We start from the raw sequence: 115,343 nt of genomic DNA on the forward strand, positions 1-115,343 counted from the left end.
CCGGCACAACGGATTTCCATTGTTTCAGCTTGTCCAAGGCACTCATGGTATCGGTACCGTTCGCATTTTCGCACGACTGGTCACTTGGCGGTCTGCTGCACGAGACATTTCTAACCTATCAGGCCGACGGCCTGCTATACAGCGACGGATAGGCCTTGACAGAGCACGATGTGCCACTTAGCGTATACCTGCATAAGATATGGTATCGATCCCACATCGCGGCCTCTTGCATCTATCAGGTTGGTTTGCCCTAGCTTTGTCCTGCATGATGCCACTTGATGCCCAAACTCCTATCGTTCGTCCGTCGGCGCCGTCCATTGAGACGGTGTATATCGTGCCCAGTTCACACTGGGACTTCAGCTTTATCAGAACACCCGAGGACGAGCAGGCGGCGATGAAGCCGCACCTCGATTCTGTGCTCGCGGCTTGCGCGCGGGACACTGGGTTTCGTTGGACGATCGAGAGCGTCTGGCAGCTGGAGGCGTGGCTGGAACGGACTCCAGACCAAGCCAAGGTGCGCGAGATGAAAGAGAGGATTGCGAGCGGGCAGATCGAGGTCTCGGCGAGCTGGGGCAGCATGCATACGGAGTTCCAGGGAACGGAGGAGCTCAATCGGCTGGACGATGAAGGCAAGCGCCTTGCAGGGGAGCTGGGACTGAACGGTGACATGGCGATGGAGAACGATGTGCCGGGCTTCTCGCTGAGACTGCCGCAGGTGCTCGCGCGCAGTGGGGTGCGGTATCTGGTGAACGGCTCGAACACGTTTGTTGGCGGTGGCACTTCTATCTCGCCGCGGGTGGCGCCGTTTTTCTGGGCATCTCCTGACGGCAGCCGTGTGCTGACGTGGACGACGCGCGGAGGAAATGGCGGGTATACCGAGGGATTGACCGACTACTATCTGGACCCTCAGGCGCTGGACCCGTACTCTCACACACCGTTCTATCCGAAGGAGTGGAAAGGGCTAAGCGACGACGAGATCATGGAACGCGGTGTGCGGAAGCTGTTGGCACATTACACGGACGCGGGGTATCAGGGGCGAACCATCGCCGTCCTGTTTATGCATGACGGCATTGGACCGGAGTATGAAGAGGAGCTGTTGCAGGATGTGCGTCGCTGGAATAGCCAAGGCCGCCTCCCTCATCTGCGCGTTGCCACTCCGCACGAGTACTTCCACTCCTTCACGGACCAGGAGCTTGCCGCAATCCCTACGTATACCGGCGACTGGAGCGGATTGTGGTCTGAATCCAAGACGAACTCGCCGGCGATGAGTGCAGACGCTCGATACATTCAGGAGGCCTTTCCGATTGCGGAAGAAGCCGCATCTTTAGCGAGATGGAATGGATCGTCGCAGGCCTATCCAGAAAACGCCCTGCACCAGACCTTGATCAACCTTATGCGCTATGACGAGCACAACGGCGCGGGAAATGGCGGCTGGCCGAAGGTTCTGACCGAGGCGGAGGTCAATCGTTCGAATCTGGAATATGCGACGTATGTACGGAGCGCGCGAACGAATGCAGAGCAGGTGCTGGATCAATTCTTGCCTGATCTTGTGACGACCAGGACTGATCGGACAAGTAAGCGTTACGTCACCGTTAGCAATTTGCGGAGCTGGCCGCAAACAGACCTCGTACATGTAGACGTTCCTCCCGGCAGTTTCACGGTACGCGATTCGGTTTCTAACGAGGTGGTGCCAACACAGCGTGAGCGTCCGGATGTGTTGTCGTTTCTGGCGAAGGACGTTCCCGCATTAGGCTACAAAACCTACACGCTCGAAAGGTCGAACTCTGACGGTGGAAAGACAACACTCGACAGCATGGGCCATGCTGAAAACGAGCGCTACGCGATCGATGTGAATGAGACAACCGGTACCATTCTGCGCATTCTGGACAAGAAGACCTCGCAAGATCTTTTCGCGGAGCATATCCCAGAGGTGACGCGTTCTGGCGGGAACGGAACTCCGACTACTATGGTGAAGATTGTTCATCAAAAGGGATCGGTAGAAGACAGTATCACGGTGCTGCGGTCAGATTCCTGGTGGCCAAAAACGGTCATCTCACTGCCGCGAGGTATGGACGAGATCCGTGTGGAAGAAGTGCTTGATCGTGCTCAGATGCCTGAAGTCGCGCATGGCGAAAATTCCGAGCGATATACCATTCGATTTCCTTTCACTGTAGGCAACGACGTTCAGAAGTGGATTGACGATGGCATAGGCTTCTATCCGATGCCGCAGAAGTCGCTCCCCGGCGCGCGGTTGGATGGGGTGGTTCCTCGTTTTGTGATCGCCCTGGCGCAGACCGGCACCAAGGTTTCGCAAACGCTGCTTTTTGCACAGCAGGAATCATTTTTTTTGACGAGTGCGAAGCAAAACGGCGATATCAAAGTGCTTGCTCTTATCAAAGGCGACACGGGGGAAACGAAAGATCATGGTGTCGTGACCTTCAAGACATTCGAGCCGGGCTACCCAACGCAGTATTCATTCCATTTTCGGATCTCAAACGAGCTCGGAGCCTTTGACCCAGTGGCCGCATATCAATTCGGACGTAGCGAGATTGTGCCGTTGCAGGCTCGACTTCTTCCTGCTCATACTGCACCAAAGACTATGTGGGGTAGCTATCTTTCTATCTCCGACCGCAATGTCGTGATGGATGATCTTCGTCTTCAGGATGCAGGTTGCACGAAATGCTATCTTCTTCGCCTACAGGAGATCGCGGGCAAAGAGACAACCACGTCCGTCTCGACCCCTGGCCGTGCTTTCACTGCTGTGCAGACGGATATTACCGGCACGAGCGCACAGCACCCCGTGGATCTCTCCAGAGTCCATCTGTCTCCGTATGAAACCTTGACGTTACAGGTGCGGGCAACGCAGTGACATCTATTCCAATCAATTTTCCGCCAAGTGCGGATCGTGCGTCGCGGGAGCTTCTGCGTAGCCTGCAGGGGCAGACACCCGTAGAAGAAATGCCGATCGGAGACGCTCGAGAGCAGATGTGTCAGGGGCAGGATACGATCTTCCAGAAATCATCGCTACTTCACGAGATACTGAGTGACGGAAGATGCCGGGTTGAGATTCTGAAGCCGAAAGACGCTGGCAACTCGCTCCCCATCATCTTCTTTCTGCACGGTGGTGGGTGGGTGATGGGCGGCTCGCAGACGCACGGATATCTTGTGACGGAACTGGTGAAGCGATCACAGTGTGCGCTCGCTTTCGTAGATTACCCTCTGGCGCCCGAAGTTCGCTATCCCCAGAACCTCGACGATGCGTTCTCTGCCGTGAGCGCAGTGCTCGCCGCGAGCTCTCGGTATGGCCTGGATGCAAAGCGAATCGCGTTTGCAGGTGACAGTGCTGGCGGAAACTTGGCCGCAGCCCTTGTCTTGCGCTTTAGAAACAGCTTTCTTCCTGTCCCCAGAGCACAGGTTCTGCTGTACCCGGCGCTTGATATCCGGGGGGAAAGCGCGAGTTACCGCGACTTTTCTACCGGCTTGAATTTGACACAGCCAACCATGCATTGGTTCTGGGATCAATACGCACCGGGCATGCGCGAGTCCACCGATCCGCTTTTGTCGCCCTTGCATGCCCCCAGGGAGCTGCTTGCAGGGCTGCCCCGAACCCTGATCGTTACGAGCGAGATCGATGTGCTGCGGGACGAGGGCGAACTGTTCGCAACCCTGCTGCGGCAGGCACACGTAGACACGTCGCTGGTTCGCTTTGGGGGCGTACTCCACGGTTTTATGGTGACCGAGGCTCTTGCAAAGAGCCCGTCCGGAGATCTCGCTATTCAACTTGTGGCGGATTTTTTACGGACGAGCCTAGCCTCCGGCTGAGGTTGAGCCAGGCAAATCGCCGAACGAACCAGCAGCCAGGCTATTCAGTATTTTGTGCAGTGGTGTGGAAGCGATACCACGTAATTTATCCAAGGACTCTTTTGGAAGCGGTATTATTTTCCGCGATCACTGACTCGATGGCTATCTAAGGATCTCTCCAGAACAGGTGTAAGGAAGGGGAATATCCCGAAAACCAGAGCGGTACATTCTTGTATTGACAATCATCCCGGCCTCAGCGTACTGTTCCGTCGTTATGGAATCGGTACCATATATAGCATTTGGAGGCGAGTATGTTCGAGGTGTTTCCCCTTGCACCATTGAGGCGTTTGAAGAACAAGATTGATAAGCAGCGCCTATGCGCCGTGACGCGCATCCTCACGGAGTTGGCGGCTTGCGCAACAGTCCTAATGGGCGCCCTCGCCTATGGGCAGCTCGACACCAGCACCATACGAGGCACGGTAACCGACTCTACTGGCGCCGTAATCCCAAAGGTGCATGTTGTCATCACCGATACCAAGACCAATCGGTCATTCACCACACGAACAGATTCCAAGGGTGATTTTTATGCACCTTCTTTAGCGGTGAGTGTCTATAACATTCGCTTCACCATGAGCGGTTTTCGTACGACAGATTTGAACGGCATTGTTCTGCACGCCGACGAGACGCTTGCCGAGAATGCTGCCCTGGTGATCGGGGCCACCACGGAGATGGTTGAGATCAGTGCGAACAGTGTTCAGGTGAACACGGATGATGCGGCGCTCGGGACCACAATCACAGCAGAGCAGGTTGCCAAACTGCCGCTGAACGGACGAGATTACACGGACCTGCTGGCGCTTGTTCCGGGCGCTATTCAGAACACTGGATCTATCAACAGCGATTCCCTTGGTGGATTTCCCAGCGGCCAATTTGGCGCCAACATGCTTGTGGATGGGACGGACGCCACGCGAGTGGACGGCAATGTTACCTTCTCGACCTTCGGGCGCGGGGACGCAAGGGTCACTCGCTCCAGTATCGACAATATTCAGGAATTAAAGGTGTTGTCTTCGGGATATTCCGCCGAATACGGACGAGCCGTCGGCGAAATCGTAAACGTGATCACCAAGTCAGGAAGTAATCAACTTCATGGCGAGGTATTTGACTTCTTCCGCAACGATGCACTCGATGCCAAGAACTACTTCTACAATGGTGTGCCCAATCCCTTGCGCCTCAATCAATTTGGCGGAAATCTGGGTGGGCGATTGTTGAAAGACAAGCTGTTTTTCTTTGGAAATTACGAGGGAGTGCGTCAACACGTCTCAACGCCCACAACTGGGCAGACGCTTGTCCTCAACGCAAAGATGCGGTCTATGGCGGTGCCTTCCATGGCACCCATCCTTGCCAAGATTCCTGTCGGAAATGGAGGGCCGGCTCCCACTGAAAACCATGTCATCTACAGCTATTGGTTTGATGTGTTGAACGGAGCGACCTACAACGACATCCGCGAGAACACTGCGGCGCTGAAGCTTGATTACATCCTTTCCCCGAAGAACAATTTTTCCGTGCGGTACAACTACAATGCCAGCGACACGTACGGCTTGTACGGACTCGCGATTGGGCAGACCGCTGATGCCCCGCAGCTGTCGCAACTCGGCAAGGCCACGTGGAACTATATTGGATCGGCTTCTTTCTTGAATGAGGCCGGATTTGCTATCAACAGTCCTCATTCTCACCAGACAGCGGGTGAGCCCGGGTTCCCCATATTTTCATGCTTCTTCTGCAATGTTGGTTATGGACTCGCTCCAAGTCCGCAGCTATTCGAATCGAAGGAGCCCTCCATCTCCTATGAGGCGCTGGATACTGCGACAAAGATCTTGAAGCGGAACCAACTCAAGTTTGGGTTCGATATTCGTTGGAATAATGTGGGCCGTGAACTGGATCAGCAGGACACACTTCTTTACAACGGTGGCCCAACCGTGGAAGCCGCTACCGACCTTCCATGCAATGGTCAGCCCCAGGGAACCAATGGCTGTGTCGACCCTTCAGGTGGACCCGAAGGCTTCCTGGCGAACAACGGCGTTGGCTGGACACGATTGGGATATCCCATGACGCATATAAAGAATGCGATGGAGTCCTATTTTGTAAATGACGACTGGAAGGTCAAATCTCGTCTATCGCTCAATCTTGGACTGCGATACGAACACAACACCGTTCTCCATGATGCCGAAGGCACTGTGCAGAACTTCGACATTGCAACGTTATCCCTGCTACCCGCAAGTACTCCCTTCTACAATGCGGAATGGGTCGACTTTGCCCCTCGCTTCGGATTTAACTGGGACGTTACAGGCAAGGGAATTACATCGTTGAAAGGTGGGTTCGGCCTCTTTTTCCTGCCCATCGCCGCCGGAAGTCCGCTGAATCTGGCGGCTAATACGGAAGAGAACTTTTCGATCAATCTGCTGCAGATCGAGCTCCTGGGATACAAATGCACCCCTCCTCTGACAGTGATTCAATACCCGTTGCCGCTCAATGCGCCTTCGTGCACACCGACAGCGCCCTTGAGTGTCACTGCCTTTGATCGTCACCAGAAGGACACCTACTCCGAACAGTGGAGTCTTTCTCTCGACCAGCAACTGGTGAAGAACACGGTCGTAACCTTTGCCTATAGAGGGAACAGAGGACTCCACGAATCCGGAGGCGCCAATTTGAATTTGGAGGACCCCCTCACCGGCCATAACCACATCAGTGATAACTTCGGCGGCATTAATTACGCCGGTCAGTTCGCGGAATCTGTCTCCAATGCCTTGAACGTTTCTGTGCGAACCAACAGTCATGGACTCAGCCTTCAGGCAAATTACAATTGGGCGCACGAATTTGACGATTTCATGGGACTGTTTGAGTCGTACCAGAACCCTTTGAACATTCGAGCCGACTATTCGCCGGGTGATATCGACATACGAAGTGCCTTCTCCGTGGGGCTGGTCTACAGTGTTCCGAAAATCCCCAAACTCCCATCGAGGCTTGGATCGGGGTGGCAGGTGAGTTCGATCGTGCAGGGACGCACTGGAACCCCTGTAAACTTTGGCTATTCTGCCAACAATCCTTTCGTAGGGTCTTTGCGGCCGGACTGTAACTTCGGCATAGCGCCGCGTGCGCTGGACTTCCATCTTCCCGGCCCGCAGTTCAATACCGCGGCCTTTTCTCCACCTGCCGGTAACTATGGGACCTGTCCGCGAAACTATGGAAGAGGACCAGGATTTCTTCAGCCGGATGTTTCCGTGTTGAAGACCACCAAGATCAACGCGCATATCAATTGGGAGTTCCGCGCGGAGATGTTCGATGTGGTGAATCATCCGAACTTTTCAAACCCTGGATCGACAACCAACGGCTTCGATTTTGGTACTAGCTTCGCTACCATCGGAAACCTCGTTGGTCTTGGGACATCGCGCCAAATTCAACTTTCGTCGAAGATCATCTTTTGATCACACCCTATCGAACAATGTTGTTCCTTCTGCGGAGACCATGGATGCCATCGAGTATGACCGCTTCTTCTTGTTCTGAGTCCGCTGTTCGCAAGCGATTTCCAGGCATCGTTTCGCTAGCGCTTATCGCTTGTCTGTGCAGCGCTGCGGCTACCCAGTTGCCGGCACAGCTGGCGGTGAGCGCCAAGACAACGAGTGACCCGCTTGAGGCAGGCTTTCTCAATCCTCCAGCGGCTGCGCATCCTCGCGTGTGGTGGCACTGGATGAACGGCAACATTACGAAGGAGGGGATAGCGCAGGATCTCGACTGGATGCATCGCGTCGGTATCGCGGGATTTCAGAACTTCGATGCCGGAGCGAACACGCCCCCTGTCGTGAAGCAAAGACTGATTTATATGCAACAAGGATGGCAGGATGCCTTCCGATTCGCTATCGAGAAGGGTGATTCCTATGGCTTTGAGATGGCCGTGGCAGGATCTCCTGGCTGGTCTGAAACTGGCGGCCCCTGGGTAAAGCCTGAACAGGCCATGAAAAAGGTGGTGTGGTCCACAACGACGATTGAAGGTGGCAAGCCATTCCACGGTGTGCTGAGCGCTCCGCCTCGTGAGACGGGTCCGTTCGGCAACCTTGCGCAGCAGGATCTTCTGGCGACTGGAAACGGTGAGCCACCGCCAGAGATTAAGGACTTCGGTACGGACACAGTGGTGCTTGCTCTGCGTGAGCCAGATGTGGAGCGGCCGATGGCAGCACTGAATCCAACGGTTACTACATCAAGCAGCACCGCGGTCGAAGATGCCGTCCGTCTATACGACGGTGATTTGAACAGCGTGGTCAAGTTCACTGCGGCGAAGCCGGGTGCGACTGCGTGGGTTCGGTATGAGTTTGTCAGGCCGGTCACGATTCAGTCCGTAACCTATGCCGCTGGAGGACCACGCGACCCACTTGCCATGTTTCGCAGTGAGTCCAACGACGGGCCCATACTGCAATCCAGTCAGGATGGAACCATCTTTATGGACGTGGTCCGCCTTCCGACCGCCGGCGCTGTGGAGCATACGATGGCCTTTGCTCCAGTCACGGCGCGCTACTTTCGACTGGCCTTTGCGGAAAAGGAACAAGCTTCCAACAGCAAGCTGCCGACTCACAGCATCGCCGAATTTCAGTTGCATACTGGGCCGCGCATTCAGAGGTTTGAAGAGAAGGCGGCATTCGCCACGTTGCAGGATCTCTATGCTTTCCCGACTCCTGAGGTGGCTGCCGGAGATGTAACGCGCAAGGCTGATGTGATCGATCTGACCGGCAAGATGTCGAAGGACGGCAGGCTTGACTGGACGCCTCCTGCAGGAACCTGGACTGTCTACCGCATGGGGTACTCGCTGACCGGGATTACAAATCATCCAGCGCCGCCAGAGGCCACGGGCCCCGAGGTCGATAAGTTGAATAAATCAGATGTGGAAGCCTACTTCAATCATTATCTGGATAACTACAAGCAGGCCACGGGCGGGAATATGGGTTCGGGAGGGCACGAGCTTGCTGTCTCCGGAAAGAAGAGTGGTCTACAGTTTGTTATCACTGACTCCTGGGAGGCTGGTACAGAGAACTGGACGAACGACTTCCTTGCTGAGTTCAAGCAGCGCCGGGGTTACGATGCGACACCCTGGCTGCCAACATTGGCAGGGCGTGTGATCGATTCGTCTGCCGATAGCGATCGTTTTCTCTGGGACTATCGCCGCACGCTTGAAGAGCTCCTCGCCGAGAACCATTACGCAGTGCTTGCCGATCTGCTTCATCAACGCGGCATGGGTCAGTATGGCGAATCGCATGAGTCGGGGCGAGCGACTATCGGGGACGGCATGGAGATGAAACGCTCGGACGACGTGCCTATGGCCGCGATGTGGACGCAGGTGCCTGGCGTGAACGCGGATAATCCATCCGCTAATGCGGATATCCGTGAGTCTGCTTCCGTCGCGCACGTTTATGGGCGTCCCTTTGTGGCAGCTGAGTCGATGACTGCATTCTCAGTGCCGTGGGGATGGTCGCCAGCGACGTTGAAACCGACTGCCGATAAAGAGCTTGCGATGGGCCTGAACCGGTTTGTGATTCACTCCTCGGTTCATCAGCCGCTTACAGGGCCGAACGGAGCCGATGCCGGTTCGCCGGCTCCAGGTCTAACGCTCGGCCCCTTCGGTCAATGGTTCAACCGGAACGAAAGCTGGGCAGAGCAGGCTCGCCCTTGGATCGACTATCTCGCCCGTAGCTCCTACATGCTGCAGCAGGGGCGCTTTGTTGCCGATATCGCCTACTATTACGGCGAGGACAGTAACATCACAGCCATCTTTGGCAGCCATAACCCGCCAGTGCCTTCGGGCTACAACTTCGACTATGTGAATGCCGATATCCTAGAGCATAAGCTGCGGGTTGATCATGGCGATCTGGTTACTGACAGCGGTATGCGCTATCGTGTGCTTGCTCTGGATGCGTATGCCGAGCATATGTCCCTGCCCGTGCTGCGGCGTATCAGCGAACTTGTTCATCAGGGTGCGACAGTTGTTGGCAAGAGACCCTCGCATGATCCTTCTCTTGCTGACAATCTTGCCGACTACCGGTCGCTTGTGGATGAGCTCTGGGGTGCTTCCTCTGAGTCTTCGCGCAAGGTGGGTAGGGGGCGCGTCCTGAGTGGACAGACGCTGGAAGTTGCGTTGAAGACTCTGGCTGTTGCTCCTGATACCACCTATACGAAGCCATCGGCGAATGCCGAGGTGCTCTTTGTGCACCACACTATGCCGGAAATGGATGTGTACTTCGTAGACAGCCGTTCAGATCAGTCGATTAATACGGAGGCCAGCTTCCGTGTCACCGGACGTGCCCCGGAGCTCTTTCATCCGGACACAGGCGCGATCACACCGGTGTCGTTCCAGATTGCCAACGGACGCACCACCGTTCCGCTCCACCTTGATCCATGGGAAACGGTGTTTGTTGTGTATCGTCATGCGACTGGAGAGACCGCGCACACTGTGCCACAGCCTACGGAGACGACGTTGAGCACCGTGAGTGGTTCCTGGGATGTGCACTTCGAAGAGCAGCGCGGCGAACCGGAGTCGATCCATCTGGAACGACTCGCCTCGTGGTCCGAGAATAGTGATCCTGGGGTGCGATATTTTTCCGGTCATGGCACGTATACAAAGCATGTGGACGCATCTGCTGATTGGTTTAGATCCGCTAGCCCCGTAATGCTGGATCTGGGGGACGTTGCTAACCTTGCGGAGGTCACGGTCAATGGCAAGTCACTCGGTATTGTGTGGAAGGCGCCGTATCGAGTAGACGTTACCTCGGCGATCAAGCCGGGCGACAATGTAATTACGATTAGGGTGGTTGACCTGTGGGTCAATCGACTGATTGGAGATGCGCAGCCGGGGACGACAAAGAAGATTACGTTTACGGTGAATAATCCCTATAAGGCTGACTCACCTCTGGTGCCCGCAGGTCTGATCGGGCCGGTGCGCTTCCTTCGTGAGGACGCGACTCGACAATGAGGAAGCGAGACTCGCTGTTGGACTTTGCAGTAACTCGTGTTTTTTCGTTCGGGGTTGTGTTCTTTTCTTGAAATGGTGGAGTGATGTAAGTGTTCTGTTTTCATGTGGATAATGGGTATTTCTGTCAGGGTGCCTGCGCAATATTAACGAGATAACCATGGAGCTTTTATGCGAGTAAACCGGCGACAATTCATGAAAAGTGGAGGAGCAGCGAGTCTGCTCGGAGCGGCTGTGCCGCTTTTTCCGAAGGATGCTGACGGCGCAGTGCGAGAGAGTGCAGATGAGCCCCGACCGCAGTCAGATGCGGGGACGGATCTTACCCGTCTGGTGAATGTTCTGCATGGAACTGATTCAACGATGGCATTCTCTCGCGGCAACACTTTGCCGATTGTTGCTTTGCCGTTTGGGATGGCGCACTGGACACTTCAGACGAGCCATGAGACTCCCTGGTTCTTCAATCCTCACGATGTCCGGATGGAAGGAATCCGTTGCACGCATCAGTTCAGTCCGTGGGTCGATGATTACGGGAATGCGACGTTTCTTCCGTTCCTTGGCTCTCCCAATCCTGATCCAGGGGCGCGTGCTTCCTCCTACCGGCCTGCCGAGCTGCATCTTTCACCGCAGTACATGAAGGTGCGTCTAACCCGGTATCGCTGCACCCTTGAACTGACGCCGACGGAGCGCTGCGCCATTCTCCGTGTCACCTTTGACGACTCCGGAGCGGCTGGTCTCTTTATCGATCTTTCGGTGCTGGAGTCGGAGATGACCAACTCTTCGGGTCGAACGGTGGAAGTCCTGACCCGTGCGAACAAGGGGGGCGTTCCAAAGAACTTCGCCACGTACTATCGTGTCGAGTCCGACGATGTGGACGTTGAAACGAAGGTTTCGGAGCTTCACGACCGGCGTGTGGTTGCTCTGCACTTCAAGGCTGAGGCGGGAGTCCCTCTGACCTTTCGGATCGGCACGTCGTTTCTCTCGTCGGAGCAAGCGTCGCGCAATATCCGCCTTGAACTTGCACGCCGCTCTTTTGACGAGGTTCGGGCAAGTTCGGGAGAGACGTGGGAAAGTTGGCTCGGTCGCGTTCGTATACAAGGCGCGACAGAGAGCCAGCAACGTACTTTCTATTCCTGTCTTTATCGGGCATTGCTCTTTCCGCGAATGTGGCACGAGCCGGATGAGACGGGCAAGATGATTCACTTCAGCCCTTATAACGGGACCGTCTCGAAGGGGGTGATGTATGCCGATCACGGGTACTGGGACGATTACAAGGCCTGGTATCCGATGATGACGTTGCTCTACCCAGAGCGTCTCGGGGAGATCCTGCAGGCCTGGGTGAATGCCTATCACGAGGGTGGGTGGTTCCCACAGTTTCCATGTCCGGGGTATCGCGCGTGCATGACAGGCAGTCTCATCGACTCCGTCTTCGGCGATGCCTTCGCGAAGGGCATCACAGGCTTCGATCGAGAGGCGGCGTATGCCGGACTGAAGAAGCATGCGACCCAGGTGGGAAACCCAGCCGCCGGGTATGGCCGACAGGGAATTGAAGAGTACCTCAAGCGGGGTTGGGTGCCGTCCGATGTTGTGGGTGATGGTGCCGTGGAGACACTGGACTCTGCCTATGGAGACTTCTGTATTGCGCAGGTCGCGCGCTCCCTGAGGAAGACGGAGGACGCCAATATGTTTGAGCAACGCTCGAAGGGATGGCGTGCGCTCTTCGATCATGACGCGCTCTTTACGCGCGGAAAGCTCTCCAACGGAAACTGGCTTGAACCGTTCGATCCCTATAGCTGGGGAGGCACATACGTTGAAGGTGCCGCCTGGCAGTACCGCTTCTCTCCACCACACGATACGGAGTTTCTGATCGAAGCTATGGGTGGTAAGGAGGCTTTCGTTAAACAGGTTGAGGGCATGCTTCTGCAGTCTCCCAAATTCAACGTTGGGTCCTACGGCCAGGAGATCCACGAGATGTCCGAGATGGCGGCGGTGGACTTCGGTCAGTACGCACACAGCAATCAGCCGGTTCATCATATTCTGTATCTCCTCAGCGTTGCAGGCCGCAGGGACCGAACGAAGTATTGGGTTCATCGTGTGCTCGGCGAACTCTACTCTCCCGATATCTTCCCCGGCGATGAGGACACTGGCTCCATGTCGGCCTGGTACATCCTTGGCTGCCTTGGGATCTTTTCTCCGTGTCCTGGACGAAGCGATTGGACGCTGGGCAGCCCTCTCTTTCCAAAGGCGAGCATCACCTTTCCCGACGGCAGGACGATCCAGATCGAATCTCGCAACTCATCCGCGACAGTTGGCGCAGTACACGGGGTGACTGTGAACGGTAAACCGCTGGAGGGTAACTTGCTCCCGCACGACACGTTCAAAAGAAACGCTCACCTTGTCTTCGAAGACTAGATTTACCTTTCACCAAACCTAAGGAGCAATGTTCCGTGATTCGAGCCACCCTTACCTCCGCCCTACTTCTGGTTGCGGCAGCCTTCCTCGTTGACACTTCGCACGCTCAGCAAAACGGCTTCTATCTGCACGACGGCGACCGCGTAGTCTTCTACGGTGACAGCATCACGGAACAGCGCAACTACAGCATGATCATCGAGACTTATGTTCTGACTCGATATCCCAATCTGCACGTGCTGTTCACCAACTCCGGATGGGGAGGGGACCGTGTCACCGGAGGCGGTGGCGGTGATATCGATCTTCGTCTCAAACGCGATGTGACCCCCTATCAGCCAACGGTAGTCACCATCATGCTGGGCATGAATGACGGAGGGTACAAGGCTGCTACCGAAGAATCAGAGAAACAGTTCTTCGACGGATTTCGTCACATCGTAACGACTCTTGGACAGGCAGACCCACAGGCCCGAATTACAGCCATCGAGCCCTCTCCCTACGACGACACCACGCGTCCTCCCGCCTTTCCCGTCATGGACGGAACAGGTTACAACCAGGTGCTCGTTGGCTATGGGAAATGGATCTCCACCTATGCCAAGGAGAACCACATAACAGTTGCCGATGCGAATACAGACTTTGTCCATGTGCTCGATAAGGCCAACGAAACAGATCCTGCCGTGGCAAAGGAGTTCCTGCCGGATCACATTCACCCGTCGTTTGGGGGGCACCTGCTCATTGCAGAGTCGATCCTCAAGGCCTGGCAGGCACGTTCGGTGGTAGCTGCTGTCAAGATTCAAGCGGGTGCCTCGCAACCAAAACTTGTACAGGCTGAGCACACGACTGTGCAGAATCTGACCGGAGGGAACAGCATAGGCTGGAGCGAGACAGATGATGCCCTTCCACTACCTTTCCTGCAATGGCAACAGATGTGGGGAGGCGGACCTACGATCGGACTGGCGATCGGGTCTTCTGATCTCACGGCAGCTCTCAATCAAGAGCCGCTTTGCATCACGGGCCTGAAGAGTGGCGTGTATGCTCTGCGCATCGACGGAACCAGCATCGGGACGTTTACGAGCGATCAATTCGCAAGCGGCATTAACCTTGCGCTGCTCAAGACGCCCATGAGCGAGCAGGCTATGAGTGTTTACCAGCTTACGACGCAACGTGGGGACCTTCACTACGACCGCTGGCGTCATATCCAGGTCCCGTTCGGAGATATCACAGAGGGAACAGAGGCTATGACCAAGCTCGATGCGGTCGGGACGCATGTGGAGGAGCAGCAGAGGAAGGCTGCGCTTCCTAAGGCGCATGTCTTTGAGGTTGCACTCATTCAATAGCGCATTTTCATGAATGGTGGGATGTGGCTCTTTTCGATCCGACCCATACGGTGTTATCTCGACCCTGTGTGTAGCCGAAGGGCCAGCGCTTTTGCCGCCATGGCGAGATACCTGTAGCTTGCTTGTATTGGCAGTATCGCCTGCGCGGGCAACCTGCAGGTCTCTCCACTTCGCATGATGAAAACCATCATGCTACGGTCGAGATGACAGTTTTGTGGTGGGGTATCCCTACATCACACATTTGTCGAGCTCAGGCATGCGCATTGGAGCGCGAGGGGCCTGGCCGGTCACAAGCAATCTCCTCCGCTGAAGGAGCGGTACAACTCGTGAAAGCTCGTAGCCAACAACGATCATCTGCATTCGACATGTTTTTCCGGCGAGAGTTCTGTCGTGTGACAGCGGTCCTGATCTCTCTCTGTATCGTCCCAGTGTTGCAGGCGGCCGATCTCCATGTGCAAAGGTCGCCGCGCGGTGTGACTGTGCAGCGCGGGGACGACGTGATCGCGGTTGAAGTTGTCGGGGCCAATCTTGCTCTAGTTCACCTGGAGCCAGGCGGGCAGACGACTCCTCGGACGCTTGTGATCGATCCTTCCCTCCAATTCAACGGGGCGTTGCCTGTGATTAAGCGAACTGGCAAAGATCGCTTTGTCCTATCGGGAAAAGGCATCGACGTAGATGTCGACGTGGAACACGAGGCGCGCATCACGGCCTGCGATCACGCCGGTCATTGCTTACATGTGGACGATTTATTCAGTGCCCTGAAGCGTTTGGAGCTGCTGATCGGACGAGATCAGGAAGAACCGTTGTACGGCATGCGAGGGCTGGAACTGGCCGATCACGGTGAGGGATTGACCCGTAAGCAAGGCGCGACGATTGCAGCCGGTGTCCAGGGAGATGGAGGCGCGCCGTTCTTCTTTACCCACCACTATGGCGTTCTTGTCGATTCCAGTGGAGGCGCTTTCGAAGTGTGCGATCATTGCGTTCGCTTCAAAGGCTCTTCGCGGCGCGATGTGGAGTTCTATGTTGCCTTCGGATCACCGACGACGGTCATGTCCACTCTCTTGAAGCTTACGGGCCTGCCGCCGATGCCCCCCAAATGGACGCTCGGATTTCTCAACAGCCAGTGGGGCACCACAGAGCCGGAGCTGCTCCAGATCGTTTCCAGCTATCGGCAGAAGCAGATCCCCCTGGACGCGTTCATCCTCGACTTCGACTGGAAGGCCTGGGGCGAGGACCACTACGGGGAATGGCGCTGGAATAGCACCTCAGGCGAGGGGAACGTGGCGCCCGATAAATTTCCGGACGGCGCTTCAGGTGTGTTGGGGGCTCGGTTGGCACAGCAGGGGGTAAAGCTTGCGGGCATTCTGAAACCGAGGATCCTGGTCTTGACCGCTGACTCAAGCGACAAAAAGACCGAGGCTTCTGCGTACGCGGATGCGCATCATCTTTGGTATCCGGATGAAGCTCCCCAAAAGGACTACGTGACAAACCGATGGGCGCGGAACCTCGACTTCAACCTTCCGGAGACGCGCACATGGATCTGGGAGCATCTGAAGCCGGCGTTTCTTGCGGGCATGGCAGGCTGGTGGAACGACGAAGCTGACCCAGCGCCGTCAACTCAGCTTAGTAACTTCCAGTTCATGAACATGGCTCGGATGCTCTATGACGGGCAGCGATCTGTTGCGGATCAGCGGGTCTGGTCGTTGAATCGAAACTACTACCTGGGCGCGAACCGCTATGGATACGCACTCTGGTCAGGGGACATCGACACAGGCTTTCCTTCCATGGCGTATCAGCGCCGCCGGATGCTTGCCGCCATGGACCTCGGCGCCAGTCACTGGAGCATGGATACCGGCGGGTTCCATGGCCATCCATCGCCGGAGAACTACGCGCGTTGGATGGAATTTGCCGCATGGGTTCCGATCGACCGCGTACACGGTGACTTCGGTGAGAAGCGGCAACCCTGGACCTACGGTCCTGTGGCTGAAGCAGCTGCCACCAAGGCGATTCGTACACGCTACGCTCTGCTTCCGTATCTCTATTCGTTGGAACGCATCGACCATTTGACCGGAGTCGGTATCGTGCGACCGATGTTCTGGGTCTTTCCTGACGACAGCGATGCAGCAGGTCTCGACACCGAGTGGATGTTTGGCGATGCGTTGCTGGTCTCACCCATCGTGGCCCCCGGCGCTACCAGTCAACACGTCTATCTGCCGGAAGGCGTTTGGTACGACTTCAGCAGCGGACGACGGTTTGACGGGAAGCGTTGGTATGACCTTCCGGTTGACTCCAAGACATGGAGCGACGTACCCGTCTTCGTACGCGCCGGCTCTATCCTCGCCTCACAGGACCCGCAACAGTTCGTTGGGCAGCAACCCGTATCCAAGGTGATGCTGGATGTATTCCCGAATGATCGCCTCTCCGAATTCTCTTACTATGACGACGACGGTGTGAGCTATCGATACGAGACCGGAGAATACTTCGAGCAGAAGATCTCTGCCCGGCAGTCGGGTCCACGCATCGAACTGCATATTGCGAAGTCGACAGGATCGCTCCAGCCGGCCCTCAAGCAATACATCGTGCGGGTCCATGTACGGGCAACAACTGTTCTGCTGCATGGTCGTCCGATTTCAACGTTGAGTGAAGGCGGAGCGAGCGGGGACGCGATCTCATGGAGTGAAGGCAAGGACAAGTACGGGGATGTTACGGAGATTCACGTGCCTGCGGGCAAGCAGCTTGATCTTTCCTTGCGGTAGATTTGCGGCTGATGCCAGACAAAGTAATATTCGTGTCTCCTCCGGCTTCTTTGAAAGTACAAGCAGCCGTGAAATGCAGGGGTTTCTAGACGCAAAGCGCGCCATAAACATTTGCATCACGCTCTGCATCAAGGGGTTTCTCCGCTCCCGTTGGTCGGTCGAAATGACACGTTTAGGGGTGGGTTTGTAAGGACAACTGTGTACTTGTCGTCACGCATTCCGCGAGAAGATCCCGGCAGTGGCTCGTTCGGATGCAATGCTGAGAGTTCATTCTCTTGTCAGGCTGTGTTCTGCAAGCTAATATGGTACCGGTTCCATAAGGTTTGGGTGAATCGCAATGAAGGCATGTACTCCGGCGCTCAAAGTTAATCTTCAATTGGACTCTTCTCCAATCCAGCCGACTCACTGCAGATGTACGCACAACAGGCACGTCACGTTTCGGCCAAAGGCATGGTGCAAGTCTCTTGCAGTGCTGGCTGCGTTCGCGTGCCTCTCCTTCCAGGGAACAGCGCAGACTTTGCCGGGTGGTCGGCAGGTAGTTGCACTGGATCAGCACTGGGAGTTCCAGCAGCGTGGCTCCGGTACGGGGCAATGGCTTCCGACTCAGGTTCCCGGAGATGTCCATCTCGACCTTCTGCGAAACAAGCTCATTCCCGATCCTTACTACCGCGATAACGAGACCAAGTTGCAGTGGATCGAGGAAGCAAACTGGACCTACCGGACCAGGATCGACGTCGATGCAGCGATGTTGCGGCATGCCCATCAGGACCTTGTCTTCGAGGGCCTCGATACTACCGCTCACGTATTTCTGAATGACCATCCGGTGCTGAACGCCGACAACATGTTCCGCTCCTGGCGTATTCCGGTCAAAGCCTATCTTCATCCAGGTGCTAATGAGATTCGCGTGGAGTTTGACGCACCTGGCAAGGCCGCTCAGGCGCTCGTAGACGAGGACAAGACGAACGCGGAGACCGGGATTCCGGCGAAAGCCTATCTGCGCAAGGCTGCCTATGAGTATGGGTGGGACTGGGGACCGCGTTTCGTAACGAATGGGATCACGCAGCCAGCCTATCTCGAAGGCTGGGATGAGGTTCGCATCAGCGACCTGCATATTAGCCAGCCGGATATCTCTCAACAGGTGGCGCATGTTGTCGCGCAGGTAACTGTAGATTCGAGCGTGGCAGGACCTGCGACGCTCAAACTGAATTACGGCATTGGAGACTCTCGCAATGAGATCTCAAGCCATGTCGAGATGCATGAGGGGGTGAACACCCTCTCGATCCCCGTGGATATTGCCCATCCTGCGTTGTGGTATCCGGCCGGCTATGGCGAGCAACCGCTCTATAAGTTTCACGCTACCGTGAGCATCGACAGTAAAGTCCAGGACGAGAAGGACGCGCGAACGGGCTTGCGTTCCATACAGCTTCGCCGGGAGCGTGACCAGTGGGGACGTTCTTTCGGCTTCGTGGTCAATGGCATTCCTGTATTCGCGAAGGGAGCTGCTGTTATTCCATTCGACAGCTTTCCGAATCGTGTTACGCCGGACGTCTATCGCGGAATTCTTAAGTCCGCAAAAGACGCCAATATGAACATGGTGAGGCTGTGGGGTGGAGGGTATTACGAATCGGAGACCTTCTACAATCTCTGCGATGAGCTTGGCCTGATGGTATGGCAGGACTTCATGTTTGCCAGCAGTTGGTATCCCGGCTCGTACGATTGGAAGCAGAACGTACGTTTAGAAGCCGAGTACCAGGTGACGCGACTGCGCAATCATCCCAGCATCACACTCTGGTCTGGGAATAACGAGGATGAATCTGTACTCTATGCCTTCCTCGGGAAGCAATCCGCCGAGGGAAAGCTGCAGATCTGGAAGGATTACCTCCCTGTATTCAGTGGCCTCATGCCGGAGGTGATTCAGCGCGAAGATGCTGAGGTGCCGTACTGGCCCAGTTCTCCCAGTGCGGACTATGAGGCAACTACCGACGCGTTCCAGTCGGGTGATGCCCACGACTGGAGCATCTGGCATGGGAGGGAACCCTTCAAAAACTATGAGAATCACTTCTATCGATTTTTCTCCGAGTACGGGTTCCAGTCCTTCCCTGAACTGAAGACGGTAGAGTCGTTCACCACTCCGGAGGATAGAGCAAGCATCTTCACCCCTGTCATGTTGGCGCATCAGAAAAACAATGAAGGTAACTCGATCATTCATGACTACCTTCTGCGCGACTACGCGGAGCCGAAGGACTTTGCGTCGTTCCTCTATGTAAGCCAGGTGCTGCAGGCGGAGGGCGTCAAAGTTGGCGCTGAACATATGCGCCGCAGCCGTCCTCGAGTGATGGGCTCGCTGTTCTGGCAGCTCAACGATTGCTGGCCGGTTGCCTCGTGGTCCAGCATCGATTACTACGGACGATGGAAGGCGCTGCAGTACTATGCGCGGCGGTTCTACAGTCCGCTGCTGGTTTCGCCAGTTGTGCAGGATAGCAACATCCATATCTATGCTGTATCCGATAAGACAGCGCCCACCGCTGCGTCGCTGCGGCTGCGCCTGATGACCATGGACGGGAAGGTCGTAAAGGAAGAGACGAAACAGATTACACTGCCCGCGCTTTCCAGCCAACAGTATGAGCAATGGCCGCTCCAGACCGCACTCGCTGGCGGCCAGGATCTCTCCAAGCTGTTTCTCTCAGCCGATCTGATGGTCGACGGTTCGACCGTTTCCCGCAACCTCCTCTACCTCGCACCAACCAAGCAGGTGCAGTTGCAACCGGCAATTATCGCTCGAGAGCTTACGAAGGTAGACGGCAGCTATCACCTGAAACTTAAGTCTCCCGTGCTGGCGCGCGATATCTATGTCACTCTTGGTGACCTCGACGCAAAGCTATCCGACAACTACATCGATCTGCTGCCGGGAGAGCCGGCTGAACTTACCATCACCACCAGCGCCGACCAGGAGACGCTTGAGAGAAATCTGAAGATCACGTCTCTGGTCGACGCCTTCTCCTCGCAACCAACGCAGGCTGCCCAGCGATGAGTTTCTTGCGTGAGAACTTCCGCTGCTGATAGTGCAGCGTGTCCTATCCAATCATCGAGGTGCTTATGCAACGTGTTCCATCGCGAATGCAGGTCTTCTTATTAGCCGTTCTGGTCATCGTGTTTCTATCCACAACCTGCCGAGCGAAGGGGCAAACATCGAACAAGCCGGGGGACTGGGCCGAGTTAGCCTCTTTTCACTACGGCATCAATGCGGACATTACCTATGGTGTCTTCAACAACACGCCGGTGCATCTGGACGTTTGGGAGAATCACGCGGCGAAGGGACCTGTGCCAACGCTTGTCTACATTCATGGAGGAGGCTGGGTCTTTGGAGCCAAAGGAGGAGCGCCTAACCTCTTTCTTCCGTATGTCGCACGAGGATGGAACATCGTCAATGTGGAGTATCGGATGGCACCCAGTGGCACGGCTCCTGCAGCCGTGCAGGACAGCCGATGCGCGCTGCGTTGGGTCTATAACAATGCAGCAACGTACCACTTCGATCTGAATCGCATTGTGCTGACCGGGCACTCGGCTGGTGGGCATCTCGCGCTGATCACTGGCATGCTGCCCGCAGACACGGATCTTGACTCTGCCTGCCCGGTCGAATCAACCTCACCACCCTTGAAGGTCGCCGCCATCGTGAACTGGTACGGCATCACGGACGTGGATGATCTACTCGGTGGCCCTGACCGCAAGACCTACGCCATCGAGTGGGTGGGCGGAGCCAACAATCACGAGATCGCCAAAGAGGTTTCACCCCTGACCTACGTCCGTTCTGGTCTGCCACCCATCATCAGCATCCATGGCGATCAAGATTCTACCGTGCCCTACTCGCAGGCTGTACGGCTGCAACAGGCGCTCGATCATGCAGGCGTCAAAAATAAGCTGGTCACTATTCCCGGAGGTAGTCACGGCGGTTACTCAGACGAGCAGACTCTGCGCGCCTTCCATGAGATATGGGACTTTCTCGATGGCGTACTTCCGGGTGGCTCCTCTGTGGCGAGATGAGGTCCTATCAGACACGACGTGTCTCGAATAGATCCGGTGGAAGCGCCTCTTTCGATGTTCCTCTATGCAGATTGGGCTGCGGGCCCATCTGGAACTCGAGCACACCTCCTGCGACGATTTCATGATGCCGAATCCACGAGCGTTCCAGTGGCTTGCCATTCAGCGTTACAGATTGGACGAACATGTTTTCCGGCGAGTTTTTACGGCCAATGACCGTGAACGATTTGTTGCCGTACCAAGAGGGATCGAGCGCGATCGTCAGCCGTTCGAAGAGCGGGGCTCCTAAGACATACACATCCGTGCCAGGGCAGACGGGGTAGAAGCCGAGCGCGCTCATCACGTACCAGGCTGACATCTGTCCGACGTCGTCGTTGCCGCAGATTCCATTGACGCCAGCACCATAGGCCTTGTCCAGGATCCGTCGCACCCATTTCTGTGTGAGCCAGGGTTTGCCGACATAGCTGAATAAGTAAGCGATGTGATGCACGGGCTCGTTCGAGTGGTTGTAGTAGGGGTTCCATCCAAACGATGGAGGCGTCTTCTCGAAGAAGTCTTCGAGGCTTGAGGCGAACGCATTCTCACCCATCAGCGCGATTAGTCCGTAGACATCGTGAGGCACGAACCATGATTGCTGGAGAGGATTGCTCTCCGTGCATCCTTGTCCAAAGGCGGTTGCGCCTTCCCATGGAATCCAGTCGCCACTCTTCGCGCGTCCTCGCATGCTCTTGTGAGAGGGATCGAAGATCTTAGCGTAGTTTTTCGACCGCGCCTTATAGTCTGCCGCATCCTGCGTCTTGCCGAGATGATCCGCCAAAGCCCCCACACACCAGTCGAAGTAGGCGTTGTCGAGAGTCCATGAGACCTGATCGGGTACATAGCCGCGCTCCAGGTAAAACGCGTTCTCCGGACGATTCGTTTTGTCTCCGGTTCCGCTGGCCGTTTGGGTGCAGGCGGCGTATGCCTTGGTCACATCGAACTTACGGATGCCTTTGGTGTAGGCATCGGCGATTACCGCGATGGCAGGATCGCCGTCCATGCAACCGCTGTAGGCGTTCATAATCTCCCAACGCTCCAGATATCCTCTGCCGCTCAGGTTGGCGATTTCAACGAGAGAGTTGATCGTATCGTTCACGAGAGACGGGTTGAGAATCGTCATGAGAGGGCAGTAGGTTCGGAAGACGTCCCATCCGCTGAAGATGGTGCGGTAGTGAAAATCTTTCTCCTGCCGGATGGTGCCATCAGCGGCAATATATCGTCCGTCGCAGTCTGCGATCTTCCGCGGATCGATCATGCAGTGATAGAGGGCGGTTGCGAAGATCTTGCGCTGTTCGATCGTGGCGCCGCTCACTTCGAGTCTGCTTGTCTCGGTAATCCATTGATCGCGCGCCTTCTTGCGCGCCACATCAAAATTCCAGTGGGGGAGCTCTTCGCTGAGATTCCGGCGCGCCCCGTCAAGGTCTACAAACGAGATTCCCGACTTGACGAGGATCTGTTCTCCTTGCGTGGTTCGAAATTCCGCGTAGAAGCCGAGGTACCCGGCGTGTGCTTCCTGCTTGTCCGGCGTCACGGTGGCGTTCCGTGCGTGCTCGTAAAATTCGTTTGTCTGGAAGTAGTCCACCAGGGGCGACTTTTGCTGGAGTTCGCCTGGAGGTATATCGATCGTCCACACTCCTGATGCGGCAAACGGCTTCGAGAACTCCATGCGGAAGTAGCACGTGTAGTTGACGTGACCAGCTCCGTTCCCCCAGCCTCCGCCCTGTTCAGGGCAATGCATCCAGCCTTCGATTGTGTGGTCGTTGACTGCCCGTACAAACTGCTCGGTCGAGGTCCCACCGATTCGTCGAGCCAGATCGATTTGAATGCGCACCTGGTCGGATTGCGGATAGGTGAAGCGCAACATGCCCGCATGCGGTGCTGCTGTAAGCTCGACGTGGATGTTGTAGTCGGAGAGGATGACCGCGTAGTATCCGCACTCTGCCACCTCGCTCGCATGATCAAACTTCGACCGCCAGCCCTCACCTGGATGATCGAGCCGGCCACTCGCCGGCTTGAATGCGCCGGTCATGGGCATGGTCAAGAGATTGCCGAAGTCGCCGTACCAGCCAACGCCGCTCATACGCGTGTAGCTGAAGCCTTCTATTGTTTTGTTTTCGTAGGAGTAGCCAGGGGCGTTGTCTCCGCCAGTCACTGTGTCCGGGCCAAGCTGCACGATGCCAAAGGGCGTTGTGGGGCCTGGAAACGTCTTGCCTTCTCCAAGGTCACGGCTGGTGCTTGCGCCAATCAACGGAGAGATAAAGTCAGCGTTGACGTAGGTGGGCGTTATGGCCCTGGCAAGGTAAGGAGTAGCGGCGCCAACTATTGCGATTCGACCGAAGTCGCGTCAGGTAACGTTCATTGAAGCAGGTCCTTACAGGCAAATCGTGGTATCGATACCATACGCTCTCAACAATCAGATGCGCAAGGGGAATGCTCCAGCCGACATCGTCCAGCTATACCCCGGAACACTTCTATCGGCTGGCTGTTCTATCTGCCGATATGGGATTAGCGCGGAGAGCGGCCTTATTCCGCAGCAGCTTGCGCAGATGGTCGCTGTATGTCCTGCTTACGCGCAGGGCGGTTCCATTCCGCAGCGTCACGCAGCAGTCGCGGTTGGGCAGCGAGGAGATGTTTGCAATTCGGTTGACGCGCACGATGGCTCCGCGATGGATCCGTATAAACGCGCCGGCGTCGAGCCGGCTGCTAAGTACGCTCAGTGACTCACGAATCAGGTGAGTGCGTGTTCCGACATGAATTTCGGCATAGTCGCCCTGTGCTTCAATCCAGTCGATTTCGTCTACGTTCACGAAACGCACCTGTTTGCCGATGCGTACGCTGAGTTCTCGAAGTGGGGGTTCTGTGCGCTCGTCCTGGTTTGTCCGCAGCAGGTTCTGCATGCGTTCGCGATACTCTGCTGCTCCCTGATTGCCCAGGACTCGCCGCGCATGTTGTAGCGCCGCGGAAAAGCGTGCGTCATCCACGGGCTTCAGCAGGTAGTCGATCGCATGTACTTCGAACGCCCGCAGCACGTATTCATCGAACGCAGTTAGAAAGATGACGAAGGGATGCGCTTCGGAGGGCAGGGTCCGCAGAAGATCGATGCCATTCAGATACGGCATCTGGATATCAAGAAAGACGAGGTCCGGCTTTTGTTGGAGGATGAACTCCTGAGCTTCGCGTCCGTTGACACACTCGCCGATGATCTCGATGTCACGGTGGTGCTGCAGCCGAAGCGTTACGCCTTGCCTGGCGAGGGGTTCATCATCGACAACAAGTACCTTGATCTTCATAGGCCTGACTGCGGTAGCTTATATTCGATGTTATTCCTGTTCATTGAAAGTGGCATCCGCAACGCGACCTCGTAGTTGCCACGGGCATTGGTGGTAGTGTGCATGCTGCTCTCAGCGCCATACATCTGCTCGAGCCGCTGGCGGACATTTTCGAGACCAACGCCTCCTATACGTGGCACTCCGTCCAGCAGCATGGCTGCGGATTCTTGCGGTGGCTCGTTTTCTATCAGCAGCTCCAGGCGGTCTCCTTGACGGTGCGTCTTCACTAGAATAAATCCGCCCTGTGGCCGACGCGCAATGCCATGGCGGACCGCGTTTTCAACCAGTGGCTGCAGAATGAGCCGCGGCACGATGGTGTCGACAAGTGTTTGATCGATGTCCCAGCGTACAGTGAGACGGTCGCCGAAGCGCACTTCCTCAATCGCGAGGTACTCTTCGGTGACCGCGAGTTCGTCGCTCAAGGGAATCGTATGGAGATCGGGCGCATCCAGCGTACTACGCAGCAGGTGCGCGAGCTTGCCGATCATTTCGGTGGCGGCGAACGGCTGATTGTTGAGTACGAGGGTTGAGATCGCATTCATGGTGTTGAAGAGGAAGTGTGGTTGCAGCTGAAAGCGGAGTGCACGTAGTTGTGCTTCCTGCGCCATGATTTCTGTTGCAATCAGTTGACGGTGCTTCTCCTCGAGTGCCAGGTAGTGCTTGATGCCGAAGTAGAACGAACTCCAGGCGATAAGTGCAAACCAGCCGCTGGGCGTGGCTGTAATGACGTCAACCCACCTGAACGGCGGTCGCCCGTGGCTGAGCCGCACTGCTGCTTCAAAGGCACTTGCCGAGCACAGCATCCCAAGCGGAAAAGATGCCAGCATGCACACGAGAGCAACCGTCCAAACGCGTGCATGTTGCTTCCAGAGGGAGTGGCAGAGCCAATACATAGGAAAGCTGGCGAGAAAACTGCTCAGCAGGAAGGCGCCACGAAAGGCGTCGTAATCGAACCTGCGCCACCACGGCAGAGAGCACAACACGTTTACGCCGATGTAGGTTCCCCAGCCGATAAGCTGCAAGGGCCAGAAGCGCAGAAACCGTAGATTGGAATCAGTTTTTTTCAATGGGTTTAATCAGTTCGCTTCAATGGTCTTAATCATTTCTTTTCAGTGGTCTTATTGTAGGCACACAACACAGGCATTACAGCCATCGGTTCGGCGCAGGAAGTGCACGGCTCGGCGCATATCGAGCTTTGAGCTGGATTACAGGAGCGTTACGGGATGTACGCTCAGACGCAAGTAAAGACTCACCTCACAATTTTCGCAATGCCTGCCACCGGCTCGCATCGCTGTTATCGATGATGCCGTTCGGGCCTGGCAACTCAAGTCTTATGGCTCCAGATGCTGCTCATGATCGCAGTGTTTTATTTCCCGGGAGCCACAGAAGTACCTGACGTTTCTGAAGGAGTTTGGTCGATGAATCGCAATGCGCTATACCGCTCTTTATGGACAACAGCTACGCTTGCCGTTTGTATTTTGTGGTCTGCCGCGGCCCGCGCGCAGACCTCGTCCGCCGTCCGGCTCATTACTACATCGATCAACGATGGGGATCGCGTTCCGCTGTCGAATGGCATCCATTCGCAGCTAAAGCGGTCGCAGGATCTCGGTAGCGTTTCGGGTTCTACCCCCGTGCGCCATATGCTGCTAGTACTTGCTCGAAGCGCGGCCCGCGAACAGGCGCTGACGCAATACCTGAGCGATGTGCAGAACCCGGCGTCACCGAGCTTCCACAAATGGCTTACGCCTGCGCAGTACGGTTCCAGCTTTGGGGCCGCCACCGACGACATCGCCACGCTCTCGTCGTGGCTTCAGTCCCAGGAATTCACCGTGGAGAAAGTCTCAAGCGCAGCCAATCTCATTCAGTTCTCCGGCAACGTTGCGCAGGTGCAGAAGGCTTTCAACACAGAGATTCATGCTCTTTCCGTGAACGGTGAGCGGCATATGGCCAACACCACGTCGCCGGAAGTACCACGTGCCTTCGCGTCCGCGGTGACAGGTCTGGTAGGGCTCGACGACTTTCATCCGCGCCCCACTTTACAGAAGGGGCCGAGCGCAACGTTTGATCCCAATACGAAGACCATTCGCCCGGACCTCACACTCTTTTCCAGCTCAGGCACGCCGTACCTCTACATAAATCCAGCGGATGCGGCAACGATCTATGACGTGCCGAACAGTCTGCTCAACCCGAACTATTCGGGGACGACCTATGACGGCACCGGCGTTACGGTTGGTGTCGTGGGCGACTCGAACGTCGACCTGACTCCTGTGAGCCTGTATCGCGAGGATTTCCTCGGCGAGACCTCGGCCAATGTCAATTTGCCGACGGTCATCATTGACGGCGCAGACCCTGGCATCAATGGCGACGAAGTCGAAACCTTCCTCGATCTCGAAGTGCTTGGCGGCATCGCTCCCAAGGCGAAGATCAACTACTACGCGTCGGATGACAGCGATCTTTCGTCCGGCCTGTTCGATGCCATTGAGCGAGCTGTGGATGACAACACAGTTAGCGTGCTCAGCATAAGCTTCGGCGAATGTGAGGCGGGGTTGGGAAGCGCGACGAACCAGTTCCTCGCGGAAAAATATCAGCAAGCCGCGGCACAGGGCATCACCATTACGGTTTCCTCTGGCGATAGCGGAGCCGCGAATTGCGATGCGGATAATTCCACGACGGCGACGCAGGGCCTTGCGGTCAACGGTATCTCTTCTACGCCCTACAACATTTCTGTAGGCGGTACGGACTACGACGTACTCGGCACCAACTTCACCGGCTATGTGCAGGACTCATTGAATGGAGCTTCCTACAGCGGCACGGCGCCCTATTGGCGTACGGCTCTAAGCTACATCCCGGAGCAGCCGTGGAATGATTCCACAGCTACAAACGGTGCGCTGGCTAATAACTCCCCCCTCACCAACGGCGGCGCTACCGACATCATCGGCGGCGGTGGAGGCGTGAGTGCGGTTTATAGCAAGCCCGCGTTCCAGACAGCGCTGACACCAGCAGACGGCATGCGCGACTTGCCTGACGTTGCGTTTATGGCGGGCAATGGCCTGTACGGCGCGGTATGGCTCGTCTGCGGCAGCGGTTCGGTATACGCAGGACCCGATTGCCAGATGACCAATGGCAACTTCACTTCAAGTACGACATTCACTGGCGCTGGAGGCACCTCAGCTGCGACGCCCGCATTCGCCGGCATGCTTGCGCTCGTCGTGCAGGCGACGGGCTCTCGCCTCGGCCAGGCGAATGACGTGCTCTACCAACTTGCAGCAAGCAAGTACGGCGCGGTCTTCCATGATGTGACTACGGGCAACAACGCCGTGGTGTGTGCCAGCGGCAGTCCCGACTGCGGGTCCAACGGCTTTACGACTGGTTACGATGCTGGCACTGGCTACGATCTCGCGTCGGGCCTCGGCAGCGTCGACGCGTCAGCTATGCTGGCCAACTGGAACTCGGTGGCGACGAGCGGCACGTCCACATCGCTGAAGATCGGCGGCTCCACGTCACCCGTAAGCGTCACACATGGCACCAGTCTGAACTTCAGCGTTGGCGTTACTCCTGCCACAGCGACCGGCTCAGCAGCGCTTGTTACCACGCAGACGGCCGGTGCGGCCCAACCTACCAATAACGGACAGGTTGTCGTCCCTCTTAGCAGCGGTTCGGGCACTCTCAGCTACAACGGCCTGCCGGGCGGAACATACACCGTCTACGCGCGCTACAGCGGTGATACGGCTGATGCCTCGAGCAGCTCAACGCCTATCAACGTGAACATCGCCGCTGAGGCCAGCAACACGCTCCTGACAGTGAATGCTTATGGCATCGCGGGAGGCAGTGCGCCGCTCACCAACCTCACTGCCATTCCTTATGGCTCCTATATCTTCTCGGACGCTTCGGTCTACGGTACAGCAGAAGGTTATGCGGCCTCACTTGGTCTTGCGACCGGAAGCTTCAACCTTGTGGACAACGGCGCCACGCTCGGCACTGCACCGATCAACAGCGGCAACTTCGCTTCGTATCCCAGCATGGCTGCAGGCGTGTACCCGTTCGCGGTGGGCACACACAAAGTGATTGCTAAGTACCCGGGAGACGCCAGTTACAAGGCCAACACCAGCAATGAAGTCGATTTTTCTGTCATCAAAGGAGCCACGACCGCATCTGTCTTTCCTACCAGCGCCACGCTGAAGTCTACGGCTAGCGATGTGGTGCAGGTCGACATCGGGACCACCAGTCTCGCCACGGCTCCAACGGGCACCATCACCCTCACAGCCAACGGCGTCACACTCGGCAGTAGCTCCAGCTTGCTCACAGGCTCTGCGAACGATGGCTCAGTTGTCTCATATGCAAACTTTATGGTGCAGGGAAGCCAGCTGCTTGCCGGAGCCAATACGTTGTCGGCGACTTACACCGGCGATAGCAACTACCAGGGATCTTCCGCTACAGGGAGCGTTACTGTCTTGCAGGCAGGCTTCACCTTGAAGGCCGGTACGATCGCAATCACTGCTGGAAGTGGAACCGGCAATACGGCCACCCTCTCTGCGACGCCTACTAACGGATTTTCCGGCGTGGTGAACCTGAGCTGCGCAGTCACCTCCACACCCAGCAATGCGACCAGTCCCATCACGTGCAGTGTGCCCTCAACGATCAACATCACAGGCACCGGTGTGGCGACGGGGACCCTGACGGTCAATTCGACGGCGTCAACTACCGGGGGCAGCTATACCGTAACGATCTCCGGCACAGACGCGGCGACTGGCAAGATTACGGCGTCCACGACCACGCAGGTAACGGTTACAGCTGCTACTCCAAGAATCACGCTTACGAATAGCGGAGCTATCAGCCTCCAGGCTGGCGCCACCAGCGGCAACACGGCGACGATCAGTGTGACTCCAGCAGGTGGCTATACCGGCACGGTAGGTCTGTCGTGCGCCGTTACCAGCGCGCCGACCGCTGCAGTTGACCCGATCACCTGTGCGGTGGCGCCTGCTTCGGTCATCATCACCAGTACGACTGCTGCTACATCAGCGCTGACCATCAGCTCCACGACTGGTACCACTGCCGGCAGCTACACCGTAACGATCTCCGGCGCAGACGCGGCGACAGGCAAGATCACGGCGTCCACGACCACGCAGGTGACGGTTACAGCTGTGACTGTGGCGAGTATCGCGCTCACCAACAGCGGTGCCCTCAATATCCAGGCGGGCGCCTCCAGCGGCAACGTGGTAACGATCAATGTGACGCCGGCGGGTGGATACACCGGTACGGTTGGTCTCTCCTGCGCCGTTACCAGTGCGCCAGCGAGCGCGGTTGATCCGGTTACCTGTGCGATGACCCCTTCTTCGGTGGGCATCACGGGTACGGCCGCGGCTACTTCAGCATTGACGATCAGTTCCACCGCTCGCACGACTAGCTCGCTCGATCGGTCACATGATCTGTTGCGCGGTGTCAGCGGGACGTTCCTCGCCTTCGGTGTCTTCCTGCTTGTGCCGACACGGCGCCGCCGTCATCTGCGGCTGCTGGCGATGCTGGTTGTTCTGGGATCGCTGGGCTCGCTCATAGGCTGCAGTGGTGGCAATTCAGGTGCGAATGGTAGCGGTGGTAGCCCACCCAGCTCTGGCACGACGGCCGGTACCTATGTCATCACCGTGACCTCATCGGCGACGGGTGTCAGTGCGCAAACCAACACTGTCAACGTAACGGTCAACTAGCCCAAGTCTCAAGGTTATAGGTCTCTCTGCGGATCAACAGATGAAATTCAGGAGGTTATGTATGTTGCATAAACTGTTCCATGACGTGAAGACTCTTGTGCTGTTCTGTTCGGTGCTTTCGGGGTTCGCCATTGCGCAGAAGCCGGTGTACCCTACCCGCACGCAGACGCCGCCCTTGCCGGTAGCGCTGCAGCGCTTCCAGACACCGGCGCAGCAGGTACTTGCGCCATTTCTTAAAGCGCATCCCATGCAGGCCGCGAGCAATAATGGACAACTCCACGCCCAGGATGCAACCAACTACGTTACCTCGCCGAACTTCGGCGGCTACGTGAATGCGCCTCTTTACGACGCGCGTACCACCGCATCGCTTGATACCGGCTCCTTCAATAACGGCGTAACGGTGGAACTCACTGCTGACTTCAACAAGGACGGTAAACCAGACATCGCCGTTCTGCAGCAGGACGGCACCATGAATATCCTGCTTGGCAACGGCAGTGGCAGGTTTTCCGCGCCGGTGAGCTACTTCAATCCCAATTATCTGAGCTCTAGTGTCAACAATGCTTATGCTGTCGATGTGAATAACGATGGATTCACGGACATCATCGGGTTCGATTACAACAACAACACCATGATTACCTGGTTGAATCTTGGCAACGGTACATTCAATGCCGCGGTGACGACGCCGCTTGACGCTTCCAATGGCTATCCCAACTATGTTCTGGTGCAGGACGTAAATCGAGATGGAAAGCCCGATCTGCTCTTTGCCATGTCGCAGTTTGTCTCTCTCACCAGCGCAAATATCTTCCTGGAAGTGATGACCGGCAACGGCGACGGTACCTTCAACACCCCGCCCTCCAAGTCTAAGCTGGTGCAGGAGTTTTCTGTTCCTGCCTCCGTCAACCTGCCGAATTACAACGGCATCGCATTAGGTGATATCAACGGCGACGGCAAGCTAGACATCGCCGTGGCTCTCGATGAACGCTTCTCGCAGACGACTGGGCAATACGTAGTGACCACAGCCCTGGGCAATGGCGATGGCACGTTTGGCACACTCAATACGACGATTCCAATCTCTACGCCGAGCACGTCTATCGGCAACACTCCGGTGCCTTACAACAGTACTGGTGTGCAACTCGTCGATCTGAACAGTGATGGCAAACTCGACGTCGCGTCGGACATCAACGGAGCACTGATGGTCGCGCTTGGAGAAGGCAATGGTTCGTTCGAAACCGCGATATCGAGCAACTTCTCCCAGGTCGTTTCAGTAGCGCAGATGGCTTTTGCCGACGTCAACGGCGACGGCAAGCCCGACCTCATCGCTGGCGGAGATACGCTAGGCATCTATCTCGGCAACGGTGATGGAACCTTTGCGGCGCCCCTAACCAGCGGGCAATATATCGTCGATCCAACAACCGGGCAGGGCATCGCGCTCGCCGACTTCAATGGTGATGGTGTTCTGGACGTTGCCCAACTGGGCAGTGACTATAAGGAGGTTGCACTTTATCTCGGCAACGGTACGGGACAGTTCCGCGGAGCCCCGCTTGTCACCTCGGCAAGCGATCCCGAAGGTATCGACTGGGATATGGAGACTACCGGCAAGTACACCAGCAGCGGCTACAGCGATGCCATCTTTCTCCATGCCGCAACTGCCGGAACAGAGATGCTGACGGGTGTTAGCGATGGTAAGGGCAACTTTACCTTCGTTCAGTCGCTCGCAGGAGGTGTGCCTTCAGACCTGCAGTACATTCAGCCACTTCAGGCGGACTTCAACGGGGATGGCAATGCTGACCTGGTATTGACAGGCGCTGCCGGCGATGTGACAGTTGCACTTTCGAATGGCGATGGCACATTTGCCACTCCTGTGTCCGTCAACCTGCCCTCAACGCTTGCCTGTCCGGTGTACTACGCCGCGGCGGGTGATGTGAACGGCGACGGCAAGACCGACCTTGTCATCCCTTATGGTGGTGACGACACGTGCGGATCTACGGCCGGCGGCCCGTCAGGCTACTTCGTTCTATTGGGCAATGGCAACGGTATGTTCTCTGCGCCTGTGTTTACGCAAGTCGGCACGGAACTCTATAGCGCGACACTCGCTGACATCAATGGCGATGGCAAGCTTGACCTCGTCCTCGACGATGCGCCCTTTGTGTCTGGCTCGGGCTTTAGCATCCTGCTGGCCACTGGAAATGGCGATGGCACGTTCGGCTCCCCGAATACCATCCTGTCGAACTACCTCGTCAGCAATGTAGCTGTCGCCGACATCAACGGCGACGGCAAGGCCGACCTCGTACTCAGCGCAGAAGAGGTAGAAGGAAATGGCTCGGTAGCAACGGGCGGCATCCTTACCATCACTGGCAATGGCGACGGGACCTTCAACTCGCCATCGCTGATCGCAGGCGGCAACTTCTTCTTTGGAATGGAGTTGGCTGACATGAACAACGACGGCAATCCCGACATCGTTGCCACTTTGTACTCCACTAACGGTCAGCCGAACACCTACTACGGCATGGTGACTCTGCTGGGCCTGGGGAACGGCCAGTTCTCCGCGTCCGTCAATCAGTTGGAGAGCCTCGCCAGCACCCTTCCGCAGATCGGCAACTTCTACAACGACGGGGCACCGGACGTGATGACGCAGACTGGCTATGGTCCGGCGCTCTTCCTCGGCCAGGGCGCTTCCACTGTGAGCCTTGCTGCTTCGGCTACATCGGCTGTCTTTGGATCGAGCGAAACCTTTACAGCAACGGTGACAGCAGGCATGAGCAACCGCCCTGTGCCAACCGGCTCAGTCTCGTTTTATGACGGCACCACGCTGCTCGGCAGCGTTGCGATTACGAACGGTAGTGCGGCCTTTACGACGGCTTCACTGGCTGTCGGCACTCATAACGTTCTCGCAGTCTATTCCGGCGACACCAACTTCAACCCTGCGACCTCCTCGCCTGCAGCGGTCACAATCAATGCGCTGGCGTCGGCAGTAGTGAGCCTTACCGCTTCGGCTTCATCGGCTGTCTTTGGATCGAGCGAAACCTTCACCGCAACGGTGGCAGGCACGAGCAACGGTCCTGTGCCAAGCGGCTCAATCTCGTTCTATGACGGCAGCACGCTGCTCGGCAGTGTTGCGGTGGCGAACGGTAGTGCAGCCTTTACGACGGCTTCACTGGCTGCCGGAGGGCATAGCATTGTGGCCACCTATTCCGGCGATGCTAACTTCAATCCTGCGACATCCTCGCCGGCGGCTGTCACGATCAGTGCGCTGACGCCGGCGTTCTCGCTCACAGGTGCGCCGGCGACGCTCTCCATCGGCAGCGGAGCAAACGGTGTCGCGACGCTCAACATCGCGGCAAATGCGAGCTTCAGCGGTGCGGTCAACCTGTCCTGCTCGGGCGCTCCCTCCAAGGCGTCCTGCACGGTCAACCCCGGCAGCGTTACGCTCGCAGCGGGACAATCGACAACGGCCACGCTGGTGATTGGCACCACGACGACTAGCGCAGACGTGAATCACTCAGGAGCACCTTGGAGAGCGGCGGGAGCTGCGGCCAGCCTTGCGATGCTGTGCGGTGTTTTCTTCGGGCGCCGCAAGCGTGTGCGGATGTTGGCTGGGCTCAGCCTCGCTGTCATAGTTTCACTTGGCACGTTGCTCACCGGTTGCAGTAACGGAGGCTCGACAGCTCCAGCAACTGGCCCGACTAGCTTCACGGTGACGATTACAGCTACACCGGCTAGCGGAAGCACCGCACCGGCGCAAACCACAACGGTCAATGTCACGGTGAATTAAGGTCACGGTAAAATAAGCGCCGCTCGCGGTGCACTCCAAAATCCCTCCCAACAACAGCGGGAGCGGCCTCTGATAGGGCCGCTCCCATTTTTTTGTTATGGCAGTTATTGGGCCGCGTGGCCGGCCGCCGCAAATAGTTTCTTGGCTGGCAATGGTCGCGAGATTATAAAAGCGACCACACAAGAGACTCTTCCAGAGTTCGAGTCTGAACCGAAGGTCTCAGGGTTGGGGGGGGGCAAGGTGCCAGCCGGCGCGACGAGTTGAACGGGATCAGATCGTGTGTGACGAATCGACAGAGGAACAGACTCTGGATGCGGCGGCATGGGTGTCACCTTCAACGGTGTCTATCGACGAGTACGGTGAGCTTTCGTCTGCATTCTCTGCGCGTATGATTTTACAAATGTTGAAGATCTTCAAATACATCGCCGTGCTGTGTAGCCTTTCGTGCTCGCTGGCGTTTGCGGCTACGTCCCAGTACGTCGGCGCTTACTCCGCAAAAAATCAAGGCGGAGACGCAATGTCAGGCACGCATCTCTTGATCATGGCCGACGGTAATTACGCGGTCATTTTCTTCGGCGGCGCCCTCCAGGGCACTTGGAAGGTGCTTCCGGATGGAGGGATAGAGCTCCGCGAGTGGAAGGGCGACTCCTCTTCCTTTTTGCTCTACGGACGCACTGCTCCTGGCAGTGCGTCGCAGGTGCGTATCGAGTTCGAAGAGTTCCAGGAAAGCTCAATCAAGGTCGGCCTCACACCGGCTAAAGACGGGCATTTGCGAATGCACCCGGCCTTCAACGAGGACAGTAACTGTTATGAGCCTGAATACTCCATTACGCGCCCGGTAAGAGATCTGCCAGCCCTTCTTCTGGTTGCTTTTCCCGATCAGCGTGCCGATCCACGAGGGCAGGCCCCTTCTGACCCTGCTACATCCCTCCTCTATAGCTTCGATCTATCCGCTGCGCCATACAACGATTACCATGTCGTCTATAACAAGGCAGCGGCTCACTCCCCAACGGTTATGACCGGCCATCTCGTGAATGGTCAACTTACGCTCAGTGGAGAGAACGGCCAGGGAATCGGCGATTCCACATTTGGGGAGAGGCGCGAAATCTCGTCAACGGACCTCAAGGAACTTCCCGAAATGATCGCCGATTTGCGTAAGCCAACCCCGGATCGGGTAGAGTTTGCGACGGGGCAGGGCGACTCAGCAGCAACTAGCGTGTACACACGAGTGCCCGGCACCAGCATTGCGTTCGATCCGCAAAGGGTTGTGACAGAGGAGCCTCTGTTCACTGCGCGTTGTAAGAAGTAGCACCGTGGACCGTGACGATGTAATCTGCGCTAGTGCGGCACCAATCTGTAGTGGCGTTGGCATAAGCCGTGCAACTCGCGTGTCTCGTGAGATCAAAGTTGCAGACTATAATCTAGCTTCTCCGTTCAGTAGGCTTGAGGAGATATCTTCGCTTTGTTCTATAGAGATGGGCTTTCGTGATCGAGACTGGAAAAGATGTTCGTGTCGGGTTGATCGGCTATGGCTACGCTGGCAAGACGTTTCATGCGCCGTTAGTGCGGTCGGTTCCGGGTTTGAAGCTGACCGTTGTAGGATCGAGCAAACCGGACATCGTGCAGGCTGATCTACCCGGTGTATCGGTTTGTTCTGATATGGAAGAAGTTGCGAATCACCCGGAGATAGATCTCCTGGTCATCGCAAGTCCGAATGAGAGTCACTTTCCGCTGGCGGCTGCGGCCTTGCGTAGCGGAAAGCACGTTGTTGTTGACAAGCCTTTTACCGTGAAGCTTGAGGATGCTCGTACTCTTGTGGAACTGGCAGAGGAGCAGGGTAGACTGCTTTCGGTATTTCATAACCGGCGCTGGGATAGCGAGGTTCTGGCTGCAAAGGCCATGGTGGAATCCGGTGTGCTCGGGGAGATCAGCCATTTTGAAACCCACATCGATCGTTTTCGTCCACAGGTTCGGCAGCGATGGCGCGAGCAAACAGGTCCCGGTGCTGGGCTCTGGTTCGACCTTGGCCCGCATCTGATCGATCAAGCCCTGCAGTTATTTGGCCTTCCGCAGACCGTCAACGCCAGTTTTGCGATTCAACGCAAAGGCGGCCAGACAGACGACTGGGCGCACGTACAGCTGAACTATAAGTCTCTGCGCGTTGTTCTCCATGTCATGCTGCTTGCTTCTGGAGGTGTTCCACGTTCTGTCCTCCATGGCACACTCGGAAGCTGGGTGAAGTTCGGTGGCGATGTTCAGGAAAAACAGTTAGTCGCCGGCATGCTTCCGGGCTCCGATGGCTTTGGCGTTGATCCGGATCCGGGTATCTTCTACGAGGGCGCGACCGCAAAGCAGACGAAGATGCCTGCGCCTGCAGTGAACCAGGCCGATTATTACCTCGGCATTCGTGACGCGTTATGGGGTAGACACCCGAATCCAGTTCCTCCGTCGCAGGCTAGTGCGGTGATGTCTATTTTGGAGACTTCCTTTGAATCGGGAGCCAGAGGTCAGGTACTCTCTCTTTCGTTGACGGACAAGGAGCGTGCGGCATTCGCTCCCTCGTCCTATTGAGGGACCTTCAATGACATGTGGAGCGAATCAGAGCATCCACTACTGCTGTGAAGTTTATTGTGTGTACTAGGCCATTAGTCCTACCCTGGTTCGTTGTCCTCGTATTTCAATGAACTATCGATCAAGACCGCTTCACTGTATATGTCTCACCGTCGATGAGCGGGCGGGTGCGAGGAGCAACAGCCATGTTGTTAGAGCGACGGATCAGGGTCAGATATTTGCTGGCCTTCTGGCTCTTTGTTTTGAGTGGAATCGCTTTTCTCGACCGCACGAATATTTCAATTGCCGGTTTACAGGTATCCCATGAGTACGGACTGGGGAACCAGCGGCTTGGTTGGGTGCTGAGCTCATTTCTGTTGGGGTATGCAGGCTTTCAACTTCCCTCGGGTTGGCTTGCGACTCGCTATGGCCCGCGCCTGGTGCTTTCGCTCGGGGTTCTATGGTGGGGCGTCGCGACTGCACTAACGGCCTTACTGCCGTCGAAGATTCCGCACGCTGTTGTACTCCTCATAGGGATCCGCTTCGCACTCGGGGCCGGCGAATCCGTGATCTATCCGGCAGCCAGCCAATTTGTCGCGCGATGGGTTCCCGAGAAGGAGCGAGGTTTTACGAACGGACTGATCTTCGCGGGTGTAGGCGCAGGCAGCGGGTTGACGCCGCCATTGTTGACCTGGCTGATCGCCCGGCATGGATGGCGGGCAGCGTTCTGGTTCAGCTGCGTCGCCGGATTGGTCGCGGGTTCTGTCTGGTGGTGGGCTGCACGGGATACGCCAGAAGAACATCCTGCCGTTTCTGCGGAAGAGCTAAACGAGATTCGTGGAGGACTGCCGAGTAAAACCGCTGCAGAGCCGAATGTCGAGGCGGCTCCGCGCTCGATCCAATGGCGAGCGATGTTTCGGCGCGGTGATCTTGTCGCGCTAATGGCCGGTTACTTCTGCTTCGGATACATCGCGTGGATCTACTTCAGTTGGTTCTTCCTGTACATGACCCAGGTGCGAGGCTTCGATCTCAAATCGAGTGCGAGATACTCCATGCTGCCGTTTCTTGCCATGACGGTTTGCTGTCTTCTCGGCGGAGTATTGAGCGATCGGCTCAGCAGAGCCTATGGGGTGACGGTGGGACGTTGTGGTTTGGCATCCTTTTCTCTGCTGCTGACAGCAGGGTTTCTGCTCGCGGGATCACAGGTAGAAAGTCCGGGGTTGGCGGGTGTCATCCTGGCGGGAGGAGCAGGCGCGCTCTATCTGGCGCAAAGCTCCTTTTGGTCCGTTGCCGTGGATATTGCCGGAGCCAGCGCAGGCGTTTACTCCAGCATGGTTAATATCGGTGGCCAGATCGGCGGGGCCTTAACCGCATCGTTGACGCCGTGGATCGCGCAACGCTTTGGATGGACGATGTCGTTTGCCGTCGCAGCCGTACTGGCGCTGGTAGGCGCGGCTTGCTGGTTCAACGTGCATCCGGAGCGTGCGCTGGAAGCCTGATTTTCAGGAATGCGGCGCTCCTTGCATTCTGGAAGCAACTGTGGTGGCCTTGTATCTACTTATAGGGTTGAACATGCGTATCCCTCCAGCTCGATGTCGTGGAACTGTCTCGATACGGTGCCTCGTTCGCTTGTGCGCGGTCGTGCTCTTCGCTACGTCCGCCTGCAGTATCGGTGCCTCTACCAATAGGGAGCCGCCTCCGCCTGGCAGTACTCAATTGCGTTTGTCGGAGTATCAGAAGCAGGACTGGCAGGTAGAGGACGGTCTACCCGAAAATAACGTCCGCATGATTGCACAACGACCTGACGGGTCCCTGTTGCTTGCCACAGGATCTGGTTTGGCAACTTTCGATGGCCAACGTTTTCGAAGTCTTCCTATCGAAAAAGGCCAGATACAAAACGAAGCAGTGAATGCGGTGCTCTACGGTAGAGCCAATGATCTGTGGATTGGAACTGATGGCCGTGGTGTGCTGCATCAGACAGCACAAGGGCTGGTAAATATCAGTGAACAGGCGGGACGTTATAACGAACGCATCCGAATGTTCTATACCGACTCAGCAGGTGTGTTGTGGATCGCAACGCAGAATGGGGTGGAACGCTTCGCGAAAGACCGGTTGGAAGCGATAACCGGCACTGGAATGATCTCGGGAGATATCACAACATCTTTTGCGGAAGATGGTTCCGATGGGATGTTTTTTGTAACTTCTACGGGGTTGTATCACTGGCAGGATGGGGTTGCGGTGCGATACCCATTGCAGACAGATCATACCGATCTCCCTGTAGCGGTCTATCGAGACCCGCAGCAGCGACTGTGGGTTGGCACGATGAAGCACGTTTTTCAGTTAATGTCTGTGCCTGCGGGATCTCAAGGGAATCATAAGCCACCAACTTTTACACAAGCCCTCCGCGCGAACGTTGATAGCCCTGTCACCGTTCTTCTCGGTGACGCGAAAGGGAACCTCTGGATCGGGACACGGCATCGTGGTCTATGGAGGCTTAGCTCCGGAGAACTTTCACACTGGGGAACGCAAGAGGGGCTGGCGGATGAGTCCATCCGATCCATGTTTTTCGATGATGAACAAAACCTATGGATCGGTATGTTGGACGGGGGACTTAGTCGATGGCGTGAAGGACCTTTGGCTCCTTTCGGTGAACCGGAGGGACTACACGCGACGTATGCGGCGAATGTTCTGGCTGACAGTCGTGGCGACCTTTGGTTGGGAACGTGGGGTAAGGGATTATTTCGGCGCCACCATGGGCAGTTACAGCCACTCAACCTGCCGGGTATGCCACTCGCAACTCCTATTCGTGCCCTTGCTGAGGACCTGAAAGGGCATATGTGGATCGGCACATGGTTCGATGGTGTTTATCGCTATGACGGCCATACCTTCCGCCATTACCTGCTCGGTACGGAATCTCCTGGAAACGCGGTAAGTGTGATCTTGCCGGACAAACATGGGGGGCTATGGGTCGGTACCTACACCGGTCTTTTTTACTTTGCCGCTGGCGAACCAGATCCGAAGCAACGAATAGAACTACTGAACTCTCAACTCGTTACATGCTTGATGGAGGATAAGGACGGCTCTATCCTGGCCGGTTCCACGAGTGGTCTATATCGGATTCGTAACAACCAAAGTACGCCAGTTCCAGGATTTCCCGCCGAACATGTACTGTCGCTTTTTCTAGACAGCAAGGGCTATGCATGGGCTTCTACGAAGACCGGTCGATTGATAGCCATATTCCCATGGGGTGTATCGCAGATACCGGCCAACTCCGGGTTGCAAGAGTACCTGGTGAATACAGCAGTTGAAGATAAGGATGGGCACCTTTGGCTGGGTACTTCGCGTGGGATCGTACGAGTTTCTGTTGCTGAAATGCATGCTGCCGTGGACAGAGGACAGTCGAGTATTTCAACTGTGATTCTCGGCAAGGCAGATGGAATGCGGTCCAGTGAGTGCAGTGGACCCTCTTCGCCCGCTTCGACACGCACTGCCGATGGAACACTATGGTTCGCAACCGCTAAGGGATTCGTTCACACCACTGAAAATGCGGAGAAGTTAGGTAAAACGAATCCGGTGGTGAAGATTACAGGTTGGTCTCTCTCCAACGACATCAGCACTGCCGATGTCGCAGTGCCACGTGGAAGGATCGAGCTAGAAGCTGGTCAACCTGATTTGCTGATCTTATTTAATGCGAGGTATCTGGCGAACCCGGATGCTGTGGCGTATCGATACCGGCTCACGGGCTACGATCGTGATTGGACCAATACCCGTGGGCATAGTGCACGGTATCGTCGCCTACCGCCGGGGAACTATCGTTTTGAGGTGCAGGCTCGCTTTAATGGTGAGGAGTGGACCTCTGCAATCGCTTCGCAGGAGATCCGACAGTCTCCCTACTTTTACCAAAGCTGGTACACCTATCTGGTGCTTTCTCTCGTGATTGCGGGAGCTGTCGTGTTCTTGTTTCATCGTCGAGTCCAAACTATTAAAGGGCGTATCGGTATTGTGCTGGAAGAGCGCAATCGCATTGCGCGCGAGTGCCACGATACCCTGATGGCCGGCTTCGCCGCTATCTCCTGGCAATTAGAGGCGACCTCTAAAAAGCTGGAGGACAGCATGCCTGAACACAGTGCCGCGGCACAGTCCTTTGAATTGGCGCGCAGCATGGTGTCTCACTGCCAGGCAGAGGCCCGTCGCATCATCTGGGATTTGCGTGATATGGAAGACGTGACCAATGCGCTGTCTCTGGCGCTGCGTCGTACGCTGGTTACGAACGATACGCAAAACATGATCGAAACCTCTCTAGAGGTCGAAGGGGATGAACCGCCCCTGACACCGGCCTGTGTTCATCATCTGCTGTGCATAGGTCAAGAGGCTTATTTCAATGCGGTGCGCCATGCGGCAGCATCACGGATTATGATCCATTTGAAGTATGAAGGCGATGCGCTAAACCTCTCTATTCGCGATAATGGATGCGGTATTCAGGACTCCAAGTCCACCGGGCCGCGTCACGGACACTTTGGTATGGCTGTCATGGAAGAACGCGCGCGTAAGCTTGGCGGCATTCTGAAGATCCAAAGTCATGCGGGAGAAGGTACTGAGGTCATGGTGAGAGTAGCCTTTAGTTCGATGTCTATGAATGCTCACGCGCGACAACCGGCCATTAAGGTGAACGGACTTTGAAACAGATTCGAGTATTGCTGATAGAAGACCATTTTCTAGCGCGGATGGCGCTGCACTCGGTGTTGTCCGGACACTCACAGATCTGTATTGTCGGAGAGGCTGCGGATGGAGAGAGTGGGATCTCCATGTATCGCGAACATAAGCCGGATGTTGTAGTCCTCGATCTTCGTCTGCCGCGGCTGAGTGGTTTTGAGGTGATCGTTCAACTTCGCAAGGAATCGCCACCCGCCCGAATCGTAATCCTCTCCAATTACCAGGGAAGCGAAGATATCTACCGTGCCGTACGTAGCGGAGCCATGGGCTATCTCACCAAGGACGCTAGCGGTGAAGAACTTCTCAATGCAATTGAGAGCGTCGATCGCGGCTTGCGTTATCTTCCGCATGTGGCTCTCGATCGTCTCGCGGAGCGGATGCCCTCGGTAGAACTGACCCCGCGTGAGTCCGAGGTTCTGGCTTGTATTACTCAAGGCCGTAGCAATCGCGAAATCGCTGTACAGCTTTGCATTGCGGAGAAGACGGTTCGTATTCATGTGAGCTCTGTACTGGAAAAGATGGGTGCCCGCGATCGTACCCAGGCCACGATCTATGCGCTGCAGCGCGGTTTGGTCCATCTCGACTAGACCTGTTCCATCGCGTTCCAAGCCCGACAACGTACCCTCCATCCCCGGAGATGTCTAGGTCATTTGCCCTAGAAACTACCACGGCATCAGGCCGATGACAGTTTTTCTGTCTCGTAATCAAATCGTGACACTCAAGAAATAAAGAGCGGTTCGTTCGCAGTCATCAAGACATTTCTCCTTTGGGCTCCAGAAATGCTGCGAACTCACGGCCTGCTCACTGACTTGGCTTGCCACGATTTATTAGGAGACCTACCTTGAAGAAAACGCTTGTGTGTTGTCTCGTACTCCTGCTGAGCCCAATATTGCTGCGGTCGCAGGTCGCCAATAACACCTCACTCGTCGGCACCGTCATCGATCCAACTGGAAGTGTGATCAGCGGTAGCAAAGTAACGGCCATCGAGGAAGCCACTAAAGTCAAATCTACAACGGCGACCAATGGCGAAGGTTACTATGCGATTACCTTTATCCAACCAGGTACCTATGACATAACGGTAGAGCAATCAGGCTTCATCAAACTGATCAAGACCGGCGTCGTGGTTCCAGTCGATCAGGCAGTACGCACCGACTTTTCCTTGTCAGTCGGTTCTACGGATACATCCATCACGGTCACGGCCAGCACTCCGCCGATGTCTACGGACGATGCGAACCTGGGAGAGACCTTCGAGACCAAACAGGTGGAAGATCTTCCAGTGCAAGGCCATAATGCGCTGGAGGTTGCAGCGTTAGCGTCTAATGTCATCATCGGTTCAAAGACATCCTACTCGGGAAATCCTCCAGGCGTAGACTTCATCGGCGCAGGACAGCGCGAGACTCAAAACGAGCTCACCCTCGACGGTGTCTCGATCATGAATAATCTCGGGAATGAAACGCCGGCGCGTCCGGGGACTGACATGATCGCTGAAGTCCAGATGCAGAGTGGTAACTACCCGGCGCAGTATGGCTCGTATCTTGGTGTGCACGTCAACATGGTGAGCAAGGGTGGTACGAACAACTACCATGGCGTGGTCTACGACTACATCAAGAACACAGCTCTTGATGCGCATAACTTCTTCGATACGGCAACCACAAAAAAAGCGCCTTTGAACTATAACCAGTGGGGATTTACGCTGGGCGGCCCAGTCATGATTCCAAAGCTTTATAACGGTCGCAATAAGACCTTTTTCTTCGGTTCCTATGAAAAGTTGAATCAGAAGGCATTGTCGCCGGGTACGTCGACCGTGATGACCGCGGCCATGGAAAGCGGTGATTTTTCGGCTCTTGGCACGTATAACCCAAGCAATAATACCTGCACTGGAACCTGTCTTAAGGATCCAGCAACGGGGAACTACTATGCGATTCCCACCACCGGTGCTAATGCAGGGAAGAGCAATCAGATTCCAGTGAGCGAACTGAGCACCGGAGCGGCGCTGATTGCCCAAAAGTACGAGGCGTATGTGCCTCTACCGAATGTCTCCGGCACCAGTAGCAATCTCTTCAATGTGTATTTTCCAAACACCCTTTTTATCGCCCAGACCCTGGAGCGTGTGGACGAAAATATAGGGGAGAAGGTCAAGCTCTTCTTCCGCTTCCACTGGCAGGATCTCACCTATGCCAACGGGAATCAGGTCCCAGTAGCGGGCGGTTACGGGCCGGCGAACAGCCGCAACTATGCCTTCGGATATACACATATCCTCACGCCCACCCTGGTGAACGACTTCCATATTGGATTGAATGAATTTACCACCGACTCTCTGAACTATTGGTATGTCAATGGACTCAAGAATGCTGGAACGGCCCTGGGTATTCCCGGCTTCAACTACGACACCACCGACAACATGCCAGGTATCCCTAATGTTCAGGTCAGCAGTGCTACAGGCATGAATATCGGGAACAACGGCACCAACTGGTTTCAGGACGATCGTTCCATCGATGCTTATGACCAGATCAGCTATACCCGTGGAAAGCACAACATCATGGCTGGCGTTGAGTTCCGGAAGTTGGATACTGGACGTATAGCAACCAATGAAGCGCTTGGGGAATTCGTCTTCGACGGCACGATCACCGGGGACGCTCGTGCCGACTTCGCACTTGGTCTTCCTGCCAGCGATGTTACACCGTCTACCAGCATTAAAGGTTCGGTGGCTGAGTGGCGGGATGGCTTCTTTGTCCTCGACAACTGGCAGGCTACGTCGAGGCTCACATTGAACTACGGTCTGCGCTATGATCTGCCGACCGTTCCCTATAGTCTGAACGGCTATAGTCGCACCATGAATGCCGCGCAGACCGCGTTGCTTCCTGTTTCGTCGGCAACTTCGGCTGCTACCTGGACGCCCGTTCCAGGATTGAAGCTCGGTAGTGCAACCCATGACAATTGGGGACCACGCTTTGGCTTTGCATACCGTGCTCTTCCCCGGACGGTAGTTCGTGGTGGCGTAGGCTTCTACTACAACGCCAACCAGCTGAACAGCTTTACGCTCTTGACGAGTAATAACTATCCATTTGGTGCCAACTTTACCTATAGCGATGCTGCAGGCACAACAGCGAATCCGCTCTCGTTTACTAACCCGATGCCAGGTCAGGCAACCGCATCGCCGGTGACCGGCACTTGTACCCCAAAGTGTACTTATGGGAGTGCGGTTACCTATGACCCTGCCAACAAGACACAGCGCAGCTATCAGTGGAATCTGTCTATAGGTCAGGAGTTATGGAAAGGGGCCGCGGCCGAGGCGCAGTATATTGGTTCGCACTCCCTGGATCTGGACACCAGTTGGTACGACAACGAGCCGACCGAGGTGGTACCAGGTTCCGTATTTTCGCAACCAACGAAGGTTAACCTCAGCTCGGCCCAGGGCAGTTGCGGTCAGGCAACCTGCCTGGTTCGTCCCAATCAACTCTTTGGTTCCATCCGCGATCTGCGGAACTTTGCCTGGGCTCATTACGACGGGCTCAACCTGGTCCTTCGTCAACGCATGTTCCGTGGGCTTTCCGGCCAGGCCAGCTACACATGGTCGCACGACCTGGATATTTCGAGCGATTCCAACGGTGGCGGCGTTGTTACACAGCCATATAACGTGGCCTCGGACTATGGAAACTCTAATTGGGATATCCGGAACCGCTTTGTTGGAGTTCTCACCTATGAGCTGCCTTCCTTCAGTGGGTCGAATCTCCTGCTGCGGGAGGCGATTGGAGGATGGCAGATCAATGACATCGTCAATCTGCAGTCCGGAATGCCGTTCAATGTTGCACTTGGCAGTGCCAGTGCCGGTCTGTCCCAGGGTACGGAGCGTCCGAGTTGGGTGCATAAGCCCTCATCGAACTGTAGCTTGAAGAATCTTATCGCCGGAAAGAGCGGAACCAATGCCGCAAACTCCTGCGTCGACATCAGTGCTTATGCGCTTCCGGTCGCCCCGGAGACAGTGAGCGGGTCAACGGTTACTTCGTACAACTATGCCTTCGGCAATACGTCGAGAAATACTTTGCACGGACCGGGTTTCTCTTACGACAACCTCTCGATCTTCAAAAACTTTTCTGTCTGGAAGACAGCGAAGTTTCAGTTCCGCGCGGAGGCTGCCAACGTATTCAACCATCCCAGCGCCGCTAACCCAAATGTAACCCTGAGTGGAGCCTCTCTGACGGGGACCGCCTTGAATGCCACTCCGACGAATAACTTCGGATCGATCACCAGTGTGCAGACTATTCCCGGCGAACTCACTGGCGCTCGTGTGCTTCAACTTGCTGGAAAGATCATCTTCTAGCTCATGTTTTGCTGTCCTTCCCCAGTGCCGCCGGAAAATATACCGGCGGCCACTTCTTCAAATATGCTTGTTGTCAATCTGTCGCAGCATAGTTCTTCGCTCTCTTCCAACAGTATGTCTCAATCGTCATGAGGTCATCGACATTGAAATCGATTTTGTCGTCACGCCGAACTCGCATCATCGCAGCCATGTCCATCGTCTGCGCCTCGCTTATCAGCGTCACGCACATCGTCCACGCTGACTCTCCAAAGACTGTCGCGGACTATACCGCTGATCCCGCCGCCATGCTCGAAGCGTATCGCCATGTCGAAGCCGCATCTGTCTCCGACGCCATCGAGCAGCTCCTCCACGAAAAGCACTATATGTCCCACCGGATGCAATCCATCTTCCCGACAAAGTTCGCCGGAACAGCTCTCACCGTGAAGCTGGTGAAGCAGGAAAACCACGATCCCGATGCGCTCTCGGGCATGCTCAAGGCGATCGACTCGGGTGGTTCCGGCTCGGTGTATGTCATGCAGGTTGAGGATGGCGCTGATATCGCAGGTATGGGAGGCCTTATGGGAACCGCGATGTTCTCACGGGGGTTTTCTGGAGCCGTCATCGACGGCGGCGTCCGTGATCTGCCACAGCTCAAGCGCATCGGCTTTCCCGTTTATGCCACTGGCGCCGTGCCATCGACGTCGGTTGGTCACTATCGCTTTGGCGGCGTCAACATTCCTGTTGACTGCGATGGGGTCAAAGTCAATGCAAATGACATCATCGTTGCCGATCAAGACGGTGTCGTGGTTGTTCCCCGCGAGCACGCAGCCGAGGTCCTGGTCCGAGCAGAACAACTCGATAACAGCGAACACTCGATGTATCCGTTTATAGAGAAGTTCCATTCCATCACGGAGGCGGTGAAGCAGTTCGGCAGAATCTAGTTACTTGTTCACAGAGCATGTAACGCATTCGAATTCATCATTCGTTGTGTTGCGTATAGAGGAAAGCGTAGTCAGAGGGATTTACAGATGTCTTCCATCGGGTCTCAGGGACTCTTTACACGCCGTCGTTTTCTCAGCTGGTCTCAGGCCGCCCTCGCAGCGCTTGGCTCAAAGCCGTTATTTGCATCCACCTCCGAACCTGTCGCTGCTGCGTATTCCGTTAGTTCTACCGACGACTATTACGCGAAGCTTGGCGTTGAGAAGATCATCAATGCCGCTGGAACATACACCTATCTCACGGCCGCGACTATGCCTCCGCAGGTGCTGCGGGCTGTCACTCAGGCTGCGCTCCACCCGGTTGTTCTTAAGGATCTCCAGCGTGCCTCTGGCGAGTACATCGCGAAACGGCTCCGTTGTGAAGGTGCGCTAGTTACGTCTGGAGCTTCGGCTGCGCTTACTCTTGGCACCGCCGCTTGCATTGTCTCTGCAAACGGTATCGCTCCCAATCAGATTCCGGAGGCGGTAGGTGCGATGAAAAACGAGGTCATCGTGCAGAAGGCCCATCGTTATGAGTACGACCACGCCATGCTTCTCTGTGGCGTGCGCATCGTCGAGGTCGTCACTCTCGACGATTACCGGCAAGCCTTCACTCCGAAGACGATCATGACCAACTTTTTCAATGCGGCTGAGAGTGGTGAGATCGATCGTCAGACGTGGCTTGCAGTCGCCCACCAACACAATGTGCCCTGCCACATGGATGCTGCTGCCGATATGCCTCCCATCGAAAATCTCTGGAAGTACACCGGCATGGGGTACGACCTAGTCAGCTTCTCTGGTGGTAAAGGAATCCGTGGGCCGCAAAACGCAGGACTTCTCCTCGGCAAAAAACATCTTACTGACCTTGCTGCGCTCAATGACAGTCCTAACTCGGATGCCGTAGGCCGTGGCATGAAGGTCGCCAAGGAACAGATCGTCGGCATGGTCGCAGCTGTTGACTGGCTCCTGGAACAGAGCGACGAGACCAATCAAGCCGAGTATATGCGCCGCACCAACACCATCATCCGTATGGTCAAAGACGTTCCCACTATGAAGATCGATATTTTCATGCCTGAGATCGCGAACCACGTCCCACATCTCATTCTTGCCTACGATCCCAAGGTCGTCGGCATCACTCCAAAAGAGGTGCAGGAACGCCTCCGCAGCCAGCGTCCTCAGATCGAACTCAACCCGGCCACTGGATCGACTGGCCGCCTTGGCCCTCACTCCAACGAGAACACCATCGTCGTTGGCACATGGATGATGCAGCCTGGGGATGCGGAGGTCGTCGGTCGCCAGCTGCGCTCTGTACTTATGAATCCTCATTCTTGAGCATAGACAGCGACCTTTGCTCACATCACACGCAAACCACAAAAGGAGTTTATTTATGCAAAAACAGTCCAGAAGAAACCTTCTTAAGAATGCAGCCACGGCAGCCGTCGCAGTTACTGGCGGAGCCGTGCTCTTCAACTCCGCAGAGGCCCAGACTTCAGGCAAGCTGGAGAAGAAGTCCTATCCGATCAAGACAAATGCTGATAATACTGCGGCAGCGCCACCACTTTTCTCCAGTGCTGTCTCCTATGGCAACCTACTTTTTCTCGCTGGTGTGGGCGCGCATTTCAAAGGGACGATCGAAGAACACACCAAGCACGTCCTCGACGAGCTCGAGCAGAATCTTATTGGCGCGGGCTCCTCGATGGAGAAGGTGCTGAAGGTCAACGTCTATCTGAACGACATCAATGACTGGGCGAAGATGAACACCGTCTATGCCGGTCGCTGGGGCAAGGTGCCGCCAGTACGCACCACCATTGCACCCGCTGGCGGCATTCCGGGTAACTCACTCGTTGAGATTGACCTGATCGCCTATATCTAGCCTGACGTATCTAGTGGCGCATTTCGGTAACGGGTACTCACCCTAAGAAAAGGAAAAGACGAGACTATGTCCCTCTTTCGCAAAACGCGCTGGTCGCGGCGGGAAGTTCTCAAGCAGTCCGGCATGATCTCTGCCATCGGAGCTGCTACCGCGATCTCACCGCTGGCCGCTAGTGCTGTTGCACTTGCCGGTCCGCAGTCCTCGTCTCTCACCCAGCACCCGCTACCGGCGCGCCAAGGTTCGGACACCGACAACCTCTTTACCCGCATAGGTGTTCGGCCCATTATCAATGCGCATGGAACCTTCACCATCATCAGTGGTTCGCGTTCGCTGCCACAGGTGAAGCAGGCTATGTTCGAGGCCTCCCACTACTTCGTCCATCTCGACGAGCTGATGGACGCCGTAGGCAAGGAGTTTGGCCAGCTTACAGGCGCAGAGTGGGGAATTGCCACGACGGGATGTGAGGCCGCAATCGCGCTTGCAACGATTGCCTGCATTGCTGGGACCAATGTTGAGAAGTCGCAGGCTCTTCCGTATATCAAGGCAAAGGATCAGGTGATTGTTCCAAAGCACTCACGCAATCCCTATGACTTTGGGATTCGTATGACCGGCGCAGAGATCGTTGAAGTGGAGTCCGAGGAAGAGCTGCGCAAGAAGCTCTCCAGCCGCACTGCGATGATTTACATCCTTTCGGCTCCGGCAGCGGAGAGTGGCCCGCTCGGCATACCGAACATATGCCGCATTGCAAAAGAGGCTGGTATCCCCGTCTTTGTCGATGCGGCAGCCGAAGAACCATTGGTCCCCAATATCCATATCCAACACGGGGCCACGTTGGTTGGATATTCCGGCGGAAAATGTTTGCGTGGGCCGCAGTCGTCGGGAATGCTCATCGGCGATAAGAGTTTGTGCCGTGCGGCATACTTTCAGGCGGCGCCTCACCATAACTATGGGCGAGCCTTCAAGTGCAGCAAAGAAGAGATTATGGGACTGCTGGCCGCTGTGCGGCAATGGTACAAGCGCGACCACGCTGCCGAACAGCGCGAGTGGCTTGCCTGGCTGCAGCATATTGAAAGCCAGGTAAAGGGCCTACCCTCGGTTACTACCGAATACCTGCAGCCTGAGGATCTTTCCAATCGGGCACCGCGTCTTCGCATTCACTGGGATGCGAATCAATTGCATATTACCGGCACCGAACTGCTTGCCAGGCTAGATGCTGGAACGCCGCGCATTCTGCTGGATGGCGGCTCAGGAACGAGACCGGATCACATGGCTAGTTCTGTCACGATCATGCCGTACATGATGGGGCCGGGTGAGGATCGTATCGTTGCCGACGCTATCTTCACAGCTCTCACGAAACCAGGCCACTATGACAATCCGGTAATCCCTACAGGCTCCCCTGCGGAAGTACAGGGCACGTGGGCCGTTGTCATTCAATACGCACGCGGTGTAGGCGAACAGCGCCTCACGTTGAAGCAGAGTGGCAATGAACTCAGCGGCACACAAAACGGCGAGCTCTACAAAGCCTCCCTGAAGGGCTCTATCCATGCTGACAAGATCGAACTCGTCAGCGATATGGCCGTTAGCGGAAATTCGGTTGCATGGAATTTCCAGGGGGATGTCACTGGAAGCCATATGGGCGGCGTTGTGCAACTTGGTGAGTTTGGAAGCGCTACGTGGAAGGCAACACGAACCTAGTTAGTCGAACTTTGCTGAATCAATCGCGTTGTCAGCCCAACCTTTGAGGGACCTATGATTCACGTATCGCGTAGAAGTATCGCCTCTCGCTGCATGCTTGTCTGCTTTGCAGCTTTAGCCTTCACGGGGTTACATGCAGTTGCCAGCCCGTTGCCTTCCTATGACTTGTTACTAAAAGGGGGGCACATTATCGATGATAAGAATCATATTGATGAGGTGATGGACGTCGCCATCAAGGATGGAAAGATCGCGCGCGTCGCCCCCCATATTCCGCGCACAGACGCCCTAAAATCGATTGATTTGCATGGCCTCTATGTAACTCCGGGGCTTATCGATATCCACGTCCACGTCTATGCGGGAACTGGTGAGCGTGGCTCCTATGCGGGTGACAATAGCGTGCCCCCTGACGGCTTTACGTTTCGCGTAGGCGTTACAACGGTTGTCGATGCGGGTTGTTCTGGGTGGCGCAACTTTGAGGATTTCAAGCAGAGGATCATCGACAGATCGAAGACGCGTGTCTTCGCAATGCTGAATATTGTTGGTTCCGGCATGCGTGGTCCCCTGTATGAACAGAACACCGCAGATATGGATGGCGAAGCCACTGCCGCAATGGCACTCAAATATCCCCAAACAATTGTGGGCATCAAGACAGCACACTTCGAGGGGCTTGAATGGACGCCGGTAGAGCAGGCGGTCATTGCAGGTACTTTGGCGAATATCCCGGTAATGGTGGACTTTGGTAGAGACCAACCCACTCGCCCGATTTATGACTTGATGACGAAGAAGCTTCGTCCCGGCGATATCTATACCCACATGTATTCGGGGCTACGTCACGAGCAGGACCCGACCACGTTGGGTCCCAGCGCGGCACTCATTGAAGGGCGCAAGCGGGGAATTTACTTCGATGTCGGACAGGGCGGAGGAAGTTTCAAGTGGTCGCTCGCGATACCGATGATCAAGGATGGATTTATTCCCGACTCAATCTCTACCGACCTTCACATTACTAGTATGAATGGGGCGATGAAGGACGAGCTCAATGTCGCCGACAAGATTCTGGCTGTTGGCGTTCCATTGAACCAGGTTGTTGCGGAGATGACATCTCATCCCGCACACGAGATTAAGCATGAGGAACTGGGTAATTTGTCAGTGGGCTCTATCGCCGATATCGCCGTACTACGTCTGGAAAACGGGAACTTTGGCTTTACCGATATGGTCAACTCCCGTTTGCACGGAAAGCAAAAGCTGCTGTGTGAGTTGACGATCAAGGACGGAAAGATCGTCTACGACCTGAACGGAATCAGCGCCGACCTCTGGAATGCCGCGCCGGATCCTAATGCTAAGGAAGCGTCGCGCTGGACAACCCTGGCTCCGCGCCCAGGCGTCGAGGCCCACTAATAGGTGGAAAGGCAGAAGCGGGAGTCAGAAAAGTGACGCCCGCTTCGTTTCCGCTAAGCACGTTTCGATTTCACTGATTCAACTTCGGTTGGAGGTCTGCCCCCAGAAACAAGTGCCCACTTGGAGGGATGACAGCTTCGATTGTTTTCTGGCCGTATTTCACTCTTACCCTCTCATCTTTCTTCCCCTTGATCAGGGCAGAGGATAGCTGTCCGTTACGCCAGTTCATGTCGACGGTGTAATCTCCTCTCGCTCTCAATCCGCTGATGCTGCCCGTGGCCCAGGATTGAGGGAGTGCAGGCAGCAGCTCGATGGTGCCCGTCTGGCTTTGTAGGAGCATCTCGGCAATTCCTGCAGTGACTCCAAAGTTGCCGTCGAGTTGTACCGGTGGATGATCGCCAAAGAGATTCGGGGTAGTGTTCCGGTCCTGAAGCAATTGCTGAATCTGATGATGTGCCGATTCGCCATCTTTGAGTCGTGCCCAGAGCGCTGTTCGCCAGGCAAAGGACCACTCACGCACGTCGCCTGTGTCTCCACGAGCGATCAGTGAGGTCCGCGCGGCTGCCGCTAGCTCCGGGGTTGTTTCCGGGCCAAACTCGCGGCCAGGATAGAGCCCGAACAACTGCGAGGTATGACGGTGGTGATCGTTGGGCGTGTCGAGGATTGGATCGTGCAATTCCGTTCGCCATTCGAGCATCTGTCCCCAGCTGCCGATGCCGGGAAGCGCGAGCTTGTCGCGAAGACCCGCGATGTGCGCCCGATAGTCCGCATCCAGCTGAAGTCCGTCGGCTGCGTCTATATAGTTGGTGAACAGATCCCAAACGATCTCCTGCGAGTAGCTGACTCCGTCCTGTTCGGGTCCGTGCTCAGGAGACCAGCTATTAGGAACAACAAGCTGTCCGTTCGGAAGCTTTTTGAGGTGATCTTCCCAGAACTCTGCTGTCTCCTTGAGGATGGGGTAAGCCACATCTTGCAGATACTGTTTGTCCTGGCCAAAGGCATAGTGTTCCCAGAATAGCTGTCCGTACCAGGCATTCGCTGTGCGGTCCCACTTCCAGCCCATGCCCCCCATGATGTTGTGCGAGGTGCGAATGGCAAACCCTCTCGGACTCTTCATGCCCGAGGGCGTAGCGAGGTCAGAGGCGTCCTGTGTGGCAATCTTCCAGGCTGGTATCTGGCTTTCGACGAGATTGAAGAAAGGGACCGCGCACTCAGCAAGATTGGCAACTTCTGCCGGCCAATAGTTCATCTCGACGTTGATGTTGGAGTGGTAGTCGCTATGCCAGGCCGGTGTATTCGAGTCGTTCCAGAGGCCCTGCAGGTTGGCGGGCAGGCCCCCAGGCCGCGAGCTCGAGATGAGAAGGTAGCGTCCATACTGAAAGAGCAGAGCTTCGAGTTCAGGGTCCGCATGGAGCGCGGCCTCACGTTTGCGGAGATCCGTAGGAAGCGCGCGCTGTATCGGGCGTGATTGTCCCAGATCGAGCGAAACGCGACCAAACAATCTCTCGTAATCGGCGATGTGCTCTGCTTTGAGAGCCTCATAGCTTTTGGTGGAGGCCGCGCGGAGTTGATTCAGAATGTGCTGGTGCGGATCCGGACCTCGATATCCCTTCGAGAAGTCTTCTGCGTAATCGGTTCCGGCATCGATCAATATCGTAATGCTGGAGCAATTCTTGAAACTGATCGTGCCGTCGGAGGCGTGGATATCGCCGCCATGGTGGAGTACTTGTACCCTCGACTCATATTTGAGTTTGTTGACCAATTGGCCGGATGCCTGAAGCGTGTTTGCGGTGCTGAGCGTTGCGGCTTGATGGGCATCCTCAAGAGAGAGTATTCCCGTATAGCTGCCGGGACGACTAGCCGTGAGTTGAATGGCTATAACCCCTGCAGCATGGCTGGCAAAGATTTCGCGGGTATAGGTTACGTCGCCAACCGTATAGCGAATGTGCGACAGGGCGTGGCCTATGTCCAGATCACGAGAGTAGCTGGTTACGTTTTGGTGTCCGTCGAGCTTCAGGTGCAACGTCGCAAGCACCTGGTAGTCGCCCATAGTCGCGTCATCCCCAGAAGGGTTGTTGCCACCTGTCCATAGGCTGTCCTCGTTCAATACCAACTTCTCATCGCTCGGGTCGCCGAAGATGAGCGCTCCAAGATGAGCATTGCCGACGGGGAGCGCCTCGTTCATGGCGTTGTGTGCGGGCGCCGTGTACCAGAGAGTAAGCGCGCTGTGACTAGTTGGCTCTGCTAGCTCTGGCTCGGCTGCAAAGCCGGGACGTACGCTGAGAAGTAGCAGGGCACCGAGTATCAGCTTCTCGAGATGAAAAGATGGAAGCCGTACAAGATGGAAATCGGTGTTGTTCTCTTCGGTGCGCATACCTATCCTTGGTTTCATTTTCATATCGTCGACTAGGGCTTGGCCTCTTCTACTATGACTCGAATATAGAAACCACGCTATACATCCAGGCGAATCCTAATCGTGCCGTCGTCGGATGGAGCGGCCGTGACGTGCTCGAGAGATGGAACGATCCAATCTGCATCTGTGAGCTCAACTGCACTATGTGACGACAAAACCGCGAGGACTCTGCACCCCGCGGCTTTGCCTGCCTTGATCCCAGCTGGAGCATCTTCAATGACCAGGCATTCTGATGGCTTGAACCCCAGAACTCTGGCTCCCATCTCATACGGTTCTGGATGTGGTTTTCCGTTAGTTACATCGTCCGCAGAGATGAAGCTTTGTGGCATCGAAATCCCTGCGGACATAAGCCTGTTCCTCATCAAGGATTCCGGAGCAGAGGTAACAATGGTCCATACGTTTTCTGGAAGAGATGCAATGAGTGGCTTAGCACCCGGTAAAATGACAGCCCCGCTTTGATCTTCGGCGTCGAAGTCCTCCAGGCGCCTGAGTTCAATCATCGGATCCAGATCGGGTCGCAGTGCACGAAGGGTATCGACAGCGCGCCTACCGTGTGTGGACTGAATGGAGAAGGTTCCATCCATGCCATGAAAACGTGCCCAGCGCAGCCAGCACCTCTCATCTGCATCCGTTGAGTTGATGAGTACTCCATCCATATCGAAGAGCACGCCGCGTACAGACACGGTCACGGATGCCAGAAGCGTTCTCGCCATGCTTCTTATTGTCCCATCTCCCGCGTGCACGTCACGGCCATAGATCGACACCAAGAAGACGCCGGCCCAGTGGAGTAAGTTTGGCAGCACCATACTTCGTACGCTCCCATTCGCGTGGATCGCCTGGGAATGCGTAGCCTTCAGGAGCGCGGCGTTCATTCCAAGAGCAAATGCGGCGCTCCCGAAGTGCAGCATCGTCTGGGGTCGCTGGCGACATGGAGATGTATTGTGCCATACGCACCTTGTTCTCAGAGGTGTTGGGTCGTATGCCGTGGGCCAACAGGCTATTGAAGATGAGCAGGTCTCCGGCTTTCATGGGCACCGGATAAACCTCGAATCCCGTTACATCTGGTTTGAAGCCATCCCGCTCCGCAGGCTGTCTCTTTTTCCAGTCCTCGAACGTTCGAAAGAGCTCAGGAACACACTGGAAGCCGCCCGTTTCGGTATCAGAGTTCACCAGTGACAGCACGCCCTGCACGTTAACCGGGAGAGGCTCCAGGGTGGTGTCGATGTCGGTATGGATAAATCCGCTGAACGCCCTGCCGTCCCGATTGGGTGTGTTGAGGTTAGCGCGATCAATGCTGACCCAGAGATGCTCATCGTCCCAGACATCGACGAAGGCGTCGTAGACCCGTTGACACTGCCGATTATCCCAAAGCGTTTGATGGTTGTAGACCTCAACCATGCCGCTGTTATTTAACTCCTTCATAACGTGCGCGCGGAGTTGTCCGCCGGCCCAGGTGTCCTGATTGTTCGGATCCATCTCCTGAAACTCCCACAAGAAGCTCACGAGCCGCTCCACATTCACTGCCGGAACTGCCTGGCGGACGACAACAAAACCGTAGGTTTGCCAGTGCTTAAAATCTTCCTCAGAGAGGACGCGGAGCGGAAGCCTCTTCTCAATATCCCGCAGTGGGGTCTTCATGAAATTCGCCGCCAGGCTATTGGCTTCTGGAGCAGTTGTGGGCTTGCCAAGGGCTTCTGTAGTCATCGTCATCTCAAAACCTCCACGCCGAAGCGCATGTGAGAAATCTAGCGATTTCGAGAGAAAGAATGTTAGCGTGGAGTGGTAAATACTGATACTAAAATCCCATCAAGGTGGATTTTAGAGCCACAAAAGAGCCATAATAGCCCTCTTTATGAAACCCTACCTCGAATACATCACGACACCCAGAGACGCCTCCTGGGTGCTGTTCGATCGGAGGCTGGAACGAATTCCGTTTGAATGGCACTACAACGCGGAATATGAGTTGACGCTCACGCTCAATAGCCGGGGACAGCGCTTTGTTGGAGACAATATCTCCTTCTACGATGACGGAGATCTCGTACTCATTGGGCCGAAGATCCCACATACGTGGTGTTCTACGGAAGCGGTGAAGGAAGGGCAGATGCACCAGGCGCTTGTCCTCTGGTTTACGGAAGCCTTTGTCCGGGGAATGATCGACCCGCACGTTGAGCTGCACCCGATACGGAGGCTTCTAGAGAGTTCGGGACGGGCGCTCACGTTTTCTGAACCAATAAGGGCTAAGGCACAGAAGATGATCTGTGACATGCTCGGTCAAACCTCAGGCACTCGAATCATCTCGTTGCTCAATCTTCTGCTGCTTCTTGCGGCCGATTCGCAAACGAGCTTTCTTACTTCCGTTGCTAATCAGCCGGTGAATCTGCCTACGGCAGCAGAGGAACGTATTGGGCACGTGATCTCCTACCTGCACGAGCATTATCGTGAGCCAATCGAAGTATCGAAACTCATGCGAATCGCTGCGCTCAGCCGCAGCTCGTTACATCGCTTATTCAAGCTTCATACCTTTATGACAACCAATGAGTACGTGGTTCAGTTGAGAATTGGGAACGCGTGCGCGCTTCTCATCAACTCACAAAAGCCGATCTCTGTAATCGCGGACGAGGTGGGATACAACAATCTGGCCAACTTCAATCGCCAGTTCAAGGCTCTCAAGAATAAGACGCCAAGAGATTTCCGTGCCGCTTTTGCGAGACCCTAAATAGAGGTAAATGGTTTGAGGTTTTTGTGAGTTATAAGTCAGCGATGCACCATAAACTAACAGGATGGAAGAGATGAAGCGATCTATTGCATGGGGCATGATCGGTACTGGGGCTGTCGCTCGTCGTTTTTCTGAGGGCTTGCCTTATGTTCCCGGTGCGACGCTTGCGGCAGTGTGGGGCAGAAATGCGAGCACGACAGAGACTATAGCTTTGCAGGCCGGGGCTATTGCCTGCCAGAGAGTGGAAAGCCTGTTGGACAGCAGTATCGATGCTGTTTACATCGCGACCTTGCCGGACAGCCACGCAGAATACTCGATAGCCGCTCTGCAGGCGGGCAAACATGTCCTGTGCGAGAAGCCGGTCATGATGAATGCTGGGGAACTGGACAGAGTGCTTGATATCGCACGTCAGCGTGACTTGCTGTTTATGGAGGCGATGAAGCCATCATTTTTCCCGTTGTATCAACGTCTGCTGCGGCAGTTGGAAGAGGATCCGATCGGCCCCATTGGTTTTGTGCGTGCAGGACATTCGACTGCAGAGGTACCGCCCGAGCATCCCTCATGGCGTCTGGAGTTGGGTGGTGGTGGCCTGATGGCGATTGGAGTGTACCAGGCGTTTCTCGCGGTCTACTGGATGGGAGAGGCACATGAGGTACAGGTGTTGGGACGGATCAGCGGTAGTGGCGTGGACGCCTTTGCCTGCGTACAGACGACGCATGCAGCAGGCTTTGCGCAGTTATATAGCGGGATGGATCTATCCGGACCTGGAGATGCAGTGCTTGCGGGACCTGAAGGGTATGCCACCATCCACAAGAGCTGGTGGAACCCGGTCTCAGCGACCGTCCGTTACCGCGATGGAAGAGTGGTCGAGTTGAACGAGCCGATAGTAGGGGGCGGCTTCAACTATGAGACGGCACATTTTTGCGAGCTCATCCGCAACGACGAGCGAGAGAGCCCCGTGATGACGCATGAACGGTCGAGGCAAATGATGCGGATTCTCGATCGCGCTCGGGCCGCGGTGGGAGTTCGGGATTTGCCGGTGACATGATAGTTTCAACTTAGTGATTGTCTGATGGGGAAATGAAGCTTTCTGTGCTTCTTGGCACGATAGGTTGGCGACGACAAACCTGATCCTGGAATTCAGAAACCCCCTCAAAAGAATGTCTGAATGGCATCGATGACTTGATAGTCAGCATTCAGTACGAGTAACGAACGCCATTTGTCGAAGGTCAGGCAAGGATGCGAAATATCGAAGCCGATCATATCGCCGACTCGAAGGTCGTCCCCTTCGGCAATACTCAAGTACGCGTGCTGATCCATCATTCTGGTGAGCGTCCAGTGCGCAGGCGTCGCCTTCGGGGCTGCATCATTCGGTCTGAAGTGCAGTGCAGGTACAGGCAGTCCAGCATCGAAGGCCGCATCGCGCTTGCCCAGGGCAATAATCGCCTTGTTCGGTTCCGGCACCGATTGCACGTAAGCCCAGACTTGAAGCGCTGGCAAGAGACCCGAGTGCATCTGGTGAGCGATCGGATTACGTTGCAGGATCTTTTCCTGGGCCTCACGATACGCGCCGATATCGTGGGTGAGATAACAGCCTGGGCGAAGGACTACTTCTACAGTGTCGCCGAATCCGGCAGAAGCGAAGACTTCAGCAACCACGTCATACCACGCCGAGCCGGCACCGGAGAGCAGCACAGGCGAACGCTCGAAGCGTCCTTCGGCGATAAGGGTTCGAGTAACGTCCACCGCTCTTTGGAGGAAGGCGCGAATAGACTCTTCCTCCTGCAGAACTCCTTCATAAACTTCTATCCCGCACAGGGCAATGGAAGAGCCCCATCGAGCAAGTGCATCGAGTACAGACTGCAGCTGCCCCTCATCGCGCACACCACTGCGGCCGTCCTCGGTTCCCAGCTCAACCAGCACCTTCAGCCGCTGCCCGGCCTTCGCGAAGAATGCTCCGAGCTGATCGGCCTGTGCTGCCGAATCCACGAGGCAGTAGTATTCGAACTCGGGATCCCGCAACAGCCGCGAGATGATCGCCATGTTCTCCTTGCCGACCAGTTGATTGGCCATCAGGATGCGACGTATGCCGTGTTCGTAGGCGACCTGTGTCTGGTGTGCGGTGGCGAGCGTAATCCCCCAGGCGCCTGCCTCCAGTTGCCTAAGGAACAGCTGGGGAGCCATCGTGGTCTTTCCATGCGGCGCGAGCTTCAGCCCATAGGCCGCGATGAAATGCTGCATCCAGTGGAGGTTGTGCGTCAATCTGCCTTCGTAGAGAACAGCCGACGGCAGGCTGACGTCTTCACGCAGCAGGTTCCAGTCGAGCGATGCGATATCCTCGGGTGCGAGCGGGTGTTCCAGAAGTCCAAGACCTTTGTTCAGCGAGGTAATGGGAAGAGCCGTTATCTGCGCAGATCGACTATCGTTCAACGAAGGAACCTCCGAAAGACTATGGGGTAAAAATGTTGTGCCCCGAAATACCAAATGCATCCAGCCTATATCTATTCTAAGAAGGACAAAATGCCGAGTTGTGACACCCTAATCCGCAATGCCAGCGTCCTGGACGGTACCGGTGCCGATCCGGTCCTGTTGGATGTCGCTCTTCTTGGCGACAGCATCTGCGAGATTGGGCCATCGCTTGAGTACGACGCGAAGATAACAGTCGAGGCGAACGGGTTATCCCTTTCTCCTGGCTTTATAGATGTTCATACACACGACGATACCAGCGTGATCCTTGCGCCAGAGATGTTGCCGAAGCTCTCGCAAGGGGTCACTACGGTTATTGTAGGCAATTGCGGCATCAGCGCTTCCCCTGTCCATCTGCACGGAGAGCCGCCCGATCCTATGAACCTGCTGGGTGATGCGACTGCCTTCCGCTATCCGACATTTGCAGCATATGTTGCAGCGATCAGTGACTCGCAGCCTGCGGTTAATGTCGGTGCTCTGATTGGTCATACGTCGCTGCGCAATAATCACATGGATCGGCTGGATCGCGTCGCGACCGGGGACGAGATTGCTGCCATGCGCACACAACTGCAAGAGGCTCTTGACGGCGGCGCCCTCGGCCTCAGTTCCGGGCTCGCATACCTCTCGGCGAATGCTGCCTCGACGGAAGAAGTGCTGGAGCTGGCACAGCCGCTGGCTGCAGCGGGCGCCGTGTACACGACGCATATGCGCACCGAGACAGAGGCGATCCTCGATGCGATGAACGAGGCCTTCAAGATCGGCCGTCTGAACCACGTGCCGGTCATCATCTCTCATCTGAAGTGCGCCGGCATCGTCAACTGGGGACGCAGTGGCGAAGTCTTGCATGCTCTGGAAGAGGCTCGCGACTCGCAACAGACCGGTTGCGATTGCTACCCTTATGCCGCAGGTTCGAGCACGCTCGATCTGCGCCAGGTGGATGAGCGTGTTGAGATCACGATCACCTGGAGCACCTCCTATCCGGAGGTAGCGGGGCAATCGCTGGCGCAAATTGCATCGGCATGGAACCTGACCCAACTCGAGGCGGCGCGACGGCTGCAACCGGCTGGGGCGATCTATCACAGCATCTCGGAAGAGGACATGCGTCGGATTCTGTCTCACCCGGCGACCATGATTGGTTCCGACGGTCTGCCTAATGATCCGCGACCGCATCCGCGCCTATGGGGAACCTTTCCCCGTGTGTTGGGGCGCTATAGCCGCGAGGAGAAGCTGTTCTCTCTCCCCGAAGCAATTCACAAGATGACTCAAATGCCGGCTCAGCGGTTCGGACTTGCGGGGCGTGGGATCATCCGGAAGGGCTATTTTGCCGACTTGGTGCTCTTCGATCCTGAGAAGATTATCGACACGGCAACCTACACAGATCCAATACGTCCCTCGGAGGGTATCGCGAGCGTTTGGGTGAACGGCGTTCTCTCGTATACAACACAGGGAGCAACAGAGAATCGCAGCGGTCGCTTTCTCGCTCGCGGCAAGACTACGTGGATTCAGTAAACAGGCCAGACCCTTCAGGTTGGCAAGGAGCATGGAAATGAGCATCAAGCGGTATGGCGTCGAGGGCGGTAAAGGTCAAGGCGGTCAGCATCTTCCTTTTGCGCGCGCTGTGGAGGCGAACGGCTGGTTGTTTGTATCCGGCCAGGTCCCAATGGTCAATGGAGAACTCGTCACAGGAAATGTCATCGTTCAATCGCGTCAAGCGATTCATAACCTCCTGGCGATTCTGAAAGAAGCAGGCTATGGCACGGAGCATGTCGTACGTTGCGGTGTGTGGCTTGAAGATGCGCGCGACTTCGCCGCGTTCAATGGAGTCTTCAAGGAGTTCTTCGGCGAAAATCCGCCCGCGCGCGCTTGTGTCGAAACGAAGATGGTTGTCGATTGCAAGGTAGAGATCGATTGCGTGGCCTATAAGGCGCCGGCGGCATGATCCCTGGGCGCTTTTCTGCACAGCATCTCGGAAAATTCATGCTCCAGGCTGGAGCAGTCGCGGTGGCGCGCCCATGATCGATCACCACAGCATCTTTCTGCTTGTTTCAGCCTTGATCGCCGTAATCCTGCTGATTCTGATGATCGCTGTTCTCAAGCTCAATCCCTTCATCACTCTGTTTCTCACCGCTCTGGGGCTTGCCGTGGTTACTGGCATGCCAGCCGTTGGTATTGTCCATTCCTTTGAAGCTGGGGTTGGCGGAGCGCTGGGGCATATTGCGGTCGTTGTGGCACTCGGAACGATGCTCGGCAAGATGATGGCGGAGTCCGGCGGCGCGGACCAGATTGCCTACACGCTCATTCGGCTCTTCGGCGAGAAAAATGTTCCGTGGGCGATGGTCATCATAGGCCTTGTGGTTGGGCTGCCTGCCTTCTTCGAGGTGGGCTTTGTTCTTCTGATTCCGATTGCGTTTACGGTTGCCAGGCGCACTGGCACTTCGTTCATTCTTGTTGGTTTGCCCATGGTGGCGGGTCTGTCCGTGGTGCACGGATTGGTCCCGCCCCACCCTGCGGCCCTGATGGCTGTGACTATCTTCAAGGCTGACGTAGGACGCACCATCTTCTATGCGTTGCTCATCGGCCTTCCCACCGCCGTCATCGCTGGCCCGCTCTATGCGAAGCTCATCGCTCCCCATATACATCTTCGGCCAGAGAATCCGATGGCGGCGCAGTTCGTCGATCATGGAACGGAACGTAAACTGCCTAGTTTCGGTCTTACGCTGTTTACCATCCTGTTGCCCGTAGTTCTCATGCTAGTAGGTAGTTGGGCCGACAAGGTTTCTTCGCCGGGAAGCAGGGTCAACGGAGCTTTGCGCTTTGTAGGCAATGACGACATGGCCCTGTTGATCGGCGCGCTTTTCAGCTTTGTAGCGTTGGGCATAATGCGAGGCCTCTCGCGGCAGACGATCCTCAAGTTCAGCAATGAGTGCATTGCACCAACCGCAACCATCACGCTGCTGGTCGGCGCAGGTGCGGGCTTCGGACGGATCTTGCAGGATAGCGGAGTCTCCAACGCAATCATTCTGGTAGCGTTGCATAGCCATATCCCGCTGCTTTTTCTGGCTTGGCTGCTCGCCGCGCTGATGCGCCTCGCAACCGGTTCGTCGACTGTGGCGATGACCACCGCCGCCGGCATTGTGGCCCCGATTGCGTTGCACAGTACTGGCGTGCGTCCCGAGTTACTGGCCATCGCGACCGGAGCTGGTTCTCTGATCTTCTCGCACGTCAACGATGGCGGATTCTGGCTGGTCAAAGAGTACTTCGATATGAGTATCACGGACACGATCAAGACATGGTCGGTTTGCGAGACGATTATCTCGGTTGTTGCGCTTCTATTTACGGTGGGTTTGTCGTTTGTTGTCCGAACATGAAACGGTGTACGCATGCAGTGGCATTAGAAGGGTGGATAAGTTGGGAGATCAGAGTTTGAGGAGTGCCTTTTCGCGGCGGCGTTTTCTACAGAGTACGGCCTCTCTTGCGTTTGCGCATTCAACACTCGGCGTAGCCGCCAGTCTCGCGAATCGCGCGAAGTCCGATAAAACTCTTGCCTATGTGGGAACCTATACGGGCATCGCGGGCAGCGGCAGCAATGGCGAAGGCATCTATGCCTTCGAGATGGATCTCCTGACCGGCGAGCTGTCGCATCGCAAGCTCGTCGCGAAAACTGAAAACCCCTCTTGGATAGCCATTCATCCGTCGAAGAAATACCTTTACGCCGTCAATGAAGTATCGAGTTACAACGGCAACAGTGGCTCTGTATCCGCCTTTGCCATCGACTCGGCGAGTGGCGATCTCAGCCCACTGAACACGGTCAACTCAGAAGGCGCCGACCCGGCCTACCTCAGCATCGATTCTTCAGGAAAATATGCATTCGTAGCGAATTACGGAGGTGGCAGCATCGCCGTGCTCCCTATTCAGCCCGACGGCTCGCTGGGATCAGCTGTGGATGTCCGTCGTGATACCGGCTCCATAGGCAGTACGGTGGCAACGAATGCGTCGCCGGGTAGTTTTGCTGTAAGCGGGCACGATGCTCCCCATATGCACATGATCGCCCCCGATCCGCAGAATCAATTTGTCCTCGCAACGGATCTGGGACAGGACAGAATCTACAGCTTCCGTTTCGATCGCGTGTCCGGAAAGCTGGCTCCATCCAACGATGCGCCGTTCGCTTCTTTGCCCTCGGGGGACGGGCCCCGCCACTTTGTATTTCACCCCAACGGCCATTGGTTGTATGCCATTCAGGAAGAGGCTTCGACCGTTGTCCTCTTCCACTACGATTCAGAGACTGGTTCGCTGACCTCTCAGCAAACGATCTCAACGTTGCCTCCGGGTTTCACGGGATCGAGCTTTGCTTCAGAGATCCTGATATCCCCGAACGGGAGATTTCTTTACGCTGTCAACCGTCTGCACGACACGATCGCCGTCTTTGCCATCAGCACAACTGGAAAGCTGAGACGCGTCGGCGAGATATCAACGTTGGGTGATTATCCCAACCAATGCAGGATCGATCCCAGCGGAAATTTCTTCTACGCCTGCAACAGACGCAGCGATGCCATCACCACGTTCAGAATCCATCGTGACACCGGTCTGCTGACATTTACCGGACAGTACACGCCCGTAGGGAGTCCGGCAAGTATCACTTTCCTGCGGTGAGTGCTCCGTGTTTCTATATTTCAGTGTGCATGGCAGAGTCATGCCTGGGTCCCGTTTCGCGTTTAGGCTAAACCCTCGCAGTTGGGCCTTCGGGGTTTCATCGTATCGGGTGGTTTGTGGTATCCCTCTCTGAAGCCCTTATGGATTTTCCCGACAAAGCCACGGCGCCCTTTTCCAGAGAAACAGCCAGATACTCGTGGCTTGTTGTGGCGATGTTGTGGTTTGTCTGTTTCCTTAACTATGCAGACCGGCAGGGTATTTTTTCGTTATTCTCCCTGCTGAAAAAGGAGTTTGCTCTGTCCGATGTGCAGTTGGGGATCGTTGCAGCCTGTTTCATGTGGGCGTATTCGATCTTCGGGCCTGTGGCGGGATGGATCTCAGATCGTGTCTCGCGATCACGCATGGTTGTAGGCGCGCTGTGCTTCTGGTCCGTGATGACAGGAGCGACGGCGTGGGCTCATAGCTACCACTCGCTCCTTTGGCTGAGGTCGCTAGGAGGATTAGGCGAGGCATTTTATTTCCCGGCAGCGATGTCTCTGATCGCAAGCTATCACGGTTCCACGACGCGTTCGCGTGCGATGGCGCTCCATCAGTCCAGTGTGTATGCGGGGACAATCTGCGGCGGAGCGATGTCGGCTTATGTGGCAGAACGAACCGGCTGGAGGAGCAGCTTCGAGATATTCGGCGCACTTGGGGTGCTGCTTGCTTTGGTTCTGTTGTTCTTTCTCCGGGATCCTGTCGCGCCCGTCGATGCTTTGGATCCGTCCGCTCCAAATGGGGAGAAGGTTGGCGGCAGTCTGGTGAGCAATCTACGCGAGATGGTTACAAACAAGGGTGTTCTGGTCATGATTGCCGTTTTCATGGGGGCCAACTTCGTGGCTGTCATTTTTCTGACTTGGATGCCTACCTTTCTGCAACGCAAGTTCAATATGCATCTTGGAGCTGCGGCCTTCAACAGTACGGCCTACATCCAGGCTGCATCGGTGATTGGAGTGATTGCCGGAGGTTTTCTTGCCGACTTCTTTTGCCGCAGGTGGACGGGGGGAAGGCAGTTGGTGCAGGCCCTCGGTCTACTCGGTGGGGTGCCGTTCCTTTTCTTCACCGGACACTCCCTGACGGTGAGAGTGCTGATCTCCTCCATGCTTGGATTTGGTCTGTTCAAAGGGCTTTATGACGCCAATATCTGGGCTTCACTGTACGACTTTGTGAAACCCGAGCAGCGAGGGTTCGCTACGGGGCTCATGAACTCTCTCGGCTGGCTGGGTGCAGGGTTTGCCCCGATTGCCGTCGCAGCCGCAGCCTCCCGGTATAGCCTGAGCATCTGCATCAGCATGACTGCGGCCATTTACTTTCTCCTCGTACTGCCGCTCTACTTCCTGTTTCTGAAGCGATCGAACGCACTGCCAGCCGTTCCTCCTGTTGCAATAGATCATCTCAATTCTTGATTCTGCAAGGCTTAGGCCGCCAGGCTCGCCGCTCTCCGAGCTGTGCAGCGTGAAGCAGGACGCCCGGAAAAGATGATCAAGGCGTAGGATTTTTATTCAAATTTTTCTCTGCCTACACATGGATGACATGCTGTCGACAGAAAAAATGATATTGTCGACAGATTTTTGTTGCTTTTGGAGGAGACGGGAGTTAGTTTTACTGAATATTCAACTTGAGCCCCGTCAGCCGACAGAATGATCGCTTCATAACCATCATTTCTCGATCAATCGGTGCATTCAGGCATGAGCAGGTTTACGGACGCTTTTCCAGGAGGCAGTTATGCGTGGTTTGAAGATAAAGCTCATCCTCGGCGCTATTCTGTTGGTGCTATGTCGCTGCATTGCGGCGTCGGCCCAGACGGTCACGGGCGATATCGGCGGCGTCGTTGCCGATAACAGTGGTGCCGTGATTGTGGGAGCTCAGGTAACGGCGACCAACGTGGCCACTGCCGTTGTCACGTCGACAGTCACCAATAAAGACGGCATTTACAGTATTCGCTTCCTGCCGATCGGCAGCTACAAGGTGACCATCACGGCCGCCGGTTTTGGCACACAGACCTTCCGTCCTTTTCTCCTGGAAGTCGCGCAGGTTGCGGAGGTGAATGCGAAGCTGAAGGCCGGTGAAAAGACCAGCGTAACGGTGGAAGCGAACGAAGCTCCTATCCTGAACACGGAAAACGGGATGGTCAGCACCACGGTCTCCGAAACATTGATCAACGATTTGCCCATTAACGGCCACAATTTTACCGAGCTGACGCAGGTTATGCCCGGCAGTAGTGTGGCCGACGGCAACCAATGGAACGGCTCAATCGGTAGCCCGAACAATACCGAACGTGCACAGAGCTTTGCTACGCTGCCCAACATAAACGGCAATCGCACGTATTCAACCAATTTCACGTTGGACGGCATTAGCATCATCGACACGGGCGCCAACTTGAATAATTCCGGTACCGGTGGGTTCGGCGTTCCCGGATACAACGTTCCTCCTGAAGCGCTCCAGGAAGTGACCATCCTTTCGGTAGTGCCTCCTGCCGAGTATGGTGACGGTGCAACGCAGATTCTTTCGATTATGAAGGCCGGAACGAGCCAGTACCACGGCAGCCTCGGCGCATACCTGCAGAACTGGGAGATGGACGCGAACACCTTCGGCAATAAGCGCGTTCTGCCCGGCAGTGCGTTTACACCGCGTACCCACTACACGCAGACAAACTACAACGCTACACTGGGCGGACCAGTTCCGTTCATGCACAAGAAGCTCTTCTTCTTTACAGACTACGAGGCGTATCGTCTACCTTCGGCAAGCCAGCAGAGAATCAACGTGCCACTGAATGCGTGGCGCGGCAACACCACCAGCAGCGATTCGTTCGATAGCAGCGTTTCTCCGTTGGCGGGGTATGCTTACTTCGGTTCCGCTGTTCCGCAGTTATACGATTCGCAAAACAACTTCGCGCCCTTCAATCAGACCATCAATGGTGTGACCTACCAAAACCTGGTACCCATCAGGAACCCGGTTGCGAAATATATATTCGCAAATCCGAGTCTGTTGCCGTTGCCTAATGAAGCGGCGTCTGGGTCCGTTATTCAGAATAATTATGCGGCCAATACCAAATCTCTGACCCGGAACGATCAGGCCGATATGAAGATCGACTGGACACCGACGGACAAGGACAAATTTTTCCTGCGCTGGTCACAAGGTGAGGCGTCCGGCTATCCATCGCAAGAGGTTACCCCGGTTGCGTTTACAAGTGACAGCGACTTTCCCTTCCTCCAGTCTGCGCTGAACTATACGCGGGTGATCACGCCATCTATCGTCAATGAGGCTCGCGTAGGGTTTACGCGGATAGCCTACAAACAGTTCAATCTCGATCTGTCCGGGCTCTTCAAATCGGGTGAATCGGCGGTGGGAATTCCATGGCCGAACGCCGTGTCCGGTTTCAGCGCCCAAAGCTACAAAGAAAGCACCACCAGCGGTGGTGCGGGCACTATCGGCACGTCGGCCAGCGGCAACATTGGCATTGACAACCATTTCACCTATGGCGACGACCTCACCTGGCAGCACGGACGGCACATCAGCAAGTTCGGCGCACAGTTGTTCCGCGTTCAGAATAACTTCTTCCTGAACAACACAAATGGCCTATTGGGCAACTTCAACTACACCGGTGCATTTACAGGCAATCCAGCGGCGGGTTCCTCCGTCGGATACGATTATGCCGACTATCTTCTGGATTATGTCCAGAGCTACTCTGTTTCGCTACAGACGGGTGATGTGGGGACACGCCAGTATCGTTTTGCTGCCTTCGCACAAGACGATTTCAAACTGACCCCAACCCTGACCCTTACCTATGGCCTGCGCTGGGAATATGACCAGCCGGTATACGAGGTCAACAACAAAATATCGAACCTCAATCCCACAACCGGAGTCCTTCAGTTGGCGGGCGTGAATGGAAACAGCCGGTCGTTGTATAAACCGACCTATGACGATTTCGATCCGCGGGTCGGATTCGCCTGGAGCATAAACCCGAGACTGGTAGTGCGCGGAGGTCTAGGGGTTAGCAGCTTTATGGACTACAACCTGCTTGGCTATCGTCACACCGGCAATGCGCCGTTCAGTATCGGCTATGCGGGAACGGCAGCGCCTCCGACGACGACCTCCGGCGGATCGCCCTTCGCCGTTACCAATGGATTCGCGACGGCCGGCGCTACTCCCGGCGTCAGCTTTACCACTTGGAACACTCTGAAACCGCTGTTCGAGACACAGTTCAGCCTGGTGACGGAGTATGCCATCAACAACAAGCAGAGCGTTACCCTGCAGTATGTTGGCAATACCGCACAACATCTGGGGGACGAGCGCAATATCAACCAGGAGACCCTGGCCAATACGCCATCCAGCGCGGCCTTCAACGCTACTGTTGTCAGCACGCCTGCTGGGAATGTCACCATCGGCACCAATGCGGTACAGCTATTTGAAACGGAAGCCTATTCCAACTTCAATGCTGGTGAAGCAACCTATCGGCTGCGTCCTTCGTACGGATTTGAGATCGCGGTCAACTATACCTACTCCAAAGCGCTTGGCGATACCTCGGGTCCGCTTGCCGTCAACGACAACAACGTTGCCTCTGGCGATCCTCAGAACAACTTCTGCCTGCGCTGCGAATACGGGCCGTCCGCCAGCGACAGCCGGCACATGCTGAACAGCAACTTTGTCTACGATTTGCCGTTCGGTCGAGGGAAACAGTTCGGAGGGAGTATGCCAATCTGGCTGGATGAAATAGTAGGCGGATGGAAGGCCTCCGGCACCGCCGTGCTCTTTTCGGGGCAACCGAATACGATCACTGCAAACGGTGGCGCTGTAACTGGCGGAGGAACGCTCCGCGCCAACCACTACCGTCATATGGTGATCAAAAATCGCAAGGATGGTCTGTATGTGACGACGGCAGGAGGTGATGGCTCCACTGCATACCCGAATACCTATGTCATCGCTGGAGCATGGGGAACGGATCCGTCCGCGACAAACTCAGGTACCGCAGCAGCACCGGCAGGAAAAACAGCTACCTGCGGCAATGCAGGCGGTAATGATGGTATCTGTGCCTATGGTCAGCCAGCGAGCCAGGTAACAGGTCAGGCTCCGGTCTTCGGTACGGCCAGTGTTGGTTCGGAGCGTTCGCAGGGCTTCCGCAACATAGATGCCTCCGTGCAGAAGTCTTGGAAGTTATATGGGGCTCACGAACTCCAGTTCATCACCGAGGCGTACAACGTTGGCAACATCAGCAGCTATAACAACGAGGGCCGCACGGTAAACGGTGGTAGCACTTGGGGCTACGTCCAGAGCACACGATCACAACAACGTCAGCTGGAACTTGAATTGAAGTACAAGTTCTAGCCAATTGTGAGAGCGGGGCGTGCTGTCTTGCGGAAGCGCGTCCTGCCTGTTTTCGTTGTTCTCTTCGCTGCCGGCACGTCAGTTAGCTATCGCTTTGCGGAACGGCCGCCGGGTTGGGAAAACTCCAGAGGATGATCGCGCATTGCATTTTCCCGCTTCCATAAGTCGAACTCATCCAGCCGTTCTTTCATGCTGGTCTGGATGTGTTCAGAGAGCAGGGCAGAGGCCTCCTCGACATGTCCTTTGGCCACGGCTTGCACGATCGCTACATGCTGCCGGTGAATTTGTTCGAGCATGGAGAGTTCATGTCCGTTGTGGCGCATGGCAAAGATTCTGACCAAAACCCGGGTGTCCGCGATGATTTTCTGCATGCGGACATTCTGTGTGGAGAGGACCAGCAGAGCATGAATTTTCATATCAAGACTGCTGAACTCGGCCATCTGCTCGGGGTTCAGTTCGCGCTTTCCGCTTTTTCTGAGGGCCCGGATGATGGTCTGGACACTCTCGAGATATCCCTTCAGCTGCGTATGGTTCGTAGGATGAAGACCGCGCTGCGCTACCTTGCGAACGGCATAGATTTCGAGGGCTTCACGGACCTCATACAGGTCGACGATGTCCTCGCGAGTGAGCTCGACGACGACAGCGCTGCGGTTCGGCGCCTGTTCGAGCAGTCCGTCGGCGATGAGATGCCCGATGGCCTCGCGCACGGGAGAACGGCTCGTCCCAAGATCGCGCGACAACTGCAACTCGGAGATGACGTGTCCACCTTGCAAAGCACCTGTGCTTACCAGTTCATGGACATAGTTGTAGATGCGGGCCCTGGCGGATCGTGCCGCTGTAGAAGCTCCACTGCGCGGAACAACGCTCTTTTTCTTCACAGTCTTCATCACAACATTCTGCTACGTGAAGACCGTTTTGTGCCAGTATTTTTGATGTAGAACAAATTGTCGACATATTGGCGACAGAATTATTACCATGAAAGACGGCCAGGAGGTTCCCATCAAACACCCCCCCACAGTTAGCAGTCCGTACGTTCGCGAAGTCTTTGCCGCTATGACCCTTCCGCGCACAGTGCAGGGCATCGTAGATTTGGAGGTGTTCGCTCGTCATCTGGAGTTCGTACTGCGAGCTGGCGTGAAAGGGTTCGTTCTAAATGGAGCGACGGGTGAGTACTGTCTGACATCGTGCGATGAGCTTGGCCAGATACTGCGGCGGGCTCGCGAAGTGACGGGCCCTGGAGTCAAATTGCTTGCAGCGATCGGCGGCGCCAGTCTTACGCAGACCCTATGCCGGCTTGATGTGGCGGAGGCTGCGGGCGCTGACATGCTGTTGTTGCCGATGCCATACTTCTTTCCCTACGAGCAGCAGGACCTGATTGCATTTTCAAAGCATGTAGCCGAACATGCTTCACTGCCGCTGCTGCTTTATAACCTGCCGGAGTTTACGACAGCGCTGGAACCGAGCACAACGCTTGAGTTGCTTGCAGAGATACCGAAGATCAAGGGCATCAAGGACAGCAGCGGGAGTCTGAAGACGGTGCGGCTGTTAACGGCGTTGCGTCCGAAAGCCAATCGCGTGATAGGAAGCGATGGGGCACTGTATGAGGCACTTGTCGAAGGGGTATGCGACGGCGTTGTCTCTGGCGTGGCATCGGTGCTACCGGAGCTAATGCAGGCTTTGTACCGCGCAGCCGAGGAATCGCCTCTGGGAGAGACGGCGCTAGGGCTCAATGCGAGCCTGGAGGAGTTTCTGGGGTGGCTCAGGCGGTTTCCGGTACCGTGGGGATTGAAGATCATCGCAGCGGAGCGTGGCCTTTCTGCGGCTGATTTTCCTCTGCCGATGTCGCCGCAGCGCACAGCAGAAGGGCTGCAGTTTGTGGAGTGGTTTCGGTCGCATCGCAGTAGGCTGCTGGCCGACGCGGCACTTTAGATTCTTGCGTGGTGGAGGTCTCTGCGAGAGATCATGACCTCTGTTTCGAGGTTTACAGCTCATGTGATCTATTCTGTTTGTTAGGTATGTCAGAAGCGAACAAACAAAATATGACCAAGCGAATCTGGGATGAGCCTAATCCAGTGGGCATACCTTTGGTCGGGGTTGATTGATATGAGTGTTTTATGGACGAGACGGGCTGCGATCAAGACAATTGGCGCGGCATCGATGGGGCTAAGCTTTAGCGCTGCAACGCCAGCATGGGCTTCTGCAAATATGCAGGATACAGAAGCCAACTCGGGCCGCCCGAAGCCAGGGGCTCGCAAGTTCAAAAGTGTGGCTGTCGAAGACCTGATCGTAGAGATTAGCCGGAAGATTGCGGATCCGAAACTGGCGTTGCTATTTGCCAACTGCTTCCCGAATACCCTTGACACCACGGTGGAACCGGGGAGCTTCGAGGGCAAGCCGGATACCGCAGTCGTCACTGGTGACATTGCTGCGATGTGGCTGCGTGATTCTTCCGCGCAGGTGTGGCCCTATCTGCCATTGGCGAAGAAGGACTCTGCGCTAAGGCAGTTGTTGGAAGGAGTGATTCGGCGGCAGGCACGCTGCCTCCTGATCGATCCCTATGCGAATGCCTTCATGGCCGATCTCAGTGCACCTCCATTGAGCTGGAGCACGAAGGATCTGACAGATCTGAAACCCGGCGTTGGCGAACGCAAATACGAACTGGACTCACTCTGCTATCCCATACGGCTGGCACATGGCTATTGGAAGCAGACGGGCGATACTGCTCCCTTCGACGCGCGCTGGAAGCAGGCAATGACCCTTGTGGTGCAGACGATGCGTGTGCAGCAGCGCAAGCATGGTGATGGGCCGTATCACTTCCAGCGCACCTCAGATAGATCGACGGAGACCCTGCCTGCGGAGGGTTATGGGAATCCGGTCAATCCCGTGGGCCTGATTGCGTCGGGCTTCCGTCCGTCGGACGATGCCTGTATCTTCCCCTTCCTGGTGCCGTCGAATCTATTTGCTGTGACCTCTCTGCGTCAGCTTGCGGAGATGGCGAAGACGATCCTGCATGACGACGCGCTGGCGAACGACGCCCACAGTCTTGCGAATGAAGTGGAATCGGCGCTGCAACAGTATGCGATTGCCAAGACATCGACTGGAACCATCTGGGCTTATGAAGTGGATGGTTTCGGAAGCCAGTTGCTGATGGACGACGCGAATGTTCCCAGCCTCCTTGGATTGCCGTACCTGGAAAGTTCGCCGGATGCGGCGCTGTATGCCCGCACGCGCGATTTTGTCTGGAGCAACCGCAATCCATGGTTCTTCCGTGGCAGCGCAGGGGAGGGCATCGGCGGCCCACACGAGGGGAAGGACATGATCTGGCCCATGTCGCAGACCGTCTATGCGCTGACGAGTAACTCCAACACCGAGATTGGCCATGCTCTTGCCATGCTGAAAGCGTCAGCGGCGGCTACTGGCTTTATCCATGAAAGCTACTTCAAGGACGACAGTAGCCGCTTCACACGGCCTTGGTTTGCCTGGGCCAATACTCTCTTCGGCGAGTTGATCGTGAAGCTGGCGGCGACGCGACCAGAATTACTGCGATAGCTTATCGGCTGATCCATTGTCGAGCGCCTTTTCGCCGGTAACGCGAAAGGGCGCTCCCTTATCGCTTGCTCGATCCGGCTGTGTTCCCCCGACGAATAGCCGATAGCTTCCAGCCCGCACGGCGCGCTTGCCTGCTGGGTCGACGAAGCTCATCCGCTCCGGGTTGAGCGTGAAGGTTAATTCACGCGACTCGCGCGGACCAAGCTGCACTCGCTGCATGCCAGATAGTGCCAGATGCGGAGCTCCATTAGTCTGAGGCGGGACGACGTAAAGTTCGGCGACCTCGCTGCCTGCGACATCGCTGGCGTTGTGCAGGGTCACCGTTGCGGTAAGACTCTCGCCTGCGCTTACCGTGTTATGCGAAAGATGTATCGGGCCGTATTGGAAGTGCGCGTAGCTGAGACCGAAGCCAAACGGGTAGAGCACCGGACCGCTGAAGTAACGATAGGTGCGGTGAGCCATGGAGTAGTCGGAGAACGAAGGAAGATCCTGCGCGGAGCGATAAAAGGTGACTGGAAGCCGTCCTGAAGGATTGGATCGACCGGAGAGGAGGTTGGCGAGCGCATGGCCGCCCTCTTCTCCCGGATACCAGGCAGCGAGTACTGCCGAAGCCTTTTCCTGAACAGGGCCAAGTGCAACTGCAGAGCCCGAGTTCAACACAATCACCAGCGGTTTGTGCAGATCTTGCAGACGGCTCAAGAGTTGTTGCTGGCTTGACGGCAGATCGAGACTGGTGCGGTCCCCGCCGGCAAAGCCATCGAGATGCAGTTGCAGGGCCTCACCCTCTAGATCCGGCGACAGGCCTACGAATGCCACGATGACGTCAGAGCGACGAGCGGCTTCGACGGCTTCAGCAAGCAATGCTTCGGCCGGGGGCTCCCATTCCAGGGCGATACCTTCATCCTCGCCGGTGTGTAGCAGCTCCAACTGGATCGCATGAGGTGAACCCTTCGCGAAGTGTAGTGTGACTCGATCCGGCTGAGCTTTAGTGCCATCGTTCTCGAGGACGGGCTTGCTGTCGACGAGAAGGCGGAATTGGTCATGTGTCGTGCAATCCCAGCAACGCTCCACATTGACATGCAATACATAGTCTCCGGCAGACGGTGGTACCAGCCAGCCGCTCCAGCGCGCCGCATAGTGGGTTGCAGTGATTTTCGAATCTGGTCCGACCCTGTCGAGGTCCAGGTCAACCTTACCGACGGTTTCCTTGATAAGCGGTTTGCCCTCGAAAGATGGCCGCTCGAAGTACTCAGCATTCAAGCCCTCGGAGGCATCTGGTCCTGACCCGGTTCGCAGGGCTGTGCGAGGAATGGGAGCGGATACTCCTGCTGCGAGAAGACTGCCTTGTGCGTAATGAACGTTCTTGAAAGCTTCGCGCAAGCCTTCCAGCGGTGTCACAGGATTCGAGGCGGTGCCGTGATAGTTGGCCTCCAGTACTTTGAGCATGTCGGCTGTGGGGCCGATGACGGCGACGCTTTGGGCTGGTTTGAGGGGAAGCGTTCCATCGTTCTTGAGCAGTACAACCGACTCTTCCGCGGCCCGAAGCGTAAGGGCCCGATGCTGTGGCGTGTCGTTGTCAGCGGCGTTCAGATGATCGTAGGGCGAGCAGCCTGCTTGATCCATCATGCCCAGGCGCAGCCGCGCGAGAAGCAGCCGGTGAAGAGAACGATCAATCGTCTCTTCGGACACCAGCTTCTGCGCGAACGATTTTTGCAGAGCGGCATAGGTGTTGCCGCAATCCAGATCAACGCCGGCATTGAGAGCGGCAGCGGCGCCGTGGGCTGCGTCGGCGGTATAGTGCTGGTACTCGGTAATGTTGCCTACGGCGTCGCAGTCCGAGACAACATAGCCACCGAATCCCCAATGATCTCGCACAGTTCGCTGCAGCAGACCGGTGTTGGCGCAGGAGGGTATGCCGTCGATGGCGTTGTAGGAGCACATGAGCGCCGCTGCTTTAGCATCAGTGGTGAGGGCGTGGAAGGCGGGTAAGTACGTATCTGCAAGATCGTGTGCAGTAACCTGCGAGTTGAATCCATCGCGACCTTCTTCCGGCCCGCTGTGCGCGACGAAATGTTTCGGTGTGGCGTCGGCCTTGAGATAGAAGCTGTCACTGCCTTGAATGCCTTCGACGAACTGGGTTCCCAACGAGGCCGTCAGGAAAGGATCTTCTCCATACGTCTCCTGCCCACGTCCCCAACGAGGGTCGCGAAAGATGTTGATGTTGGGTGACCAGATCGTCAGGCCGCCATAGCGGGGAGAATCTTCGCCCTTATGGGGATTGAACTTGGCGCGGGCCTCTGTCGAGATGGTGTCGCCGACCTCGCGGAGCAGGGCTGGATCCCAGGTAGCCGCGAGGCCAATCGCCTGCGGGAAAACTGTGGCATAGCCATTGCGTGCGAGACCATGCAGCCCTTCATTCCACCAGTTGTAGGCCGGTAGTCCAAGCCTTGGTATGGCTGGCGCGCGATCCTGCAGTTGCGCAATGCGCTCTTCGACCGTCATCTGCGCGATCAGCCGGTCGATGCGTGCGTCGAGCTGTTGCGAGCTCTGCTGGTTCGAACAAATATTTTGCGCCAGGCCCGATGGCAACGGCACAGCGATCAGAGCAGCAAAGGCGGAGAACGGAATAGCTACGGCTGCGAGCAGACGGCGGCTCATGCATCTCCTTGGTTATTGCGTGGAGTCTGCCAGCGAACGAACTTGCAGCGAAGACTGTACCTGAGCGAGAGAACTCTTGCTGGATACATGAATTCGACGGCTTTCGTTGGGCAGGAGATCGAAGAAATTATCCTCGGGCTTAGCCTCGAGCCCGTTGAAGCTGAGTACGACAGCGCGCGCGAACACCGGAGAGCGAAGCTCCACAAGAAAGCCATTGCCGTCGGGGTGAATGCTTTGTGTAATCTGCGCGTGGGGCAGCGCGAGATCCTTTGGCTCTGTAAAGTAAACCGTGTTCGAGGCGATGACACGGCCATTCTGTTCAAGAGTCAACACAGCGAAGGACGTCTTTGCCTCGAAACTCTTCAGCGTAAGGGGGCCAATAGGGGTACTGGCAAGAGCCGCGACCTCTACCGGAAGCCGCTGCTCGTCGAGCACGGTGCCGTCGAAGTGCATCAGCCGCAGATGAAGCGATGCTTGCCGTGGCTGCAACTCGTCGGAGACGATGTGAACCGCGATGCCATTGCCCTGAGGTTCAGCTGCAATCAACAAAGGCGCATAAAAGCGGGCTGCAAAGTATTGAAGAGCCTTCCAGCGTCCAAAGTAGTCGATCGATGACCAGGAGGCGACAGGCCAGCAGTCATCCAGTTGCCAGTAGAGTGTGCCCATGGTCTCGGGACGGCGGGCGCGCATGGTTTCAACGCCGAACTTGATGGCTTCGGCTTGCATCAACTGGCTCAGGTAGACGAATGAAGCGAAGTCCCGTGCGGGACGAAACTCGGCATCGAGGTACTGATGCACGCGGTTGTAGCCATGGATGAAGCGCTCATGATTCTGAAGCGCGGGAGAGTTCAGATCTTCGTCCGTTCCGGCATAAGAGCGGATGGTCTGCAGGTCAGGCAACGCTTGAAAGCCAAACTCAGAGAGGAAGCGCGGTCTGTCCTTTGCATACTCGGTAATGGGCGCACCCGCACTCCAGACTTTCCAGGAGTGCATATCGCCGTTCTGCTTGCCTGATGGGACGTCGTCAAAGTTTGATCCAGGAGAGCTTGGCCAATAGGGAACACCATTGCCATATTCAGCGACGGTGCTCTTGAGGATGTCGCGGAACATGACGACGTAGTCCTGCCATACGCGCTCGCGCTGCTCGGGGAGAATGCTCTTTTCGAACGCGAGTTGATCGTCCCAGCTCTTCCAGGCGGTTTCGACTTCGTTGTTGCCGCACCAGAGCGTGAGGCTGGGATGGTCGCTAAGGCGCTGCACCTGTTCGACGGCTTCGGCGTGTACGTTGTCTTGAAAGGCCTTGTCGCCAGGAACCATCGCGCCGCCGAACATGAAATCGTGCCAGACCATAAGACCAAGCTCATCGCAGAGGTCGTAGAACGAATCCGACTCGTAAAAACCTCCACCCCAGATGCGCAGCATATTCATGTGGGCATCGTGTGCAGAGGTGAGAATCTGGCGACGGCGCTCGTCGGTGATGTTGGGAGCGAAACTATCCAGCGGCACGAAGTTTGCACCTTTGGCAAAGACTGGAATGCCATTGATGACGAAGGTGAAGCTGGTGCCCCACTGATCGGGCACGCGACGTAGTTCGACCGAACGGAGGCCCGTCTTAAGTTGAGTCTGAGCCAGTGTCTTGCCGCTCCGCAATAGGACTGCGCTAATGGTGTAGCGACTCTGCGCGCCATAGCCGTTAGGGAACCAGCGATCCGGGTGTTCGATCCGTAGTGGCACGATCAGGTGGTTCTCACCACGATCGAGGACAACCGGGGTTACGATTGCGGGCAGCTTCGTGCCGTTGGGCGCTGTGATGTTCAACTGCAGCGAAGCACTGCCTTCAACGTCCGAGGCGAGATCAAATTGTGCTTGGGAGATCGCTCGTTCAGCGGTTACGGAGTTTTGATGGAGATGCAAGCCGATAACGCGGACACCGTCCCAGGCCTCAAGCCGAACGGGCTTCCAGATGCCCATGGTAACGAACTTCGGTCCCCAGTCCCATCCATAGCTATAGGGGGCCTTCCGAACGTATTGGCTTACGGGATAGATGCCCTTGCTGCGATCCAGCGTCTCATAGCCGGTTCCGGGAATCAGCACTGGAAGCTTCGCAATGATGGGTGTCAGAAGATTGGTAGGCGAACGGAAGACAATGGTTAGAGTGTTGTGTCCCGCATGCAGTGTGGTCTTTACATCCACGCGCCAGGAACGAAACTGGTTATCGGCGGAGAGTAGCGGGGTTCCATTGAGGCTGACACTGGCATAGGTGTCCAGGCCGTCGAAGACCAGATCGAGATGTTCGTGCTGCAGCAGTTTCGGGGTGACGATGACATCGGTGGTGTACTCCCAGTCCGTGAGACCGATCCACTGCAGCCGTTTCTCGTTATCCCCATAGAAGGGATCCGGGATGATACCCGCATGCAGAAGATCGGTCTGTACAACGCCGGGAACCGTTGCCTCGTGCCATGCAGTTGTCTCGGGATGCTCGGTAGAGGCGACTGCGCGGAAACGCCAGCCTCGATCCAGTGGCATCTGCTGGGTCTGTGCGCTGAGGGGCGAGGCTATCGCCAGGACAGCTGCAGTCAGCAGGGCGCGCGAAACGGCGCACCGGAGATCGTTGTACCGCCTTACTGCTAGATCGCGCATTGCAACTCCGGTGTTCTACTTCACTGCGCCCAAAGAAAATAGTTGAAACTCGCGAATCCTTGCATCTCCGCTACTCGCGAGGATGTTGAGTCGCACACGCTGTGCGGTGACGGCAGGGAAGTGATCGATCTTTTTGTGTCCAATGGCGAAGCTTGAGACCAGTGTCTTCCAATGGCCATTCTCCCATGCCTCGATTCGATACTGCTGGACGTTCTGGCCCTCGTTGAGCCACTCCATGGTGAGGGAGCTGTCGAAGGTGATGGGCTTGGGGAGCCGCACCTCAAGAGTAGCCGCATGCGAACCCGCAGGTGCACTCCAAAAGGTGTCGGGATCGCCGTCAATCGCACGAGCGACATTATCGTCTGCAGGTAGGTGGTCCTTCAGCAGACTGTTGGAATAGCGCTGATGGATTGCGTCCCCGAGCTCATGCAGTCTGGCTACATCGACATCTGGTAAGAGTCCGCGGTTGTCCGGCGCGACACCTAGCATCCATTGACCGCCATGTCCGACGGCATTTTCGTAGCTGTCGATGAGGTCGGGCAGGGATTTGAGGGAGGCTTCGTCGTTGGGATGCCAAAACCAGTGGAGCTTGCGCAGCGGTGTATCGACTTCGACAGGACGCCAGCGGAGATAGCCGTGACGATCGATCACATTCCAGTTCTGGTATTCGATCTTGCCTGATTCATCGCCCGCCCAACGTGCATCGCCATATTCAAAGAGACCGGTATCGGCGAAGACGATGGTATTGGGCTGGTAGGTCCGCAGGGTCTCGATGATCTTGGGAAAGTTGTAGACGTGGCCTCCACTGCCGGCTCCATCCAGCCAGAACTCGACCAGATCCCCATAGTGGGATGCGAGCTCCTCGAGTTCCGCGTTGTAGTACTTGTCGTAGGCGGCGGGGTCTTTGTACTTCGGCTCGTGCCGGTCCCACGGCGAAAGGTAGACGCCGAACTGCAGTCCGTTTGCACGCGCTGCCTTCGCGACCTCGGCCACCATATCGCCCTTGCCATTCTTCCAGGGGCTCTGTTTGATGCTGTAGTCGGTCTGATCTGTGGGCCATAGACAGAAACCGTCATGATGCTTGGCAACCAGGACAACATACTTTGCGCCGGAGGCCTTAATGGCCTTCATCCATTGATCGGGATCGAACTGCGTAGGGTTGAAGACCTTTGGATTTGCGGTGCCATCGCCCCACTCGCGATCTAGAAAAGTGTTCGTGCTGAAGTGCAGAATGACACCGAACTCCAGGTCCTGCCATTCGGTCTGCTGGGGTGTGGGCTTGAGATCGACCGCGTTCTGGGCCTTCAGCGGTGCGGTAGTTGCGGCCAACAGTGCCAGCTGAAGAATGATTACGGCTTTGGCCTTCCCGGTCTTGAGTCTCATGCGATTCCTTTCTATGTTGCAACTGCAACTGCCCAGCGGTGTTACGGAGTTCTGGCTATCGCATCGACGATGCCGCTCCATGCGATAGCATCAGCAAACGTATTCTTGGATCATAGTGACTCAGCCGCGATCACGATTTCACGGTGGGTATTTGAATCCAGGAGTGGATGGTTACGCCGAAACTCCTAAACTTCCACCCGTGAATACGGCAAAAGTGATTGATTAGTCATTAAGTGCTCATAATAGTGTACGTTTTATGCAATCGCAAGGGGAAACTCGTCACTTTTCAATCATTCTGCGCTAGACTCAGCCTCTCGGAGCGATCGGTAAAACTGAAACTATGTCCAACAAAATTGATGTACGCGCCGACCGTATTATGAGGGCATTGCTGCGTGCCGGAGATATCTCTGTGCAGCAGTTGGTCGACGAGACTGGCACGTCAGCCCCCAGCATTCGGAGAGACCTCGCCCGCCTGGAGAAGCGCGGTCTGGTATTGCGGACCCACGGTGGCGCGACCCTCGTCGAGCCATTGTTGTATGAGCCCTTTCGTCACGATACCTCGTTTCAGGCACGAGAGCTACGCTTCGCGGATGAAAAACGACGCATCGGGCTGGCGGCGAGCGAACTCATCCTGGAACAGGAGACCATCGGGCTGACCGCTGGGACTACGACCACCCAGATTGGACGGTCGCTTCGGCACCGGCGCGGCATCTCGGTGATGACCAATGCCCTGAACATCGGAATGGAACTGTCCAATCAGCCGGCGATCAAGACCACGCTGACCGGCGGGATGCTGGCCTGGGCTTGGACATTCGCTCTTGCGGGACAGCCCGCACTCAACTGCCTGAAAGATGTCTACCTGGACAAGGCATTCATTGGTGTTACCGGCTTTGACCTCGAACGCGGTGCTACGACACTCGAACCAGAAGAGGCGACCGTCTCTCAGACGATGATTCGGCAGGCGCGCCAAGTGATTGTGGTCGCGGATTCAAGCAAGATCGGCCATGTAAGCCCTGCACTGATCTGCCCGATCTCCACAGTCAACGTACTGGTAACCGATACGAGAATCTCCCGTGCCGTTTACAAGGCACTTACGGCAAAAGGCATCACGGTCATTCGGGCCTGATCGAAACCGCTTTATGGTTTCGTCGTCGCAGAAGGGATCCCAATGGCATCGGCGTTGGGGAGAGTTCCCGTCTTTTGCCACTCGTCATTGAGTGAGTCCATCTGCTCGCCGCGCTGTTGCCACAACTGGATTCGAAGATCGTAGCGTACCAGAACGTTATCGAGCCAGTACGGGCGATTCTCGGCAAGCCAACTCTCGCGGTATAGATTCTTCAGCATGGAGTAGGCATCGCGAAGATCCTGGCAGCGGCCATTCATACTGCTGATGGACTCGAGCAGATCGCGCGTCTCCGTTTCATGTTTCTTGTCGTCTTTGAGCGCAAGAGCCTTTGCATAGGCGGAGGACATCTCTTCAGCCAGCTGGAATTTCATGCCGATGAAGTCAATACGGCGTGCACCCAACTCCATGGCCTGAAGGGCCGCAATCTCACGAAGCTTGGGATCGCTGGCGCGAACGGTTTCGATCAGCTCAATAGCACGCTCTGCATGCAAACGCGCGGCTGGAATCTTGGCTCGCATCTCTGCGCCCTTTGCGTGGCCCTCTTTACTCCAGGGGTCGAGCCAGAAAGCTGCATCGGAGGCATCGATCAGATCTCCAGCGGCCATCAACTCTCGTTGAGCCTCGTCGATGCGGCCGGAGCTGTCGCCGTAGAAGGTGCGTCCGAAGCTGGCCTGATAGGCAGCGCCGTCGCTCTTACCCGGCTGCCAGCCGGCAGCGGCGCCGAAGAGCACACCGAACCAATCCTGGTTGAAAAGACCTTCGCCGTCATCATTCCACACTGTGGTTAGCTCGCCGGTACTGCCCAGGCGCTGGCCTGACTCTACGAATCCGGAGATGTTGTCGAGCGCCCCGGAGTCGTTGGGATAGGTCATGCTCCAGTTCGCATCGCCCGGAGCGACCCAGGTCTCCATACCTGCATTCTTGAAGGGCAGAATGTTCTTGTCATAACTGTCTTCGTGCCAGTAAATCCACGGAATGGCGATCATATCTTTGGGGAGACGATCAACTGCTGCCGGATCGTTCCAGGCCACATCGCCCCAGAAGAGCAGCCGGCGATGAAGCGGTGCCAGCGTGGTGTGGATGGTCGTTAGAAAGTCTGCATAGACCGGTCCCAGGCCACGCTTATCGACATCGGATTTGGTGCGGCCGGTTCCGAGTTCAACGGTCTCATCGGCGCCTATATGTAGGAATGGACTCGGGAAGTCCTCCGCGATCTGCGTGAACCAGCTCTTGATGAGTGGTTGCGAGCCCTCCTGTCCCGGGGCGATGACGTGGCCATGTGGCGTTTCGGCGAGATCGGAGTATTTTTCGTACTGGAGTACGTGATGCAGGTGTCCAAAGGCCTCCTGCTCAGGAATGATCATGATGTGCAGGTTGCGCGCGAAGGCCGCTAACTCTTGTGCCTCTGCGCGAGTCAGCGAGCTGCCCGGAGGCGCAGCGAGAGGGTTCGCAGAGTATTGCAGCGTGTGTTCGAAGTAGGGAGAGTAGACATTCACCTTGCGCGAGGCAAAGACCTCCAGTTGATGCTTTTGAAAGGCGAGTGTCGGAAACGGACCGCGCGAGAGGTCGTCGTCGATGCCGCGGTACTTCATGGCTGGCCAGTCCCGTACAGTGGCAGTCCATAGTTGTGCGACTCCATTCTGGTATTCCACCAGTTGTTTGAGTGTCTGTACCCCATAGAAGACCCCTGCCGAAGTCTCGCCGATGATCGTGACTTTGCCCGGCTGCGAGACCAGTACGTAGCCCTCATCGTGCATCGGTGCTTCAAAGACGAGATGTTCGCTGGCCAGGATCTGTGTTGCTTCGGGAGATTCCTTGCGCAGCAGAGCAACGGTCAAGTCAGTCGGACCCGCTGCTGGCGATAGAACGACGCCGCGCTCCGTAAGTGTTTGCTCCAGATCGTGAGCGGCGAAAAAATCTTCAGCATCGCCGCCGGGAACTGTCACGACTGCGGATTGCACCGTGACTAATTGGGTCGCGTGGATCTCACGAGGTTGCGGTGTCAATACCGGCTGCTGCAAAAGGCCCGATTGGGCCATTGCACTTTCGCTGCTAAACAGAGCACTAAGCAGAATTCCAGTGCAAGCAGTGGTGCGAAGAAGACTGACGCAGGAATGGCTAACGGTAGTGGAAAAGCTCATAGGGAGACGCGGCCTTCTAGAGTGATTATTTGGGTCCACTCGATCATGATGGAGTTCTTCTTGTCTACAGTTTTATCAGAGCAAGAAATGGGATGAAGATGTCTTGCGCCTGATCTGCCAGAGCCTCTCGGCAAAGGCTCTGGTTGCCAGAATTCTATTCGGGCAACAACCAGACCTCGGCTACCTGACGTCCGCGTCCACTGCCCCCGCTACCTTCAGGTCCTGTCCAGCTCAGGCTCAGCGTCCCGCCGGCTACAGCGCTTGAGGGGATAGGGAATTCCACGGTTTCCGGGTTGGAGTGACGAAGACGTGCCGGATGAATCTCAATGTCTCCATTCGCGACGAGACGTAGGGGGAGCGCGAAGTCCTCACCCGCGTAGGTGACTCGTATGCGATAGGTACGATGAGGATCAAGCCCGCTATAGTCCAGTTGCAGCGGCTTCTCATAGAGCGTTTCGGCATAGTCCAGCCAGGAGAGACGCCAGCCGTCGGCAAGCGTGCGGTCAGCGATGCCGTCGTTGGCTGTGTCATACATCTCGGGATCCTGCTCCCAACCGAGGCCACGGATAAGATGCGGCTCATTGGCAGGATCTCCCAGATCGTCGTAGATCGAGTCTGGCGTGGGATGCTGCCAGTGCGTTAACGCATGGAGAGCCTGCAGGCGTGCCGATTCCTCTGGCTGTTTCAGAGCAACGTCTATCGCATTGTTAAGCCATGCTGTCTCGGTGAGGGGTGTATCGACGCGATCCAGGTTGGCGCCGCGCTCCCAGTTGGACGCGCCATAGAGGCGGACGCTCAACTGGAGACCATAGTCGTGGAAGAGTTGACCGCCCAGTGAGAAGAGCCGGTCATGCTCGCTCTGCTCCACGGTGTCGGGCTTGCTTGCGGCGAGAGTCCGACGTGCGGCTGCAACCCGGTCCGCACTGGAGAGGCCGGCTTGATCGAGCGCGGAGAGCGCTCCTGCCTCGGCGTTGCGCTCGCGGCCGAGTTTACGCTGCAGATAATCGTCATAGAACGCGCGGTACAGCAGTGACTCCCAGGGTCCATTGGCCTTGACCTGCGCTGGTGTCGAGTCGCGCTCCAGCGTCTCGAGAGTTTGCAGTGTGGCGGGAATCTGGTGGTTCGCCAGGATGGGGCCATTCCAGTCCTCTTCGAGACCGCGAATCGCCCGAACCGCTAGCTGTTGCTGGCTGCCTTCGCGATGCAGGAACATCCGGGCATATTCCCCGAGGATTGTGTCGATGGGAGTCTTCGAAGACCAACCCAGTTGGCTCCAGACAATTTTGTTGACATCGTCATTGACTCCTTCGGAGTACGTGACGAAGCCGCTATGAAGTTGTTGGAAGTGGTGATAGATGTCGTTGAAGGCTAATGAGCGAGGGCAGATAGGCTCGCGTCCTTCGGTGAGCGCGAAGATGGGATCCCATTGCGGCACGGGGAACTGTGCGTGCATGGTGTGCCCGATGTCGGGGTAGAACTGCATCGCATACTGAGCGGGGATGCGTTTGCGCTGCGTGAAGAAGCTGTCACGCGACTGTGGGCCGAAGAAGACTCCGGTCAACCATGCGGGGTGGGCATCGAGCAGCGTATAGAAGCGCTCATATTGCTCGCGATTAAAACCCTGCGCCGAGACCCAGACAGTTGCTTGCGGATGATAGCGGTGGAGAACCTCAACCTCGCGAGCCATCAGGGGGAAGAGCACTTCAGGCGAGGTGTGTCCAGGATCGCCACCGGGCACATACAGAGCATCGAGGCGAGGCATAGCGCGGACGAGGGCTTCGAAGTCCTTCAGTTCAGCCTCTAAGGCCGCGGGATCGGTATAGTCTTTGCGCATCTCGGGATAGTAGAGATCGCAGTCCAGGCCGTACTTCGCAAGTATCTTCGATATGCCAAGGAAGGTGTCGAGCGCGGGTGCAGGAAACAGCGGGCTGGTGGCCTGATCGTCGGAGGCCGGAGAGATCAGCTGAATGGTATTCGTTCCGAAGATGGCGAGATCACGGATACCCTGTTCGAATTGAGCGAGTGTCCAGGCGTCGTAGGTATTGTTCTTGAAGCGATAGCCGATCTGATGACCGCGAACCGGCTTCTCTGGGAACTCGAAGACGTGAAGATGGCTTGGCAGTTGTGGAGAAGGTCCCGCGAAGTTCATATGCCGCAGCAGCCAGCCTGCGCCGAAGAGTTCACCGCGTACATCGTTGCCGGCGATGACAGTAACTGTGCGCTGCTGCCAGGGAATTGAGACGATGGAGAAGGCTTCGGCGTGATCGCTGGGATGCAGGGAGTCGATAGCTCTATTCCAGCTAAGAGAGATCTCAGCAGGAAGTAATGCCGCTACCTCAGAACGCTGTGCTAACAGCACGATATTGCTGGAGTCAGGATGTGCCGATACCGCGCCATTCTCGATGCTGGGTAGGAGCCCGTCAGCAGCACGACGAGCAGTCTCCTCCACGAACATTTGGGTAATGGCCTTCTCTTGCGGTGTCTGATGGGTGGCGACAACAACGCGAAGGCTGCTGGAGGCGGCGCTGGCTGGAACGGATCCAGTTAGAAGACAACAGAGCAGTGCCGCGACAATTTTCCAGGTAGATGCGCGTCGGCAATCGTCAGGCAAAGATAAAGTTTCCGATTTCGACGTCCTGGATGGACGTGAAACGGAGTTTAAGAAGACAAAGTTTTGACGGTTGGAGGCACTTTCGATCATTTCGAGTGAAGATAGCACAGTGATGGCAACGCAGCGGAACGACAAGGTGCTTTATGTCGTTCCGCTGCGGGAACTAGCTTCCACGCTTCTGTTCACAGTATTTGAAAGAGACTGCCTGGAGACGTCATTGGACAAGCTTCCATGAGTCTTTTCCATTGGGAGGCAACTCGGTATCCCAGGGCTGTGGCTTGTCTCCCATGTGAAGTGTGAGCTCGCCTCCTGTGATGATGTCGTGGTGTGTCAGCCACGCGCGATGCAGAGGTTTGCCGTTGAGCTCAGCGCTCTGTACGTAAATTGCGGAGCTGCTCGAATCGGCGGCGCGGATGGTAAAGGTCTTGGCGTTGCCGAGATGGATGGTGCTGCTGGTGAAGAGCGGGCTTCCGATAAGGTAGAGCGGCTGTCCCGCCACAGGATACAGGCCGAGCGAGCTCCAAATGTACCAGGAAGACAGCGTTCCGGCATCGTCGTTCCCAGGAAGACCTTCACGGCCAGTGTGATACTCCGTGGCAAGGATATGTCGAACCCGTTCGGCAACACGGTCTTGCCGTCCCGTGTAGATGTAGGTGTAGGGAGCAAGCATGTCAGGCTCATTTCCCTGGGTGTAGAGCTGTTGATCGAAGAGCCGGTCGAGCCAGCGGGTCGCAGCCTCTTTGCCGCCCAGGACGCCGATCAAGGAGTAGAAATCCTGAGGCACATAGGTCGAATATTGTGACGAACTGCCTTCATAGAAAGGCGCATCCCACCAAAGCAGAAGTCCGTCGGGATAGAGACGATCGCATTCGAAATTCTCCAGCGATGCACCGTCTTCGTACCGGGGGCGGATGCACTGCAGCTTCGAATCCCAGAGGTTCTTCCAATTGCCTGAGCTGGCGAGAAAGCGTTGCTCATCCGCTGTCTTGCCCACTAGATGTGCAATGGTTGCAACGGAGTAATCGTCGGCTGCATACTCCAGCGTGCGTGATGCCGATCGTTGATTGGTCAACGAGACATAGCCGTGGTGAGTCCAGTCATCCAGTAGCCGTCCCTCATACCAGGAACGCTCCGGTTTGGCGCCCACTTCGGCATCCTTACTCACGGCAGCATAGGCGAGCTGAGGATCGATACCGGGAAGACCTTTGACCAGCGCGTCGGCGAGTACAACATCGCCGTTCGATCCTCCCTGTGTCATGCCGTTGGCACCCGCAATGCGCGCGTCTGGCAGCCAGCCGGTATGTGTATAGGTATCCAGAAGCGAGCGCACCATCGCTGTCTGTCGCTCCGGCTGGATCAGTGTGAAGAGGGGATGTAGTGTTCGAAAGGTGTCCCAAAGGGTGTAGAAATCTTCGTAGTGAGGCTCGGCGCTCTTCCACCAGACGTTTTCTCCTGTCAGGTCATGTGGCATCACATGCGAACGGTAGAGAGCGGTATAGAAGATATTCTTTTGCTCGTCTGTTCCACCTTCAACGTCGATCTTCGCAAGTACGTTTGCCCACTGCGTTGCACTTTGTCGACGAGCTTCGTCGAAGCTTATCTTTTCTTCTGCAGCCAGTGTCTGCTTCGCCTGGTCAACGCTGATGAAGGAGACAGCAAGACGCATCTCCACGACTGATTGGTGGGTGGTGTCGAAGCGGAAGTAGGCACCGAGTTGATTGCGATAGCTTTCGATCGTGTGGGGTTGCTGGTCGACTCCGCTGGCCTGATTGCGTCCTGGATAGAGTCGGTCCTGATCCCACGTCCCGGTCTCGACGGCATCGCGACTGAGTTCTGCCGCGAAGTAGAGCGTGTAGGGTGTGGGGTTCCATCCACCGGTCATGGTGACGAAGCCCTCGACATGGCGAGGGTCGGTCACTTTGACAGCGCCATCGGTCGCGCTTTGGGTGAAGCTGGGCACATTACTCCGGCCTCCCACCATGCGAATGCGCGAGGAGATATCCAGCAGGAGATTAGCCTTGGTGTTAGCCGGGAAGGTGTAGCGCGAGTACCCAACGAGACGGGTGGCTGTAAGTTCCGTGCGGATCTGCTGTTCTGGTTGTCCAAGAACCACCGAGTAATAACCCGGTTCGGCTTTCTCCTGCTTCCATGGGAAGGTCAGGTTGCGTGGTGACAGGACTCCGACCGTTGGAGTGACGCGGAAGTTGCCGTACTTCGACTCACCGCCCGTGCCGCTCTCATGCGTATAGGAGAAGCCGATGATCTCAGCGTTCGGGTTGTAGCCGTTGGTGAAGCCGCGATCGGAAGAGGCGGTATCCGGGCCGAACGATACGAAGCCGAAGGGCACCTGCGCACCCGGCGTGGTGTTTCCGCCGTTCAGTGTGCCCACCAGGGGATCAACGCGTTTGAGCGAAGGTTGTTGCCCTGAAAGAGTAGGGCGCAGCGAGATGGAATAGACCACCCCGACGAATGCTGCAAAGCAGAGCTTCATGATCTTCATGGTTTCTCAAACTAAAACGGCAGCAGTACCAAAGGCACTGCTGCCGAAAGATATCGTCAGGGATTATTACCAGGCAAGCGTTGGAGGCAGAAACTCGGCGAAGAGCTCGTCGTAGAAAGGCTTCAACTCTTTGAGATCAGGTTTGGTGTGGCCCTTGGAGTAGAGGTCGTACTGGTTGAACTTGAGCACCCACTCCAGCATCGACCGATCTTTGTCGGTGCAGAGATGATCGTAGGCGCCATGTTTATGCCAGGGATAGAAGGAGTGGAAGCGCAGCATGTAGAGTGATTCATCACGCAGGTAGGGCTTCATCACCTCAGCGATATAGCCGTCGTGGCCGAAGGACATATGCACGTTCTCAAGGCCGCAGTTGGGCTCGTAGATTCCGTACCTGGTCTGGTATTCGGAGACGTGGCGGTCGGGGTTGGCGGCAAAGTATTCGGGAAAGACAATATCTTTGGACCATGCACAGCCGACAGGGAAGGTGTCTCCGACGACGCCCCACTGGGGTTCGCCGTAGAGGCAGAGGCACTTGCCGAGATCGTGAATGAAGCCGGTGAGCACCATCCAGCGAGGCTGATTGTCGCGCCGCATAGCCTCCGAGGTTTGCAGTAGATGTTCGATCTGTGTGAGGTCTGTATCGGGGTCGCTGTCGTCTACGAGCGTATTGAGGAAGTCCGCAGCCTCCCAGATCGTCTTCTGGCCTTTTTTCAGCGCGAAGTACTCCGCCTCTTTGCCGAGAACATAGTCGACGGTCATATTCTCATGGTTCTGGCGATAGAACTCCGCAACGCCTGGCGTTACCGTGGCGTCGTACTGGCGAAACTCCTCTTCGCTTTTGCCCTCTTTGTAGCGACCTTCAAGAAAGTCGTCCCACTCGTCGAGGTCATGCAGCGGCTGATTTGGAAGGACAGTGGTTGCGCTCATGGATAGGGCTCCTAAGAAAAGTGTGACGACCGAACGTAGGCGAATTTTGCAAAACCCACTTACGTTACCGCTAACGTATATCAGAGCCGATAGACGGGACGCAAGTGAAAAAATGAAGACAATGGAGGGCATGGACTTTATGGCGACTGACTCTGTGTGTAAGGCGAATCGGGCCTAAACGTGGCAAGGTTGAAACACGGCGCTTGACAGTGGTTTACTGGGTTCTCTAGAGTGACCGGAAAGTAAGCGGTAACGTATTTTGTTCGTGTTCGCGAATCGATGGAGGGGTGAACCATGGCGCCTATGAGCGGGCAGCAGACGATTAAGGCAATTCTAACGGACATTCAGTTCTGGGTTCCAGCTGTTGTGCTGGCGAGCGGAATCGTTCTGCTCATCCTGCTGCACTAAGCGTATTCGTCATCGTCGAGGGTAGAGCGAAAGGTGGAGAACAGAATGGCAGCCAGCAGCACAGTGACCGCTAGAAGCAAACCGGCTGGAGCCGGCGGATCGCTTCATGTGATGGGAGTGATATGCGGTCTCGCGGCCGGTGTCTGGCTGGGAGCGGCAGAGGCGCCAACGAAGTTGGTGAACGCTGGATTCTCGCCCTTTGCTATCTCCCTCTGCATGGTGGCGGGCGTATTTACGGCACGCTGGACCTTTCCGACACTGCTCAAGGGCACGAGTTATGTATTCGCGGATCTGCTGGAGAGGAAGCACCTCATCGTGTGGGCGTTGCTTGCTGGTGCGCTCTGGGCGGTGGCCAATACCCTGACGGTGTTTGCGATTCGCGATGTCGGGTTAGCGACTGCTTTTCCGCTGTGGAATACGAACTCGCTGATCGGTCTACTGTGGGGCAGGCTGCTGTTCCGTGAGCTGGAGGGTGCGGGCGCAAAGAATACGGCCAAGGTGGTGGTGGGAACTGTCTGTATCGTGACGGCTGCCATCATGCTCGGCTTCAGCACAATTCACGGAGGAACCTCGACGCCACTTCATGCGGTGCGAGGCCTGATTGCGGCTGCAGGAGCAAGCCTGATGTGGGGGACGATGTATGTGCCGTACCGCAAGGCTTACTTGAGTGGCATGAATCCTCTTTCGTTCGTAACGGCATTCACCCTGGGCGAACTCGGAACGATGTTGGTCCTCACCTGGACGCTGGATGGTGGCCGGCACTCCTCGGCCTTCCAATTGGTACATAGCAAGCAGCTACTCTTCTGGCTCTTTCTGGGAGGTTTCGTGTGGGTGGTGGGCGATCTGTTTCAGCAGTTCGCAACCAAGTACCTCGGCATTGGCCGGGGAATTCCGCTCTCCAACACAAATCAACTCTGGGGCTTGGCATGGGGTGCATTGGTATTTGGAGAGTTGGCTTCTGCCAATCGCAATCACATGATGCTTGTCGTTGCGGGATCATTGCTGATGATCTTGGGTGCCTTGGCCATCAGTACGGCAGTCGCCTCGTCTCGTGAACATCTTTCGAAGAACGAAGCCCTGGAGCGCGAGTGTCTTCGCTATGGGCTGAGCTATCGGCAGGTGTTGCTGGCGCAAAGTGGAGACGAATTTGGCGACCGCACGGAGCGCAGGCGCTGGTGGGATGTAGCGATCGTTCTTGCTGCAACGTCCCTCTTCGTGTGGTTGGCGGTACACGCCGTCGTGCCTCCACTGGCGATGAGCCTGCGTTGGATTGCGGCGTTGAGTGTTGTTCTGTTGGTGGCTCTGTTTGGCGGTGGATGGGCGCTTTGGCGGCAGACCCGTTTCAGCTAAATGCCAAATTTGCATTGGGCAGGGAACAGTAGATAGCTGCACGAGGGATGTTCGTGGCAATTCGTTTAAAAGATATTGCGCAGGAGCTTGGAGTCTCGACGGTCACAGTCTCTAAAGTGCTGCGCGGTAACACGGACATTGGCGAACGAACGCGTGCACTAGTTCTGAAGCGCATGCGCGAGTTGAACTACCAACCCAACATGCTGGCGCGCGGCCTGGCGAGCGGACGCTCTTTTGCCGTTGGTCTCGTCGTGCCGGATCTTGTACATCCGTTCTTTGGTGAGTTTGCCAAGTCTTTGGGCGGAGCACTGCGTGAGAGCGGTCTCGCTCTAGTGCTGGCTTCGTCGGAGGAAGACCCGGAGATTGAGCGTCAGGAGATCCGCACGCTCCTCAATCGTGGAGTGGACGTACTGCTTGTCGCTTCCAGTCAGAATGGGGCTGCAGCGGAGTTGTACTTCGGCGAGGCCAAGACGCCTTATCTTTTGATTGACCGCAGGTTTCCTGGTGCGGGGGCGAACTTTGTGGGGTCTGACGATGTGATGGTTGGTGAGTTGGCGACGCGTCATCTCATCGAAATTGGACGGAAGCGCATCGCGCATATTGGAGGCGAAGGCATGAGCCCTTCGGTGGATCGCCTTCAGGGATACAGGAAGGCGCTGGCTGCCGCCCGCATCACTGTGCCCAGAAACTATGTGGTTACGCGGGAGCGCTTTGAAGAAACCGGCGATCTTGCGGGCTATCAGGCGATGCAGGAGCTACTAGGCAGGAAGATACGTCCAGATGCGGTGTTTTGTTATAACGATCTCTCCGCTATTGGAGCCATGAAGGCCGTCATGGAGGCGGGGCTCCGCATTCCACAGGATGTTGCTTTCGTCGGATGCGGGAACCTGCGTTACGCCGAATATCTCAAGGTGCCGCTTACTTCGATCGATCATTCCACGCAGGAGATGGGACAGGTCGCCGCGAAGCTGGTCCTCGAGTTGATCCGTATGCCCGATCAACCTCCGCGTGTGACTCTGATGGAACCGAAGCTGATTGTTCGGCAGTCCACTGTGCTCAGAGAAAGTTCCGCATAGAGAGGAGCTTCTATCAAGATCCTTCAGGTGGATAAATATATCTCCCATTGTTGTTTTCAATCCTTTATGAGGCATACATGAATCGGAAAGTCTGGACCAAGAGAGGGGCGCAGGGATGCTTCGGTGGCCTGTTGTTGATTGCTGTGGCAACGATGCAGGCGCAAAAGGATTACTTCAGCCAGTGGCCTGCGGGAACGTCTCCCCAAGAGGTAGGCAAGCTGGTTGCCGAACATTTTATTCCCAGCCCGCATCAGTACACGGCAACCTTGCACTACTCGGAGGTGGGGACGTGGTATGGAGCGCTGACGTTCGCTCAGGTGACCCACGATAGCGCTCTGCAGGGCCGTCTGATTCACCGATTTGAGCCGCTGATGCCGGGTGGTGCCGAAGCAAGCCGCATTCCTACGCGGCGGCATGTGGACGACTCGATCTTCGGCGTTGTGCCGTTGGAGATCGGTCTCGAGACGAAAGACCCCGTGTACCTGGCCGAGGGCCAACGGTGGGCCGATCGCCAGTGGGAGAACCCGCAGCCCGACGGGCTGTCCGCCGAGACACGTTTCTGGATCGACGACATGTACATGCTGACGATTCTGCAGTTAGAGGCCTACAGGGCCACGGGAGACCGCAAGTATCTCGACCGTGACGCCAAAGAGATGGTCGCCTATCTGGACAAGTTGCAGCAGCCCAACGGTCTCTTCTTACATGCGCCTGATGTTCCGTTTTACTGGGGCAGGGGAGATGGGTGGGTGGCCGCGGGTATGGCTGAGATGTTGCGCTCGCTGCCTCAGGACCATCCGCAGCGGGCTCGTATTCTGGCCAGCTATCAGAAGATGATGACTGCGCTGCTGCGATATCAGGGCAAGGATGGGATGTGGCATGAGCTCATCGATCACGACGAAGCGTGGCCGGAGAGCTCAAGCTCTGCAATGTTCACCTTTGCGATGGTCACCGGGGTGAAAAACGGTTGGATCGATCCAGCGGTTTTTGGTCCGGCAGCGCGGAAAGGATGGCTGGCTCTGGTTGGCTATATCGATCAAAACAACGATCTCACCAACGTTTGTGAGGGAACAGGGAAGCAGAATGACCTCAGCTATTATCTGGCGCGTAGGCGCCGCACGGGAGACTTTCATGGGCAGGCGCCGGTGCTCTGGGCTGCCACCGCATTGCTGCGGTAAGAACATGAATCTGCAAAGGATGGATCGTAATCATCGGACAGAAGCCGCATTGCGTTTCCGCTACTATGGACTTGAAGAGCCAAAACACTTGAGGAAGAAGGCGTGCCGATAATGGTTCCCGCACCTCAGCAACTTGAGATAGACTCCGACGCATCCTGGGAGCTATTGCTTCGAGTTGTTAATAGCAATGAACTCAAACGGTCGTTGCGGCTTCGTGAACTGCTGCTGTATCTCGGCAAGCGCTCGTTGAAGTCGAACGTCGCGAGTATCCGTGAGCAGGAGATCGGCGCTGCCGTCTTCGGCAGGCCGGAAGATTACGACACCGGCATCGATAATATCGTTCGAGTCAATGTCTCAGAGTTGCGCAAGCGGCTGGCTCATTACTTTCAGGAGGAAGGAGCGGGGGAACCGATCATCCTTGAGATTCCCCGTGGCGGATACTTTCCGGTCTTCCTCAGTAGACCCGTTGAAAAGGACAGCAAGACGCAGGAGCATGACCCCGCTCCGGAACCCGTAACGAATGTCCATGTTCCCGATCCTAAGGGGACCGTTGAACACGAGACGTCCAGTGCGTCCTTGCCGAAGGATGTTGCGCGGCAAAGGACTGGCCGCGCACTTTCGTGGGGACTCGGTATCGCCCTGCTTCTGGCTATTTCGGTCTCCGCCTTTCTGTACTGGCAGAATCACGCGCTTCGGTTACAGTTGCAGCCATGGCACGCCGATTCCAATCGTGCTGCCTTCTGGTCGCAATTCTTTGCCTCCGGGCAAGAGGTAGATATCGTTACGGCCGACACCTCCTATGCGATTGCGGAAGACCTGCTCCAGCGACCCATCTCTCTGGACGATTACCTCGACTACAAATACAAGAGCGATGTTAACCTTCCAGGCATTACGCCTCAGACGCGCGATGCCCTGCATCTGGTTCTCGATCGCAATACGGGCAGCGTCGGTGATTTCGAGGCAGCCGAGCGCATTATGGGGTTGGACGCTTACTCCCCGGCACTTAAGTTGGCCTCCGCGCGTTCCTACACGCCACAGAGCATTAAAGACAACAACGTTATTTTGATCGGAGGCCGAGCATCGAACCCCTGGGTAGAGCTCTACAAAGATCGAACAAACTTCTCTATTGAGTACGACCCGTTGCTGCATCGCTCTTATGTGCTTAATCGGTCGCCGGCCGAAGGGGAGCAACATATCTATGAGATCGTTCAGGACCACGATAAGGCGTACAGCGTTATCGCCTTTGTCCCGAACTTCAGCAATCACCGCTACGCGTTGATCATTGCCGGAACCGATTCCCAGGGAACCCGTGCCGCAGGCGAGTTCATTGCCTCCAGTGAAGGGCTTGCGGCGATCCGGCAGCGGTTGCCGGCAGACCGCTATCCCTACTTTGAGGTACTGCTGTCCTCCTCACGCCTGGAGGGAACCACGCTTCACACGGTAATCCAGACCTCTCGAGGCTATGCCCACTAAAACAGCACTTCTTACATCATGTTTTGAAGTTCTTACTTGTAAGGAGATCCTGTAAAACCTGATTTGCTTACTTGTGCAAGCCTGCGCTGAAACGCAAAATGACTTGCAATGTCACGATTTTCCTTTCCTGTTCTTCTTCTGCTCTTCGTCCCAGCAGGTTTGCTTCTTTCGTCTTGCGGCGGAGCGGCTTTCGCCTTGGACAAACACCCCAGTCCTACGCCTGAAGACCAGGTAAATGTCATGATTGGGACTGCGGCCGAGGGCCAGACCTTTCCCGCTACGGGCGTTCCTTTTGCCATGACCCAGTGGACCCCGCAGACGCGCGCGGGTGAGGTCAAATGTAGCGCCCCATACTACGCGGCGGATACCCGCATTCAGGGATTTCGCGGCAGCCACTTTCTCTCCGGATCCTGCACCCAGGACTATGGCAGCTTCACCCTGATGCCGCTCAACAGCAGCGCTCAACTCGGGCCCGTTGAGCGTTCGTCCTCGTTCACGCACCGGAGCGAGCAGGCGCATCCTTATCTATATAGTGTCGATCTGGATGACAGCGGCATCCATGCCGATATCACCGGTGCAGAACGCTCGGGGATGATGCGCTTCCGCTTTCGTCCCGGGCAAAAGATGGGTTGGATAGCCGTGGAGAACAATCTGCGGCTTGGCAAAGGCACGATCCATATCGATCCCGAACACCAGGAGATCACGGGCGAAAACCCTGTGCATCGCATCTACGCCGGAGCCGATCAACCGGCCGGTTTTTCAGGCTTTGTGGTTGTGGTCTTCGACCGGCCCTTTCATGTAGGAGGCACCTGGGCCGGCAAACAGCGCACGGATGGCTCTCTTCAGCAGAATTCCTCCGAGAAAAGTCTGGGAGCCTTTGTTTCCTTCGACCTTCCCGCCGACCGGACTGTTCGCGTGCGGATCGGAACATCGTTCACCAGCCTGGAAGAGGCGCGCCGCAATCTCTCGGCGGAGATGCCCAACTGGGACTTTGATGCCGCTGTTGCTCGCTCGCGTGAGGCTTGGAATAAGGCGCTCTCAGCCGTCCAGATCCACGGAAATTCGCCCGACCGTCCCATCTTTTATACGGCGCTCTATCATTCCATGCTCTTACCGCGCATCTTCTCGGATCGCAGCGGAACCTATCCACGCTTTGCAGGGGGACAGAGCATTGAAACCGCGAAGGGCTTCACCTACTACTGCGACTTCTCCGTATGGGACACCTTTCGAGCGCTTCACCCTCTGTTGACGATCCTCGATCCCGGTCGAGACGCGGACATGGTTCAGTCCCTCATCGCCAAGGGAGAGCAGGGAGGGTTCCTGCCGATCTTTCCAGCCTGGAACAGCTACACCTCTGAGATGACTGGAGATCACTCCGACGCAATTATCACCGACGCCTATATCAAAGGCATTCGGGGTTTCGATGCGGAAGCAGCCTACCGGTTGATGCGCAAAAATGCCACCCAAGAGCCAGACTCCCTGGAGCTTTACAAGGATGGACGGGGACGCCGTGGGCTTGAGTCCTATCTGAAGTATGGCTATATTCCCTTGGAAGACCATGTGCCGTACTCCTTCCATAAGGACGAACAGGTCTCTCGCACTCTGGACTATGCCTTCGACGACTTTGAAGTAAGTGTCATGGCGAAGGCGCTCGGTCACACGGAGGATGCCGCGCTCTTCGCCAAACGCGCGCAGAACTATCGCAACGTCATCGACCCCGAGACCGGTTTCGCTCGCGGCCGCCATGCCGATGGCTCATGGGCCGAACCCTTTGACCCGATGGCTCCAGCCAGCTACATCACCGAATCGACACCCTTCGTCGATACCTTTTTCGTGCCGCAGGACATTCCTGGCCTAATCCAGCTCGTTCACGGGCCGGACGCGTTTGTGAAGAAGCTCGACGACCTCTTTGCGAAGAAGATCTACGACCACGGCAACGAACCCAGCCACCACATCGCATACCTCTACGACGATGCAGGCGTCCCCTGGAAGACCCAGCAGCACGTCCACGAGATCATGACCAGCCAGTACGCCGACAGCAATGCTGGTTTGGCCGGCAACGATGACGCGGGTCAGATGTCGGCCTGGTACGTGATGTCGGCCTTAGGTTTCTACGCGGTCACGCCGGGCACACCGCGCTATTCGATTGGAACCCCCCACTTTGACGATATGACGGTAAGAGTTGGGGGAGGGCGGGAGTTGCATATTCATGCTCTCGGTGCGGAGTCGGGAAAGTTTTACATCCGATCGATCCGTCTTAACGGCGTCTTGTTGCCGCGAACCTATCTTCTTCACTCCGAGGTGGTCGGCGGTGGAGATCTGGTATTTGAGATGAGTGATCGCCCGACAGGACTGTAACGAAGGTCCATAGCCCCTCCACACAGAGAGTGGAGAGGACTATGGGGTTTTCCTGCGGGCCGCAAGCATTCTCTTACGTCATTCCTTACAGAAACCTCACCGTAAATTCACTTGTCGATCGTGTTTGCGGCTAGGCATCATCGCCAGCATCAATCGCACCTGCAAATTTCGCAGCAGCAAACATAACAGAGCGAGCTGCCATGACGGCTCAGAGAAGTACTTCGCAAATTTTGAGGTTTACGCGCAAGCGGTAACAAGGAGATGAAGATGAAAACAGCGATAAAGCGGATCAAGCAAATGTCACAGCAGCTGGGCCTTACCGGCGGGAGGGTGGTCCGATGTTCCGCGCTGCTGAGCCTCCTGGTGTTGGCACTTTTGCCGGTTCAGGGTGCGCTTGCTCAGGGTATTACGGGATCGATTACTGGTACTGTTACCGATTCGACCGGAGCCGCGATTCCCGACGCAACGGTTACCATTCGCGATGCGGCGACCAATTCGGTGCACACCGTCAAGACATCCGATGTCGGAAGCTATACGGTCCCGCAACTTCCTCCCGGTCAGTACACCGTGACGGTCGATAAAGCGACTTTCAAAAGTTATAAGCAGAGTGCCATCACGCTTTCGATCGATCAGGTAGCGCAGATCGATGCCCAGTTGACGGTTGGTGCGGCGAACGAGATCGTCGAGGTGACGACCACCGAGCCGGTGATTCAAACTTCAACCTCCTCGGTGGGATCGGTGATCGATAGCCAGGCAATCCAGAACACGCCACTCAACGGTCGTCTTGGAATCAACGGTCTGGTCGCGCTGGCTCCTGGTGTTCAGGGTGCGGGCGCCCAGGACCAGCTCGATACGCGTGGCGTTACGGCATCTGTCGGCACCGGTTCGCGCAGCTCCTATGGTGGTCTCGGTTCCACGCTCGACGGTGTTACCAACCAGGAAGTCACCTTGCAGCGTGGTGAGGGCGAAGTCCCCTCGCTCGATGCAATCGCGGAGTTCAAGATTCTCACCACGGGCGCTCCCGCGGAGTTCAACCAGCCGGCACAGATCATCGTCGCCAGCGCCAGTGGAACGAATGGGCTCCATGGAGGCGGCTTCGAGTACAACCGCTCCAAGGGCACCTCGGCCAAGACCTACTTTGGCGGAGCGTTGGCTCGTCCTCCCTACCAGAGGAATGAATACGGCGGCAATCTCTCCGGTCCGATCGTTATCCCTCATCTCTACAACGGCCGCGACAAGAGCTTTTTCTTCGCTGCCTATGAAGGTTTCCACCTGACACAGTCGTACAGCGACAACACACAGGAGCCTACAGCCCTTGAGCGTGAAGGCAACTTCAGTGAATTCCTCGCAGGGGGCGTCTGCGCGCCGAGTGCCACCACCAGTACCTACATCTATAACCCGGCAACAGGGCAGCCCTTTGCTGGAAATATCATTTCGAGCACTCTGAACCCGGTGGACCTGCAGCTCTTGAAGCTGCTGTATCCGAACCCTACAACCAGCGGCTGCGGTACCAACACCTATGAGCTGGTGCAGGAAACCAGCAATGCCAGCCGCTTCTCCGTACGCCTCGATCACAAGTTGAGCGAGAAGGACCAGCTTCGCTTCACCTACCTCAGGGCCTTCTACGGTCCAAGCCCCACCAATGGCAACAATAGTCTGCAGGGTGGCAACGCGCAGGACGGAGAACACAACCAGAACTTCATCGTCGGTTGGACCCACACCTTCTCGCCCACATTGCTGCTCGATGTGTCGGGATCTTACTTTCATCTGCCGATCTACCGTACTCCACAGAACTACAACACTGACTTTTCTTCGATCATCCCCGGGCTTGGCGCGGAGCTGATCGAAGGTGCGCCGCAGATCAGCATCACCAATATTCAGTCTGTCTCTGAGTCCGGCTCGCATGACCTGGAGCAGGACGCTCAGGTCGCCACGTCCGTCACCAAAGTGCTGCCGAAGCATACGCTCAAGGCTGGCTTCTTGTATCTCTTCAACGACCACTGGAACGACTCGGCTGAGAGTCCGCAGCGCGGCTCCTTTGCCTTCAACGGCCAATACACCACCAGCTCCACAGCCCTCACTGGGGGTAATAAATCGGGTATTGCTTTCGCTGACTTCATGCTCGGCACGCCCGTTACGACCGGAAATGCGGCGCCGAACAACTACATTGTCAGGAACCTCTCTAGCCAATACGGCCTCTACCTGCAGGACGATTGGAAGCCACTGTCCAATCTCACCATCAATGCCGGTCTTCGTTACGACCTGCAGTGGTTTCAGGGCAACCCCTACGGCAACGAGTCCCTCTATATCCCTTCGCTCGGCAAGGTGGTGGTCTTTGGCACCTCGTACCCGGCGGCCTCAATTCCGAACTTCCTGACGTCGATTCCGATCGCGCTATCCTCGCAAGTTGGTTTGCCAAACAGTGTCTTTAGCTATCTTGGCCAGGACAAACACAACATTGCGCCGCGATTGGGCTTTTCGTATGAGCCTGTACACAACACGGTCGTTCGCGGCGCGTTTGGTATCTATTACGCGCTCTTGCCATCGAGCTATGTCGATACGGCCCCGTTTGGGACACTCCCTTTCGTCGGCTCGGAGACATATAGCAACTCCACCACCACAACTCCTGCCTTCACGATGTCCAACCCGTTCTCGGCCACCGGTGCCTTCACGGCAAATCCCTCCGTCAGTGCGCAGGCCAAGACCACCACGCCGTACACCGAGGAGTACAACCTCGCAGTCGAACATCAATTTCCAAAGAATATCGATCTGCGTATCGGCTACGTCGGTCAGCACAATCTGAAGCAAAACAACTATGGCGGCCCGGGATCAACACCAGGCAGCAGTGTCAGTGGCCCGAATATCAACCTGCCCTCCCAGCCGGTGCTTACTACTGGCACAACAACCGCACAGAGCACCTATCTGGTGCAGCCGTTCTCCACCATCAACAACAGTATGGATCCGATGTTCCATAGCAGCATGAACTCACTTCAGGTTGGCCTGCACAAGCAATACAGTCAGGGTCTTGCCTTTGGTGCGGAGTATCAATGGACTCGCGTTCTCGGTACTGAAAACATACAAAACCCATCCGGTTCAACTCCCAACGACTCCTACGGGCCTATCTCCGGACTCACGCCTCAGGTCCTCACGGTCAACTACTCCTACCTTCTGCCGTTCGGAAAGGGGAAGACGTTCCTGGGCGGTGCAGGCAATCTGGTCGACAAGATCGTCAGTGGTTGGCAGATCTCGGGCATTAGTACCTTCCAGACCGGTCAGCCATTCTCCGTCAGCTACACTGCACCTGGCAGCTACACCCTCAACTCCGTAACGTATAAAAACCTGGTTAGCGGTCGTGCCAGCATTGTTCCCGGACAGCCTCTCTACCCCTCTCACAAGACGAAGGCAGAGTGGTTCAACCCGGCTGCCTTCACGGCACCGACCAATGCTGCCGGCGTCCAGGGTGGCGCGTACGGAAACTCCGGATACGACATGCTTCGCGGACCCGGCTTTCAGGACTGGGATATGAACCTGGAGAAGAACATCGTCTTCGCGGGGCGGTACAAGGTTCAGCTTCGCGCCGACTCCTTCAACGTCTTCAACCACCCCAACTTCGCGGTACCGAATTCATCCATCAGCAGCGCTTCCAGCGTCGGAACGATCACCTCGATTGCCGGCACGCCCTCGTATGAGCAGCGCACGGTGGAGTTTGCTGCGAAGTTCAGCTTTTAGCTGAATTCGCTGTAGGCTCCTTGTGGCTTCAATGGGGATCTGCTCAGCAGCGCAGATCCCCGAACCCCTCTACGGCGCAGCGTGTTTTCTTCGGAGCTTCACAGCAGAAATCGAAGCGCCATTTTTTTCTTGTTACTCCTGATAGCGTACGTATGTCGGGCCAGGAGACGTTGTGAACAACCCGAGCCTATCTAATAACTTCGCAACCAGGAGTCCTTCTTCCGGGCAACGTCTGCTCTCACTCGACGTGCTGCGCGGCCTCACCGTCGCTCTCATGATCCTGGTCAACAACGCAGGTGATGGCGCTGTCTCTTACGCACAACTGCGCCACTCCGTATGGAATGGCTGCACGCTCACAGATATTGTCTTTCCTCTCTTTCTATTTATGATCGGAGCCTCGATCGCGCTCTCCCTGCGATCGCGTCTCGCTCACGGCACGGCACGATCGATCATCTTGCTGCAGGTGTTGAAGCGTTCTGTGCTCATCGCTGCAATTGGGTTGCTGCTCAACGCACTGCCGTACTTTTCGATGAGCACTCTGCGCTTCTACGGAGTGTTGCAGCGCATCGCACTCTGCTACGCGCTGGGAAGCATCGTCTTTCTCTTCGGTGGAGTAACTGCGTGCATTGTGGCTATCGTTGTGGCTCTGGGCGGATATTGGTTCCTGCTACTTCACGTGACGGTACCCGGTATTGGTTTGCCCGGGGTCGCTGTCGGTGTTCTTGACCGTTACGGCAATCTGACCTCCTGGCTCGATCGGTTGCTTGTGCCCGCAGCCCATCTCTATCACCACGGTATCTATGACCCTGAAGGTCTGTTGAGCACAATGCCGGCGGTTGCAACGACGCTCTTCGGTGTGCTCGCCGCGGGTTGGCTGCAAACGCGGCGCCCTGCCTGGCAGAAGGCAACAGCCCTCATCTTGTGCGGTCTTATTCTCTTGGTCTGCGGTTTGCTTTGGGCGCACAGTTTTCCAATCAATAAACGCCTCTGGACTAGCTCCTATGTCCTTTTTACCGGAGGTGTCTCCATGCTCCTGCTTGCGTCGCTCTTCTGGGTGATCGACGGCCCATACCAATTGCGACGTGGGTTGGCACCCTGGCTTGTCTTTGGCACAAACGCGCTTGCCGCCTACGTCCTCTCGGAGGTCCTTGCGATTGCACTCGCCGCCGTCAGGATGCCGCGCGGAGGAAACCTTCAGCAGTCTCTCTTCCATCTGCTGCCACATTGGCTGGGGCCGCCCCCTTTGGTCTCTGTGATCTATTCGGTGTTCTTTGTGTTGGTCTGCGCTCTTCCGCTAATTCCTTTATACCGGAGAAAGATATTTCTCAAGCTCTAAGTTGTTTCTCCCGGTTATATTCCAGGCTCTTTGGCAAAGCCTCATTCTGTGACGAAACGAAGATGTTTTATTCAAAAAAGTAGTTTGAAGGTGATATTGATGAAGCGAATACTCTGGATTACATGTTTCTGGATCGTGATGAACTGCGGCTCAGCTCTAGCGCAACTAACTCCGACGCTTCACCCAGAACTTAATCCTTCGTCGAAAAACTCTCGTGAGCTCTTTGATGAATCGATGCGCCTGTTCGACACAAGCTACGATCCCAACGCGCACCTGGTACTGCGTCCGCATGATGGAGGGACTCATGTGCGCGGCCACTACATGGTTCGTGAATCGAGCTGGTATGCCCTGGGTCTGATGATGCGCGCCCGCTCAAATAATCGGCCAGCCGACGTGGATCGAGCGGCCCAAATTCTTGGAACAGTGTTGGACCAGCAGTATCTCGATCCCAATATGAAGTGCTATGGCACCTTCAAGCGTTCTCCAGAAGAGCCAGGCCCCGGTGATCACGATGTTGCTTTTACCTCCTATGATCCAAACTGGCGCCAGTTCATAGGAACTACGCTGGAGATGATCCTGATTGAATTTCCGGGGCGGCTTCCGTCTGAACTAGAGACACGCATGTACCGCGCTATCGATGCAGCCGTTTCCGGCGAGATCCACGATGGCCGGTTAGTTCCGTCCTACAGCAACATCGCACTCATGTATGGCGCGTTGTGGGACTTTGCGGCGGTCCACGACAACAATGCCGACTGGCTTTCCCGTTCGCAAGCCTGGACGGAGCAGGTCTACAGCCTATTTCAGCGCTACGGCACCTTTAATGAATACAACGCTCCGACCTACTACGGTGTCGATCTCTATGGTCTCGCGCTGTGGCGCGAATATGGGTCGACTCCGCGTATGCGCCGACTCGGCCATGTCATGGAGGCTGCGCTTTGGAACGATCTAGCCAACTTCTATCAACCAGAGTTGCGCAACATCGCGGGGCCCTATGACCGCTCCTATGGCATGGACATGTCGAATTACGTGACCGTGACCGGAGTATGGATGAGAACGGCATTGGATGCAGCCCATGCACCGCTGCCGTCGAAGCCTACGCTGACCACGTCTCAGGTCGCCGATATGTGGTTCGCGCCGCATGTCACGCTCCTGGGCACCCACATCCCAAACGCTGCTCTCGTGAAGTTCCGCAGATTTATCGGGCCGCACATGGTGCATCGGCGCATCGACTCAACGCGGGTGACGACCTCCTGGGTTGGTGATCGTGCCATATGGGGTGGCGAGTTCACCGGCATGACCAAAGACTCTGGCGGTAAGACACAGTTCCATCCCGTTACCGTGCAGTGGAGCATGCCGGACGGATCGATCGGCTGGATCAAGGTGACGCGCTCTCCGAACGTCGATGCCGTTGCCGACCCTGAGGGCGTGACCATCACGACCCACGGCGACGTCTCTTTCCGTGTCTTTACAGGGAAGGGCCCGTCCAAAATCAGCAAGACTACATGGTCGCTTCCAGGGTTTCTCGCTGAGATCCAAACCGATGCCAGGAGCTTCTCTATAAGTCAGCCAGGAGACTGTGCAGATTGCAAAGATATGCTGTACACCGGCGTGCGATCTATCCGCATGGAGCTCCATGCGGACAGGTCGCATCCCTCTGACCGTAGCGGCAACTAACTAACCCCCCAAAGCTAGAGCGGGTTCATAGTGGGTGTAAGCCGGAATGTGGGTGTAAGCCGGAACAAAAGACGTTTGCGTGGTTTTCTCCCAAGGAAAACGACACTGCACAATCTTTGCTGGATCACGGTAACTGTGAGACTGCTCTATGCCTGTTGAACGGAGTGCCCCGGACGATTCCGGGGCATGCCGCAGAGCTGCGTTTTGAGTCGCTTGCGTCCTTCCATATTCGCTGGTATGCTGGGCCGTTCCTCACCTTTGAGACTTGCTTACTCTGGGCACACGAGTTGATGAAATCACTTGTTCGATAGAGCGCTCTCGGGGACAGTACCTACTGTTGTTAGCGGCGAAGTTTTGCATCGAATACTCAACTTTCTAGGAGATCCCAAATGCGTTACTTCTCAAATAGGCTTAAATGGCTGCCGGTAGTGCTGTTTAGCGTCGGCGTCGTCACGCCCGGCATAGCAAAGGCTGCTACAAACTCAAATGCCGCAACGGTAACTCTCAATGCGACACTCAGTGCTTTTCTGACCGTCACCGTCGCGAGCCCGAACATCACCTGGACCGCAGGAACCAACCCACTGGTTAATGGCACGCAAGTCACGGGTACAGGCAGTCCCCTGATCACCACTAGCTGGTTGCTTGCAAGCACCAACAGCCATATTTATCTGTACGGCTACTTCGGGAGTGCAACTGCCGCACTGACGGATACAGCTTCGGACAACATTCCGTCGTCCGCTGTCTTTGGCGCCGTAACCACAAGCGGCGGTGCGGTCGCTACACCGACAACCGCCCTGACCGCCTTCACCCAGACTGCTGCTGCTCCGGCGACTGGGATTGGAACTGCCAGCGCTAGTCTTCTGCTCGATACGTATGCTGTTAGCCTGTCGAACATCATCAATCTGACCGGTATAACCGATACGTTGAAGGTAGCAATCACCACGCCGGCCCTGCAGCCTGCCGGCGCCTATACGGGCACGATCACCATTCAGGCTCAAGCCGATTAATCCGTAAGTCATGTATCGGAGGGGCCTCTGGCAAACGCTTGAGGCCCTTCCCCCATGCTGCGCTGTATGTATTTGGGAATAGCTGTTTCGCACCCATCATGAGTGCCTGAGCATTCCTGGGAAACCTATAGCCAAGCCCAATACAGCTTGTTAGCTCTGGAGAACCAACCGTGCCGAAGCTATCTATTCGGTTTATCAATATCTCGGGCCTGTTTGCTCTGCTGCTTCCTACCATAGCTCTGTCCCAGACCGTTGCTCCTCCCGTGGTCGAGTATCAACAGAAGGCCGATGGCCAGTTCACACTCACCAATAATTCGCTGTCGGCTTACGTTGTGGTTCTCGAACCCAAGAGCTTCAGCATTAATCGAGACGGCAAGGATATCTTTCGTCCGCTCGATCCGGGCATTCATCTCAAGCTCTCGTCGATGAGCATCAAACTGCTTCCCAAGCAGTCCTATACGATCTTCTATTCGGTGCAGTCCGACACGCTGCCGGCTTGGTTTACCATCTATTCCACTTTTTCTCTGCAGCAGCGCGGGCCTGGCATCAATCTGCGGATTATGCTGCCGCACACGGTATATCTCTACCAAAAAAAGCCGCTCGCAAAGGATGCGGTTAAGCTCACAAACCCACTTTATGATCCAGACAAGAAACTAGTCTCTTTCGATATTGAAAATCTGAGCAGTGCATATGGTCGAGTGCGTGGGGCTACTGCCAGCATCGGCCACGAGACAGTCGAGATGGGTGGCTTTCCTTTGCTTCCCGGTAGCCCCAGGCATGTGCAAGCTACCTGGACCGGCAAAGAGCCTCCACAGCAGGTGCATCTTCACTTTGACAACTTTGACTTGACTCAACCCATAGTCCTGCAGGAGCCTGCTCCGCCCGCAGTTACACAGCCAAGTTCAACTCCGCAGCAGTGATTGGATCCCCTGTGCCACGTGCGATCAGGGTAGGGTGCTTCCTCTTCTTAGTGATTTCGGGTTGTGCCTCTGCGCAGGTGATTGAGGTGCGCGGCGGCAACTCTTCACTCTATGAAGCTGGCGGCGGTTCGGTCACGATGTACACGCCCAATTACAACTTCGTCATCGGAGCAGGCACGGAAGCCGGGCATCTTGAATACGGAGCCAGGCTTGAAAGAGAAATTGGTAAAACCCGTTATATCGCCGGAGACGATCAGGTTGATTTTCATCTTCCCACCGATATATTCGACTCCGCCCATTACCTCTACACCCGCGGTCTGAGCGCGCGTACGCAGCTCCAGGGAACCGATATTCTTGCCTTTGGCGGGGTGGAGTCCAATGTCTACAGCACACCCCTCTTCGATGGCGGAACCATGGGCGAGGGGCTGGGATTTCTCGCGGTGCATCGTAAGCTCGATGCTCACTGGCAGCTTTACTCCAACACTGTCATCTCGAGTAAGCAATCGGAGATCGTCGGCCTCGAATGGAAGCCGCAGATAGGAGAAGAGTTCGCTTTCTCTGGCGGAGTGGGGTCCAATAAACCATACGGCGCTGCCAGCCTGCACATGAAGCGCCAGTGGCTCGACCTCAAGGCTGCTTACATCCAGGCAGGCCATGATTTCGAAAGGATCATACTCGCCAATCCTGTCTTCGCTGAACCCAACAAAGGAAATCTATCCGTCACTGTAACTCCAACTCACTACCTCAGCTTTAATGGCGGAACACAGAGCTACCTGGTTCCGCTCACCAACACCAAGGGGCAATACACTGGCCAAACCGCCGCCAGTTCTGCGGATCAGGTCGGGGCATCCCTCAACTTGTGGAAGGCCAGCCTCTCCGGCAGCCTATACGAATCAAAGTATCAAGGACAGATCGATCATGCTGGAACGGTGACGGTCCAACGCCCCATCACACGCCGGATTCAGGTAATGAGTTCCTGGATGGTAAGCCGCCCCAAAAACAGCCAGGCAACTGGTAACTTCCTCACTACCGTAAATGAGAATTTGACCTCACGCTTCAGCCTCAACCAGAGCGTAAACGTCTCTAACGGCACAACCAACATCCTCTATGGCGGATCCATCCAGTCCAACTTGATCTCTGCCAGTGCCAGTTATGAGACCTTCTATGTCCCCTCGTTGACCAAAAATCCCTTTGAGAATGCGCTGATTCTCGATGTCAATATCCGCCTCTTTGGGCGTGCCCGCATGCACGGACAGACCTACGTCGGTCCAACCGGCAAGCTACTCTACACCGCAGATGCGTATGGCATGGCATCGCGAGATCCCGCCGATCTGCCGCCGATGCCACAACAGCGCAGCATAGGCAATAGCGTGATGCATGGCCAGGTCGTCGATTCCAGCAACACACCGGTTGAGGGCGCTGCTCTTATGATTGACCAGAAGCCGATTTATACCGACTCCTCGGGGCGGTTCTTCCTGCGCGAACATAAACCGCAGGAACACAAACTGACCGTTTTGACCGATCAATTCCTCGCAGAGGGCCAATGGGAGGTCGTCCATGCTCCCACGTCCATTCACAGCACTGACAACGACGACGAACCGGATATCATGATCATCGTTCGCCATAAGGCTGCCCCTTCAGGACAAGCCGATCCAAATGAGAACATGCATAACGATGCATCTCCCCAATAGCAGGGAACAACTGCAGTTGTACTATTTGGAGAAAGACGCCGATGTCCTTGAGTCAAATGAGATCATTCGTTGTGCATCACCGGCTCGTGTTCGCGTTATTTCTATCGACGCTAACGACGACCGGTTACGCGCAAGCGATTCGCGCTCGCCCCTCGATCTCAGTGGGGCCTAAACCTGCGTTGGTAATTTTAGGAAGCCTGACTATCGCAGCTTCCCCAACATCTGCGAGTTTCACACTTGTTTCAGGCGGAGTAAGCAATGCGCCATCCGTAACCATCACGACAAGCTGGCTGGTGGTTGGTCTTGGCTCAGACCCTCTTGATATTTATGGCTACTTCACGAGCCCCACCGCAGCCCTGCAAAACACCGCAAGCTTTTTGATCCCGTCTTCGGCGGTTTTCGGACAGGTAACAGGGACGGCGGGTATTGTCAGTAGCTATACTGCCTTCACCCAAACGACGCCCCAGGCATCCGCCTCAGGATTACATTTGGCAAGCACTACTCAGGCGTTTCTTGTCCTGGGGATCGGCTCGCAAACAAATACATTGTCCTTGAAGATTAATCTAAGTGGACAACCACAATTGCCCGCTGGAAGTTACACCGGAACGCTCATGCTTCAAGCCGTAGTCAATTAGCGAAGGCACGTCCAGCCGAGATATTGGTAAAGAGCGACCGAGATCCATTTGTGCGAGTGTATGGCCGTACTTCCAAACTAGTTTGAAGCCTCTGGCAAGGCGGCGCTAGCGTGGTGAGTTCTTAGTTCGTTGAGAATCGGTGTTACCACCCATAGCGCGAAGCGCAAACAGCGACGCTTTAGCGTCGCTGGGCGGAGGGAGCCGTGGCCTTTAGGCCACGGGATTAAGGTCACGTGAGAAATCGGGCTTTAGCCCCGGTTTTTTTGTTGATAGCCGAAAGAAGGCCTATTCTTTACCTCTTCCATATTAAGAAACCTGAAGTCAATGTTGAATCTCCTGGACCTTCGGATTGCTGCTGCCCAGATCAAGGACCAGTGCTTTAGTCGCTGAAATGATGTAGATAACAGAGCCAGAGGCACCGCCTCCGAGGACAGCACGGCCGTTGGAGCCAACCGTGTAGGTAGCGCTCAAGCTATTGTCAGGGCTGAGCGTGCCCTGACTGTTCTGGTCCTGTGTACCGCTGATAGAGCCCGTGCCTGTGGAGGAGAGCTCGGCTGTGCTGTCGCTCCCGTTACTCAGGGGAGCGAGAACGCCGAGGGCATAGGTTCCGTCGAGCGAAGCGAGTGAAAAGCCGGTCGCTGTCTGCGGTTCAAAGTAGCCGGTTTGAACCTCTCCACTGAAGTTCATTGCAAAACCCTGATTGCTACCGACAAGATAGAAGAACGGCGGATGATTACCTCCTCCTCCTGTCACCGTGACCCGGCCGTTGGCGGCAACGCTGTAAGTGGCGGATATGGGATTACTGGTTACGGTGCCCCCATCGTTTTCATCGTCGGTAATGGATATATTCCCAGCACCATCAAAACTGGTCAGCGCGAGCAAGATGTCCGGGAAGTAGGTCGTGGGGGAGCCACCGGAGGAGCTATCCAGTCCGTCGAGATGCAGTACTGAAATACCATGTAGGGTTGCATTGGTAAAGCTCCCATTGGCGACCGTCTGTTGCAGAACCTTGCCTGAGAGCAGATCGTTGGCATTGGTTCCGCTGGCCGTATCTAAAGAAAGCATGAATAGTTTTGTCGCTGACACGACATAAAAGGCCATATCGACTGGGTTTGTACCACCACTGCCGTTGGGAACGCTGAAGGACAGCGTGCCGCGGCCGTTGGAGGCAACGCTATACGTCCCGCTGGTAACCACAATGGGTGTGCTGCTGCCCGAACTGGATGAGAGAAACTCCGCGCTGTTGATGCTTCCCGCTCCGTTCAATTGGATCTCGCCAATCACACCTGTGTGGCTTGTGGCGCTACCATTGAATCCAGAGAGGCCAACCGCATACCCGCCTGCGATGGACGCAGTGGTGAACGCAGAAGAACTCTGCAGGGTCAGGGTTCCGGTAAGCGTTTGGCCGCTGAGATCGAACTCCGCGATGTAGCCGCCGTCGGCTATACCACTGGTGATCTGGTCTAGCGCTATCACATACGTGGCAGTCCCGAGAGAGCTGGTGAGCGTGAGCTTGCCTCTGCCATCCGATCCAACCGCATAAGACCCACTGGTGATGGAGGTGTCGCTGATCGGGCTCGTAAGCCCTGTGCCGTTCGCGTCAAAGACGCCTCCAGTGATATTGCCGTTACCATCCGCGATGAACGCAACGATAGTCGCGAGTGGGTTGCCGGTGCTGTCGAAGCCGGTCATCAGGGCTGCATACTGGCCCTTCAACTCGTTGTCGTTCGCACTGCTGCGAGCGGTGTTGATGGTGACCGTCATCTGCTGCGTTGCTGTCTGGGAAGCAGAGTCGTTGACCTGGACGTTGATGCTGAAGGGACTGCCTGTGACAGTGGTGGGGGAACCCGTGATCTGACCTGTGCTGCTGATGCTAAGCCCGGACGGTAGCGCGCCACTGGCGGAAGCAAGACTCCAGGTGTAAGGCGGCGTCCCGCCGCTGGCACCCAGGATGAAGGAGAAGGGCAGTGCAACCTCGCCACTCGCTGTATTGCCGGAGTTGATGGCAAGCGGCGACGCGGCTGTGATGTTCACGGTGTAGGACTCCGTCACCGTCTGTGGCGTAGCTTCCGCGTCGGCGATCTTGACCGTGAAGCTATAGCTTCCTGTCGTGGTCGGTGTTCCGCTCAACTTGAACGCACCGTTGCAACCGCCGTTACAGTTGCTGAAGGTAAGACCCGGCGGCAGCGAGCCACTGGTGACCGTGATGGTGTAGGGGGTAACTCCGCCGCTCGCCTGGATGACTCCCTGATACGAGCTGTTCTGCGTGCCGTTGGGCAGCGATGTAGTGGGAACCAGCAGCGTAGATATATTGACCAGGATGCCCAGATGCGCGACTGCCGTGGTAACGGAGTCAGTCGCCTGAACATAGAAGCCCGTGGTTCCCGCGACCGAAGGCGTACCGGAGATAAGGCCGGAGTTGCTCAGGGTTAGTCCAGCAGGCAGCGAACTACCAGCCTGCAAACTCCAGGTGACACTTCCACTGCCGCCCGTACTCTGCAGTTGCGTGGAATACGCCGAGCCTGTAGCCCCATTGGGCAGGGAACTCGTAGTAATGGTGAGTTGAGCATAGACCACAATGCTGAGATTGACCGTCTGGGTCTGTTGTGGGGTGCCGGAGTCTGTGGCTTTGATAGAGAAGCTAACCGTTCCAGCCGCAGTGGGCGTGCCGGTGATAGCTCCCGTGGCTGTATTCAAGAAGAGCCCCGTAGGTAGTGAGCCGACAAGGCTCCAGGTGATGCTGCCGGTTCCTCCAGAGGAAGTAACGTTTGCGCTATAGACCGTCCCAATCTCAGCATTCGGCAGAGAGGTTGTTGTGATGGCGAGTGGTGCAGCATTGACCACAATGCTCAACGCCTGCGTCTGTGTCTGCTGTGGACTGCTGGAGTCCGCAGCTTTGACGGTGAAGGTGCTTGTGCCGACTGCTATTGGTGAGCCAGTGATGGTTCCCGCTGCGTTCAGAGTGAGGCCCGAGGGCAGGCTGCCGCTAGCGAGGCTCCAGGTGATAGGCAGCGTGCCGCCGGTAGCTTGCAGCGTCTGTGAGTAGGCGGTGTTGACCGAAGCGCTAGGCAGAGAGGTGGTGGTGATCGCGAGCGCAGCCGGGGCGATGGTTATGGTGAATTGGCCAGTGGCTTGCTGTTGCGGTACGCCAGAGTCATTCACTGTGATCGTAGGTGTCGAGGTCCCAGCCGTTGTCGGCGTGCCGGAGATCACACCGGTGGTGGCATTGATGGAAAGTCCGGCGGGCATACCGGTAGCACCCCATGTATAGGGAGTGACACCTCCTGCCGCCTGGAGTGTTGCGGTGTACGCAGTGTTCGCAGTGCCTCCGGCGAGCGAGCTTGTCGTAACGGAGAGCTTTGTCAGCACGGTAAGGCTGAGCGCTGCTGTGGACTTCGTCTGCTGGAAGGCGCCGCCCGAGTCTGTGGCCGTAACGACGATGTTGCTGGATGTTCCCGCCGCGGTTGGCGTGCCTGTGATCTGGATGCTCTGGCCCGTGGTTGCGCTGAGTGCCAATCCTGCGGGCAATCCGGCAACCGTCCAGTGGATAGTGCCTGTGCCTCCGGCTGCCGTGATGGCCGCAGAGGTGTATGCCTTATTTTGAACGGCGTTGCCGAGAGCCGGCGCAGAGACTGTCAGCGGCGCGGGGCTGACGGCAAGTGTGAGGGTAGAGGAAGTTGCGCTAAGCGGAGTCGCTGCCGCATCCGTCACCTTGACGGTGAAGCTCACTGCAACGGCTGTCGTCGGTGTACCGGAGATAACGCCTGCACGGTTCAGGCTGAGTCCTGCAGGCAGCGCTCCAGAGGCAAGAGTCCAGGTCAGGGTGCCGCTTCCGCCCGTTGCGGCCAGTGTGACGCTGTACGCTGTGCCGACTGTCCCACCTGCCAATGCGCCACTGGTTGTGATCGCAGGCGCCGGATGCACGGTGATGCTAACGCTCGCAGTCTGCGTCGTATTCTTCACCGAAGTGGCTGTCAGCATGGCTGTCGTAACGGAGGAGACCGTGGCAGGTGCGGTGTAGGTAACTCCGGTCGTTGTACTGTTGGTCAGCGTGCCCCCGCCGGAGACGGTCCAGGTGACCCCGGCATTGGAAGAATCGTTGCTGACGCTTGCCGTGAAGCCGAGAGACTGGCCCTGGTCGAGGCTCTGCGTGGCGCTGGGAGAGATAGACACAGAGATAGCAGACGTGTTGTTCCCACCCCCACTGCAAGCGGAGATCAGGAACGTAGCGGCTGTCATCATGCAGCCTGCGAGCAATCGAGAAAAGGATGCGTTACGCATGAAAGGCCTCCAGGGGCGATGGACGCAACCGGGGGAAAGCATCGATCGGTTGTGGTCATCTGCTCCTTAACGCGGCGTTGCGTGGGAAAACCCGCCATGGATTTAAAGACTTTTTTTTGTGCAAGGCCTAAGATGGTGCGCATCGACAAATTGACATAACGGGCCAGGTGCGTTTTCGGTTGGTGCGGTTTTTGCAGTCGGGTCTTCTTTGAAGACTATGCAGCCACAACAGACAGAATCGGCGAAGATCGAGTGGCGTTCCATCAAGGAGCTGTTTCAGGCGGCTCTGGAGCTGGAGCCTGCACAGCGGGCCGGCTTTCTGGCGCGCGAGAGCTCTTCACTGGAACTGCGCGCTGAAGTGGAGCGATTGTTGCTCGCGCATGAGGATGCCGGAGCGTTTCTCGACGACAACGCTCTTTCCGCCGCGAAAGCCTTTCCGTTGCCGGAGTCCCAGCGCTTTGCCTCCGGACAGGTGTTTCTCGATCGCTTCCGAATCGTCCGCTTTCTGGCCAGGGGCGGCATGGGCGAAGTGTACGAGGCGGAGGACCTCGAACTGAACACCCGAGTTGCCCTCAAGACCATTCGCCCGGAGATAGCCGGTCAACCCGAGGTGCTGTCCCGCTTCAAGCGAGAGGTGCATCTGGCCCAGTTGGTGACCCACCCCAACGCTTGCCGCATCTTCGACCTCTTTCGCCATCACGGCCCGGAGGGAGACGTTGTCTTTGTGAGCATGGAGTTGCTCAGCGGCAGGACTCTGGCAGATCATCTGCGCGAATCTGGCCGCATGAGTTCGGCGGAGGCGTTACCCATCCTGCGTCAGATCACCTCCGCCCTCGGTGCCGCTCACGCCGTAGGAATTCTGCATCGCGACCTGAAGCCGGCCAATATCGTGCTGGAGCCCGCGAGGGAGGGCAGCATCCGGGCGGTTGTCACCGACTTCGGCCTTGCCTGGAGTCTGGACTCCAATACGCAGGCTCCTCTCACGCACAGCAGTCAACCGGTCTTTGGGACTCTGGAATACATGTCTCCCGAGCAGATTGAGGGCAAAGATCTAACCCCTGCCTCCGACCTCTACGCCCTCGGTCTGGTCATCTATCAGTCGGTTACCGGGGCAAAGGCCTTTGGCAGCGATACTCCCATCTTCTCTGCGCTACGCCGTCTCACCGAACCTCCTCCGCTGCCAAGCCGAACGGTGGCTGGCCTCGATCCTCTCTGGGACACATTGGTGTCCGGCTGTCTTGCGCGAGATCCTGCACAGCGATTCCAATCCGCACAACAGGTGGCTGCGGCGCTCGATGGAAACACCTCAGCATTGCCGCTCCTTCCCAGGTCTGCCGCAGAGCAGGGGGCTGCTCTCAAGCCGTCATGGGCAGTCCGCTACTGGAAACCTGCTGCTGGTGTCCTCGCCGGCTGTGTAGCTCTGGCGGCTCTCGGCCTGCTGTATCGGCATTGGCATCACCGGCCAACGCCAGCCAGCCAGATCACGATCGTGCTCGCTGATTTCATCAACACAACCGGCGAGCCAATCTTCGACAACGCTCTGAACCCGGCACTGCTGGCCAAGTTACAGCAGTCTCCGTTCCTCAACCTCATGCCGGATGCCAAAGTCCGTCTCGCGCTGCGCTACATGGGCCTTCCCATGCAGGAACGGCTCACCCAGGCTGTGGCTCGGCAGGTATGTCTGCGCGAGGCCGGTCAGATCGTGTTGCAGGGAACGATCGCCTCTGAGACCAAAGGGTATGACCTGGGTCTGAAGGCTTTCGACTGCCGTTCTGGAAAGGAGATCGCCAGCCGGGCGTTTCCCGCCCAGGTGCGGGGCTCTGCGCTCACCGCGCTCGATCAGGCGGCGGATGCCATACGAAGAGATCTTGGCGAATCCCTCCAATCGCTGCATCAATTCGATGTGCCACTGGAAGACGCCTCGACCCCCTCGCTGGAGGCCCTCACCGCCTATTCGCAGGGGCTGCGATTGAGCGACGAGCAGGGAGAGGTTACCGCAGAGCCCTACTTTCGTCATGCGGTCGAAGTCGATCCGGGGTTTGCCATTGCCCAGGCACGGCTCGCCGCCATCGACTGGGACCTGGGAGAGACGGGGATGGCGGCACTGGCCGCAACCAAAGCCTATGAGAATCGCGACCACACTTCGGAGTGGGAGCGGTTCTTTATTCTCTCGTGCTACTACGCCTATGTCACCGGTGAAATCGATAAGGAGATGAAGGACTATGAGGGGTGGGGCAAGCTCTATCCGGACGACACGATGTGGCCCCTTGGGCTGACCATCGACTACGCCTACTATGGCCAGTTCGATAAATCGGCGGAGATGGCGCGAAGGCAGATTCGCAACGCTCCGGAGACAGCCGTGGCCTATGGAAACCTTGCGCTGATCTATCTGGCGCAGGAGCGCCCCGACGAGGCCCGGGCAATACTCGACGAGGCGGTGAAGGCTCATCTCCACGAGATCAACATCGATTTCGATCAGTATTGGCTGGCTTTTTACGAGAATGACGAAGCGGGCATGAACAAGGTGCTATCCACGGCGACGGCCTACCCCGGTCTTCAGGAGACGATGCTGAACTACGAATCCGAAGCCGAGGCCTATCACGGACGTCTGCATTCTTCTCGAGAGCTTATGCAGCACGCTTCAAACACCGCCATACACAATGGAGAAGCAGAGTCCGCAGACGTTTGGCACGCGGAAGAATCGCTCTGGGAGGCTGAATTCGGGCAAGCCAAAGCGGCTCGCACGGATGCGACACAGCTATTCACGGCGACTGCCCAGAGCCAAAGTAAAGCTGCCCAGAGCAAAAATAAAACTGCCGAGAGCCAAAGCAAAAACATCCAGACGATCGGAGCCCTGGCTCTCGCCACCGCCGGAGACACGCAACATGCTCAGGCTCTGGCTGCGACCCTCGAGCGCGCGCACCCGCTCGACACCCTGCTGAACCAGTACTGGATCCCCGTGATTCGCGCGCGCATTGCGATACAGCAGAACAAACCGGCGCTCGCAGTAACGCTCCTGGACAGCGCTACTCCCTATGACACCGGCCTCTTCGACACTTTGCCGTGTATGTACTCCGTCTATATGCGTGGACAGGCCTATCTGGCGATGCATCAGGGGGTGGAGGCTGCTGCTGAGTTTCGCAAGGTGCTGGCTCATCGCGGTCTGGTGCTTACCTGTCCTACCGCCCCACTCTCGCAACTGGGACTGGCCCGGTCGCTGGCGCTGCTGCACGATACGGAAGGGAGCCGTCAGGCGTACCGCGAACTTCTCACGCTGTGGAAAGACGCCGATCCTGAACTGGATCTACCGCGCCGAGCCGCCGCCGAATACCATGCCCTGCCTTGAGAACACCTCTACATTTCGCAAGCAGGAGCGCCGAGCAGTTAAGTTAAAGAAGTT

The 115,343-nt window shown here is 56.3% G+C and carries 63 protein-coding genes; 47 read left to right on the forward strand and 16 right to left on the reverse strand.

The window, feature by feature from the left end:
* Positions 1-265 precede the first annotated feature (265 nt).
* The 9 genes from GSQ91_RS23280 to GSQ91_RS23320 all read left to right on the forward strand — a co-directional run bounded on the left by GSQ91_RS23280 (position 266) and on the right by GSQ91_RS23320 (position 21,344).
* Complete coding sequence (locus GSQ91_RS23280; RefSeq protein ID WP_158824141.1) at positions 266-2,869, forward strand: hypothetical protein; 2,604 nt, start codon at positions 266-268, stop codon at positions 2,867-2,869.
* Between the two features lie 89 nt (positions 2,870-2,958).
* On the forward strand, positions 2,959-3,822 hold the full coding sequence (locus GSQ91_RS23285) for an alpha/beta hydrolase (protein WP_158824142.1): 864 nt from the start codon (positions 2,959-2,961) through the stop codon (positions 3,820-3,822).
* 326 nt (positions 3,823-4,148) lie between these two features.
* Entirely contained in the window at positions 4,149-7,280 is a 3,132-nt protein-coding gene (locus GSQ91_RS23290) for a TonB-dependent receptor (RefSeq protein ID WP_158824143.1), read from the forward strand.
* A 56-nt stretch (positions 7,281-7,336) separates the two neighbouring features.
* Positions 7,337-10,810, forward strand: a complete 3,474-nt coding sequence (locus GSQ91_RS23295; RefSeq protein ID WP_158824144.1) for a glycosyl hydrolase — start codon at positions 7,337-7,339, stop codon at positions 10,808-10,810.
* Positions 10,811-11,002: 192 nt separating this feature from the next.
* Positions 11,003-13,216 carry a GH92 family glycosyl hydrolase gene (locus tag GSQ91_RS23300; RefSeq protein WP_158824145.1) on the forward strand — a complete coding sequence of 738 codons (2,214 nt, stop codon included), beginning with the start codon at positions 11,003-11,005 and terminating at the stop codon, positions 13,214-13,216.
* Positions 13,217-13,251: 35 nt separating this feature from the next.
* Positions 13,252-14,547 (forward strand): SGNH/GDSL hydrolase family protein, encoded by a 1,296-nt coding sequence (locus GSQ91_RS23305; protein WP_216845387.1) that lies wholly within the window; start codon positions 13,252-13,254, stop codon positions 14,545-14,547.
* Positions 14,548-14,873: 326 nt separating this feature from the next.
* Complete coding sequence (locus tag GSQ91_RS23310) at positions 14,874-17,303, forward strand: TIM-barrel domain-containing protein (protein WP_158824146.1); 2,430 nt, start codon at positions 14,874-14,876, stop codon at positions 17,301-17,303.
* 469 nt (positions 17,304-17,772) lie between these two features.
* Positions 17,773-20,334, forward strand: coding sequence for a glycoside hydrolase family 2 protein (locus GSQ91_RS23315; RefSeq protein ID WP_254064845.1), 2,562 nt, complete (start codon positions 17,773-17,775; stop codon positions 20,332-20,334).
* Between the two features lie 65 nt (positions 20,335-20,399).
* Positions 20,400-21,344 (forward strand): alpha/beta hydrolase, encoded by a 945-nt coding sequence (locus tag GSQ91_RS23320; RefSeq protein WP_216845389.1) that lies wholly within the window; start codon positions 20,400-20,402, stop codon positions 21,342-21,344.
* 7 nt (positions 21,345-21,351) lie between these two features.
* Here GSQ91_RS23320 and GSQ91_RS23325 read toward each other — a convergent pair whose 3' ends face one another.
* The 3 genes from GSQ91_RS23325 to GSQ91_RS23335 all read right to left on the reverse strand — a co-directional run bounded on the left by GSQ91_RS23325 (position 21,352) and on the right by GSQ91_RS23335 (position 25,776).
* Positions 21,352-23,709 (reverse strand): GH92 family glycosyl hydrolase, encoded by a 2,358-nt coding sequence (locus GSQ91_RS23325; RefSeq protein ID WP_371417141.1) that lies wholly within the window; start codon positions 23,707-23,709, stop codon positions 21,352-21,354.
* A 142-nt stretch (positions 23,710-23,851) separates the two neighbouring features.
* Positions 23,852-24,670 (reverse strand): LytTR family DNA-binding domain-containing protein, encoded by an 819-nt coding sequence (locus GSQ91_RS23330; RefSeq protein ID WP_158824148.1) that lies wholly within the window; start codon positions 24,668-24,670, stop codon positions 23,852-23,854.
* Positions 24,667-25,776 (reverse strand): sensor histidine kinase, encoded by a 1,110-nt coding sequence (locus tag GSQ91_RS23335; RefSeq protein ID WP_158824149.1) that lies wholly within the window; start codon positions 25,774-25,776, stop codon positions 24,667-24,669. Before GSQ91_RS23335 ends, GSQ91_RS23330 begins: the two co-directional genes overlap by 4 nt.
* Before the next feature lie 351 nt (positions 25,777-26,127).
* Between GSQ91_RS23335 and GSQ91_RS23340 the strand changes: the two genes are divergently transcribed.
* The 13 genes from GSQ91_RS23340 to GSQ91_RS23400 all read left to right on the forward strand — a co-directional run bounded on the left by GSQ91_RS23340 (position 26,128) and on the right by GSQ91_RS23400 (position 51,686).
* The gene (locus GSQ91_RS23340; RefSeq protein ID WP_158824150.1) at positions 26,128-30,411 is read left to right on the forward strand and encodes a protease pro-enzyme activation domain-containing protein; all 4,284 of its coding nucleotides are present in this window, start codon (positions 26,128-26,130) and stop codon (positions 30,409-30,411) included.
* Positions 30,412-30,472: 61 nt separating this feature from the next.
* A complete protein-coding gene (locus GSQ91_RS23345) occupies positions 30,473-34,183 on the forward strand; it encodes an FG-GAP-like repeat-containing protein (RefSeq protein WP_158824151.1) in 3,711 nt (1,236 codons plus the stop codon).
* 277 nt (positions 34,184-34,460) lie between these two features.
* Positions 34,461-35,492, forward strand: coding sequence for a hypothetical protein (locus GSQ91_RS23350; RefSeq protein ID WP_158824152.1), 1,032 nt, complete (start codon positions 34,461-34,463; stop codon positions 35,490-35,492).
* A 176-nt stretch (positions 35,493-35,668) separates the two neighbouring features.
* Positions 35,669-36,754: an oxidoreductase gene (locus tag GSQ91_RS23355; protein WP_158824153.1), complete on the forward strand. Its 1,086-nt coding sequence runs from the start codon at positions 35,669-35,671 to the stop codon at positions 36,752-36,754.
* Between the two features lie 185 nt (positions 36,755-36,939).
* Complete coding sequence (locus tag GSQ91_RS23360; RefSeq protein ID WP_158824154.1) at positions 36,940-38,232, forward strand: MFS transporter; 1,293 nt, start codon at positions 36,940-36,942, stop codon at positions 38,230-38,232.
* A gap of 337 nt (positions 38,233-38,569) precedes the next feature.
* The gene (locus GSQ91_RS23365; RefSeq protein ID WP_254064846.1) at positions 38,570-41,413 is read left to right on the forward strand and encodes a sensor histidine kinase; all 2,844 of its coding nucleotides are present in this window, start codon (positions 38,570-38,572) and stop codon (positions 41,411-41,413) included.
* Positions 41,410-42,033, forward strand: coding sequence for a response regulator transcription factor (locus GSQ91_RS23370; RefSeq protein WP_158824156.1), 624 nt, complete (start codon positions 41,410-41,412; stop codon positions 42,031-42,033). The genes GSQ91_RS23365 and GSQ91_RS23370 overlap by 4 nt, the downstream gene beginning before the upstream one ends.
* A 254-nt stretch (positions 42,034-42,287) precedes the next feature.
* On the forward strand, positions 42,288-45,767 hold the full coding sequence (locus GSQ91_RS23375) for a TonB-dependent receptor (protein ID WP_158824157.1): 3,480 nt from the start codon (positions 42,288-42,290) through the stop codon (positions 45,765-45,767).
* Positions 45,768-45,910: 143 nt separating this feature from the next.
* Positions 45,911-46,687 carry an RraA family protein gene (locus GSQ91_RS23380; RefSeq protein ID WP_254064847.1) on the forward strand — a complete coding sequence of 259 codons (777 nt, stop codon included), beginning with the start codon at positions 45,911-45,913 and terminating at the stop codon, positions 46,685-46,687.
* A gap of 87 nt (positions 46,688-46,774) precedes the next feature.
* Complete coding sequence (locus GSQ91_RS23385; protein WP_158824158.1) at positions 46,775-48,055, forward strand: selenocysteine synthase; 1,281 nt, start codon at positions 46,775-46,777, stop codon at positions 48,053-48,055.
* A gap of 55 nt (positions 48,056-48,110) precedes the next feature.
* Positions 48,111-48,596, forward strand: coding sequence for a RidA family protein (locus tag GSQ91_RS23390; protein WP_158824159.1), 486 nt, complete (start codon positions 48,111-48,113; stop codon positions 48,594-48,596).
* A gap of 66 nt (positions 48,597-48,662) precedes the next feature.
* Positions 48,663-50,291, forward strand: a complete 1,629-nt coding sequence (locus GSQ91_RS23395; protein WP_158824160.1) for a PLP-dependent transferase — start codon at positions 48,663-48,665, stop codon at positions 50,289-50,291.
* 93 nt (positions 50,292-50,384) lie between these two features.
* A complete protein-coding gene (locus GSQ91_RS23400) occupies positions 50,385-51,686 on the forward strand; it encodes an amidohydrolase/deacetylase family metallohydrolase (protein WP_254064880.1) in 1,302 nt (433 codons plus the stop codon).
* 70 nt (positions 51,687-51,756) lie between these two features.
* Here the strand turns inward: GSQ91_RS23400 and GSQ91_RS23405 are convergent, their stop codons facing one another.
* The 3 genes from GSQ91_RS23405 to GSQ91_RS23415 all read right to left on the reverse strand — a co-directional run bounded on the left by GSQ91_RS23405 (position 51,757) and on the right by GSQ91_RS23415 (position 55,809).
* Entirely contained in the window at positions 51,757-54,060 is a 2,304-nt protein-coding gene (locus tag GSQ91_RS23405) for a glycoside hydrolase N-terminal domain-containing protein (RefSeq protein WP_158824162.1), read from the reverse strand.
* 77 nt (positions 54,061-54,137) lie between these two features.
* The gene (locus GSQ91_RS23410) at positions 54,138-54,812 is read right to left on the reverse strand and encodes an HAD family hydrolase (RefSeq protein ID WP_158824163.1); all 675 of its coding nucleotides are present in this window, start codon (positions 54,810-54,812) and stop codon (positions 54,138-54,140) included.
* Between the two features lie 31 nt (positions 54,813-54,843).
* Positions 54,844-55,809 carry a phytanoyl-CoA dioxygenase family protein gene (locus tag GSQ91_RS23415; RefSeq protein ID WP_216845394.1) on the reverse strand — a complete coding sequence of 322 codons (966 nt, stop codon included), beginning with the start codon at positions 55,807-55,809 and terminating at the stop codon, positions 54,844-54,846.
* 142 nt (positions 55,810-55,951) lie between these two features.
* Here GSQ91_RS23415 and GSQ91_RS23420 point away from each other — a divergent pair, with 142 nt between their 5' ends.
* Together GSQ91_RS23420 and GSQ91_RS23425 are read left to right on the forward strand one after the other, a co-directional pair.
* Positions 55,952-56,815, forward strand: a complete 864-nt coding sequence (locus GSQ91_RS23420) for an AraC family transcriptional regulator (RefSeq protein WP_158824164.1) — start codon at positions 55,952-55,954, stop codon at positions 56,813-56,815.
* Positions 56,816-56,888: 73 nt separating this feature from the next.
* Positions 56,889-57,863 carry a Gfo/Idh/MocA family protein gene (locus tag GSQ91_RS23425; RefSeq protein WP_158824165.1) on the forward strand — a complete coding sequence of 325 codons (975 nt, stop codon included), beginning with the start codon at positions 56,889-56,891 and terminating at the stop codon, positions 57,861-57,863.
* 104 nt (positions 57,864-57,967) lie between these two features.
* On the opposite strand, the gene GSQ91_RS23430 is transcribed toward GSQ91_RS23425, so the two are convergent.
* A complete protein-coding gene (locus GSQ91_RS23430) occupies positions 57,968-59,245 on the reverse strand; it encodes an amino acid deaminase (protein WP_254064848.1) in 1,278 nt (425 codons plus the stop codon).
* A gap of 90 nt (positions 59,246-59,335) precedes the next feature.
* Between GSQ91_RS23430 and GSQ91_RS23435 the strand changes: the two genes are divergently transcribed.
* The 6 genes from GSQ91_RS23435 (at position 59,336) to GSQ91_RS23460 (ending at position 69,295) form a co-directional block, all read left to right on the forward strand.
* A complete protein-coding gene (locus GSQ91_RS23435; protein WP_158824167.1) occupies positions 59,336-60,790 on the forward strand; it encodes an amidohydrolase family protein in 1,455 nt (484 codons plus the stop codon).
* A gap of 37 nt (positions 60,791-60,827) precedes the next feature.
* Complete coding sequence (locus tag GSQ91_RS23440) at positions 60,828-61,220, forward strand: RidA family protein (protein WP_158824168.1); 393 nt, start codon at positions 60,828-60,830, stop codon at positions 61,218-61,220.
* Between the two features lie 73 nt (positions 61,221-61,293).
* Positions 61,294-62,649 (forward strand): gluconate:H+ symporter, encoded by a 1,356-nt coding sequence (locus GSQ91_RS23445; protein WP_158824169.1) that lies wholly within the window; start codon positions 61,294-61,296, stop codon positions 62,647-62,649.
* 55 nt (positions 62,650-62,704) lie between these two features.
* Positions 62,705-63,931: a lactonase family protein gene (locus tag GSQ91_RS23450; protein WP_158824170.1), complete on the forward strand. Its 1,227-nt coding sequence runs from the start codon at positions 62,705-62,707 to the stop codon at positions 63,929-63,931.
* Positions 63,932-64,071: 140 nt separating this feature from the next.
* Positions 64,072-65,376 (forward strand): MFS transporter, encoded by a 1,305-nt coding sequence (locus tag GSQ91_RS23455; RefSeq protein ID WP_158824171.1) that lies wholly within the window; start codon positions 64,072-64,074, stop codon positions 65,374-65,376.
* Positions 65,377-65,695: 319 nt separating this feature from the next.
* Entirely contained in the window at positions 65,696-69,295 is a 3,600-nt protein-coding gene (locus GSQ91_RS23460; RefSeq protein WP_158824172.1) for a TonB-dependent receptor, read from the forward strand.
* Positions 69,296-69,381: 86 nt separating this feature from the next.
* Here the strand turns inward: GSQ91_RS23460 and GSQ91_RS23465 are convergent, their stop codons facing one another.
* Positions 69,382-70,182, reverse strand: a complete 801-nt coding sequence (locus tag GSQ91_RS23465; protein WP_158824173.1) for a GntR family transcriptional regulator — start codon at positions 70,180-70,182, stop codon at positions 69,382-69,384.
* Positions 70,183-70,270: 88 nt separating this feature from the next.
* Here GSQ91_RS23465 and GSQ91_RS23470 point away from each other — a divergent pair, with 88 nt between their 5' ends.
* On the forward strand, positions 70,271-71,224 hold the full coding sequence (locus GSQ91_RS23470; RefSeq protein WP_158824174.1) for a dihydrodipicolinate synthase family protein: 954 nt from the start codon (positions 70,271-70,273) through the stop codon (positions 71,222-71,224).
* A 174-nt stretch (positions 71,225-71,398) separates the two neighbouring features.
* Positions 71,399-72,844: a glycoside hydrolase family 125 protein gene (locus GSQ91_RS23475; protein ID WP_158824581.1), complete on the forward strand. Its 1,446-nt coding sequence runs from the start codon at positions 71,399-71,401 to the stop codon at positions 72,842-72,844.
* Here GSQ91_RS23475 and GSQ91_RS23480 read toward each other — a convergent pair.
* The 3 genes from GSQ91_RS23480 to GSQ91_RS23490 are packed head-to-tail and all read right to left on the reverse strand — an operon-like array spanning position 72,833 to position 79,525.
* Positions 72,833-75,502: a glycoside hydrolase family 3 C-terminal domain-containing protein gene (locus GSQ91_RS23480; protein WP_158824175.1), complete on the reverse strand. Its 2,670-nt coding sequence runs from the start codon at positions 75,500-75,502 to the stop codon at positions 72,833-72,835. The genes GSQ91_RS23475 and GSQ91_RS23480 overlap by 12 nt on opposite strands.
* 12 nt (positions 75,503-75,514) lie before the next feature.
* Positions 75,515-78,142 carry a glycoside hydrolase family 2 protein gene (locus GSQ91_RS23485; protein WP_158824176.1) on the reverse strand — a complete coding sequence of 876 codons (2,628 nt, stop codon included), beginning with the start codon at positions 78,140-78,142 and terminating at the stop codon, positions 75,515-75,517.
* 15 nt (positions 78,143-78,157) lie between these two features.
* Positions 78,158-79,525: an alpha-L-fucosidase gene (locus GSQ91_RS23490; protein WP_158824177.1), complete on the reverse strand. Its 1,368-nt coding sequence runs from the start codon at positions 79,523-79,525 to the stop codon at positions 78,158-78,160.
* 340 nt (positions 79,526-79,865) lie between these two features.
* Here GSQ91_RS23490 and GSQ91_RS23495 point away from each other — a divergent pair, with 340 nt between their 5' ends.
* Positions 79,866-80,651 carry a DeoR/GlpR family DNA-binding transcription regulator gene (locus GSQ91_RS23495; protein WP_158824178.1) on the forward strand — a complete coding sequence of 262 codons (786 nt, stop codon included), beginning with the start codon at positions 79,866-79,868 and terminating at the stop codon, positions 80,649-80,651.
* A gap of 11 nt (positions 80,652-80,662) precedes the next feature.
* On the opposite strand, the gene GSQ91_RS23500 is transcribed toward GSQ91_RS23495, so the two are convergent.
* The 4 genes from GSQ91_RS23500 to GSQ91_RS23515 form a co-directional block, all read right to left on the reverse strand.
* Positions 80,663-82,690: a beta-N-acetylhexosaminidase gene (locus GSQ91_RS23500; protein WP_158824179.1), complete on the reverse strand. Its 2,028-nt coding sequence runs from the start codon at positions 82,688-82,690 to the stop codon at positions 80,663-80,665.
* A 256-nt stretch (positions 82,691-82,946) separates the two neighbouring features.
* A complete protein-coding gene (locus tag GSQ91_RS23505) occupies positions 82,947-85,403 on the reverse strand; it encodes a hypothetical protein (protein ID WP_158824180.1) in 2,457 nt (818 codons plus the stop codon).
* A gap of 214 nt (positions 85,404-85,617) precedes the next feature.
* Positions 85,618-87,903 (reverse strand): GH92 family glycosyl hydrolase, encoded by a 2,286-nt coding sequence (locus tag GSQ91_RS23510; RefSeq protein WP_216845396.1) that lies wholly within the window; start codon positions 87,901-87,903, stop codon positions 85,618-85,620.
* A 66-nt stretch (positions 87,904-87,969) separates the two neighbouring features.
* On the reverse strand, positions 87,970-88,830 hold the full coding sequence (locus tag GSQ91_RS23515; RefSeq protein ID WP_158824181.1) for an inositol oxygenase family protein: 861 nt from the start codon (positions 88,828-88,830) through the stop codon (positions 87,970-87,972).
* A 294-nt stretch (positions 88,831-89,124) separates the two neighbouring features.
* Between GSQ91_RS23515 and GSQ91_RS23520 the strand changes: the two genes are divergently transcribed.
* From GSQ91_RS23520 to GSQ91_RS23580, 13 genes are all read left to right on the forward strand, one after another.
* Positions 89,125-89,238: a translocated intimin receptor Tir gene (locus GSQ91_RS23520; protein WP_254064850.1), complete on the forward strand. Its 114-nt coding sequence runs from the start codon at positions 89,125-89,127 to the stop codon at positions 89,236-89,238.
* A gap of 45 nt (positions 89,239-89,283) precedes the next feature.
* Entirely contained in the window at positions 89,284-90,588 is a 1,305-nt protein-coding gene (locus GSQ91_RS23525) for a GRP family sugar transporter (RefSeq protein WP_158824182.1), read from the forward strand.
* Between the two features lie 53 nt (positions 90,589-90,641).
* A complete protein-coding gene (locus GSQ91_RS23530; RefSeq protein WP_158824183.1) occupies positions 90,642-91,664 on the forward strand; it encodes a LacI family DNA-binding transcriptional regulator in 1,023 nt (340 codons plus the stop codon).
* 77 nt (positions 91,665-91,741) lie between these two features.
* Positions 91,742-92,839 carry a glycoside hydrolase family 105 protein gene (locus GSQ91_RS23535; RefSeq protein ID WP_158824184.1) on the forward strand — a complete coding sequence of 366 codons (1,098 nt, stop codon included), beginning with the start codon at positions 91,742-91,744 and terminating at the stop codon, positions 92,837-92,839.
* 102 nt (positions 92,840-92,941) lie between these two features.
* Positions 92,942-94,312 carry a hypothetical protein gene (locus GSQ91_RS23540; protein ID WP_158824185.1) on the forward strand — a complete coding sequence of 457 codons (1,371 nt, stop codon included), beginning with the start codon at positions 92,942-92,944 and terminating at the stop codon, positions 94,310-94,312.
* 195 nt (positions 94,313-94,507) lie between these two features.
* Positions 94,508-96,670, forward strand: coding sequence for a GH92 family glycosyl hydrolase (locus GSQ91_RS23545; protein ID WP_254064851.1), 2,163 nt, complete (start codon positions 94,508-94,510; stop codon positions 96,668-96,670).
* A gap of 267 nt (positions 96,671-96,937) precedes the next feature.
* A complete protein-coding gene (locus GSQ91_RS23550) occupies positions 96,938-100,399 on the forward strand; it encodes a TonB-dependent receptor (protein ID WP_254064852.1) in 3,462 nt (1,153 codons plus the stop codon).
* Between the two features lie 172 nt (positions 100,400-100,571).
* Complete coding sequence (locus GSQ91_RS23555; RefSeq protein ID WP_158824187.1) at positions 100,572-101,735, forward strand: acyltransferase family protein; 1,164 nt, start codon at positions 100,572-100,574, stop codon at positions 101,733-101,735.
* Positions 101,736-101,834: 99 nt separating this feature from the next.
* Complete coding sequence (locus GSQ91_RS23560; RefSeq protein ID WP_158824188.1) at positions 101,835-103,409, forward strand: hypothetical protein; 1,575 nt, start codon at positions 101,835-101,837, stop codon at positions 103,407-103,409.
* A gap of 389 nt (positions 103,410-103,798) precedes the next feature.
* Positions 103,799-104,416: a hypothetical protein gene (locus GSQ91_RS23565; protein WP_158824189.1), complete on the forward strand. Its 618-nt coding sequence runs from the start codon at positions 103,799-103,801 to the stop codon at positions 104,414-104,416.
* Between the two features lie 170 nt (positions 104,417-104,586).
* Positions 104,587-105,336, forward strand: coding sequence for a hypothetical protein (locus GSQ91_RS23570; protein ID WP_158824190.1), 750 nt, complete (start codon positions 104,587-104,589; stop codon positions 105,334-105,336).
* A gap of 11 nt (positions 105,337-105,347) precedes the next feature.
* The gene (locus tag GSQ91_RS23575; RefSeq protein ID WP_158824191.1) at positions 105,348-107,027 is read left to right on the forward strand and encodes a carboxypeptidase-like regulatory domain-containing protein; all 1,680 of its coding nucleotides are present in this window, start codon (positions 105,348-105,350) and stop codon (positions 107,025-107,027) included.
* 41 nt (positions 107,028-107,068) lie between these two features.
* Positions 107,069-107,662, forward strand: coding sequence for a hypothetical protein (locus GSQ91_RS23580; protein ID WP_216845398.1), 594 nt, complete (start codon positions 107,069-107,071; stop codon positions 107,660-107,662).
* A 321-nt stretch (positions 107,663-107,983) separates the two neighbouring features.
* Here the strand turns inward: GSQ91_RS23580 and GSQ91_RS23585 are convergent, their stop codons facing one another.
* Positions 107,984-111,943, reverse strand: a complete 3,960-nt coding sequence (locus tag GSQ91_RS23585) for a cadherin repeat domain-containing protein (RefSeq protein ID WP_158824193.1) — start codon at positions 111,941-111,943, stop codon at positions 107,984-107,986.
* A gap of 217 nt (positions 111,944-112,160) precedes the next feature.
* Between GSQ91_RS23585 and GSQ91_RS23590 the strand changes: the two genes are divergently transcribed.
* The gene (locus GSQ91_RS23590; RefSeq protein ID WP_158824194.1) at positions 112,161-115,289 is read left to right on the forward strand and encodes a serine/threonine-protein kinase; all 3,129 of its coding nucleotides are present in this window, start codon (positions 112,161-112,163) and stop codon (positions 115,287-115,289) included.
* Positions 115,290-115,343: the final 54 nt, after the last annotated feature.

The organism is Granulicella sp. S156 (assembly GCF_009766105.1).
Taxonomy (GTDB): Bacteria; Acidobacteriota; Terriglobia; order Terriglobales; family Acidobacteriaceae; genus Granulicella.

Excerpts from the sequence above, each read along its gene's own strand:
- GSQ91_RS23525 (WP_158824182.1), top strand. The coding sequence starts at position 89,284 with ATGGCAGCCAGCAGCACAGTGACCGCTAGAAGCAAACCGGCTGGAGCC.
- GSQ91_RS23435 (WP_158824167.1), top strand. The coding sequence starts at position 59,336 with ATGCCGAGTTGTGACACCCTAATCCGCAATGCCAGCGTCCTGGACGGT.
- GSQ91_RS23400 (WP_254064880.1), top strand. The coding sequence starts at position 50,385 with ATGCTTGTCTGCTTTGCAGCTTTAGCCTTCACGGGGTTACATGCAGTT.
- GSQ91_RS23405 (WP_158824162.1), bottom strand. The coding sequence starts at position 54,060 with ATGCGCACCGAAGAGAACAACACCGATTTCCATCTTGTACGGCTTCCA.
- GSQ91_RS23520 (WP_254064850.1), top strand. The coding sequence starts at position 89,125 with ATGGCGCCTATGAGCGGGCAGCAGACGATTAAGGCAATTCTAACGGAC.
- GSQ91_RS23360 (WP_158824154.1), top strand. The coding sequence starts at position 36,940 with ATGTTGTTAGAGCGACGGATCAGGGTCAGATATTTGCTGGCCTTCTGG.
- GSQ91_RS23535 (WP_158824184.1), top strand. The coding sequence starts at position 91,742 with ATGAATCGGAAAGTCTGGACCAAGAGAGGGGCGCAGGGATGCTTCGGT.
- GSQ91_RS23285 (WP_158824142.1), top strand. The coding sequence starts at position 2,959 with ATGCCGATCGGAGACGCTCGAGAGCAGATGTGTCAGGGGCAGGATACG.
- GSQ91_RS23485 (WP_158824176.1), bottom strand. The coding sequence starts at position 78,142 with ATGCGCGATCTAGCAGTAAGGCGGTACAACGATCTCCGGTGCGCCGTT.
- GSQ91_RS23515 (WP_158824181.1), bottom strand. The coding sequence starts at position 88,830 with ATGAGCGCAACCACTGTCCTTCCAAATCAGCCGCTGCATGACCTCGAC.
- GSQ91_RS23580 (WP_216845398.1), top strand. The coding sequence starts at position 107,069 with ATGTCCTTGAGTCAAATGAGATCATTCGTTGTGCATCACCGGCTCGTG.
- GSQ91_RS23280 (WP_158824141.1), top strand. The coding sequence starts at position 266 with ATGATGCCACTTGATGCCCAAACTCCTATCGTTCGTCCGTCGGCGCCG.
- GSQ91_RS23470 (WP_158824174.1), top strand. The coding sequence starts at position 70,271 with ATGAAAGACGGCCAGGAGGTTCCCATCAAACACCCCCCCACAGTTAGC.
- GSQ91_RS23560 (WP_158824188.1), top strand. The coding sequence starts at position 101,835 with ATGAAGCGAATACTCTGGATTACATGTTTCTGGATCGTGATGAACTGC.
- GSQ91_RS23410 (WP_158824163.1), bottom strand. The coding sequence starts at position 54,812 with ATGGCGAGAACGCTTCTGGCATCCGTGACCGTGTCTGTACGCGGCGTG.
- GSQ91_RS23320 (WP_216845389.1), top strand. The coding sequence starts at position 20,400 with ATGCAACGTGTTCCATCGCGAATGCAGGTCTTCTTATTAGCCGTTCTG.
- GSQ91_RS23565 (WP_158824189.1), top strand. The coding sequence starts at position 103,799 with ATGCGTTACTTCTCAAATAGGCTTAAATGGCTGCCGGTAGTGCTGTTT.
- GSQ91_RS23490 (WP_158824177.1), bottom strand. The coding sequence starts at position 79,525 with ATGAGACTCAAGACCGGGAAGGCCAAAGCCGTAATCATTCTTCAGCTG.
- GSQ91_RS23340 (WP_158824150.1), top strand. The coding sequence starts at position 26,128 with ATGAATCGCAATGCGCTATACCGCTCTTTATGGACAACAGCTACGCTT.
- GSQ91_RS23345 (WP_158824151.1), top strand. The coding sequence starts at position 30,473 with ATGTTGCATAAACTGTTCCATGACGTGAAGACTCTTGTGCTGTTCTGT.
- GSQ91_RS23510 (WP_216845396.1), bottom strand. The coding sequence starts at position 87,903 with ATGAAGATCATGAAGCTCTGCTTTGCAGCATTCGTCGGGGTGGTCTAT.
- GSQ91_RS23585 (WP_158824193.1), bottom strand. The coding sequence starts at position 111,943 with ATGCGTAACGCATCCTTTTCTCGATTGCTCGCAGGCTGCATGATGACA.
- GSQ91_RS23295 (WP_158824144.1), top strand. The coding sequence starts at position 7,337 with ATGACCGCTTCTTCTTGTTCTGAGTCCGCTGTTCGCAAGCGATTTCCA.
- GSQ91_RS23475 (WP_158824581.1), top strand. The coding sequence starts at position 71,399 with ATGAGTGTTTTATGGACGAGACGGGCTGCGATCAAGACAATTGGCGCG.
- GSQ91_RS23500 (WP_158824179.1), bottom strand. The coding sequence starts at position 82,690 with ATGGCCCAATCGGGCCTTTTGCAGCAGCCGGTATTGACACCGCAACCT.
- GSQ91_RS23445 (WP_158824169.1), top strand. The coding sequence starts at position 61,294 with ATGATCGATCACCACAGCATCTTTCTGCTTGTTTCAGCCTTGATCGCC.
- GSQ91_RS23480 (WP_158824175.1), bottom strand. The coding sequence starts at position 75,502 with ATGAGCCGCCGTCTGCTCGCAGCCGTAGCTATTCCGTTCTCCGCCTTT.
- GSQ91_RS23390 (WP_158824159.1), top strand. The coding sequence starts at position 48,111 with ATGCAAAAACAGTCCAGAAGAAACCTTCTTAAGAATGCAGCCACGGCA.
- GSQ91_RS23385 (WP_158824158.1), top strand. The coding sequence starts at position 46,775 with ATGTCTTCCATCGGGTCTCAGGGACTCTTTACACGCCGTCGTTTTCTC.
- GSQ91_RS23420 (WP_158824164.1), top strand. The coding sequence starts at position 55,952 with ATGAAACCCTACCTCGAATACATCACGACACCCAGAGACGCCTCCTGG.
- GSQ91_RS23425 (WP_158824165.1), top strand. The coding sequence starts at position 56,889 with ATGAAGCGATCTATTGCATGGGGCATGATCGGTACTGGGGCTGTCGCT.
- GSQ91_RS23415 (WP_216845394.1), bottom strand. The coding sequence starts at position 55,809 with ATGACGATGACTACAGAAGCCCTTGGCAAGCCCACAACTGCTCCAGAA.
- GSQ91_RS23550 (WP_254064852.1), top strand. The coding sequence starts at position 96,938 with ATGAAAACAGCGATAAAGCGGATCAAGCAAATGTCACAGCAGCTGGGC.
- GSQ91_RS23590 (WP_158824194.1), top strand. The coding sequence starts at position 112,161 with ATGCAGCCACAACAGACAGAATCGGCGAAGATCGAGTGGCGTTCCATC.
- GSQ91_RS23300 (WP_158824145.1), top strand. The coding sequence starts at position 11,003 with ATGAAAAGTGGAGGAGCAGCGAGTCTGCTCGGAGCGGCTGTGCCGCTT.
- GSQ91_RS23460 (WP_158824172.1), top strand. The coding sequence starts at position 65,696 with ATGCGTGGTTTGAAGATAAAGCTCATCCTCGGCGCTATTCTGTTGGTG.
- GSQ91_RS23455 (WP_158824171.1), top strand. The coding sequence starts at position 64,072 with ATGGATTTTCCCGACAAAGCCACGGCGCCCTTTTCCAGAGAAACAGCC.
- GSQ91_RS23495 (WP_158824178.1), top strand. The coding sequence starts at position 79,866 with ATGTCCAACAAAATTGATGTACGCGCCGACCGTATTATGAGGGCATTG.
- GSQ91_RS23465 (WP_158824173.1), bottom strand. The coding sequence starts at position 70,182 with ATGAAGACTGTGAAGAAAAAGAGCGTTGTTCCGCGCAGTGGAGCTTCT.
- GSQ91_RS23330 (WP_158824148.1), bottom strand. The coding sequence starts at position 24,670 with ATGAAGATCAAGGTACTTGTTGTCGATGATGAACCCCTCGCCAGGCAA.
- GSQ91_RS23395 (WP_158824160.1), top strand. The coding sequence starts at position 48,663 with ATGTCCCTCTTTCGCAAAACGCGCTGGTCGCGGCGGGAAGTTCTCAAG.
- GSQ91_RS23440 (WP_158824168.1), top strand. The coding sequence starts at position 60,828 with ATGAGCATCAAGCGGTATGGCGTCGAGGGCGGTAAAGGTCAAGGCGGT.